Genomic DNA, 115,043 nt, shown 5'->3' with positions numbered 1-115,043 from the left:
AAACGCCGGGAACGGGGACGAGCCCCGTTCCCGGCGTGACCAGGTCGGTCAAGAGGACGTGACCTCGGCGGGCTCGGCCGGCACGGTGACGTCGCCCGCGGGGGCGGCGTCCTCGACGACCGGCAGCAGGCTGATCTTGCCGCGGTTGTCGATGTCGGAGACCTCGACGCGGATCTTGTCGCCGACGTTCACGACGTCCTCGACCTTGTTGATCCGCTTGCCGTTGCCCAGCTTCGAGATGTGGACGAGGCCGTCCTTGCCGGGCACCAGCGAGACGAACGCGCCGAAGGCGGCGGTCTTGACGACCGTGCCCAGGAAGCGCTCGCCGATCTTCGGCAGCTGCGGGTTGGCGATGGCGTTGACCATGCCGATCGCGGCGTCCGCCGACTCGCCGTCGGAGGCGCCGACGTAGACGGTGCCGTCGTCGTCGATCGAGATGTCGGCACCGGTCTGCTCGGTGATCGAGTTGATCATCTTGCCCTTCGGGCCGATCAGCTCGCCGATCTTGTCGACCGGGATCTTGATCGCGATGACGCGCGGCGCGAACCGGCTCATCTCGTCGGGGCGGTCGATCGCCTCGCCGATGACCTCGAGGATCGTCATGCGGGCGTCCTTGGCCTGGGACAGCGCCCCGGCCAGGACCGCCGACGGGATGCCGTCGAGCTTCGTGTCGAGCTGCAGCGCCGTGACGAACTCCGGCGTGCCCGCGACCTTGAAGTCCATGTCGCCGAACGCGTCCTCGGCACCGAGGATGTCGGTCAGGGCGACGTAGCGCGTCTCGCCGTCGACGGTGTCGGTGACCAGGCCCATCGCGATGCCCGCGACCGGCGCCTTGAGCGGCACGCCGGCGTTGTAGAGCGACATCGTGGAGGCGCAGACCGAGCCCATCGACGTGGAGCCGTTGGAGCCCAGCGCCTCGGAGACCTGGCGGATCGCGTACGGGAACTCCTCGCGCGTGGGCAGCACGGGCAGCAGCGCCCGCTCGGCCAGCGCGCCGTGGCCGATCTCGCGGCGCTTCGGCGACCCGACGCGACCGGTCTCACCGGTCGAGTACGGCGGGAAGTTGTAGTGGTGCAGGTAGCGCTTGTGCGTCTCCGGCCCCAGCGAGTCGATCTGCTGCTCCATGCGCAGCATGTTGAGCGTGGTGACGCCCATGATCTGGGTCTCGCCGCGCTCGAACAGCGCCGAGCCGTGGGCGCGCGGGATGACCTCGACCTCGGCCGAGAGCGGCCGGATGTCGGTGATGCCGCGGCCGTCGATGCGGACCTGGTCGCGCAGGATGCGCTGGCGCACGAGCTTCTTGTTCAGCGAGCGGAACGCCGCGCCGAGCTCCTTCTCGCGGCCCTCGAACTTGCCCTCGAGGGCGGAGAGCACGGAGAGCTTGACCTCGTCGAGCTTGGCCTCGCGCTCCTGCTTGCCGCCGATCGTCAGCGCGGCGGCGAGGTCGGACCCGCCCTGGGCCTCGACGGCGTCGAAGACGTCGGGCTGGTAGGCCGGGAACGTCGGGAACTCGCGCGTGGGCTTGGCGGCCACGTCGGCGAGCTGCTGCTGCGCCACGCACAGGCTGCGGATGAACGGCTTCGCCGCCTCCAGTCCGGCCGCGACGACCTCCTCGGTGGGCGCCTGGGCACCCTCGGCGACGAGGTTGTTGGTCTCGACGGTGGCCTCGGCCTCGACCATCATGATCGCGACGTCATCACCGACGATGCGGCCCGCGACGACCATGTCGAACACGGCACGCTTGAGGTCGTCGTGCTGCGGGAACGCGATCCACTGGCCGTCGATCAGGGCGATGCGCACGCCACCGATCGGGCCCGAGAACGGCAGGCCGGACAGCTGCGTGGACGCCGACGCGGCGTTGATCGCCAGGGCGTCGTAGGGGTCCTGCGGGTCCAGGCTCATCACCGTGACGACGATCTGGATCTCGTTGCGCAGGCCGTCGACGAACGACGGGCGCAGCGGCCGGTCGATCAGGCGGCAGGTCAGGATCGCGTCGGTGCTGGGGCGACCCTCGCGGCGGAAGAACGAGCCGGGGATCTTGCCGATCGCGTACATGCGCTCCTCGACGTCCACCGTGAGGGGGAAGAAGTCGAAGTGCTCCTTGGGGTGCTTCGACGCCGTGGTGGCCGACAGCAGCATGGTCTCGTCGTCGAGGTAGGCGACGACGGAGCCGGCGGCCTGGCGCGCGAGGCGCCCGGTCTCGAACCGGACGGTGCGGGAGCCGAAGCTCCCGTTGTCGATGACGGCGGTCGTCTCGTGGACAGCGTCGTCGATGGGGTCGGTCAAGGTGCATCTCCTCGTGAGATGTCAGCCCCTGCCCCGGTGATCCTCGTCGGGCCGGCCTTCGATCGAAGCCCTCGGGACGCCGTGTCGGTTCGTCTCGGCTCCCGGGGGCCACTACCGAGGACCGGCGGATCTGCTGCCGGGCGCGGGGGTGCGGTGGAGTTGTGGGGCGGGCCGGGCCGCGTCAGGCGGCCCGGCCCTGGCGGGTCAGCGGCGGATGCCGAGGCGCTCGATGAGCGACCGGTAGCGCGCGACGTCGACCTCGCGGAGGTACTTGATGAGCCGGCGACGGCGACCGACGAGCAGCAGCAGTCCGCGGCGGGAGTGGTGGTCGTGCTTGTGCATCTTCAGGTGCTCGGTGAGGTCGACGATCCGCTTGGTCAGCAGGGCGATCTGGGCCTCGGGGGAACCGGTGTCACCCTCGTGGGTGGCGTACTGGTCGAGCACGGTCTTCTTCTGTGCGGCGTCGAGAGCCACGGTCTGTCCTCTTCCGTTGCTGTGCCGTGAGGCCGGCGCCGGACGGTTCGCGGCGACGGGAGACGGTCACGGCCGCCACGGACTGCAGCCGGACCCGTCAGCGAGTTTACCAGGGGCGATCCGTCCGCCCCGGTCAGCCCGGTCGGCCCGCGGCCTGGCGCAGCACCTCGGCCAGCTCGGGGAAGCCCGGCCCCAGCGCGGCCGCCGCGGCCGCGAGCCGCGCCGGTGCGGCGACCCGGCGCAGCGCGTCGGCGGCCGACCCGCGCGACGCCCCCGGGCCCGGGGCGGGCGGGCGCGGACGGGGCGCGGGGGCGCCCGCCGCGGCCGGCGACCAGCGCAGCTGCGCCCGCGCGACCTCCGCCAGCAGCGCCTCGACCGCGGCCGGCGGGAGCGGCCGGGCGACCGCCGCGCACCGGTGGTCGAGCATCTGCAGCCGGGCCAGCACCGCCGGGCTCCCGATCTTGACGCGGCGCCCGCTGGCGAGCTGGCTCAGCATCGCCGGGCTCATGCCCAGGGTGCGCGCCAGCCGCGCCTGCGAGATGCCGAGCACCGTGACGAGGGTGCGGACCCGGTCGCCCAGCGGGGCGCCGTAGAGCGCGGCCTGGCGGGCGCGGTTCGCGGCGAAGTCGTCGGCACCGGTCATGGGCCGATGCTGGCACCCGGACCCCGCTCCCCGTGGGCGAACGGGAGAACTCGTCGCGCCTATCCGACGAGCTCGCGCGTGCGGGCCACGTCGCGGTGCATCTGCTCGACGAGCGCGTCGACGTCGGCGTAGTGCTCCTGGCCGCGCAGGCGGTGGGTGATGTCGACGGCGACCTCGTGGCCGTAGAAGTCCTCGTCGACGTCGAGCACGTAGGCCTCGAGCGTCCGCTCCCGGCCGGAGAACGTGGGGTTGGTGCCGACCGAGATGGCCGTGGGCAGCAGGCGGTCGCCGATCGCGAACCGGCCCGCGTAGACGCCGTCGGCGGGCAGGGCGCTGTAGGGCGGTGAGGCGATGTTGGCGGTCGGGAAGCCGAGGTCGCGGCCGCGGCGGGCGCCGTGCACGACCACGCCCTCGACGCGGTGCGGGCGGCCCAGCGCGGCCGCGGCCGCCTCGACGTCGCCCGCGTCGATGCAGGCGCGGATGTAGGTGGAGGAGAAGGTGACGCCGTCGTCGCCGGTGAGGTCGAGGCCCTCCACCGCGAACCCGAAGCGCTGGCCCAGCTCCCCGAGCAGCGCGACGTCGCCCGCCGCCCGGTGCCCGAACCGGAAGTTCCGCCCGACCACCACGGTGGCCGTGTGCAGCCGCTCCACCAGCACGTGGTGGGCGAACGCGGCCGGCTCGGTGCGGGCGAGCTCGGGGGTGAACGGGAGGACGCAGAACGCGTCGATGCCCAGCTCGGCGGCCAGGTCGGCCCGGCGGCGCAGGGTGGTGAGCATCGCCGGGTGGCTGCCGGGGCGCACCAGCTCGGCGGGGTGCGGGTCGAACGTCACGAGCACCGCGGGCAGGCCCCGCTCGCTCCCCCGCGCCACCGCGCGGGCCACGAGCTGCTGGTGGCCGCGGTGCATGCCGTCGAAGACGCCGACGGTCACGACGCTGCGTCCCCACCCCGTCGGCACGCCCTCCAGCCCCCGCCAGCGCTCCACGCCCCGGAGCCTACGGTCCGCCTCCCGGCCCCGCCTCCCACCCCCCGCCCGCCCCGCGCCGGCGGGGGGCCTGTGCGGCGCACCCGGCGCGATGTCGGGTGGTCGTGATCGCGGGGAGTGGTGTGGGGCTGTCACGGGTGGGCCCTGCGACCACTCCTGGCGATCCCCACCGGCCCGCACCCACGGGCCCGCCGACACACCGCTCCGCCGCGCCCCTGCCTTCGCGCGCCTCTGCTCCGGCGCGCCCCTGCTCCGCCCTGGGCGGTGCGGTGATCGTCTGAACTGTGACACCACGGTCCCCCGGGCGACCGTGAGGGCGCACTCCTGCCGTGAGCCAGCCGGTGATCACCGGGAGTGCGACGCCACGGTCGTCGGCGGGGCCGTGGCGGTGCGGTCCCGACGATCACGGTTACGACGCCATCTGGCCTTGATCGCGGAGAGTGGTGCGAGGCGGTGATCGTCGGAACTGTGACCTCACGGTCTCCCGGGCGACCGTGAGGGCGCACTCCTGGCGTGAGCCAGCCGGTGATCACCGGGAGTGCGACGCCACGGTCGTCGGCGGGGCCGTGGCGGTGCGGTCCCGACGATCATGGTCACGACGCCGTGTGGCCTTGATCGCGGAGAGTGGTGCGAGGCGGTCACCGGTGGCCTGATCCGACCACTCCTGGCGATCACCCACCCGGCCGGGGGCGGCGGATCCGTGTCCGTGGCCGTGTCCCGCGGCGGGGGCGGCACCTACGTGGCCCCGCCACCGGTCGACGGCCCGCCGCCCGGCCGCGCCCCTGCCCAGCCACGCCCCCGCCCCCGCCCGTGCCCGTGCCCACCCGCGCCCCTGCCCCGATGCCCCGCCCCGGCGCAATGATCATCGGGACTGTGACACCACGGTCTCCCGGGCGACCGTGAGGGCGCACTCCTGGCGAATTCGACCCGGTGATCGCCACGAGTGCGACACCACGGTCCTTGGAGGGGCCGTGGTGGTGCGGTTCCGGCGATCATGGTCACGACGCCATCTGGCCTTGCGGTCACCGGTGGCCTGATCCGACCACTCCTGGCGATCACCCACCGGCCGCACCACCGGCCGACCGGCCCGCCGCGCCCACGCCCTGGCGGCCGGCCGGCGCGGTGATCGTCGGGACTGTGACCACACGGTCCCGCGGGAGACCGCGAGGACGCACTCCTGCCGCGAGCCAGCCGGTGATCGCGGTGAGTGGTGCCAGGCGGTCACCCGTGGCCGGATCCGACCACTCCCGACGATCACCCACCGGCCCCGCCACCAACCTGCCGGCCGATCGGTCCGCCGCCCCGCCCCTGCCCCTGCGGCCCCGGCCGCGCGGTGATCGTCGGAACCGTGACACCACGGCCCCCCAGGCGACCGTGAGGACGCACTCCTGCCGAGATCGAGCCGGTGATCGTCGGAAGTGTGACGCCAGGGTCGAAAGAGGGGCCGTGGCGGCGGGAGGGAGGGCAGTCCCTCAGTCCCCCGCCGGCGCCAGCACCACGAGGGGGCGGGCGGGGCCGCCGTCGGCCTCCCGCACCAGGGCCAGGGCGCGGCCCTCGGGGCTGAACACCCCGTACGTGCCGGCGCGGCCGTCGGCGGGGAGGGGGCGGCCGTGGCGGATGTCGGTGGTGGCGTCCTCGTCGAGGTCGCGGCGCGGGAAGGCGACGGAGACGGCGTCGTCGAGCGGCAGGGACAGGGTCGGGTCGGCCTCGAGCTGCTCGAGGGTCCGGGCGTGCCCGAGGTCGAACGGGCCGACGCGGGTGCGCCGCAGCGCGGTGAGGTGCCCGCCCACGCCGCGGCCGTCGACGAGCAGGCCGGCGCCGAGGTCGCGGGCCAGCGCCCGGACGTAGGTGCCCGAGGTGCACTCGACGAGGACGTCGAGGTCGTCGCCGCGCCGGGCGAGCAGCGTGAACGCCGAGACCGTGACCGGCCGGGCCGCCAGCACGACCTCCTCCCCCGCCCGCACCCTCTTGTACGCCCGCTGCCCGTCGACCTTGATCGCGCTGACCGAGCTCGGGACCTGCGCGATGTCGCCGGTGAGCGCGGCGATCCCCGCCGCGACCGCCTCGTCCGTGACCGTCGACGCGTCGGCCGTCGAGACGACCTCCCCCTCGGCGTCGTCGGTGGTCGTGGCGGCGCCGAGCCGGATCGTCGCGGTGTAGGCCTTCGTGTCGAGCGCGAGGTGGCCGAGCAGCTTGGTGCCGCGCCCGATCCCGCAGACCAGGACACCGGTGGCCATCGGGTCGAGCGTGCCCGCGTGCCCGACCTTGCGCGTGCGCAGGATGCGGCGCAGGCGGCCGACGACGTCGTGCGAGGTCAGGCCGCCGGGCTTGTCGACGACGACGAGCCCGGAGGGCGGTGCGGGGGTCACGCGCGCCGATTCTGCCCCGGTCCCGGCGGGACACCGGCGCCCGGGTGCGGAAGGGTCTGCGGTCATGCAGCTGCGCACCGACGGTCCGACCACCTGGCCCGACCAGCTGACGGGGCGACTGGTCCTCGTCCTGTCCGACGACCTCCACGCCGACCCCGACGCCGCCCGCACCGCGCTCGCCGAGGTGACCGGGGCAGCCGAGGAGGGGACCGCGGACGGGTCGCTGCTGTTCCCGCGCCTCGGGATCGCCGTCCTGCCGGTCGAGGCCACCGACACCGACGCCGTCACGGCGATGATCGCCGACCGGCGGATCGTCGCGGCCGAGCCGGAGCGCGTGCACCACGTGCGCGGCGCGCTGTCGGAGGAGTACCTGCGCGGGTTCGCCGACGCGGCGGCGTTCCTGCACGGCCAGGCCGTGGACCCGCCCGTCGAGGAGGCCGCCGGGCCCGTCGCCGAGGACACCGACGAGCTGACGTGGGGCCTGCAGGTCACCAACGCGGCCACGGTCGCGGAGAGCGGCGCGGGCATCACCGTCGCGATCCTCGACACCGGCCTCGACCTCGAGCACCCCGACTTCGCCGGCCGCGACGTCCTCGCCGAGTCCTTCGTCGAGGGCGAGACCGCGCAGGACGGCAACGGCCACGGCACGCACTGCGCCGGCACCTCGTGCGGCGCGCTGCTGCCCGGCACCGGGCGCCGCTACGGCGTGGCGCACGAGGCCCGGATCCTCGCGGGCAAGGTGCTGAGCGACGCGGGCTCGGGCACCGACGCCGAGATCCTGGCCGGCATGGCGTGGGCGATCGAGAACGGCGCGCACGTCATCTCGATGTCGCTGGGCGCCGACGTCGACGAGGTCTCGACGGTGTACGAGACGGTCGGGCGGCGCGCCCTGGCCGCGGGCGTGCTCGTCATCGCCGCGGCGGGCAACAACGCGGACCGCGCGTCGGGCGACCCGGGCTTCGTCGGCATCCCGGCCAACAGCCCGTCGATCATGGCGGTGGCCGCGGTCGACAACGCGCTGGACATCGCGCCGTTCTCGGCGCGCAGCTCGGGCGTGGAGGGCGGGCAGGTCGACGTCGCCGGGCCCGGCGTCGACGTCTACTCGTCCTGGCCGATGCCCGAGCGCTACACCACCATCTCCGGCACCAGCATGGCGACGCCGCACGTCGCCGGCATCGCGGCGCTCTGGGCGCAGCGCAGCGGGGCCCGCGGTGAGGCACTCTGGGGGGCGCTGGTGCGCGGTGCGAGCCGTCTGCCGCTCCCGTCCGACGACGTGGGCGCCGGGCTCGTGCAGGCACCGCCGGTGGTCTGAGGAGCAGCCATGACCGAGCACGTGACGATCTCCGTCGACGACGCCCACGTGGCGCGGATCCAGGAGGTGGCCGAGCGCCTGCGGGCCGCCGGGATGGACGTGCAGCAGGTGCTCGCCCCGCTCGGGGTGATCACCGGCTCCATCGGCACGGGCGAGCTGCGGGCCGCGCTCGGCGCGCTGGACGGCGTGGCGGCCGTCGAGCCGCGGCGGACCTTCCGGCCGCGGACGGCCGGACCCGATATCGGCTAGATCGTTCGGGAGGAACGGTTAGCCTCCCCTGCGTGCCCCCACCCAGCGCCGGTCCGGTCCTCCGCTCGGCCGCCGGGGGTCAGCGGCGCCACCTGGCCGTGTCGTCGCTGCTCGTCGCCGGGCACCAGCTGTCCGAGGCGGCCGTGCCGGTGGTGGTCGGCGCGGTCATCGACCTGGCCGTGTCGACGGGCGACGCGGGCGCGCTGCTGCTCTGGTCGGCCGTGGTCGCGGGCGTGTTCGTCGTGCTCGCCACCAGCGCCTACTACGGCTACTGGCTGGAGGTGCTCGCCGGCAAGCGCGCCGCGCACGCCGTCCGGATGGACGTGACCGCCCGCGTGCTGCACCCCGGTGGCGGGGCCCCGGGACGCCCGGGCGAGCTGGTCAGCCTGGCCGGCTCCGACGCCGACCGCACCGGTGAGGTCGCCTACGCCCTGGTCACCGCGGTGGCGGCGCTCGCCGCGCTGGCCGGCGGCGCGGTCGTGCTGCTGAGCAGCTCGGTGCTGCTCGGGCTCGTCGTCCTGGGCGGGGTGCCCGTGGTGCTGGTGGCGTCGCGACTGCTGGCCCGCCCGCTCGTCGGGCGCGCGGAGGCCGAGCAGGAGACGCTGGCCGCGGCCACCGGCGTCGCCACCGACCTGGTCACCGGCCTGCGGGTCGTCAAGGGCATCGGGGCCGAGGACGCCGCCGCGCAGACCTACCGCCGCGCCAGCCGCTCGGCGCTGACCGCCCGGCTCGCCGCCGCCCGCGCCGAGGGCGTCTACACGGGCGCGACCGGCGTCCTGACCGGCGTCTTCCTGGTGCTCGTGGCCTGGGTCGGCGGGCGGCTCGCGCTCGCCGGGACGATCAGCGTCGGCGAGCTCGTGGCCGGCGTCGGGCTCGCGCAGTTCCTCATCGGCCCGCTGGAGCGGCTCACGGCCGTCGGACCCCAGCTGGCCGGGGCGCGCGGCGCGGCCCGGCGGGTCGCGGCGCTGCTCGCCGCCCCGCCCGCCGTCACCGCGGGCCACGCCCTGCTGCCCGCCGACCCGCCCGGCGCCGTCGACGTCCGCGACGTCGCGGTGGCCGCGGGCGAGCACCTCGGGGTGGTCACGCTCGCCGCCGCCGACGCCGCGGCGCTGCTCGACGTGCTCGCCCGCGACGTCGACGGGCCGGTGGCGCTCGACGGCACCGACCTGCGCGGCGTCGACCTCGACGACGCCCGCCGCGTGCTGCTCGTGGCCCGCCACGACGCCGTGCTGTTCGAGGGCACCGTCCGCGCCACGATCGGCACCGACCCCGCCGCGCTGGCCGCCGCCGGCGCCGACGAGGTGCTCGACGCCCTGCCCGGCGGCCTCGACGCCGAGCTCGGCGAGCGCGGCCGCACCCTCTCGGGCGGGCAGCGCCAGCGCCTGGCCCTGGCCCGCGCGCTCACCGCGGACCCGCCGGTGCTGGTGCTGCACGACCCGACCACCGCCGTCGACGCCGCCACCGAGGACCGCATCGCCGACGGCCTCGCCCGCCTCCGCGCCGGGCGCACGACCGTGGTGCTCACCTCCAGCCCCGCGCTGCTGGCCCGCTGCCACCGGGTGCTGCTCGTCGCGGACGGGGCGGTGGTCGCGTCGGGCACGCACGCCGACCTGGTCGACGACGAGCGCTACCGGACGGCGGTGCTGTCATGACGGGTCCGGCTGTGAACCTCCTCCCCATCGCGACGGGCGCCCGCACCCGCGGCGCCGTCGCCGGGCTCGTCCGCCCGCACCGGCTGCTGTCGGCCGGGACCGTGCTCACCCTCGTCGCCGCGGCCGTGGCCCTGCTGGCGGTGCCGCCGCTGCTGGGCCGGATCGTCGACATCGCGATCGCCGGCACCGGCTCCGTCGACGGCCCGGCGCTGGGCATCCTCGTCGCGCTCGTCCTGCGGGCGCTGCTCGCCGCCGTCGCCGGGGTGCTGGTGGCGCGCCTGGGCGAGCAGGTGCTGGCCGGGCTGCGCGAGCGCGTGGTGGAGCGCGCGCTGCAGGTCCGCCTCGCCGACGTCGAGCGGGCCGGGTCGGGCGACCTCCTCCAGCGCGTCGGCGGCGACATCTCGGTGATCTCCGAAGCCGTCCGCCAGGCCGTCCCGATGCTGGTCATCGCCGGTCTCGACGTCGTGCTCACCCTCGTCGGCCTGGCCCTGCTCGACTGGCGCCTCGCGCTGGCCGGGCTCGTCCCGCTGCCGATCTGGATCCTCGCGACCCGCTGGTACGCGCGCGTCTCCGGCCCCCTCTACGCCGCCGAGCGGGTGGCCGAGGGCGACCGCACGCAGTCGCTGCTCGCGGGCGTCGGCGGCGCGGCCACCGTGCGCGCCCACCGGCTGCGCGCCCCGGTCACGGCGCGGATCGACGGGCACTCGGCGCAGGCGGTGGCCGCGTCGATGCGGGCGATGACCGCGCAGTCCCGGTTCGGCGCGGTCCTCAACGGCGCCGAGATGACGGGCGTGCTCGCGATCCTCGTCGTCGGGTTCTGGCTGGTCCGGGCGGACGCGGTGACGGTCGGCGCGGCCACCGCGGCCGCGCTGTACTTCCTGCGGCTGTTCGACCCCATCGGTGCCGTGCTGTTCCTGCTCGACGAGGCGCAGTCGGCGGGCGCGGCGCTGGCCCGGCTCGTCGGCGTCACCGACATGCCGGTGCCGCCCGCCCCGCAGGCCCCCCGCGAGCCGCGCGACGGCGGCGTGCGCCTGACCGGCGTCCGGCACTCCTACGACGGCGGGCCGGAGGTGCTGCACGGCGTCGACCTGGAGATCGCGCCGGGCGAGCGCGTCGCGGTGGTCGGGCCCAGCGGCGCGGGCAAGACGACGCTCGGGGCCGTGCTGGCCGGCGTGCACGCGCCCACCGCGGGGTCGGTGGAGATCGGCGGGGTGCCCCTGGCCGAGCTGGACCGGCCGCGGCGGCACGTCGCCGTCGTGACGCAGGAGGTGCACGTGTTCGCCGGGACCGTCGCCGACAACCTGCGCCTGGCCCGCCCGGACGCCACCGACGGCGAGCTCGTCGACGCGCTGGCCCGCGTCGGCGCCCCGCTCGCGCCCGGCGACGTGGTCGGCGACGGCGGCGGCGAGATCGGCGCCACCCAGGCCCAGCTGCTCGCGCTGGCCCGGCTGCTGCTGGCCGACCCGGCCGTCGCCGTGCTCGACGAGGCCACCGCGGAGGCGGGCAGCGCGGGCGCGCGCGTGCTGGAGGTCGCCGCCGACGCCGTGCTGGCCGGGCGCACGTCCGTCGTCGTCGCGCACCGGCTCACCCAGGCGCGGGCGGCCGACCGGGTCGTCATGCTCGACAAGGGCCGGGTCGTCGAGAGCGGCCCGCACGACGAGCTCGTGGAGCGGGGCGGGCCGTACGCGGAGCTGTGGAAGGCGTGGTCGAGCCCGCGCGGGTGATCAGCGCGATGGACGATCAGCCCGGCCGCACCGCACCCGTCACGACCCAGCGCCCCGACCGCGTCCGCAGCCCCACGGCGACCAGCCGCAGCAGCATGAACACCGTGAGCCCCGTCCAGATCCCGGCCAGGCCCCAGCCGAACACCAGCGACGCCCAGATCAGCGGCAGGAAGCCGAGGACGGCCGCGCCGAGGGTCGTGGTGCGCAGGAACGCGGCGTCACCGGCGCCGAGCAGCACGCCGTCGAGGGCGAACACCACCCCCGCCACCGGCTGCATCGCCACGAAGAACCACCAGGCCACGGGCACGAGCGCGAGCACCGCGGCGTCGCCGGTGAACACCGGGGGCAGGACGCCGACGAGCGCGGCGAACAGCACCCCGAACCCGACGCCGAGCACCAGGCCGTACCGCGTGACCTGCCCGGCCAGCGCCCGCGCCCGCCCCGCCCCGGCCGCGCCCGCACCCAGCGCCGCCCCGACCAGCGACTGGGCCGCGATCGCGACGGCGTCGAGGACGAGCGCCATGAAGAACCACAGCTGCAGCACGATCTGGTGCGCCGCGACGGCCGCCGCCCCGAACCGCGCGGCCACCGCGGCCGCCGAGAGGAAGCAGGCCTGGAAGGCGAGGCTGCGGGCGATGAGGTCGCGGCCGAGGACGAGCTGCGCGCGCATCGTCGCGACGTCGGGTCGCCCGAAGCCGCGCTCGCGGCGCAGCGCGAGCAGGAACAGCCCCGCGCCCAGCGCCTGGCCGGTGACGTTGGCCGCGGCCGATCCGGGCAGGCCCCACCCGGCGCCGTGCACCAGCACCGGGCACAGGACGGCGGACAGGCCGTTGCCCGCGAGGACGTAGCGCAGCGGGCGCACGGTGTCCTGCACGCCGCGCATCCAGCCGTTGCCGGCGAGGGTGACGAGGATCAGCGGGGCGCCGAACAGCGCGATCCGCAGCCACGAGACGGCGGCGTCGGCGATCTCGCCGCCACCCGTCCCCGGGCTGCCCGCGAACGCCTCGGCCACCGGCCGGGCGACCACCTGCCCGACGACGAGCAGCGCCAGCCCGACGGCGAGCGCGAGCCACGTCGCCTGCCCGCCCTCCGCCACGGCGTCGGCCCGGCGACCCGCTCCGTGCAGGCGGGCGGCGCGGGCGGTGGTGCCGTAGGACAGGAAGTTCAGCTGGCTCGTGACCTGCGCGAACAGCACCCCCGCGATCGCCAGCCCGGCCAGCGGGACGACGCCCAGGCGCCCGACCACGGCGGTGTCGACGAGCAGGTAGAGCGGCTCGGCGGCCAGCACGGGCAGGGCCGGGGCCGCTAGGCGCAGGACCTCGCGGAGCGGGACGCGGTCGGCGCTCACCCGAGGGGGCGGCGGCACACGTAGACGAAGGCGGGCGGCACGTTGCGCCACACCGTGGAGCTGACGAGCACCTCCTCGAACGCGCCGCGCAGCTTGGCCCGGAAGCGGTGCGCGGCGGGCAGCGCCATGCCCTGGACGTAGGCGAACCTCGTGAACGCGCCGGTGTCGCCGATCGCGCGGCCGATCTCGGCCAGCACCTCGCTCTGCACGGTGTCGTCGAACAGCGCCCACGGCAGGCCGCAGATGATCGCGTCGACCCGGTCGACGCCGTGCTCGGCCAGCAGCTTTCCGAGCTCGCGGGCGTCGCCGGGCACGACCTCCAGGCCCGGGCGCGTGCGGCGCAGGTAGGCGACCATGTCGGGGTCGAGCTCGACGGCGAGGTGGCGCCCGCCCGCGGGCAGCCGCTGCGCGATCACCGCGCTCACCGCGCCGGTGCCGGGGCCGAGCTCGACGACGACCGGGGCGCCCGCGCGGGGCACCACCGACGACAGCACCGACGCCAGCCGCGCCGAGCTGGGGGCGACGGCCCCCATCGTCCCGGGGCGGCGCAGGAACGCGGAGAAGAAGGCCCCCAGGGCCTCGGACCGGGAGGGTGCTGCGGACCGGGAGGGTGCGTCGGAGCTCACCGGTGCACCGTAACCGTCAGCCGGCGCGGGCCGCCGTCGCCGGGGCGAGGGCGGCGCGCAGGGCGTCGAGGACCTCGTCGGCCGTGCCGTCGAGGGTGGCCCCCGCGGCCGCGCTGTGGCCGCCGCCGCCGACCAGCCCCGCCGCCGCGGCGACGTCGACGGCGCCCTTGGAGCGCAGCGACACCGACCAGCGCCGGTCGCCGACCTGCTTGAGCGCCACGGCGACCTCGGCCTCCGCGGTGGTCCGGATGACGTCGACGATCCGGTCGACCTCCTCCGTGCGGAAGCGTGCGACGTCGCGGGCCTCCACCCGCGTGTGCACCAGCCCGAGCCCCCCGGCCTCCGCGGGCTCCAGGACGCTGCGGGCGAGCACCGACCCGAGCGCTGCGAGCCAGTCGAACGGGTGGGTGTCCATGATCGGGCGGATGAGGCCCTCGGGATCGACGCCCGCCTCGATCAGCTCGGCCGCCATGCGGTGCGCGTCGGCGCCCGCGGTGCGGAACCCGCGGGTGTCGGTGACCAGACCCGCGTAGAGGCAGCGGGCGACGTCGGGGTCGAGCGGCACGCTCATCGCCCGCAGCACGCGGTGGGCCAGCACGACCGTGGCCTCGGCGTGCGGGTCGAGCACGCGGACGTCGCCGAAGCCGGGGTTGGAGCGGTGGTGGTCGATCATCACGGTGGTGCCGGCGGCGTCGAGCAGGTGGCGCAGGCTCCCCAGCCGCGACGGCTCGGCGGCGTCGCAGGCGACCAGCAGCTCGGGCCGCGCGGGGACCTCCGACGGCGGCACGACCAGGCCGAGGACGTCGAGCGGGCGCAGCGTCTCGGGCACGGAGTCGGGCGTCGCGAAGGAGACGCGGACGACCGCGCCGCGGCGGCGCAGCGCGATGCCGAGGGCGAGCGCGCTGCCCAGCGAGTCGGCGTCGGGCTGGACGTGCGCCAGCAGGGTCACGTCACGAGCATCGGTGAGCAACGCGGCGGCCGAGCGGACGGGATCGGCGACCACGTGCGGGTCCTTCCTGGTCCGGACAGATGTACAGCAACGGAGGGTAGCCGCGTTCACCCGATCTGACTGCATCCCACCACCCTTCCGGGTGGGTGATACCACTCTCCGTTGACCTCTGTCACTCCTCGTCGTCGCGCTCCCGCGGCACCCGGTACGGGTCGGCCTCGCCCGCCGGGCTGGCCGTGGCGGCGAGGCGCGCCACCTCGGCGTCGGACTCGCGGGTGCGCGCGAGGAGCTCCTCCATGCGGCGGGACTCGGTGGGCACCACGTCGGCCACGAACGTCAGCGACGGCGTGCGCCGGACGCCGGTGCCCGCGCCCACGAGGGTGCGCAGCACCCCGGTGGCGCTGGTCAGCGCGGCGGCCACCCCCGCGGTGTCCGGGTCCTCGTCGACGGTGTCGCCGATGACCGTGTAGAAGACCGTGGCCTCCTGCAGGTCGCCCGTGACGCGGGTGTCGGTGATCGTCACCATCTTGAGCCGCGGGTCCTTGATCTCGCTCTCCAGCGCGGCGGCCACGATCTGCGAGATGCGCTTCGCGAGCCGCCGGGAGCGCGCCTGGTCCACCATCTGGGTACTCCTCGTAGGGGATGGAAGGGCCGAGGAAGGAGGCCCGGGGGCAGGTAGGGCTAGTCGTCGGGGCCCAGCATCCGGTGCCGGGCCGAGAGCAGTTCGATCTCGGGGCGGGCGGCGACGAGCCGCTCGCACCGGTCCAGGACCTCGGTCGCGTGGGCGTGGTCGGGCGCCACGACGGACACCCCGACCAGTGCGCGCCGGTGCAGGTCCAGGTGGCCCGCCTCGGCGGCGGCCACCTCGAAGCGCCGCCGCAGCTCGGCCACCAGGGGCCGCACCAGCGAACGCTTCTCCTTGAGGGAGTGGACGTCCCCGAGGAGGACGTCCAGCTCCAGCACTCCCACGTACATGCCGCTCCGCGGCCCGTGAGCGGATACCGGTGCCGGAGCACCGGTATCCGCTCACGAGGGGTCAGGCGCGGGGCTTCTCGCGCAGCTCGTAGGTCTCGATCATGTCGCCGTCCTTGACGTCGTTGAAGCTGCCGAGCGTCAGACCGCACTCGAAGCCCTCGCGGACCTCGACCACGTCGTCCTTGACCCGCCGGAGCGAGTTGATCGACAGGTTCTCGGCCACCACGACGCTGTCGCGCAGCAGGCGGGCCTTGGCGTTGCGACGGATGATCCCGTCCATGACCAGGCAGCCGGCGATCGAGCCGAAGCGCGAGGAGCGGAAGACCTGGCGGACCTCCGCGTGGCCGAGGACGACCTCCTCGAACTCGGGCTTGAGCAGGCCCTTGAGCGCCTGCTCGATCTCGTCGATCGCCTGGTAGATCACCGAGTAGTACCGGATCTCCACGCCCTCGCGGTTGGCCAGCTCCGTCGCCTTGCCCTCGGCCCGGACGTTGAAGCCCAGGACGATGACGTTGTCGGCGATGGCGAGGTTGACGTCGCCCTCGGTGATGCCACCGACACCGCGGTGGATCACGCGCAGCTCGACGTCGTCGCCGACCTCGATCTTCATGAGCGCGTCCTCGAGAGCCTCGACGGTTCCCGAGTTGTCACCCTTGATGATCAGGTTGAGCTGGTTGGTCTCCTTCAGCGCGGCGTCGAGGTCCTCGAGCGACACGCGCTTGCGACGGCTCGCCAGCTCGGCGTTGCGCTCGCGGGCGCGGCGCCGGTCGGCGATCTGCCGGGCCACGCGGTCCTCGTCGACGACGAGGAACGTGTCGCCCGCGCCGGGCACCGACGTGAAGCCGACGACCGCCACGGGACGCGACGGGTAGGCCTCGACGATGTCCTCGCCGTGCTCGTCGAACATCCGCCGGACGCGCCCGGAGGCGTCGCCCGCGACGATCGAGTCGCCGACGCGCAGCGTGCCGCGCTGCACCAGCACCGTGGCCACCGGACCGCGGCCGCGGTCGAGGTGGGCCTCGATCGCGACGCCCTGGGCCTCCATGTCCGGGTTGGCCCGGAGGTCCAGCGAGGCGTCCGCCGTGAGGAGGATGGCCTCGAGCAGCTGGTCGATGTTGGTGCCCTGCTTGGCGGAGATGTCGACGAACATCGTGTCGCCGCCGTACTCCTCGGCCACGAGGTTGTACTCGGTGAGCTGCTGCCGGATCTTGTCCGGGTTCGCGCCCTCCTTGTCGATCTTGTTGACCGCCACGACCACCGGCACGTCGGCCGCCTGGGCGTGGTTGATCGCCTCCACCGTCTGCGGCATGACGCCGTCGTCGGCGGCGACCACGATCACCGCGATGTCCGTGGACTTCGCGCCACGGGCACGCATGGCGGTGAACGCCTCGTGACCCGGGGTGTCGATGAAGGTGATCGGGCGCTCGTAGCCCTCCAGCTCGGTGACGACCTGGTAGGCGCCGATGTGCTGGGTGATGCCACCGGCCTCCCCGCCCATCACGTTCGCCTTGCGGATCGTGTCGAGCAGGCGCGTCTTTCCGTGGTCGACGTGACCCATGACCGTGACGACCGGGGGCCGCACGACCAGGTCCTCCTCGCCGCCGGCGTCCTCGCCGTAGGAGATGGAGAAGCTGTCGAGCAGCTCGCGGTCCTCCTCCTCGGGGCTGACGACCTGCACGACGTAGTTCATCTCGCTGCCGAGCAGCTCGAGGATCTCGTCGGACACCGACTGCGTGTTGGTGACCATCTCACCGAGGTGGAACAGCACCTGCACGAGCGACGCCGGGTTGGCGCCGATCTTGTCGGCGAAGTCGGTCAGCGACGCGCCGCGGGCGAGCTTGATCGTCTCGCCGTTACCCCGGGGCAGGCGGACGCCGCCGGCCGAAGGGGCCTGCATCGACTCGAACTCCTGGCGCTTCGCGCGCTTCGACTTGCGGCCCTTGCGCACCGGCCCACCGGGACGGCCGAACGCACCCGCGGCACCGCCGCGACCGCGCGGGCCACCGGGGCGACCGCCGCCGCCGCCACCGGGACGGAAACCGCCACCGGCGGGGGCACCGCCACCACCGGGACCGCCGCCACCGGGACGGAAGCCTCCGCCGCCGCCGCCACCGGGACGACCACCGGGACCGCCCGGGCGTCCACCCGGACCACCGGGACGTCCACCGGGTCCACCGGGGCCGCCGCGGCCGCCGGGCGCGGGACGCCCACCGGCCGGACGCGCCGGCATCATGCCGGGGTTCGGGCGCGGGGGCATGTTGCCCGGGTTGGGCGGACGCGGGCCACCGGGACGGGGGCCGGCCGGACGGGGACCGCCCTGACCGGGACCGCCGGGGCGGGGACCGCCCTGGCCGGGGGCCGGCCGGTCACCCTGTGCGGGCGGGCCGGACGGGGCGCCACCGGGCTGGGCCGGCGGGCCGGGGCGCGGCGCGGCCGGACGGGGCGGTGCCCCGGAGCCGACGCCGAACGGGTTGTTGCCGACGCGCGGCGTGCGCGGACCCGGGCGCGGGCCCGAGGTCCGCGGCGGGACGACGGCGGAACCGGCGTCGGCCGCGGCGGGCTGCACCGGCTCGGGACGGCCCTGGTCGGGGCGCGCCTGCGGGCCGGGACGGCCGGCCTGCGGCGCCGGGGCGCGCTCGGCCACGGGAGCCTCGGCGCGGATCGGCTCCGGCTTGGCGGCCGGGCCCGGACGCGGGCCGGGACGCGGGCCGCTCGGACGAGCGGACTCGTCGGTGCGCTGCTGGGCCGCCGGGCGCTCGGGCTGGGCCGGAGCGGCCGGACGGGACGGGGCCGCGGGGGCCGCCGCCTCGGCGGGGGCCGCCGGCGCGGGCGCGGGCGGACGCGGGCCGGGACGGGGTCCCGGGACGCCACCGGACCGCGGGGGGCCGGGAACGGCGGAGGGGGACGACGCGCCGCCACGGGGGCGACCGCCGCCGTTGCCACCACCGGACACGGACTCCCGCAGCTTGCGGGCGACCGGGGCCTCGACGGTGGAGGACGGCGACTTCACGTACTCGCCGAGGTCCTGCAACTTGCTCAGGACCTGCTTGCTGGAGATGCCGAGCTCTTTCGCGAGCTCGTGCACACGGGCCTTGCCTGCCACTGCACTCCCTGTTACTCGGAGGCCGGCGGCTGGTCCCGCTCGACCTCGAACCTAGTGTCGAAGCACGTTCATGGTGCGATCTTCACGACTGGCTCATGACGGGTCGACCTTGCTCTCCTCGATGACGGACCCGGGTGTGTCCCGGGCCCCGGTGACTGCTCCGGCGCCGGCTAGATGCGCCCGGACCGCGGTGGTGTCCAGCGGTCCCGGGACGCGGAGCGCCCGCGGGAACGCCGAGCGCCGCTCGGCACGGTGGAGGCACTCCGGATCGGGGTGCAGCCAGGCACCTCGGCCGGGGAACCGTCGTCGCGGGTCCGGGACCAGGGCCCCGTGCTCCGCGACGACCCGCAGCAGATCGTCGGCCTGCGACCGCGTCCGGCACCCGACGCAGGTGCGGACCGGAGAGTTCTCCGGGGCGCGCCGTGCGGCGACCGGGCCCGGGTCGTGGGCCGTTGCTGAGTGTAGCCCACCACCCGGCGGGTGGTCGCCACGGCGGGAGCCGCTCAGCCGACCGACTCCGACTCCGAGCCCGCCGGGCGGGCCGGCGCGTCGCCCGCGCCGCGGGGGTCGGCGTCGCTGCGGATGTCGATCCGCCAGCCGGTGAGACGGGCCGCGAGCCGCGCGTTCTGCCCCTCCTTGCCGATGGCGAGGGAGAGCTGGAAGTCCGGCACGACCACGCGCGCCGAGCGCGTGGCGGCGTCGATCACCGTGACCGACACCACCTTCGACGGGGACAGCGCGTTGCCGACGAACGTGGCGGGGTCCGGGTCCCAGTCGATGATGTCGATCTTCTCGCCGGCCAGCTCGCTCATCACGCCGCGGACGCGCTGCCCCATCGGGCCGATGCAGCTGCCCTTGGGGTTGACGCCGGGCACGGTCGAGCGGACCGCGATCTTGGAGCGGTGCCCGGCCTCGCGGGCCACGGCGACGATCTCCACCGTGCCGTCGACGAGCTCGGGCACCTCGAACGCGAACAGCTTGCGCACGAGGTTGGGGTGCGTGCGGCTCAGGGTGATCTGCGTGCCGCGCATCCCGCGCGTCACGCCGACGACGTAGCAGCGGATGCGCTCGCCGTGCTGGTAGGTCTCCCCCGGCACCTGCTCGGCCGCGGGCAGCACGCCCTCGGTCTGCCCGCCCAGGGAGACGATGACGACGCCGCGGGCGTTGGCGCGGGCGTCGCGCGAGACGATGCCCGAGACGATCTCGCCCTCCTTGGTGGCGAACTCGCCGTAGGTGCGCTCGTGCTCGGCGTCGCGCAGGCGCTGCAGGATGACCTGCCGCGCGGTGGTGGCCGCGATCCGGCCGAAGCCCTCGGGGGTGTCGTCCCACTCGCGGTCGACGGCGCCGCCCTCGCCCAGCTCCTGCGCCATCACGCGGACCAGGCCGGACTTGCGGTCGATGTCGATGCGGGCGTGCGGCTCGTGGCCGTCGGTGTGCTTGTACGCGGTGAGCAGTGCGGTCTCGATGGCCTCGATCACCGTCTCGAACGGGATGTCCTTGTCGCGCTCGATGGCGCGCAGGGCGGCGATGTCGACGTTCATGCCAGGTCCTCTTCGTCGTCTTCAGTTGTTTCTGTGTCGTGGTCCGCGTCGTGGTCCGCTCCGGGGGCGGGTCCGCCGAGCTTCGTGATCTCCGCGGCGGGCGGCTTGCGGAACTCGACCTGCACGGCCGCGTGCGCCACGTCGGCGTAGCGCAGCTCGCGCAGCGCGCCGTCGACGAGCACGGTGACCGACTCGTCGCCGGCGTCCCCGACGCGCACCGTCAGGGTGCGGCCGTCGGTGGTGCGGACGAGCGCCTGCCGCAGGTGGGCGCGGCGCCAGTGCCGGGGCAGGGTGAGCGGCCGGTCGACGCCGGGCGAGGTGACCTCGAGGGTGTAGGACCCGGCGATCAGGTCCTCGTGCTCCTCGAGCTCGGCCGACGCCGCCCGGGAGACCCGCGCGATGTCGTCCAGGCCCACCCCGGAGTCGGCGTCCACCACGAGGCGCACGGTGTGCCGCCTGCCCACGGTGTGCACGTCGAGCTCGTCGAGCTCGAACCCCGCGGCGCGCACGACGGGCTCCAGCACGCCGTGCAGCGGGCTGCCCTCCTGCGCGGGGCGGTGGGTGGACATGCGCTCTCCTGATCGTCGAGTGTCCCGCCCGGGGCGGGGTCCGTCGGCACGGCCGGACGGGCCCGCAAGGGTAGCGCGCCGCCCGCAACCCCACGGCCGCCAGCGCTCCGGCGGCGGGACGCCCCGGGCGGCCTGGCAGGATGGGCGCCCGCCCGGCCGAGGACCGGTGGCGGGCGTCGAGGAGGGGTCGTGCCAGGAGGGCTCGTGCGGGTCGACGCCGTCCCGCGCCGCCGGGTGCTCGCCGCGCTCGCGCTGGCTCCGGTCGCCCTGTCCCCCGGCCTGCTCTCCGGGTGCGCCGCGGTCCGCGACGACGGCCCCGACCCGCTGATCGGGCTCGCCGGCGCCGCCCGCTCCGACGCCGCACTGGCCGCCGCCCTGGTCGCCGCCGACCCCGACCTGGCCGAGCGCGTGAACCCCCTGGTCGACGCCCGCACCGCGCACGCGGCCCGCCTCGACGCCGAGATCGCCCGCCTGGCAGGCGACACCGCGCCCGCCGCCCCCGCCGCTCCCCCGCCCGCTGCCCCCGCCGTCGCCGACCTGCCCGCCCTGCGCGCCGCCGTCACGGCGTCGGCGCGGGCGGCCGCGGAGGCCGTGCTCTCGCTGCCGGCCGAGCGCGTCGGGCTCGTGGCCTCGATCTCTGCCTGCTGCGGGACCTACGCGGCGGTGCTGGGCTGATGGAGCCGCGACGGTCGAGCGTGCTCGACGAGGAGTCCACCGACGCCCTGCAGGGGGCGCTGGCCGCCGAGCACGCGGCGCTGTGGTGCTACGGCCTGGCGGTCGCGTTCCTCGGGCCGCAGAACCGGGCGCAGGCCCGCGAGGACGCCGAGGCCCACCGCACGCTGCGGGCGGCGGTCGAGACGACGCTGTCGCAGATCGGGGCGCGGGCGGTGTCGGCGCAGCCGGCGTACGCCGTGCCGCAGCCGGTCGTCGACGCCGCGTCGGCCGCGGCGCTGGCGGTCGTCGCGGAGACCGACGCGCTCGCCGCATGGCGGTCGGTGATCGAGCGCACCACGGACCGCCCGCTGCGCCAGGCGGCCCTCGACGCGATGACCCAGGGCACCCTGCGGTGCGCCCGGTGGCGGGTGGTGGTCGGCAGCCCGCCCGCCATCCCCCTCTTCCCCGGTCTCTGACGCCCCTTCCCCGCGCGAGTCGGGGTGTGAGGGCGCGCGAGTCGGGGTGTGGCTGCGCGCGAGTCGGGGTGTGGCTGCGCGCGAGTCGGGGTGTGGCTGCGCGCGAGTCGGGGCGGGGGCCGACGAGGGCCCGGTCAGGTGAGGGCCTCCAGCGCGCGGTCGACGTCGGCCCGGGTGTTGTAGAGGTGGAAGGACAGGCGGGCGGCGCCGGCCCGGGCGGCGCCGACGACCCCGGCCGCGTCGAGCTTCTCCTGGGCGCCCGGGGCGCGGACCGCCACGATCGCCGACCCGGCGGGCTCCAGGCCGAGGCCGGTGCGCAGGGCGTCGGCGAGGCCGGTGCAGTGGGCCCGGACGGCGGCGCGGTCGAGATCCGCGAGCAGGGGCAGCGCGACGGCGGCGCCGACGTGGCAGAGCCAGGCCGGGGAGGTGTCGAGCGCCCGGGCGTCGGCGGCCAGGCGCAGCGGCAGGCCGTAGACGCTGTCCCAGACCCGGGCGCCCGCGAACCAGCCGGCCTGCTCGGCCGGCACCTCCCAGTCCGGGTGCACCGCGAGCCAGGCCGCCCCGCGCGGGCTGAGCAGCCACTTGTAGGCGCCGCCGGTGACGGCGTCGGCCCAGCCGAGGTCGGCGTCGAACCAGCCGGTGGCCTGCGTGGCGTCCAGGACGACCCGGGTGCCGGAGGCGCGGGCGGCGCGCAGGGCGTCGAGGTCGACGATCGCGCCGTCGGCGGACTGCACCACGGAAACGGCGACGGCGTCGAACTCCGCGGCCCGCGCGCCGACCTCGTCGAGCGGCACCTCGGTGAGCTCGTGCCCGCGCGCCGCGAACGGCCACGTCACGCTCGTGAACTCCCCCTCCGCGACGAGCACCCGCGAGCGGGGCGGCAGCGCGGCGGCGAGCAGCGACACGAGCCCGGACACCGTCGCCCCGACCGCGACCCGCTCGACCGGCACCCCCACCAGCCGCGCCCAGGCGGCGCGGGCGGTGGCGACGGGGGCGTCGAAGTCGGTGGGCCGGCCCGTGCCGGAGCGCCACCCCTGCACCGCGTCGGCGACGGCGTCGGCCGCCTGCGCGGGCGGGACGCCGATGCTGGCGGTGTTGAGGTAGCCGTCGGGGACGTCGAACCGGAGTCCGAAGGCGTCGCGCGGGGATGCGGGGTTCACAACTGAGAACCTAGTGAGGCCGTGAACCTGACGATGCTGGGAACCTGGCGAGGCTGGGAACCTGGTGGCATGCGCAGCGAGCTGATCGAGGTCCGTACCGGCACCCGCGAGACCGTCGTCGACCTGACCGCGGAGATCGACGCCTTCCTGTCCGCGGGCGACGGCGGCGACGGACTGCTGCACGTCTGGGTGCCGCACGCGACGGCGGGCCTCGCGGTGATCGAGACGGGCGCGGGCAGCGACACCGACCTGCTCGCCGCCCTGCGCGACCTGCTCCCCGCCGACGACCGGTGGCGCCACCGGCACGGCAGCGCCGGGCACGGGCGCGACCACGTGCTGCCCGGGATCGTCGCCCCGTCGATGACGGTGCCGGTGCTCGGCGGGCGTCCGGCGCTGGGCACGTGGCAGTCGGTCTGCCTCGTGGACACCAACGGCGACAACCCCGTCCGCTCGGTGCGGCTGTCGTTCCTGGCCGGGTGACCGGCCCGGTCGGGGCGGCCGCGGTGTCCTAGAGTCGCGCCCGTGGGGACGCCGCAGGGGGGCTCGCCGGACGACGGTCCGGACGCGGCGCGCGAGCGCCCGGAACCGGACCCGAGCGTCACGTCGTTCGCCGCGCCGCCGCAGGACCCGCCGTGGCCCGCGCCCGGGCAGGCGGCCGCCGCGCAGCCACCCGCCGACGCGGCGCCCGCCGACCCGCCGCCCGCAGACCTGCCGCCCGCAGACCCGCCGCCCGCCGAACCCCCGCCGCCCGCCGCGAGCTGGCCGCCCCCCGCCGGGCCCACCGACGCGACGAAGGTCGGCGGCTGGGGACGTCCCCCGGCGGACCCGTGGGCGAAGCCCGTTCCCGAGGCGCCCGAGACGCGCATGGGGTGGACGCACCCGGCCGCGCCGCCGTCCTGGCCCCCGCCCGACCCCGCCGCACAGCCGTGGAGCGGGCAGGCGGGGAGCGGGCAGCCGGGGAGCGGGCAGGCGCCGTGGGGCGCGCCCGGACCCACCGGCCCGCTGACGGCCGCGCAGCCGGCGTGGACGCCGGGCCCGGACCCGTCGCAGCAGGCCTGGGCGCCGGGCCAGCAGGGCACGGCCGGACCCCCCACGCAGGTCGGCGGGCCGTGGACCGGCCCGCAGCCCGGTTGGCCGCCCCCGACCGGCACTCAGCCGGAAGTGGCCCAGCAGGGATGGCCGCAGCAGGGGTGGCCCCAGCAGGGCGCGCCCCACCCCGGCGCCCCGTACCCCGGCTCCCCCTACCCCGGCTCGCCGTACCCCGCGAGCCAGTACCAGGGCGCCCAGTACCCGGGCACCCAGTACGCGGCCGCCCCGTACCCGGGGACCCAGTACTCGGCCGCCCAGTACGCGGGAGGCCCGTACACGGGTGGCCAGTACGCGGCAGGCCGGTACCCGGGAGCCCCGTACCCCGGCGCACCCCACCCCGGCCCCCGGCGCCGCCGCGGACGCCTGGTCGCGCTGGTCGTCGTCGGCGTCCTGCTGCTCGCCGCGCTCGGCGTCGGCGGCTACCTGCTGCTCACCCGCACCACCGGCACCGTCGTCCCCGCCGACTTCCGCCCGATCACGACCGCGACCCTGTCCTACAGCGTGCCCCCGGACTGGCTCGACTCGGCCGACGCCGGCTCCGTGCTCGGCGCCCCGCTGGAGGGCCGCGCCGACGCTCCCGGCTACGAGTGCGACGGCAACCAGTACTACCGCGGGGTCGTCGCGAGCGCCTTCGTGCCCGGCGAGCGCCCCGCGGCCGCCGTGGCCTCGGCGTTCGCGCGGGAGACCGGCTCGTCGTTCTACGTCTCGGCCGCGGGGGCGTCACCGGACGTGCAGGTCTCCGACGCGCGGCCGTTCGAGGTCGACGGCGTGCCGGGCCAGCTCGTCGAGGCGACCTCCCGCACCCCCACCGACGACGGCTGCCTGGCCACCGAGGGCACCGTGCTGATCCTCGCGGTGCCCACGACCGGACCCGACGGCGCACCCGGCACGGCCGTGCTCGTCGTCAACGGCGACACCACCGGCGGACCCTCGACGGCGCCGCCGGTGCCCGACCGGTCGACGCTGGAGGCGGTGCTGGCGAGCGCGCGCCTGCCGTCGGTCTGACCCGCCCGGCATACTCGGCGCGGGCGAGGGGAGCGGGAGGGTCGTGGCGGAGGTGTTCGGGCCGTACCGGCTCGAGGGGCTGCTCGGCAGCGGCGGCATGGGCGAGGTCCACCGCGCCTACCACGTCGCCCAGGACCGCACCGTCGCGCTCAAGCTCCTGCACGCCGACATCGGCGAGGACGAGGAGTACCGGCGCCGGTTCCTGCGGGAGTCGCGGGTGACGGCCCGGCTCACCGACCCGCACGTCATCCCGATCCACAACTGGGGCGAGATCGACGGCCGGCTCTACCTCGACATGCGCCTGGTCGAGGGCGAGGACCTCTCCGAGGTGCTCGGGCGCACCGGGCGCCTGTCCCCCGCCCGCACCGTGGCGCTGGTGTCGCAGGTGGCGCGGGCGCTCGACAGCGCGCACCGGTCGGGGCTGGTGCACCGGGACGTGAAGCCGTCGAACGTCCTGCTCGCCGCCAACGACGACGGCCACGACTTCGCCTACCTCGTCGACTTCGGCATCGCCCGCTCCCTGACCGGCGACACCACCGGCGCCGGGATCACGCGCGCGGGCACCGCCGTCGGCACGCTCGACTACATGGCCCCGGAGCGGTTCCTGGAGCAGCCCGTCGACGGCCGCGCCGACGTCTACGCCCTGGCCTGCGTCCTGTACGAGTGCCTGACCGGGGAGAAGCCGTTCCCGGTGCAGGGCCTGCCCGCGCTCATGCGGGGGCACCTGCGGACGCCGCCGCCGAAGCCGTCGCAGCACCGGATCGCGGCGCCGGCGACGATCGACGACGTCGTCGCGCGCGGCATGGCCAAGGACCCCGCGCAGCGCTTCCCCACCGCGGGCGCGCTGGCCGCGGCGGCGCGCAAGGCGCTCGACGGGTCGGTGACGCTGCCGGCCGGGGTCCTGCGCCCCGACCCGCCCCGGGCCGCGCCGCCCCGCCGGGAGCCCGCCGAGCCGGCGCCCGCCGACCGCGGCGTCGCCCCGGGCGACGACACGGTCGTCCCCGAGGTCCCCGCCGCTCCCGAGGTCCCCGCCTCTCCCGAGGTCCCCGCCCCCGGGCCGCTGGTCTCCGACCACGCCATGCTGCTGGACCGCGCGGCCCTGCTGGAGCAGGCCCGCCGCCGCGGCCCCCGGCCGGCGCCGCCCCCGCCGCCCCGCCCGGCCACGCCCCGCCCGCTCACCGGGCCGGGTCGCCCCGCGCCCGCCTGGAACCCGCCCGAGGGCCGCACCGTCCCCGCGGGCATCGGCCCTCCGCGCGGCGCCACGGCGCGCCTGCACCACGACCCGCCGGCCGCGCGCCGGGGCCCCGCGCTCGTCGTCGCCGGGGCGGTGCTCGCGGCGGTGGCCGTCGTGGTCGCGGTGCTCCTGCTGCGCCCGACCCGGACCGCGCCCCCGGCCGTCGAGCTGACCGCGCCGCAGCAGTCGCTGCTCGCCGTGCTGCCGATCGGGTTCTCCGCGGCGAACTGCGCGCCCGCGCCGGAGCGCGAGGACGCCGTCGTCGACGCGGCGCTGACCTGCACCGGCGGGCCGGCCAACGGCCCGGACACGGCGACGTTCCTGCGCTACCGCGACGCCGGCGCGCTGACCTCCACCCACTCCGCCGACGCCACCGCCCGCGGCCTCACCAGCGGCGACATCACCGGCTGCCGCACCGGCACCGCCGCCACCGGCGGTTGGACCCGCAACGCCGAGAACGGTGCGCTGACCTGCTGGTCCGAGCCGTCGGTCGGCGCCACGATCGACTGGACCGACCCCCGCAACCGGGCCCGCGCGATCGTCGTCCGCGCCGACGGCGACACCGCCGTGCTCTACGACTGGTGGTCGCTGGGCGGGTTCCTCTAGGACGCGAGCGCGGCGAGGCGGTCGGCGACCTGCTCGGCCGTGGCCGGGCGGCCGGTGCCCGGCGTCAGGCAGGCGCGGACCAGCGCCGCGTCCTCCGGGTCGAGCCCCGGGTCGATCTCCGGGCGGGCGGTCAGCACGATCCGGATCGAGGAGATCGGCCGCGAGGCGGGCAGCTCGCCGTACAGGCCGGTGCCGGCCAGCGCGCGGTGGATCGTGGCGCCCAGCGCCCACACCTCGGTGCGCCGCGACGGCCGCGCCCCGGCGAGCAGGGCGGGGTCGGTGAACTCGACGGACCCCGCCCGGCCCATGCCGGTGAGCGTGGTGCCCGGGGTGAGGTGGCGGGCCAGGTTCGGCTCGGCGAGCCGTCCGCCGCGCGGCGGCCCGTCGGGGTCGGGATCGGGGCCGCCGTCGAGCAGCACGTTGGCCGGCGTGATGGCCCCGTGCGCGATCCCGGCCTGGTGCAGGGCGTGCGCGGCGCGGGCCGCGTGCTCCAGGGCGAGCAGCGTCGCGACCCGGTCCGGGGTGCGGACGGGCGCGGCGAGCGAGCCGAGCGGCAGGTGCTCGCTCACGTGGACGAATCCGTGGCCCAGCACCGCCTCGTGCACCCGCACCAGGTGCGGCGACCCGACGGCGGCGTAGGCCCGCAGCTCCTGCACGCCCCGCTCGTAGGCCTGCTCCCCCACCGCGTCGGCGAACACCTTGAGCACGACCGGCCGGTCCACCCCGAGCCGCGCGGGCGGGTGGGCGAGGTAGCAGCGGCCGTGGTCGCCCTCGCCGAGCAGGCGCACGATCTCGTAGTCGGCCACCGCGGAGGCGGCCGTCAGCACAGCGTCCACGTCGTCTCAGCTCGCCCCGGACGTCGACTCGAACGTGAAGGTGCGCCCGCCCAGGCGCACGCGCGTGCCCGGCAGCAGCCGCCGCGCCTGCCCGGGCGGGAGCTGCGACCAGGACGGGTCCCCGGGAGCGGCGAGGAACGTGCCGTTGCGGGACCCGGCGTCGAGCAGCACGACGTCCCAGTCCTCGACGCGCACCTCGGCGTGCACGCGCGACACCGCCCCCGACCGGTCCTCGACGACGATCGAGCGCAGCTCCCCGGACCGGACCCGCTCGTCGGACTCGGGCATGCGGCCGGCGAGGTACCCGCCGTCGACGGTGTACGCGGCGCCGTCGTCGAACACCAGCAGGCCCAGCGGCGGGCGCGTGCCGATGACGAGGACGCCGGTGCGCTCGTTCATCCGGACCCCGCACAGGACGCACGCCCGCGAGCGGGGGTCGTTGAGGTGGCCGTTGGAGCACAGGTGACCGCGGGCCTCGCCCGGGCCCGGACCGGTCGGGGTGGCCGCCGACGGCCCGCCCGACGCCGAGCGGGTGCCGGTGCCTCCGGGGTCGCCGGCCTCCAGCGGCGGGCGCGGCGGACCGTCGGGCGGCACGCCGTGGATGGCGTCGGAGCGACGGGGCGGGGTCCGCGGGCCGGGGGCGGGGGGCTGCCCTGCACCGGGGCGCTCCCCGACGGCGGGCAGCTGCCCGGTGCCGGGGACGACCGGGGGCGGGGCCGGGGCCGGCCCGGGCTTCCCGAGCGCCACCGCCGCCGCGGGCGCGGCCTCCGGCGGGGCGGGTGCGGTGCCGGCGGCGCGCCCGGTCTCCATCCCGACCAGCGTCGGCTGGGCGTTGATGCTGCCCGGCGGGGCGGTGGCGGCCGCCGCCGGAGCGGACACGGGCGGCGCGACGGTCGGCGCCCCGACGAGCTCGATCCCCCCACCCCCGACGACCCCCTCACGCAGGTCGTGCAGGCCGGCCAGCGGCGCGGGCGGCGCCGCCGGGCCGTCGAGGGCGAGCCGGACGGGGCCGGGGGCGACGAGCCGGTCGGTCCAGGCGGCCGCGTCGGCGCCGGACAGCACCGCCCCGCCCACCCGCGCGCCGACCGGCCCGGTCAGGAACACCGCGGTGGCCTCCCCGGCGGCGCAGACGGTGCCGAAGACCAGGGCGTCGGGCGGGGCGTCGGGGCCGCCGAGCCACGAGGCGAGCCGGCGGGCCAGCGGGCGCCCGGGCTCGGCCCCCGCGACCTCCCGGCACAGGTCCAGCAGCCGCGCGAGCGGGGCCGGGTCGGGGCAGCGGGCGACGCAGAGGATCCCGGGGAAGCGCGCGACCACCCCGTCACCGGGGAGCACCACCGCGCGCGGCGCACCGCCGTCCACGTCCCGACCACCCCGCATCGTCTGTCCCTGCCGGCTCCCGCCGGGGGATCACATCCTGCCGTTCCCGGGACCGGTCCCGGCATCGGGTGTTACCCATTCGGTGCACCGGAGTGGTAGCACCCGTGCCGTCGGCGACGACAAGATCCACGATGGGTCGGGTCTAAGGTCGCGGAGACGGACCGGCAGAGGTGGGGAGATCGGCGTGCTGGATTCGACGTTCGGGCCGTACCGGATCGAGGAGCTCCTCGGTCGCGGCGGCATGGGTGAGGTCTACCGCGCCCACGACTCCGACACCGACCGCACGGTCGCCCTCAAGGTCCTCCCGCCGCACCTGGCCGAGGACCAGGAGTACCAGGAGCGGTTCCGCCGCGAGTGCCGCTCGGCGGCGCGCCTGCGCGAGCCGCACATCGTCCCGATCCACCGCTTCGGCGAGATCGACGGCCGGCTGTACCTGGACATGCGCCTGGTCGAGGGCATGGACCTGGCGACGTGGCTCAAGAGCTACGGCCCGATGCCGCCGGTCGCGGCCGTGTCGGTGATCTCGCAGGTCGCCGCCGCGCTGGACGCCGCGCACGCCGAGGGGCTGGTGCACCGCGACGTCAAGCCGTCCAACGTGCTGCTCGCGGGCGTGCACGGGCCCACCGTCGACCGCGAGGTCTTCGCCTACCTGTTCGACTTCGGCATCGCGCGCGCCCAGGAGGGCGTCGGCGAGGACCCGGCGCTCACCCGCGCGGGCACGATGCCCGGCTCGCTCGCCTACATCGCGCCGGAGCGGTTCGCGGGCGTCGAGGGCGACCCCCGGGCCGACGTCTACGCCCTGGCGTGCGTGCTGCACCAGGCGCTCACCGGCCGCCCGCCGTTCGAGGGCGACATGGCGACGCTGATGAACGCCCACCTCAACGCCCCTCCGCCGCGGCCGAGCACCTCGCGCCCGGACCTGCCGACGGGGCTGGACCAGGTCGTCGCCCAGGGCATGGCCAAGGACCCGGCGCAGCGCCCGTCGAGCGCGGGCGCGCTGGCCGCGGCGGCCCGCGCCGAGATCGGGGGCTGGGCCACCGACCCGAGCACCTCGGGCGCCACCGTCGCGTTCGGCGGCTCGTCGACGCCCGACCTGCGCAAGCCGGCCACGGCCGTCATGCCGCCGGCCTACCCGTCGAACCCGTCCAACCCGCAGAACCCCTCGGACCCCTGGGGCGCGGCGCAGCCCGCCTACGGCGCGGAGCAGGCGTGGGGCCAGCAGCCGGGCTACGGCCAGCAGCCGGCGTACGGGCAGCAGACCGCCTACGGCCAGCAGACCGCGTACGGCCAGCAGCCGGGCTACGGGCAGGGCGGCCAGCAGGGCGCCTACGGGCCGGGCTACGGCCAGCAGCCGCCCGGCTGGGGCGGCGGCGGCTCCTACGCCGGGCAGCAGCCGCCGAAGAAGGACCGCACCGCGCTCATCGCGATCGCCGTGGTCACGGTGCTGGCGCTGATCGGCGGAGGGATCGTCTGGTTCGTGACGTCGGGCAGCGGCGGCGGCGGGTCCACCCCGCCCACGACGGTCGCGGCGCCGACCACCACCACGGTGCCCCCGACCACCACCGTCACCCCGACGACCGCCCCGTCGACGCCCGAGACCGACCTGCTGCTCGCCGAGCTGCCCGCCGGCTACGGGGTGTCGACCTGCAACCCCGACACCCTCGACGGCGCCACGGCGTTCGTCGTCTGCCCGGGCCCGCCCTCGACCGGCACCGGGCCCACGAGCGCCACGTTCGCCCGCTACGCCTCGATCGACGACATGAACACGACGTTCACCAGCCTCGCCGACGTCGAGGAGATCCCGGGCACGACGGGCTCGATCGAGGAGTGCGCCGAGCCGGCGTCGGTCCGGGCCGTCTACTCGCGGCAGAACGGCGGCCTCGGCGGGCAGGTCGCCTGCTTCACCGAGACCGACACCGGCACGTCCTACCTGTTCTGGACCGACGAGGCCGCCCTGGCGATCGGGTACGTCGCCGAGTCGTCCGGCAACGCCGGCGCCCTCTACACCTGGTGGAACTCGGTCGACTTCGTCGCCGACCGGTGAACGGCACCGGCCGCCGGGCCTCAGCCGGTCGCCCGCCCCGTCAGGTGGGCGACCGCGTCGGCCAGGGCGACCTCGACCCGCTCGCCGCTGCGCCGGTCCTTGACCTCGATCACGCCGGTGGCCAGCCCGCGGCCCGCCACGACGATCGTCGGCACGCCGATGAGCTCCGCGTCGGCGAACTTGACGCCGGGCGAGGCCTTGCGGTCGTCGAGCAGGACGCGCAGGCCCGCGGCCTCGAGCTCGGCGGCCAGGGCGGCACCGCCCGTCGTGATCTCCTCGTTCTTGCCGGCGACCACGACGTGCACGTCGTAGGGCGTCACGGCGGCCGGCCAGAGCAGGCCCGAGTCGTCGTGGTTCTGCTCCGCGATCACCGCGACGAGCCGCGAGACGCCGATGCCGTAGGAGCCCATCGTGATCCGGACGGGCCTCGAGTCCGGACCCAGCGCGTCGAGCGCGAAGGCGTCGGCGTACTTGCGGCCGAGTTGGAACACGTGGCCGATCTCGATGCCGCGGGCCGTGGAGAGGGGGCCGGAGCCGTCGGGGGCCGGGTCGCCCTCGCGGACGTCGGCGGCCTCGATCGTGCCGTCGGGGGTGAAGTCGCGGCCGGCCACGAGGTCGACGACGTGGTGGTCGGGCTTGTCGGCGCCGGTCACCCAGGCCGAGCCGGTGACCACGCGGGGGTCGACGAGGTAGCGCACGCCGTTGGCGGCCAGCGACACCGGGCCGATGTAGCCCTTGACGAGGAACGCGTTCTTCGCGAAGTCGGCCTCGTCGAGCAGCGCCACCTCGGCGGGCTCGAGCGCGGCCTCCAGGCGCTTCATGTCGACCTCGCGGTCGCCGGGGACGCCGACGCCGAGCAGCGTCCACTCCGTCGCACCCGGGGCGCGCGTCTTGAGCAGCACGTTCTTCAGGGTGTCGGCCGCGGTGAAGGTGCGCCCCAGGCCGGCGCCGTTGAGGAACGCCACCAGCGTCTCGATGGTCGGGGTGTTCGGCGTGTGGTGCGCCTGCGCCTCGGGCAGCCCGTCGAGCGGGATCGCCGGGGGTGCCGTCGTCGTGACGGCCTCGACGTTGGCCGCGTAGCCGCCGGGGCTCTGGACGAAGGTGTCCTCGCCGGTCGGCGCGACGGCCAGGAACTCCTCCGAGGCGGAGCCGCCCATCGCGCCCGATGTGGCCGCGACGACGACGTACTCGAGGCCGAGCCGCTCGAAGATCTTCACGTAGGCGGCGCGGTGCGCGGCGTAGGACTCCGAGAGCCCCTCGTCGGTGAGGTCGAAGGAGTAGGAGTCCTTCATGAGGAACTCGCGGCCGCGCAGGATGCCCGCGCGGGGGCGCGCCTCGTCGCGGTACTTGTTCTGGATCTGGTAGAGCACGACCGGGTAGTCCTTGTAGGACGCGTACTCGCCCTTGACGACCTGGGTGAACAGCTCCTCGTGCGTGGGGCCGAGCAGGTAGTCGCCGCCCTTGCGATCCTTGAGCCGGAACAGGTTCGGGCCGTACTCGGTCCACCGGCCGGTGGCCTCGTAGGGCTCGCGGGGCAGCAGCGCGGGCAGCTGGATCTCCTGGGCGCCGATGGCGTCCATCTCCTCGCGGACGATCTGCTCGACCGCGCGCAGCACCTTCAGGCCCAGCGGCAGCCAGGTGTAGATCCCCGGGGCGACGCGGCGGACGTAGCCGGCGCGGACGAGCAGCTTGTGGCTCGGCACCTCCGCGTCGGCCGGGTCGTCCCGCAGGGTCCGGAGGAACAACGACGACATCCTGGTCAGCACCCGGAGAAGACTAGCGACGCCCCCGGGGCCCGGTCGCGGCGGTTCTCCCGCGCGGACCCTCGACGGTCGGGGCGCCGGGTCGTAACGTGTGGCACCGGCCGCGCGACGAGCACAGCAGGCACAGGGACGGCCTCGAAGGTGGCGACGTGATGATCCCGCGGCAGTTCGGCCCCTACGAGCTCCAGGACCTGCTCGGCACGGGCGGCATGGGCGAGGTCTTCCGCGCGCACGACACCCGCCGCGACCGGCAGGTCGCGCTCAAGCTGCTGCCCGAGGTCTTCACCGGCGACGGCGAGTACACCCGCCGCTTCGAGCGCGAGTCCTACGTCGCCGCCCGGCTGCGCGAGCCGCACGTCATCCCCATCCACGACTTCGGCGAGATCGACGGCCGCCTCTACATCGACATGCGCCTGGTCGACGGCCGCGACATCGGCGTCATGCTGTCCCAGGACGGCGCGCTGGCCCCGCAGCGCGCGGTGCACCTGATCGGGCAGATCGCCGAGGCGCTCGACGCCGCGCACGCCGACGGGCTGGTGCACCGCGACGTGAAGCCGTCGAACGTGCTGGTCACCGCGAGCGACTTCGTCTACGTCGTCGACTTCGGGATCGCCCGCTCCATCGGCACCGCCCGGACCTCGCTGACGATGACCGGCGCCACCGTCGGCACGCTCGACTACATGGCGCCCGAGCGGTTCACCAACCAGCCGGTCGACTCCCGCGCCGACGTCTACTCGCTGGCCTGCCTGCTCTACGAGTGCCTCACGGCGCGGCGCCCGTTCGCCGGCGAGGACCTGCCCGCGCTGATGTACGCGCACCTGTTCACCGACGCGCCCGTGCCGAGCGCGGTCAGCACGGCGGTGCCGCCCGGGCTCGACGCCGTCGTCGCGAAGGGGATGGCCAAGGACCCCGCCGACCGCTACGACTCCGCGGGCGCCTTCGCCGCGGCGGCCCGCGCGGCCGTCTCCGGCCTGACGGCCACCCACGACCTCGGCGACGCCCGCCCCACCGTCCGCGTCCCGACCGCCCCGCCGCCGCGCCCGGTGGAGCCGGTGCGGATGCTGCCGGTCGCCTCGCTGGGGCTCGCCTCCGCCGACGGCCGGCACCGCTCGTCGGAGCAGCTCCCCGCTCCCGCGCCCGCCGCCCCCGCGTCGCGGCGCAGCCCGCTGCTCATCGCGATGAGCGTGCTCGTGGTGCTCTCGCTCGCCGCGCTGGTGCTCACCGTCGTCCGCACGTTCGGGACGGGGCAGACGGCAGCCGCCGCACCGACGACGACCACGGGCGGGCCGGTCGTCGAGACCGCGCCGCTGGAGATCCTGCCCGCCGTCGCGATCCCCACGGTGGCGGGCACGTTCCCGGCCGGCGACACCCCCGGCTACGCCCACGTCACCCCGAACGGCCGCACGCTCTACATCTGCAACCGCAACGCCGGCGTCGTCACGGTGTTCGACACGACGATCAACGGCATCGTCGCCTCCATCCCGGTGCCGGCGGGGCCGCCGCGGTTCGTGTCGTTCTCCCCGGACGGCTCCGAGGCCTACATCAGCGTCTACAACGACGAGTTCACCGAGAACTTCGTGTCGGTGCTCGACACCGCCACCAACGAGATCACCGCGACGGTGCCGGTCGGGAAGCGGCCGTTCGCGTCGTCGACGAACCCCGACGGGTCGCTGCTGTTCGTGCCCAGCCACGACGACGGCCGCGTCGACGTCATCGACCTCGCCACCGACACCGTCGCCCGCGAGATCCCGGTCGCGCGCAACCCCCACTGGGTGGCGTTCGGCCGCGACGGCACGACGTTCTACACCGCCAACCACGAGTCCAACGTCGTGTCCGTGATCGAGCCCGACACGGGGCGGATCATCACCGAGATCCCGGTCGGGACCTCGCCGCACAGCACCACGGTCTCGCCGGACGGCTCGCGCGTCGTGGTCGTCAATTACGACAGCGACGAGGTCTCGGTGATCGACACGGCGTCGAACACCGTCGTCGGGACCGTGCCGGTCGGGCAGTCGCCGCAGGACATCGCCTACTCCCCCGACGGGCGGTTCTTCTACACGACCGACATCGAGAGCGACGTCGTCACGGTGGTCAACGCCGCTACGCTCGCGGTCACCGCCCAGATCCCCGCCGTGGACGGCCCGTCGAGCGTCACCGTGCTGCCCGACGGCAGTCGCGCCTACGTCTCGCTGCTGAACACGGGGCAGATCATGGTGCTGGACACCGCCGCCACGTAGGAGCCGCCCGCAGATGCCAGGCACCGATCCGACGCAGATCGCCGGGTACCGGATCGTCCGCACCATCGGGCGCGGCGGCATGAGCACCGTCTACCTCGCCCAGCACCTGCACCTCAACCGGCAGGTCGCGCTCAAGGTTCTCGACCCCGAGCTGGCCGACGCCGGGACGTTCCGGGCCCGGTTCGCGCGCGAGGCGCAGATCGTCGCCGAGCTGGACCACCCGCACATCGTCCCCGTCTACGACGCCGGGGAGGCCGACGGGCTGCTCTACCTGGTGATGCGCTACGTCGAGAACCGCGACCTGCGCAGCCTCCTCCCGCCCGGCGCGACCCTGCCGCACGAACGCGTCCGGACGCTGGTGGCGCAGGTGGCGGGCGCGCTGGAGGTCGCTCACGACGCCGGGCTGGTGCACCGCGACATCAAGCCCGCCAACGTCCTCGCCAGCACCGACCGCCGCGGCCGCGACCACTTCTACCTCAGCGACTTCGGCATCACCAAGCGCACCGACGGCCCCCCGCTCACCGCCACCGGCCAGGTCCTGGGCTCCGCCGACTTCATCGCCCCCGAGCAGATCAGCGGCCGTCCCCTCGACCGCCGCACCGACGTCTACGCACTCGGGGTGCTCGTCTACCGCTGCCTCACCGGGCACCTGCCGTTCGAGCGCGACCACGAAGTGGCGGTGCTGCTCGCGCACGCCCGCGAGGTCCCGCAGCCGGCGTCGTCGGTGCGGCCGGAGCTGACGCCCGCGATCGACGCCGTGCTGGCCCGGGTGCTGTCCAAGGACCCGGGCGACCGGCCCGCCACCGCCCAGCAGTTCAGCGACGAGCTCGGGGCGGCGCTGGACGCCCCTCCCCCGCCCGTCGTCGTCCCTCCTGTCGATGCTTCGCTCGACGGCGGCACCCTCGTCGACGCCCCGACGCTGGCGACGGCCGCCGTCCCTCCTCCGGTCGTCGCGCCGTCGGACGCCACCACGGTCTCGCCGCCCCCCACCGGTGCACCGGATCCGGCGACGTCCCGGTCCGGGTCGACGGCGGCCGCGTCCCCACCCGCCCCGGTGGCCGGATCCCCGTCGCGCGAGGCCCCCACCTCCGTCGCGCCGGCGCCCGCCGATCCCTCTGCCGCCTCAGCCTCCTCCTCCTCTGCCTCCTCCTCTGCCTCCTCCTCTGCCTCCTCGGCCGCCGAGCCCTCCGCCGCCGATTCCGCGCCCGCCGCCGCGGCGTCCGCCGGGCCCACTGCGGCCGACCACACCCTCGCCGAGCCGACATCCGACGCCCTCCCCTCCGGCGGCACCTCCCCCACCGGCACCTCCCCCACCGGCACCTCCTCCGCCGGCACCTCGTCCGCCGGCACCTCGTCCGCCGGCACCTCGTCCGCCGGCACCTCGGACGGGAGTGCCCGCCCCGAGGAGACCCGCGCGACGTCGGGCTCCGGCGGGTCGGGCCCCGCTGACGTGATCGCCGCCGAACCGACGCGCACCGGCGCCTCTGCCACGGATCCGACCCCGGTCGAACCCACCTCGGCCACATCGGCCGCGACCGACCGCGCGGCCACCGACTCCGCCCCCGACTCCGCCACCGAGGCGACGCCCGCCGATCCGGCGCCGGCCGATCCGTCACCCGCCGGAGCCTCGTCCACTGACTCCAGCCTGGCCGGGCCGACGGTGGACGGAACGCCGGTCCTCACGAAGGCCGCTCCCGCCTCCACCGACGGACAGCCACCGACCGCCCGGACCCCTGGCCCTGCCGCGGCCACCGGTCATACGGACAGCGCGAGCACGGCGTCCGCCGAACCGGACGACGACGCCCCGGCCCGACCGTCCCCGCGCGCCCGGGGCGCGTCGGCCCCGACGCCGGCCGCAGCCCCGAAGCCGCCCGGACCAGGTGCGGAGGCCGCGACCACCCGACACGACACGGGCACCGAGCCCCCGACCACTCCCACCGGCCAACCGGGGCAGACCGGCCGGCCCCGCACGCTCGTCATCGGTTCCTCGGGACTGCCGGTCCCGGTCCCCGTCCCGGTCCCGGTCCCCGTCCCGACCCCCGAGGCCTCCCCCGACGCCCCGACCACCCGGACCCCGGTCACCGAACCACCGACCCGCCCCGTCGCCCGGGACCGCCGGGCCGAGCGGCGCTGGGCGATCCTGCTCGGCCTGCTGTCCCTGCTGCTGATCCTGGCCACGGTCGCCGTGGCCCTGCTCGGAGCCCGCTGACCCGCACCCGCGTTCCGCGGAACACCCCGCACCCACCGCCTTTCGCGGAACACCCCGCACCCACCGCGTTCCGCGGAACACCCCGCACCCACCGCGTTCCGCGGAACACCGCGCACCCACCGCGTTCCGCGGAACACCGCATCCCCGCGTTCCGCGGAACACCGACCGGGAGTGTGACGGGGCGGCCGCCTGGACGACCGTGACGGTGCGGTCCTGGCGATCACCGCGCCGGTGATCGCTCCCGACCGCACCTCACGGTTCCCGGCACGACCGTGCTGTGCGACGCGCGGCGATCACGTCGCGAGTGCGAGCAACCGGCGGCGATCCCGCGTCCCGCAGACACCACCCGACCGGCGTTCCGAGGAACAGCCGAACCCGCGGAACACCCGACCCCGCGTTCCGCGGAACGCGAACGAGGAACGCCGAACGTCCCGCGGAGCCACCGACCGGAGCGTGACGTGGCGGCCGGCCGGCCGGCCGGAGGACCCTGTCGGCACGGTTGCGATGATCACAGCTCCAGTGACCGCACCTCCCCGGCTCCGAACACAACCTGACGTGGCGTGCGCGCCGCTCACGCCGTGTTCAGCGGCAACCGACGCGCTCCGCGGAACCCGACACAGCCGCATTCCGCGGAACACCACGAACGCCCCCGGCCCGGCTCCCGAGACCAGCGCCCCCTCGTGAGTGCAAACCAGGGCTATAGCACTCGTTCCCACTCACGGGCGGCGCCAGCCGCTACTCCCCCGCCTCCAGCAGCTCCCCCACCAGCGCCCCCACCGCATCGGCCTCGATCAGGAAGCCGTCGTGCCCGTAGGGCGACTCGATGATCCGGGCCGGGCCCGAGCCGGGGATGCCCTCGGCCAGCTCCTCCTGCTGCGCGGGCGGGTAGAGCCGGTCGGAGCTGATGCCCCCGACGATCGTCCGGGCCGTCACCCGGGCCAGACCGGCCGCGACCCCGCCCCGGTCGCGCCCCACGTCGTGCGCGTTCATCATCTCGGTCAGCCGCACGTAGGAGCCGGCGTCGAAGCGGCGGACCAGCTTGGCCGCGTGGTGGTCGAGGTAGCTCTCCACCGCGTAGCGCCCGCCGTGCCACGGGTCCTCGTCGGCCTGGGCGTCGCGCCCGAACCGCTCGGCCAGCTCGAAGCCGCTGCGGTAGCTCAGGTGCGCGATCCGCCGGGCGACCCCGAGGCCCAGGTGCGGGCCCTGGCCGGGCGCCGCGTGGTGGTAGTCGCCGCCGTGCCAGCCCGGGTCGGCGCGGATCGCCGCGATCTGGGGCGAGGCCCAGCCGATCTGGTCGGCGGAGGTGGCCGCGGGGCCGGCGAGCAGGCACAGCCGGGCGACGCGGTCGGGCTCGGTGGCGGCCCACTCGAGCGCCCGCATCGCGCCCATCGACCCGCCGACGACGCACGCCCACCGCGCCACGCCGAGCTCGTCGGCCAGCACCGTCTCCGCCGCGACCGCGTCGCGCGGGGTGACGACCGGGAACCGGCTCCCCCACGGCTTCCCGTCCGGCGCCGTCGACGACGGGCCGGTGCTGCCCTGGCAGCCGCCGATCACGTTGGGGGCCACCACGAACCAGCGCTGCGGGTCGAGCGCGCGGCCGGGGCCGACGAGGGTGTCCCACCAGCCCGCCGTCGGGTGCCCGGGCCCGGCGGGGCCGGTGACGTGGCTGTCGCCGGTGAGGGCGTGCAGCACCAGCACCGCGTTCGACGCGTCGGCGTTCAGCTCCCCCCACGTCTCGTACGCCAGGCGCACTCCGGGGAGCTCCGCGCCGGACTCGACGCGGAGCGGGGCGGGCGGGGTCCAGAGCCGCCCGCCGGGGTCGTCCCCCTCCCGCCACGCACCCGTGGCGGGAGGGGAGTCGAGTGTGGTCGTCACCCGTCGATCATGCGCCCTTGGACGCCCGGAAGCCCGCGTCGAGGTCGGCCTTCAGGTCCTCGATGCCCTCGAGGCCGACGGACAGCCGCACCAGGCCCGGCGTGACGCCGGTGCTCGCCTGCTCGTCGCCCGACAGCTGCGAGTGCGTGGTGCTCGCCGGGTGGATGACGAGGCTGCGCACGTCGCCGATGTTGGCGAGGTGGCTGAACAGCTCGAGGGCGTCGACGAACTTCTTGCCCGCCTCGACGCCGCCGCGCAGCTCGAACGCGACGATCGCGCCGCCGCCCTTGGGCAGGTACTTCTGCTGCAGCGCGTGCCACGGGCTGCTCGGGAGGCCCGCGTAGTGGACGGTCTCCACCTCGTCGCGCCCCTCCAGCCACTCCGCGAGCGCCTGCGCGTTCTGCACGTGGCGCTCCATGCGCAGCGACAGCGTCTCGATGCCCTGGATGAGCAGGAAGCTGTTCTGCGGCGCGATGGCCGGGCCGAGGTCGCGCAGCAGCTGCACGCGCAGCTTGATCAGGTACGACACCGGGCCGAGCGCGTCCCAGTAGTTCAGGCCGTGGTAGCTCGGGTCCGGGGTGGTGAGCCCGGGGAAGCGGTCGGCGTGGTCGCCCCAGGAGAAGTTCCCGGAGTCGACGACGACGCCGCCGATCGACGTGCCGTGGCCGCCGAGGAACTTGGTGGCCGAGTGGATGACGATGTCGGCGCCGTGCTCGAGCGGGCGGAGCAGGTAGGGCGTCGGCACGGTGTTGTCGACGAGCAGCGGCACCCCGACCTCGTGCGCGATGTCGGCGACGAGCCGCACGTCGAGCACGTTGCCGCGCGGGTTGCCCAGCGTCTCGGCGTAGAACAGCTTGGTGTTCGGGCGGACGGCGGCCTTCCACGCCTCGGCGTCGTCGGGGTCGTCGACGAACGAGACCTCGATGCCGAGCTTGGGCAGCGTGTAGTGGAACAGGTTGTACGTGCCGCCGTAGAGCGAGGCGCTGGAGACGAAGTGGTCGCCCGCCTCGGCGATGTTGAGGATCGCGAGGGTCTGCGCGGCCTGGCCGGACGCGAACGCCACCGCGCCGATGCCGCCCTCGAGCGCGGCGACGCGCTGCTCCAGCACGTCCTGCGTCGGGTTCATGATCCGCGTGTAGATGTTGCCCATCTCGGCGAGGCCGAACAGCGCGGCGGCGTGCTCGGTGTCGCGGAACGTGTACGACGTCGTCTGGTAGATCGGGGTGGCGCGGGCGCCGGTGGCCGGGTCGGAGGTGGCGCCGGCGTGGACCTGCTTGGTCTCGAACGACCAGTTGGCCGTCGGATCGGGCGTGTCGGACACAGAGTTCTCCCTGGAGTGGACGTGCGAGGTGAGCGGCGGGGACGCGTCAGGCGCGGCGACAGGCGGCACTCGTGACGCGCATGTAGTCCACATGCCGGCGGGTCACGAGGCGGATCACGCCGCGACCGTAACCGCCCCGTCATCGGGCCACAACAGCGCCCGTCGTTACCGTTCGGGTGTGCTCGTGCTGCTCCCGCCCTCGGAGACCAAGATCGACGGCGGTGACGGCCCGCCCCTGCGGCTCGACGCGCTGCGCCACCCCGAGCTCGGCCCGCTGCGGTCGGCGCTCGTCGACGAGGTCGTGGCCCTGTCCGCCGACGTCCCGGCGGCGCGCGCCGCGCTGGGCCTGTCACCGAAGCAGGACGCCGAGATCGCCCGCAACGCGGCGCTGCGCGCCTCCCCCACGACCCCCGCGCTGCTGCGCTACACCGGCGTCCTCTACGACGCGCTCGACGTCCGCAGCCTGCGCGGCACCGCGGCGGCCCGGGCGCGCGAGCGGCTCGCCGTCGGGTCCGCGCTGTTCGGCCTGGTCCGCGCCGACGACCCAATCCCGGCCTACCGCCTCTCCGCGGGCTCCGCCCTGCCCGGGCGCGGCACGCTGGCCGCGGCGTGGCGGCCGCTGCTCGAACCGGTGCTGCGCGCGATCGCCGACGGCGAGCTCGTCGTCGACCTCCGCTCGGGCTCCTACGCCGCATTGGCCCGCGTGCCCGGCGCGGTGGACGTCGACGTCCTCGCCGAGCGCCCCGACGGCACCCGCACGGTCATCAGCCACTTCAACAAGGCTCACAAGGGCCGCCTCGCCCGCCTGCTCGCCGGCACCCGGGCCGAGCCGTCCGACGCCGGCGCGGTGGCCGCGCTCGCCCGGCGCGCCGGGATGCGGGTGGAGCGCCCGGGACCGGCCGTGCTGCACGTGGTCGTCCCGGCCTGACGACCCCGCTCCCGGCGGCTTGACCGGCCCGATCCGGGGCCGGACGATCACGCGATGAGCGGACGCCGGATCCACGTCATCGGGAGCTACCCGGCGCCGACCGCCGAGGAGGCGATGCGCGAGCTGCTCGAGCGGGCCGGGCCGCACCTCGCGTACCTGCCCGACGGCGAGACCGGCGAGCGCCGCGACTGGATCGTCCACATCATCGAGGGCCTGCGCGACCACCCCGACCTCGCCGTGCGCCGCGAGGGCGGCTGGACGGCCTACGACGACCAGCTCAACTACAAGGTCCGCCGTGGGCACCGGCTCTCCGGCGACGACCTCGACTTCGGCCACACCGCCGCGTACGCCGCCGCGCGCCCGGTGTTCGAGGCGCTGCGCGCGGAGCACGGGCGTCCGGGGCTCACCTTCCAGGTCGGCATCCCCGGCGACCTCGACATGGCGATGTTCACCCTGGGCCCTACCGGCCCGTTCACGCACCGGCACCCGTTCACCGAGGCGGCCGTGCAGGAGATCGGCCGGATCCACGAGCAGGCGGGCCCGGAGGTGGTGTTCCAGCTGGAGGTGCCCGCGGAGCAGGTGTTCGTCGCGATGGCCCCGGGGCCGCTGCGCCGGGCCGTGGCCCGGTGGGCGGGCGGCGGGGTGGCCGCGCTGGCCCGCCGCGCCCCCGAGGGTGCGCGGTTCGGCGTCCACCTGTGCCTGGGCGACCTCGCGCACAAGGCGCTCGCCCGTACCCGCGACGCCTCGCCGCTCGTCGTGCTGGCGAACGCGGTGGCGCGGGCCTGGCCCGCGGGGCGGCCGCTGGAGTACGTGCACGCCCCGCTGGCCGCGGGCGACGAACCGCCTTCGCTCGACCCTTCCTTCTACGCCCCGCTGTCCGGCCTGCGCCTGCCCGTGGGCACCCGGTTCGTCGCCGGGCTGCTCCACGAGGGCCGCACCACCGACGAGCTGCGCGGCGTGCTCGCCGCCGTCGAGCGCGCCGTGGGCCACCCGGTCGACGTCGCCGCCGCCTGCGGGTACGGCCGGCGCAGCCGCGAGGACGCCCTGCGGACCCTCGAGCAGGGCGTCGCGCTCTGCGCCGGCTGACCGTCCTCGGGCGACCTCGACCACGGCCTTGCCGCGCGAGTGCCCCGCCTCCACGCCAGTCCCCGGCCGACCACCGCGGGAAAACCGGTTGTGGCCGGCAGACCGGCTGCGGGAGGGTCTGCGTCGACCGGCCGGGTGGCCGGGTGGTGGCCGAGGAGAGGGAGGTGCGTCGTGTCCATCGCTGTCACGGACGTGCCGCGAGCCCGTCCCCCCTCCGCCCCCGGTCCGCGCTGACCTGCTGACCCCGGGGCGCCCTCACCAGGAGAACCCCCGTTGTCCCAGCACTACGAGCCCACCCGCAAGCGCCGTCGCTTCGACGACGACGAACCCCGCCCGCGCGGCCGCGCGCGGATCGACCTGTCCGCGCTCGACGAGCGCGGCGGCGCCGATCCCGACGGCCCGCCCGAGGGCGACCGCTGGTCCACCTGGGACGGGGCCGACCACGGCCCCGAGCCCCGCCCGGACTGGGTCGTCACCGACCACGCCGCCGTCGACACCGAGCTCGGCGCGCTGAAGTCGGGCAAGGAGGCCGACGTCGGCCTGCTCGAGCGCGCGGTGCCCGGCACCGACCGCCGCGCGCTCATGGCCGTCAAGCGCTACCGCACGGCCGAGCACCGCATGTTCCACCGCGACGCGGGCTACCTGGAGGGCCGCCGCGTGCGGCGCTCCCGGGAGATGCGCGCCATGTCCCACCGCACCGCGTTCGGCCGCGACCTGCTCGCCGGGCAGTGGGCGGGCGCGGAGTTCGCGGCGCTGTCGCGGCTGTGGTCCGACGGCGTGCCCGTGCCCTACCCGGTGCAGTGCACCGGGACCGAGCTCCTCATGGAGTTCGTGGGCGACGCCGACGGCACCGCCGCGCCGCGGCTCGCGCAGTGCCGTCCCGACCGCGACGAGCTGTGTGATCTCTGGCACCAGCTCGTCGACGCCCTGCTCGGGCTGGCCCGCCGCGGGCTGACCCACGGCGACCTGTCCGCCTACAACGTCCTCGTCCACCGCGGGCCCGACCGCTCGCCGCGGCTGGTGCTCATCGACCTCCCGCAGGTCGTGGACGTGGTCGCCAACCCGCAGGGGCCGCAGTTCCTGGCGCGGGACGTGGAGCGGATCGGCGAGTGGTTCACCGCGCGGGGCCTCCCGCCGGAGGTCGGGCAGCCCGGAACGCTGCTGCCGGAGCTGCTGGTGGCGGCGGGTGCGGCAACGTCACAGCCGGAGTGGTGAGACGTGGTCGGGCCGGCCCGCTAGACTCGATCACGAGCGCCCGGCCCGACCACGGTCCTTCCCCTTCGCCGGGCGCACCCGCACCACCCCATTCAGGGCGCAACGTCTGCGCCCGGGCTCGTCCCTCGAGATCTCAGCCGCCGCCATCTCGGCGCTGCCTCTCCGTGCTGACGTGCCACGTCCCGGAGGTTTCCTTTCTTGTCTTCCCCCAGCTCTTCTCGCCGTGCGGACTTCTCGTCGGCGAGCTCGCGTCCCCGCCGCTCCGGCGGCGGCGGGCGCCCCGCGTCGAGCCGCTCCCGCGGCCCGGCGCGCCCCTCGGCGCCGAGCACCCCCGCCCCGCCCGAGGTCCTGTGGAGCGTGCCGGAGTCCGGCATGCCGTCCTTCGCCCAGCTCGGCCTGCCCGAGCCGGTCGTCAAGGCCCTGGCCGCGGAGGGCTTCACCGAGCCCTTCCCGATCCAGGCCGCCACGCTGCCCGACACGATCGCCGGGCGCGACCTGCTCGGCCGGGGCCAGACCGGCTCGGGCAAGACCCTGGCGTTCGGGCTCGCGCTGCTGTCCCGCCTCGCCGGCGGCCGCTCGCAGGCCCGCCGCCCGCGCGGGCTGGTGCTCGTGCCCACCCGTGAGCTCGCGACGCAGGTCGTCGACGCGCTCACCCCGTTCGCCCGGGCGCTCGGTCTCACCACCACCTCGGTCGTCGGGGGCATGTCGTTCAACCGGCAGGTCGCCGAGCTCAACCGGGGCGTCGACCTGTTGGTCGCCACGCCGGGCCGGCTCACCGACCACACCACGCAGCGCACCTGCGACCTGTCGGGCGTCGAGATCACCGCGATCGACGAGGCCGACCGCATGGCCGACATGGGCTTCCTGCCCCAGGTCCGCCGGATCCTCGACCTGACCCCGGCCGACGGCCAGCGGCTGCTGTTCTCGGCCACGCTCGACGGCGAGGTCGGCACCCTGGTGCGCCAGTACCTGACCGACCCGGTCACGCGGTCGATCGCGTCCTCCACCGCGCAGGTCGAGACGATGGACCACCACGTGCTGCACGTGGACCTCGCGGCCAAGCCGCGCGTCGTCACCGAGATCGCGGCCCGCGACGGGCGCACGATCCTGTTCGTGCGCACCAAGCACGGCGTCGACCGGCTGGTCAAGACGCTGCGCCGCGACGGCATCAACGCCGGCGCGCTGCACGGCGGCAAGGCCCAGAACGCCCGCAACCGGGCGATCGCGGAGTTCAAGGACGGGCGCACGCCGGTCCTGGTCGCCACGGACGTCGCCGCGCGCGGCATCCACGTCGACGACGTGTCGCTCGTCGTGCACGTCGACCCGCCGGCCGACCCCAAGGACTACCTGCACCGCGCGGGCCGCACCGCGCGCGCGGGCGACTCGGGCGTCGTCGTCACCATGGTGACGCCGCAGGAGCGCCGCGACGTCGACCGGCTCACCCGCCTGGCCGGCGTCCGCGCCACCAACACCGACGTCGCCCCCGGCGACGCGGCGCTGGAGCGCATCACCGGTGCCCGCACCCCGTCGGGCGTGCCGATCATCGAGCCCCCCAAGCCGGCCCAGCAGCCGCGCGGCTCCGGCCGTCGCTCCCGCAGCGGCGGCGGCGCCCCCCGCGGGGCCGGCGCACCCGGCGTCGGTCGCAGCGGCGGCGGTCGTCCGCGCTCCGGCGGACGCCGCTCCGCGGCCTGATCCACCGACGCACCCACGAGGCGCGGCTCCCCACCGGGGGGCCGCGCCTCGCGTCGTCGGGCGGTCGGCGCGCCGCCGGGACCCGGGGCTCCCCGGGCGGCATCCTGGGACCGGTGCGCCGGCCCCTGATCCCGATCCTGCTCGCCGTCCTGCTGCTCTCCGGCTGTGCCGGACTGGAGTTCCCGGACCTCTACGACCTTCCCGACCTGACCGTCCCCGCGGCCCCCTCGGCGCCCGTCGGCGACGCCGCCACCGCGCTGGCCGCCCTGCCCGTCAAGGGCCGCGCCCCCAAGACCGGCTACGACCGCGACCAGTTCGGCCGCCGCTGGGCCGACGTCGACCGCGACGGCTGCGACCAGCGCAACCAGGTGCTCGCCCGCGACCTCACCTCCGTCGAGTTCAAGCCCGGCACGCACGACTGCGTGGTCCTGAGCGGCGCGCTGCTCGACCCCTACACCGGCGACGGCGTCCCGTTCCTGCGCGGCGAGGCCACCAGCGCCGACGTGCAGATCGACCACGTCGTGGCTCTGTCGAACGCCTGGCAGACCGGTGCGCAGCAGCTCGACCCGGTCACCCGCGAGCTGTTCGCCAACGACCCGCTCAACCTGCTCGCCGTCGACGGCCCCACCAACGGCTCCAAGGGCGACGGCGACGCCGCCACCTGGCTGCCGCCGGCGCGCGGCTACCGCTGCGCGTACGTGGCGCGGCAGGTGGCGGTGAAGGCGACGTACGGTCTGTGGGTGACCGCCGCCGAGGCCGACGCCATCGCCCGGATCCTGGAGGGCTGCCCCGGCGAGCCCCTGCCGGTGTCGGCGCTGCCCGCGTCGCGGGCGGCGGGCTGACCGTGGGCCCGGCCGATCCGGCGGCGTTCGAGGTCGAGCGCGCCCACCTGCTGCGGGTGGGCTACCGGATCACCGGGCGCCTCGCCGACGCCGAGGACGCGGTGCAGGAGGCGTGGCTGCGCTACGCGGCGCAGGACACCGCGCCCGACGACCTGCGCGCCTGGCTCACGACCGTCGTCGCCCGCCTGTGTCTGGACCGGCTCCGGTCGAGCGCGGCCCGCCGCGAGCGCTACGTCGGCCCGTGGCTGCCCGAGCCGCTGCTCACCGGCGACGACCCGGACGACCCGCTGCACGCCGTGGTGCTCCACGAGGACGTGCGGATGGCCGCGATGGTCGTGCTGGAGCGGCTCAGCGCGCCCCAGCGGGTCGCGTTCGTGCTGCACGAGGCGCTCGCGCTCCCCTACGCCGAGATCGCCGCCGTGCTCGACTGCCCGGAGCCGACGGCCCGCCAGCACGCGGCGCGGGCGCGCCGGATCGTCGCCGCCGCGCCGGTCCCGCCCCGGCCGCGCACCGAGGAGCAGCAGGCGGCGCTGGCCGCGTTCGCCGACGCGATGGCCCACGCCGACGTGCGGGCGCTGCTCGCCGTCCTGCACCCCGACGTCGTGCTCGTCAACGACGGCGGCGGCGAGGTGGCCGCGGCGCGGCGGCCCGTCGTCGGGGCCGAGAAGGTCGCGCGGCTGCTGCTGGGCCTGCTGGTCCGCTACGGGCCGGGGATGCTGCAGGGCGAGGTGGCGCTGGTCAACGGCGACCTGGGCCTCGTCACGCACGACCCGGCCGCCGTCACCGTGCTCACGGTGGACGACGGCCGGATCGTCGGCCTGCACAGCGTGCTCAACCCCGCGAAGATCGCACCGCGCACGCCGCGTCGAAGCCCTGGTCGGTGATCCCCAGCGCGTGGTTCATCCGGGCGCGCATGTTCTCCAGCGCGATCGCGTGCGTGAGCTCCAGCAGCCCGGCGGGCCCCAGCGCCGCCTCCAGCTCCGCGACCTGCGCGTCGGTGACGGTCGGCGGCTGCGCCGTCACGGCGTCGGCGTAGGCGATCGCGAGGCGCTCGTCGTCGGTGAACAGCGGGCTCGTCGCGTGGTCGTCGACGTGGCGCAGGCGCTCCACGTCCAGGCCCTCCAGGCGCTGCAGCATCGTGCCGAAGTCGACGCACCACGCGCACCCGACGACCGTCGCGACCCGGTAGACCGCGAGGTCGCGCAGCCGCGCGGGCAGCACCCGCGACGCGCGCTCGTAGGACAGCTCCGACACCAGCCCCGCCCAGAACAGGCCGCGGTGGTGCCGCGCGACCGCGATCGGCTCCGGCACCGCCCCGAACCGCTTCTCCAGCACCCGGTACACCAGTCGCCCGAGCACCCCGGCCCGCTGCGCGGGCACCGCCTCGATCCGTGCCATGCCGTCCTCCACCGCTCGTCGTGCGTCCTGCCCGTGGGACGGGGAGCCGGAGGCCGGCGTGACGGGACATGACGGGCGTCACACCTGCGGGTCCTACGCCTGCGCCGCACCGACCCCCTCGGTCAGCGCGCGGTGGCGGGCGACGGCCTGCTGGTCGGTGAGCAGCGCGACCTGGTCGACGACCACGCGCCGCCGGGCCGCGTCGTCGGCGGCGGCGAGCCAGTCCTCGGCGAGCACCGGGTCCAGCGCGGCGGGCGCCCCGGCGAGCAGGGCGTCGGCGAGCTCGGCGAGCAGCTCGCGCTGGCGCCGCTGCATGGCCAGGCGCTGTGGGTCGCTCATGACGTAGCGCAGGGCGACGGCCTTGAGCAGCGCCACCTCGGCGGCCGCGCGGGGCGGGACGACGAGGTCGGCGGCGTAGCGGACGAGCGGGCGGTCGCCGTGCGTCGCACGCGTGGCGTCGACGGCGGCGAGCACGAACCGGCCGACGAGCTCGCTGGTCAGCCGCTTGAGCGCGACGTGCGCGGACGTCGTGGCCGTGGACGGGCGGAACCCCCGCACCGCGGCGACGACGGGCAGCGCGAGCAGCACGGAACCGGCCTCGTCGAGCGCGCCGGGGTCGGCGCCGAAGTGCGACACCGCGGCGGCGGCGAGCGCGGCGCGCTCGGTGGGCGAGCCCAGCGCGGCGAGGTCGATCCGGCCGGACAGGATGCCGTCCTCGACGTCGTGCACCGAGTACGCGACGTCGTCGGACCAGTCCATGACCTGCGACTCCAGGCACCGCCGGCCCGCGGGCGCGCCGTCGCGGACCCAGGCCAGCACGGCCGCGTCGTCGGCGTACGCGCCGTACTTCGTCGTGTCGGGCCGGCGCTCCCACGGGTACTTGGCCGACGCGTCGAGGGTGGCGCGGGTGAGGTTCAGCCCGGCCGCGACGTCGCCGTGGCCGATCTTGGGCTCGAGCCGGGTGAGGATCCGCAGCGTCTGCGCGTTGCCCTCGAACCCGCCGCACGCGGCACCCCACGCGTCGAGCGCGACCTCGCCGTTGTGCCCGAACGGCGGGTGCCCGATGTCGTGCGCGAGCCCCGCGGTGTCGACGACGTCGGGGTCGCAGCCCAGCTCCTCGGCGATCCCGCGCCCGATCTGCGCGACCTCCAGGGAGTGCGTGAGCCGGGTCCGCGGCACGCCGCTGATTTCCGCGCCCTCCCCCGGCCCGACGACCTGCGTCTTGCCCGCGAGCCGCCGCAGCGCCGCGGAGTGCAGGACGCGCGCGCGGTCGCGGGAGAACGGCGTGCGCCGCTCGCTGCCGGTCTTGGGCGGCTCGGGCAGCAGGCGCTCCCGGTCGTGCGCGGAGTAGGCAGGCACGGAGTAGGCGGGCACGGGGTACGTGTCGGGCACGCTCAGCCGAGGCCCGAGTCGTCGCCGCCGGTGTCGACCGAGGCGTGCGTCAGCCGGTAGAACAGCAGCGCCGCGGTCTCGCGCAGGATGTAGCGGAACTGCGTCTCGCGCGTCTGCACCGCGGGCCCGCTGCGGGTGGGCGAGCTCCACGCCTCGAGCCCGGCGTCGCGGGCCATCGTGCGGGCGCGCAGCGAGTGCCACGGGTCGCTGACGACGAGCGCGGTGCTCCAGCCGTCGGCCTCGGCGCGCGCGGCGACGGCCTCCAGGCTGCGCAGGGTGTCGGAGCCCTCCCCCACCGCGACGATCGCGTCGGCGGGCACGCCACGCTCGATCAGGTAGTCACGCCCGGCCTGCGCCTCGGTGAAGGCGTCGCCGACGGCCGAGCCCCCGGTGGTGACGATCAGCGGCGCGACGCCCTCCTCGTAGAGCACCTGCGCGTGCCGCAGCCGCCACGCGAAGATCGAGCTGGGCTCCCCGTCGTACTGGGCGGCGCCGAGCACCACGACGGCGTCGACGGGGCGGCGGTCGTCGACGCGCGCCACCTGCCACACCCGGAAGGCGGTGCCGCCGACGATGAGCGCGGCCAGCAGCAGCGCACCGGCGACGAGCCGGGTGAACCACGCGGCCCGGCGGCGGGCGGGCGGGCGCAGGCGGACGGTCGGCGCCTCGTCGCGGTGGTACGGCGACGCCGGGACGCTCATGCGCCGATCCGCCCCGGTGCCGCGGCCAGCGCGGCGCCCGCGCGGCCGGCCCGCTCGGCCACGACCTGCGCGACGATCGACACCGCGGTCTCGGCCGGTGTGCGCGCGCCGATGTCGAGCCCGACCGGGCCGTGCACGCGGGCCAGCCCGTCCTCGGTGACGCCCGCGGCCAGCAACCGCTCGCGCCGCGCGGCCTGGGTGCGGCGGGAGCCGAGCGCGCCGAGGAAGCCCCGGCCGTGGCGCAGACCGGCGAGCAGGGCGGCGTCGAAGGCGGGGTCGTGGTCGAGCAGCACCAGGACGTCGGCGTCGGTGAACGCCTCGACGGCGGCGACGGTGGCGTCGAGGTCGGACTCGGAGCGCGCCGCCCAGCCGAGCAGGTCGGCCTGGCGCGCCAGGGCGTCGCCGATCGCCCCCGCGCCCACGACCAGCACCGACGGCACCGGCACCCACAGGTCGAGCAGCAGGTCGCCGGCCTCGGTGGGCACGACCTCGGTGACGGTCGCGCCGCGCCGCAGCAGGGCGCGGGCGGCGGTGACGGCCGCTTCGTCGAGGGCCGCGGAACCCAGCGCACCGGTGACGGTCTCCAGGCCCGGCCCGGTGAGGACCAGCACCGTGGCGCCGTCGGCGGTGGACACCAGCGCGGCGGGCGTGCCGTTCTCCAGCGCCGCGCCGAGCACCTCGGCGTGGCCGGCGGGCAGCGGGTGCCCGAGCAGCGTGGCGCCGCCCGCGCAGGCGAGCCCGGCGTCGATCGCCGCGGACTCGGCGACGTGCGCGTCGCGCGTGCCGGGGCCGGCGACGGACTCGGCGACCAGCGGCAGGGCGGAGTCGTCGAGCGCGCCGCGGTAGAGCTCGCCCGCGCGCTCCCCGCCCGCCGTGCCGACGACGATCTGCCCGCTCTCGACGGTGCCGAAGCCGTGGCGCGACAGCACCCGCACGACGCCCACGCCCGAACCGGACAGGCGGCGCAGGGACGAACCGAGATCACGGAGGGAGGCACTCACAGTCGCCAGGGTAGCGGTGCCCCGGAGGGTGAAGCCGGTGACAGCGGCCCGTCCGGACGCGACGACCGGGGACCGGGGCCCGTATCCTGGCGAAGATCGCCGGGCGCCCCGGGAACCATCGGCAGGCGCCCCGCGTCGAACCGGGCGGAACGCCCGAGTTCGGGCCCTCACGAGACAGGAACCATGGACCCGTCCGACAGTACGTGCACCGCCCTCGCAGGGCGGTGCACGTGATCAGCACGATCCTCTCCCTCCTCCTCGGCATCGCCGTCGTCCTCGCCATCACCGCGCTGACCGGCTACTTCGTCGCCCAGGAGTTCGGCTACATGGCCGTCGACCGCTCCCGGCTCAAGGCCCGCGCAGGCGCGGGCGACGCCGGTGCGCAGCGGGCGCTCGGCATCACCGACCGCACCTCGTTCATGCTCTCGGGCGCCCAGCTCGGCATCACCGTCACCGGCCTGCTGGTCGGGTACGTGGCCGAGCCGCTGATCGGCGAGAGCGTCGGCACGCTGCTCGGCGGCGTCGGCGTGCCGCAGGGCGTCGGCATCGCGATCGGCACGGGCCTGGCCCTGCTGTTCGCGACCGTCGTCCAGATGGTCTTCGGCGAGCTGTTCCCGAAGAACCTCGCCATCGCCCGTCCCGAGCCGGTGGCCCGCGCGCTCGCGCTGTCCACCGCCGTCTACCTGCGCGTGTTCGGCTGGCTCATCCGGATCTTCGACGCGGCCTCGAACCTGCTGCTCAGGGCCCTGCGGATCGAGCCCGTGCACGACGTCGAGCACTCGGCCACGCCGCGCGACCTGGAGGCCATCGTCGACGAGTCCCGCGACAGCGGCGACATCGACGAGGAGCTCTCGGTCCTGCTCGACCGCGTCCTCGACTTCACCGACCGCACGGCCCGCGCCGCGATGATCCCCCGCCCGCGGGTGGCGTCGGTGCAGGCCGACCAGACGGTGGCCGAGCTCGTCGCGATCATGGCGTCGGGGCACTCCCGGCTGCCGGTGCTCGGTGACGGCGCCGACGACGTCGTGGGCGTCATCTGCCTGCGCGACGTGCTGTCGCTGGAGGGCCCCGACGGTTATGGGCAGAGCCTCAGCGCAGTCCGGGTGGCCGACATAGCCCGCACGCCCGTCCTCGTGCCCGCGTCCCTGCCGCTGCCCGCGGTGCTGGAGCGGCTGCGCGAGGCCGACGACGAGTTCGCCTGCGTCGTCGACGAGTACGGCGGCCTGGCCGGCGTCGTCACGATGGAGGACATCGCCGAGGAGCTGATCGGCGAGATCACCGACGAGCACGACCCCGCCGGGCGCGACGCCATCCGCGTCGGCGACGGCGACTGGACCGTGCCCGGCACGCTCAACATCGACGAGGTCGAGCGCCTCGTCGACGCCGACCTGCCCGACGGCGACTTCCACACCATCGGCGGTCTGGTCATCGACCGGCTGCAGCAGCTGCCCGAGGTCGGCGACACCGTCGTCCTGGAGGCCGACGAGGGGCGGCGGCTGTCCGTCGAGGTCGTCACGGTGGAGCGGCGCGTGCCGGCCACCGTCCGCCTGGCCTTCGTCCCGGCCCCGGTCGCCGCGGAGGTGCCGGCATGAGCACCGCCGTCTCCCTCTGGATCACCGTCGCGCTCGTCGCGCTGAGCGCGTTCTTCGTCGCCATCGAGTTCGCGCTCGTGGCGGCCCGCCGCTACCGGCTCGAGGAGGCCGCCGAGACCAGCGCGGCCGCCCGGGCCGCGCTGAGGAGCGCGAAGGACCTCTCGCTGCTGCTCGCCGGCTCGCAGCTGGGCATCACGCTGTGCGTGCTCGGCCTCGGCGCGGTGAGCAAGCCCGCCGTGGAGTCGCTGCTGGCCCCGCTGTTCGGGGGCCTCAACGAGTCGCTGGCCGGGGTGCTGTCGTTCGTGCTGTCGCTCGTCGTCGTCACGTTCCTGCACCTCGTGGTGGGTGAGATGGCCCCGAAGTCGTGGGCCATCGCGCACCCCGAGCGCTCGGCGACGCTGCTCGCGCTGCCCATGCGCGGGTTCATGGTCCTCACCCGGCCGCTGCTGCTCGCGCTCAACGGCATGGCGAACTGGTGCCTGCGCCGCGTCGGCGTGGAGCCGGTCGACGAGCTCGGCGAGGGCCGCAACCCCGACGACCTGCGCGAGCTGGTCGACCACTCGGCCAGCACCGGCGACCTGGACTCCGACCAGCGCGACCAGATCCTCTCCGCGCTCGACCTCGACCGCGCCCCGCTGCGCGACATCGTGCGCCCGCGCGCGGAGGTGGCCGGCGTGCCGGCGACCGCCACCGTCGAGCAGATCCGGGAGGCCTCGCGCACCAGCGGGCACCTGCGGCTCGTCGTCGGTGACGCGCAGGAGCGCCCGGTCGGCGTCGTGCACGTCCGCGACGCGCTGGCCGGCCCGGCCACCACCACGGCGGCCGACCTGATGCGGCCGGTGGCCACGCTGTCCGCCGACACCGCCATCCACGACGCGCTGCGGGCGATGCGCGAGGAGCGCAACCACCTGGCGCTCGTGGAGTCCGACGGCGAGCTGCTCGGCCTGGTCACGCTGCAGGACCTGCTCGACCGGCTGATGCCCGCTCCGGCCTGAGCCCACCCGGCTTGAGCCACCCGGCCTGAGCCACCCGGTCGGGGTGCCGCGGACTCGCGGCACCCCCGCCGGCGGTCCTACGATGCCGCGATGAGCGCCCCGACCCTGCGACCGGCCGATCTCGACGACACCGCGCTGGCGAAGGTCCGCGCGCTGGAGTCGCAGCTCGGCGTGCCCCTCGTCGCGTACGCCCCGCAGACCCCCTACGCCCCGCTCACCGACGCGCAGGTCGCGGAGCTGCAGCGGGCGGAGGCGGAGCTGGGCGTCCAGCTCCTGGCCTACCGCCCCTGACGCCGCTTCCCGGGGCGCGTCCGCTCAGCAGCCGAGCAGGCGCGTCGCGAGGTAGCCCTCCACCTGGTCCAGGGCCACGCGCTCCTGGGCCATGGAGTCGCGCTCGCGGATGGTCACGGCCTCGTCGTTGAGGGTGTCGAAGTCGACCGTGATGCAGAACGGCGTGCCGATCTCGTCCTGGCGGCGGTAGCGGCGGCCGATGGCGCCGGCGTCGTCGAACTCGATGTTCCAGTTCTTGCGCAGCTGTGCGGCGAGGTCGCGGGCCTTGGGCGAGAGGTCGGCGTTGCGGCTCAGCGGCAGCACCGCGGCCTTGACCGGCGCGAGGCGGCGGTCCAGGCGCAGCACGACGCGCTTGTCGACCCCGCCCTTCGCGTTGGGCGCCTCGTCCTCGGAGTAGGCCTCGATGAGGAACGCCATCATCGAGCGGCCGACGCCCGCCGCGGGCTCGATCACGTACGGCTTGTAGCGGGTGCCCGAGGCCTGGTCGTAGAACGACAGGTCGACGCCCGAGTGGTTGCTGTGCGTCGTGAGGTCGAAGTCGGTGCGGTTGGCGATGCCCTCGAGCTCACCCCACTCCTGCCCCTGGAAGTGGAACTTGTACTCGATGTCGACGGTGCGCTTCGAGTAGTGGCTCAACTTCTCCTTGGGGTGCTCGTAGTGGCGCAGGTTCTCGCGGGCGATGCCGAGGTCGACGTACCAGTCGGTGCGCTGGTCGATCCAGTACTGGTGGATCTCCTCGTCGGTGCCGGGCTCGACGAAGTACTCCATCTCCATCTGCTCGAACTCGCGCGTGCGGAAGATGAAGTTGCCGGGCGTGATCTCGTTGCGGAAGCTCTTGCCCATCTGGCCGATGCCGAACGGCGGCTTCTTGCGCGAGGTCGTCTGCACGTTGAGGAAGTTGACGAAGATGCCCTGCGCGGTCTCGGGCCGCAGGTAGTGCAGGCCCTCCTCGGTCTCGATCGGGCCGAGGTGCGTCTTGAGCATCATGTTGAAGTCGCGCGGCTCGGTGTACTGACCGCGCGTGCCGCAGTTGGGGCACGGGACGTCGGAGAGGTCCTCCTCGGTCGCCGCCTTGCCGGTGCGCTCCACGTACTCCTCGGCCAGCTGGTCGGCCCGGAACCGCTTGTGGCAGCTCTGGCACTCCACCAGCGGGTCGGTGAACACGCCGACGTGCCCGGACGCGATCCACACCTGGCGGGGCAGGATGACCGAGGAGTCGAGGCCCACGACGTCGTCGCGGCCGGTGACGACGGTCCGCCACCACTGCTTCTTGATGTTCTCCTTGAGCTCCACACCCAGGGGCCCGTAGTCCCACGCCGACCGCGTACCGCCGTAGATCTCGCCGGAGGCGAAGACGAATCCGCGGCGCTTAGCGAGCGCGACGATGGTCTCGATCTTGGCGGAACTGGGCGAGCTGGCCACGGGGTTGTACTCCTGGACTGCGGGGACGAACGGAAGAGTCCAGCGTAGCGACCTCCCCCCACCGGCCTTCCCGCGCGTTGTCCGCCTTCCCGCGGGGCCGTGGTGGTCCCGCGGCGTCCGGGCTCCCGCGCGCTGTCCGTGCTCCCGCGAGGCCTCCGTGCCCCCGCGCGGCTGACCCGCGTTCCCGCGCAGCCTCCGTGCTCCCGCGCGCCGTTCGTGTTCCCGCGCGCCGTCCGTGCTCCCGCGCGCCGTTCGCGTTCCCGCGCGGCCTCCCTGCTCCCGCGAGGCCTCCGTGCCCCCGCGCGGGCTCCCTGCTCCCGCGCGGCCTCCGTGCTCCCGCGCGCCTTTCGTGTTCCTGCGCGGTCCCGGGGGCGCGCGGGAGCCGGGAACGTGCGCGTGACGGGATCCGACCTACTCCAGCGCACGGCGGAGCCTGCGGTCGACGGCGTCGAAGGGCCGGATCTCGGACCAGGTCCAGCGGACGACGCTCCGGGCGACCTCGCGCAGCGCGTCCTCCCGCACCTTCTCGGCAAACACGACGTCGCCGGCGGTCTGCCCCGGCCGCAGCAGGCGGCCGTACTTCACGAGCCCGTCGAACTCCCCGACGACACCGCGATCCGGCCACCAGAAGTCGACCCGGCCCAGCGCGGCACCGTCGGCCGAGAGCAGCGGAACCTGCAGCACCGGCGCCGGCAGCCCGGCCAGCATGATCGCCACCCGGCTCCGCGACTCCCCCGGGCTCTCCGCGCGCCCGTCGGCGAAGGCCAGGACCCGCAGGGCCGCCGCGGTGCCGCAGCGGCGGCCGGGACGCCCGACGGCGGCGGCGAGCGAGGCCGGCGTCACCAGCCCGCGGTGCAGGGCGTCGTCCGCGACGACCACGGCCTGCTCGAACGGCAGCGTCCGCGCCAGCGCGGCGACCGTCGCGGCCGCCGAGGTCACGGCGATCCCGTCGACCGTCACGACATCGTCGGCCTCCAGCGGCGCCACGTGCAGGTGCAGCTGCGCGCTGCGCCGCCCGCCGGAGCGGCCGTCGCGGCTGACGTGCACCCGCGACAGCGGCACGTCCCACAGCGCGATCCCGTGCAGGACCGCGGCGGAGGCGTGGCTGACGACGACGCCCTCCCCCAGCTGCGCCACCGCCGCCCGCACCGCGAGGGCGTGCCGGTCCTCGGGCCGCCGCAGCCGCTCGTCGCCGGGCTCGACGTAGGCTCCGCGCCGCACCGACACCACGCCCCGGCCGCCGCACAGCCGCCGGACCTCGTCGTCGCTGTAGCCGCGGGCGGTCAGCTGCGACCGCAGCACCGGTGGGCGTCCCATGAGGACAGCGTCCCGGCGCGCGAGCCTCCGCGACACCCCCACCGCCCGGCCTGTGGACAACTCCCCCGCACTCCCGCCGCGCTCCCACCCCACTCCCCCCGCACTCCCGCGCGCGTTCCGGGTTCCCGCGCACCGACCACGCTCCCGCGCGCCCCCGGGACCGCGCGGGAGCAGGAAACGCGCGCGGCAGCCGGGAACGCGCGCGGGAGCGGGGTCAGCGCAGCGCCCCGACCCGCTGCCGGCATGTGCACAACTCGGCCGAGGTGGCGCACTACACGTTGCCGCCCGCCCCCGCGCGTCTCGATTCCCACGCCGTCGACGTTCCCCCGCTCCGCTCCCGCGCGCGTTCCGGGCTCCCGCGCACCGACCACGCTCCCGCGCGCCCCCGGGACCGCGCGGGAGCAGGAAACGCGCGCGGCAACCGAGAACGCGCGTGTGAACGGGGTCAGGCCGCGCCACGAGCCCGCCGCCCAGCCTGTGCAACTCCGGGCAACTCCCGCACCGTCCACGTCCACGTCCGCTCCCGGCGCCTTCCGTACTCCCGCGCACCGTTCACGCTCCCGCGCGCCCCCGGGACGCGCGGGAGCACGAAACGTGCGCAGCAACCAGGAACGCGTGCGGCAGCGGGAGACACGCGCGGCAGCAACCGCGCGACAGCGGAAACGCGTGCGGCAGCCGGAAACGCACGCCGCAGCCGGGAACGCGGGCGGGAACGAGGATCCAGAGGGAGCGAGGATCAAGCGGCCCGCGTCAGGCCAGCAGGCTCGGGTGCTCCGTCACCACCCCACCCACCCCGTCCACCAGGGTCTCGTAGGTGGCCGGCTCGTCGGCCAGCGCCTCCGACAGCAGCGGCACCACGTGCTCCCGCACCGGGAACGGGGAGAGGGCGCGGCGGTAGGCGTCGACCCCGGTGAACCGGACCGACAGCACCCACCGCCGCGGGTCGTCGACGGCACGGCCGAGCTGCCCGCCCAGCGCGCCCTCGGCGGCGGTCAGCAGCTCCAGGGCGCGGGTGCCGCGGGCGAGGAAGGCGGGGGCGTCGGCGGGGTCGACGGCGAAGCGGCACAGGAGCAGCACGACCGCGAACGTACTGCGGGCCTACCATGGGGGCGCGGCCGACATCGATACTCGATACCGACTGGCGGGCCGCAGGATGGGGAACACCGATGTCGATCGTGGCCGAGGACTCCGCGCACGAGGCCGGACGGGCCGCGCCCGCCCCGGTGCGCACGCCGCGCACGCTGGAGGCCGCGGGCGACCTGCTGCGCGCGCTCGCCGCGCCGGTGCGGATCGCGATCGTGCTGCAGCTGCACGAGTCGCCGCGCTGCGTGCACGACCTCGTCGACGCGCTCGGCGTCACCCAACCGCTGATCAGCCAGCACCTGCGCGTCCTCAAGTCCGCCGGGGTCGTGCACGGCGAGCGGCACGGCCGCGAGGTCCTGTACTCGCTGGTCGACGACCACCTCGCCCACATCGTCGTCGACGCCGTGGCGCACGCGGAGGAGGGCCGGTGACCCAGCCGACCGCCCAGCACGGCCCCGCGACGCGCGTCCTGCGGGCCACCCGCCAGCGGGCCGCCGTGTCGGCCCTGCTCGACCGGCTCGACGACTTCCGCTCCGCTCAGGAGATCCACGAGGAGCTGCGCCGCGCGGGCGACGGCATCGGCCTGACGACGGTCTACCGGACGCTGCAGAACCTGGCCGACGCCGGCGAGGTCGACGTCCTGCGCACGGGGTCGGGCGAGGCGGTGTACCGGCGCTGCGAGTCCGCGCACCACCACCACCACCTCGTCTGCCGGCGCTGCGGGGCGACCGTCGAGATCGAGGGACCCGACGTCGAGAGCTGGGCCCAGCGCGTCGCCGAGCAGCACGGGTTCTCCGAGCTCAGCCACACCGCGGAGATCTTCGGGCTGTGCCGCGACTGCTCCGCGGCGGTGTGAGACCTGCGTCTCAGACTGAGTCATCCGGATATCGGGTGCGGCGTTAACGTCCGGCTCCTGCACGGTCGATGTCGCAGGTGGAAGCAAGGAGACGTCCCCCATGAGTGAGCCCGGAACCAACGGCGACGAGGCCGCTGCGGACGAGACGAACGGGGCCTCCCCGAACGCGGTCCGCAAGCTCGACGCCCCCGAGTCCGAGGAGCTCGCGCAGCTGGCGGCGGTCTTCGAGGACCTCCAGTACGTGCTGCGCTGCTGCGAGCACCTCGTCACCGCGCTCGCCGCGCCCGACGCCGGTCCCGTCCAGGTCGCCACCGACGACGCGCTGGTCGAGGCGCTGTGGACGGGCGCGCTGATCGGCTACGTCCGCTGCTTCTCAGCCCGCATCGGCATCCTCTCCGACGACGACGTCAAGGAGCTGGAGCTGCCGGGCACCGAGATCACCGCGGCCGACTTCCACTCCATGCTCAAGAAGCTGCGCGACCACTACGCCTCGCGGCACGTCAACCCGCGCGAGGCGTTCACCATCGGCGCGGCGCAGGCCAACGACGGCTCGCTGATGGGGGTCGCGGTCGTCTCGGCGCCGCGCCCGATCGTCGACGACACCACCGTGCGCCTGCTGGGCCGCATCGCCTACTCGCTCTCGGGCTACATCGACGGCCGCATGCAGGAGGCGCAGAACAAGGTGCTGGGCGTCGCGCGCGACATGAGCACGCTGCAGCTCAGCTCGCTGCCGCTCGTGCACCTCGCCGAGGTCTAGTCCCCGTCAGGAGGAGCCGACCAGCTCCGCCCGCAGGCCGGACGCGCTGCTCACGACGAGCATGAGCAGCGTGCCCATCGCCTTCTCGTCCAGTCCGTTGGCCGGGAACGCGTAGCGCAGGGTGACGTCCCAGCCGTGCTCGCCGCGGATGACCTTCGGCGTGCCGAACAGCCCCTCCCCCGCCCCGAGCGCGATGCGGGTGGGCACGTCCTGCTCGACCGGCAGGTCCCAGGCCACGACGCACATGAGGTTGAGGACGGGCAGGCCCTCCTCCAGGTCCATGCCCTGCACCACGCACAGCACGCCGCCGTGGGCGAAGGTGAGCGAGCCGTCGTCGTCGACGGTGACGTCGTGGTAGTTCTCCAGCGCCTTGCGCGCGACGTCCAGGCTCACGAGTCCTCCTCGCTGTCGCTCGTCGGCCGCGTTCGCGGCTGCTGCGTCGATGACGAGCTCGCACGCTCGCTCATGAAGCACTCTCCGGGGTGTCGAGCGCGCCGCCGAAGCGGCGGTCGCGCCGGGCGTAGATCTCGACGGCCTGCCAGAGGTGGCGGCGGTCGAAGTCGGGGAACAGGGTGTCGAGGAAGACCATCTCGGCGTAGGCCGACTGCCACAGCAGGAAGTTCGACGTCCGCTGCTCCCCCGAGCTGCGCACGAACAGGTCGACGTCGGGCATGTCGGGCTCGTCGAGGTACCGCGCGATCGTCCGCTCGTCGATCTTGCCGGGCTTGATGCGGCCGTCGGCCACCTGCTGCGCGATCTGGCGCACCGCGTCGGCGATCTCCGCGCGGCCGCCGTAGTTGACGCACATCGTCAGCGTGAGGACATCGTTGTCGCGCGTCTTCTCCTCCGCGACCTCGAGCTCCCGGATCACGCTGCGCCACAGCCGCGGGCGCCGCCCGGCCCAGCGGACGCGCACGCCGTGCTCGTGCATCTCGTCGACGCGGCGGCGGATGACGTCGCGGTTGAAGCCCATGAGGAAGCGCACCTCGTCGGGGCTGCGCTTCCAGTTCTCCGTGGAGAAGGCGTAGGCCGACAGCCAGCGGACGCCGACGTCGATGCAGCCCCACGCGACGTCCATCAGTGACGCCTCGCCGCGCCGGTGCCCCTCGATCCGCGGCAGCCCGCGCGCGTTGGCCCACCGGCCGTTGCCGTCCATCACGAGGGCGACGTGGTTCGGCACGAGCTCGCGCGGGATCGCCGGGGGGCGCGCGCCCGTCGGGTGCTGCGGCGGGGGTGAGACCACGACCCGCACCCTACGGAGGGGATACTCCTGGGCGTGCAGGAGCACTACTTCACGTCGAGCCCTTCGACACCGAGCCGTCCGGACTCCGTCCGCGTCGTGCTGCCCGACGTCGACCTGACGCTGGCCACCGACAGCGGCGTCTTCTCCGGCTCCCGGCTCGACCGCGGCACCCGCATCCTGCTCGAGCACGCCCCGATGCCGCCCCGGCGCGGCCCGCTGCTCGACCTGGGGTGCGGCTACGGCCCCATCGCGATCACCCTGGCCACGCGGCGCCGCCGGCTGCCGGTGTGGGCCGTCGACGTCAACGACCGCGCGCTCGACCTCACCCGCGCCAACGCCGCCGCCCTGGGCAACGTCACCGTCGCCCGCCCGGACGAGGTGCCCGACGACGTCGCGTTCGCCGGCATCTACTCCAACCCCCCGATCCGCTCGGGCAAGGGCGTGCTGCACGGGATGATGGAGCGCTGGCTGCCCCGCCTGGCGCCCGAGGGCCGCGCGTTCCTCGTCGTGCACAAGCACCTGGGGTCCGACTCGTTCGCCGACTGGCTCACCGGCCGCGGCTGGCCCACCACCCGCCTGACGTCCGTGCAGGGCTACCGCATCCTGGAGGTGTCGTGCAGCAGCTCGGAGGCACCGCGCTCAAGCGCCTGAACCGCACGTGGCGGCGGCGGGCGACCATGCAGGTCGGGCTGATGCTGCAGGACGTGGAGTCGCCGTTCAACGTCGGCGCGATCGTGCGCTCGGCCGCCGTGCTGGGCGTCGACCACCTCTACCTGATCGGCCGCTCCGCCGACCCGACCACGCCCAAGGCGCAGAAGCTCGCCATGGGCACCGACCGGTACCTGCAGGTCCGGGGGTGCGCGACGGTGCGCGAGGCCGTCGACGCCGCCCACGCCGACGGCTACCACGTCGTCGGGCTGGAGCTCACCGACACCGCGAAGCCGCTGCACGAGCTCGACCTGCGCCGCGACGTGTGCGTGGCGGTGGGCAACGAGGCGCGGGGCATGTCGACGGAGATGCTGAACGCCTGCGACGGCGTCGGCTACATCCCGCAGCTGGGCAAGGTCGGCTCGTTCAACGTGGCCTCGGCGGTGAGCATCGCGACCTACGAGGTGCGGCGCCAGGAGTGGGCGGACGCGACGGACGAGCCGGACGACTAGCTCAGTCCTGCGCCACCGGCAGCGGCCCGTCGGGCGTGGGCGCCGTGGCCGCCCGCCGCTCCACGAACGGCAGCGAGCGGAGCTGGCGCTCCAGGTGCCACTGCAGGTGCGCCGCGACCAGGCCGCTGGTGTCGCGGCGCGTGGCGGGGCCGGTGGCGTCGGCGGTGGCCCAGTCGCCGTGCAGCAGGGCGTCGAGCAGGCGGTAGGTCTCGGGCGTCGGCAGGACCGAGCCGGGCGGGCGGCAGCGGGGGCAGACGGCCCCGCCGGCGGCGATGTTGAACGCGGCGTGCGGCCCGGGCTCGGCGCACCGGGCGCACTCGGTGATCGCGGGGGCCCAGCCGGCGTGGGTCATGGCCCGCAGGAAGAACGCGTCGAGCACCAGGGACGCGTCGCGCTCGCGCGCCGACAGCGCCCGGATCGCGCCCACCACCAGCAGGTACACCCGGACGGCCGGCTCCCCCTCCTCGGCGACGAGCCGGTCGGCGGTCTCCAGGACCGCGCAGCCCGCCGTGTACCGGGAGTAGTCGGCGATGATGCCGGCGCCGAACGCGTCGACGGTCTGGGCCTGCGTGACGATGTCGAGCGAGCGCCCGGTGTAGCACTGCACATCGACGTGGTTGAACGGCTCGAGCCGCGCCCCCCAGCGCGACTTCGTGCGCCGCACCCCCTTCGCGACGGCGCGGACCTTGCCGTGGCGGCTCGTGAGGATCGTGACGATGCGGTCGGCCTCGCCGAGCTTCTGCACGCGCAGCACCACGCCGGTGTCGCGGTACAGGGTCACGCTCCGAGCCTACGGATGTCCGGCCGCGCACGCACTTGACGCAGGGCACCCTTACCGGGTGGAGTGCCCGCATGGGCACCCCGCAGAGCGCGACCGAGGCCACCGACGCCGAGCGGGCGCGCACGCTGGCCGCGACCGTCCACACGGGGGCGCTGTCCACCGTCGGGCGCGGCGGGTTCCCCTTCGGGTCGGTCGTCACGCACGCCGTCGACGGGCTCGGCCGGCCGTTGCTGCTGCTCAGCGACCTGGCCGAGCACACCGGCAACCTCACCTCCGACCCCCGCGCGTCGCTGCTCGTCGCGCAGCAGGACGTCGGCGACCCCCTGTCGCTGGCTCGCGTCACGCTCGTCGGCAACGTCAGCCAGCCGCCCCCCGACGAGCGCGACGCCGCGCTGGAGGCCTACCGCGCCGTCCACGACGCCTTCATCGGCACCGACCACGGCTTCCGCATCTACCGCATGGAGATCGGCTCGGTGCGCTACGTCGGCGGGTTCGCGCGGATGAGCTGGGTGCGCGCGGAGGACTACGCGGCCGCCGAGCCCGACCCGCTGGTGCCGCACGTCGCCCGGATCGTCGAGCACATGAACGACGACCACGCCGACGCCCTCGTGACGTTCTGCCGCACCTACGGCGAGCGGCCCGACACCGCCACCGCGGAGATGACGGGCTGCGACCGCTACGGCTTCACGGTCCTCGCCGACGGCGCCCCGCTGCGCCTGGCGTTCCCGCGGCGCGTCGACACCCCCGACGAGGTGCGCGCGGCGATGGTCGAGATGGTGCGGGCGGCGCGGGCGCTGTCGACCTGACCCCTCAGGCCACGTCCCGCGAGAACGACGTCAGCGCGTGCGGCTCGACGTCGGGCTCGCTGATGCCGAAGCTGATGATCCGCGCCGGGTGCAGGCGGATGAGGTCGCCCACCACCTCCGCCCGGCCCCGGACCTCCAGGCACCGCACGCGCCACGGGTCGCGCGACGCCAGGTCGTCGACGACGAACGCCGCCCGCCCGTTGTCGGCGACGTTGCGGTACTTGCGGCTCGCGGTGTTGTGGAAGCCGCCGATGTCGATCGTGCCGAGCTCGGCGTTGTAGGTGAACCCGACGGGGCTGTTCTGCAGCGTCCCGTCGGGCCGCTGCGTGGCGAGGCGCCCCAGGTCCTGGCTGCGGAGGTAGGCGATCTCGAAGTCGTGGAAGGTCACGCGGCCCAGTGTCGGACCTGCACCCGACTCGAGGTCAAGGCCCTAGAAGCCCAGCTTGCGGAGCTGCCGGGGGTCGCGCTGCCAGTCCTTGGCGATCTTCACGTGCAGGTCGAGGAACACCTTCGTGCCCAGCAGCGCCTCGATCTGGCGGCGCGAGTCGGTGCCGACCTGCCGCAGCCGCTCCCCGCCCTTGCCGATCACGATCCCCTTCTGGCTGGACCGCTCGACGTAGATGTTGGCCGTGATGTTGAGCATCGGCTCGGCCTTGGGGTGCCGCTCGCGCGGCGCCATCTCCTCGATGACGACGGCGATGGAGTGCGGCAGCTCGTCGCGCACGCCCTCCAGCGACGCCTCGCGGATCAGCTCCGCGACGAGGATCTCCTCGGGCTCGTCGGTGAGGTCGCCGTCGGGGTAGAGCGGCATGCCCTCGGGCAGCCGCTTGACGAGCAGGTCGGCCACCAGCTGCGTCTGGTACCCGTCCTTCGCCGAGCACGGCACGATCTCGGCGAACTCCATGAGCTGGGAGAGCTCGGTGAGCCGGGCCAGCACCTGCTCGGGCTCGGCGAGGTCGGTCTTGGTGACGACGCCGATCACCGGGGTACGGTGCGCGACCCCGCGCAGCTCGTTGACGATGAACTCGTCGCCGCGGCCCACCGGCACGTCGGCCGGCACGCAGAAGCCCACGACGTCGACCTCCGCCCACGTCTCGCGGACGACGTCGTTGAGCCGGCTCCCGAGCAGCGTGCGCGGCTTGTGCAGCCCCGGGGTGTCGATGACGATCAGCTGCGCGTCGGGGCGGTGCAGGATGCCCCGGATCGCGTGCCGGGTCGTCTGCGGCCGGCTCGACGTGATGGCAATCTTCTGCCCGATCAGGGCGTTCGTCAGCGTCGACTTGCCTGCGTTGGGGCGGCCGACGAAGCACGCGAAGCCCGAGCGGTAGCCGTCGGGGACGTCGGCGAACCTCACGACGCCCACCGGGGTCGTGAGTGAAAAGCAGTGCTCTGGCACTCTTTTCCACTCACGGGTGCCGCAGGCGCACTCACGCCGCCCCCAGCGGGGCGATGCGCTCGCCCGTCAGGCGCTCCAGGATCTCGCGGCCGATCGGCAGCGCCGCGGTGGCGGCCGGCGAGGGCGCGTTGAGCACGTGCAGCACCGAGCCGGCGCCGGAGCCCTGGTCGACGAACAGGAAGTCGTCGACGAGCGTGCCGTCGCGCTTCACGGCCTGCGCCCGCACCCCGGCGCCCGCGGGCGAGAGGTCGGAGGCCTGCACGTCGGGCAGCATCCGCTGGATCTGCTTGACCATCGCCTTCTTCGACAGCGACCGGTGCATCTCGCCGAAGCCGTACTTCCAGTGCGTCCGCGCGATCCGCAGCATGCCGGGGTAGGCGATCGTCGACAGGAACTCCTTGGGCTTGACCGTGCCCCAGGAGTAGCCCTCGCGCGCCAGCGCCAGCACGGCGTTGGGGCCGGCGTGGACGTGGCCGTCGATGCCGCGGGTGGCGTGCACGCCCAGGAACGGGAACGCGGGGTCGGGCACCGGGTAGATCAGGCCCTTCACCAGCGCCGCGGCCCGGTCGGAGAAGCCGGAGTACTCGCCGCGGAACGGGATGATCCGGATGCCGGGGTCGGCGCCCGAGGCCACCGCGAGCTCGTCGCAGCGCAGGCCGCCGCAGACGACGACCTGGGTGCCGAGCAGGTCGCCCCGCTCGGTGCGCACGACGACGTCGGCGCCGCGGCGCACGATCTGGGTGACCGCGCGGCCCGTGTGGACCTCCCCTCCCTCCTTGACGACGAGCTCGCCGAGCTTCTCCGCGATCAGCCGGTAGTCGGTGATCCCGGTGGACGGCACGTGCAGCGCGGCGATCCCGCGGACGTTGGGCTCGTACCGCCGCATCCCGGCCTGGTCGAGCTCGGTGACCTCGACGCCGTTGGCCGCGCCCCGGCGCACGAGCTCCGCCATGCGGGGCAGCTCCTCGGGCTCGGTGGCCACGACGAGCTTGCCGCACACCTGGTGGGGCAGGTCGTGCTCGCGGCAGAACGCCACGGTCTCCGCGCACCCGGCCACGGCCAGGCGGGCCTTGAGACCGCCCGGGGCGTAGTAGAGGCCGGAGTGGATGACGTTGGAGTTGTGGCCGGTCTGGTGGTTCGCCAGGCGGGGCTCGCGCTCCACGACCGCGACGGAGCGGCCGGTGCGGGCGACGGCGTGCGCGGTGGCGAGGCCGACGATCCCGCCGCCGACCACGACGACGTCGAAGGTGGGGGTGGTCATCCTGTGGACTCCAAGCTGGTGGGGGTGGCGGTCGTGTCGTCGTCGGGCCGGTCGAGCTGCTCGACCAGCACCGTGGTGATGCGGATGCGTCCGCGGGCGTCCTTGCCGCCCTCGGCCCGCAGCCGCAGGCCGGCGACCTCCGCCACCGCGCCGGGGAGCGGGACGCGCCCCAGCCGCTGGGCGAGCAGGCCGCCGACGGTCTCGACGTCGGCGGCCTCGACCGCCTCGGTCAGGTCGTTGTCGTCGGCGTCGATGCCGGGGAACAGGTCGGCGAGGTCGTCGACGGGCAGCCGCGCCGCCAGCCGCAGGCGCCCGTTCTCCAGCGGCTGGACGTCGGGCACCTCCTCGGCGTCGTACTCGTCGGCGATCTCCCCGACGATCTCCTCGAGGATGTCCTCGATCGTGACGACGCCCGCGGTGCCGCCGTACTCGTCGACGACGATCGCCATGTGCTTGCGCTGCGCCTGCATCTCCTTGAGGAGCTCGTCGACGCGCTTGCTGTCGGGCACGAACGCGGGCGGGCGCATGACGGACGACAGCGTCGTCTCCCCCGTGTGCGACGCCGCCACCAGGTCCTTGAGGTAGGCGACGCCGACGATGTCGTCGATGTTCTCCCCGAGCACCGGGATGCGCGAGTAGCCGCTCTTGAGCGCCAGCCGCAGGACCTTCTCGACGGGGGTGTCGTACTCGGTCCACACGACGTCGGGCCGGGGCACCATGACCTCGCGGACCAGGGTGTCGCCCAGCTCGAACACCGAGTGGATCATCTGGCGCTCGTCCTCGTCGACGACGCCGGTGGTGCTGGCCATGTCGACCAGCTCCCGCAGCTCGACCTCCGAGGAGAACGGCCCCTGCCGGAAGCCCTGCCCCGGGGTGATCGCGTTGCCGACCAGGATCAGCAGCGACGTGAGCGGCCCCAGCAGCCGGGCCAGCGCGCGGACCGGCGCGGCCACCAGCATCGCGAGGCGGTAGGGGTGCTGGCGGCCCAGGGTGCGCGGCCCGACGCCGATGAGCACGTAGGACACGACCAGCATGATCCCGCCGGCGAGCAGCGCGGCCGGCCACACCGGTGCCGTGTCCTCGAACAGCGAGGACTCGACCAGCGCGACGGTGAGCAGCACCGTGGCCGCCGTCTCCGCGGCCAGGCGCAGGAGCAGCAGCAGGTTGACGTGGCGGGGGCGGTCGTCGACGACGGCCGCGAGCGCCCGCGCACCGGGCCGGCCCATCCGCACCAGCGAGTCGACGCGGGCGCGCGACACCGACAGCAGCGCCGCGTCGGCGGCGGCGAACAGCCCGGCCAGCGGCACCAGGACGACGGCCGCGACGATCAGGCTCCAGTTCACGCCCGACTCCGGTCCATGCTCAGCCGTCCTCGAGGCCGGCGGCACCGAGCACGGCCGAGTCGGTGCGGCGCTGGGCCGCGCGGGCCGCGGCCTCCTCGCGCGAGCTGCGCCAGGTGGCGAGCAGCCGGGCCTGGAGCGAGAACATCTCGCGCTCCTCCTCGGGTTCGCCGTGGTCGTAGCCGAGCAGGTGCAGGACGCCGTGCACGGTGAGCAGGTGCAGCTCGTCGGCGAGCGGGTGCCCGGCCTTGCGCGCGTTGCCCTTCGCGAACTCCGGGCACAGCACGATGTCGCCGAGCAGGGCGGGGCCGATGTCGGGGGCGTCGGGGCGGCGGGACTCGTCGAGCAGCTCGTCCATCGGGAACGACATGACGTCGGTCGGGCCGGGCTCCTCCATCCACCGCTCGTGCAGCTCGCTCATCGCGTCCTCCGTGACCGCGGTGATCGCCAGCTCGACGGCGGGGCTCACCCGCATGGCGTCGAGGGCGAACCGCGCCACCGACACGATGAGCGACTCGTCCATCGCGACGCCGGACTCGTTGCTGACCTCGATGGACACGAGACCCAGGGTAGTCGGTGGGTCCGGGTAGGTTCCCCGCGGTGACTCGCGCGCGGAACTGGGCCGGCAACGTCGTCTTCTCCGCCCGTGAGGTGCACCACCCGCGGTCGGTGCCGGAGCTGCAGGAGCTGGTCGCGGGGTCCGACCGCGTGCGCGCCCTGGGCACCGGCCACTCGTTCTCCCCGATCGCCGACACCCCCGGTGACCTGGTCGTCCTCGACAGCCTGCCGGCGGAGACCGACCTCGACGGCGACCTCGTCACCGTGCCGGGCGGGATGCCCTACGCCGAGCTGGCGCGCCGGCTGCACGCCGCCGGGCGCGCGCTGCCCAACCTCGGTTCCCTGCCCCACATCTCCGTCGCGGGCGCCTGCGCCACCGGCACCCACGGTTCCGGCGACGGCAACGGCGTGCTCGCCACGGCCGTCGTCTCGGCCGACGTGGTGCGCGCCGACGGGTCCCTCGACACGGTGTCCGGCCCGTCGTCGGTGGTGGCGCTGGGCGCGCTCGGGATCGTCACGTCGCTGACGCTGCGGACGGTGCCGGCCTTCGACGTCGCGCAGTGGGTGGTGCTCGACGTCCCCTTCCACGGCTTCGACCACCTCGGCGAGCTGCTGGCCGACGCCTACAGCGTCAGCGCCTTCACCTACTGGGAGCGCCCGGTGTTCGACCAGGTCTGGCTCAAGCGGCGCGTCGGCCAGGGGCCGCCGGAGGACCACTGGATGGGCGGGCGGCCCGCCGACGGCGCCCGGCACATGACCCGCGGCGAGCCCACCGGCAACTGCACCGACCAGGGCGGGCGCCCCGGCCCGTGGCACGAGCGGCTGCCCCACTTCCGCGCCGGGTTCCGCCCGAGCAGTGGCGAGGAGCTGCAGTCGGAGTACCTGCTGCCGCGCGCGGCGGCCCCGGCGGCGCTGCGGGCGCTGGAGGCGGTGGCGGGCGTGATCGCGCCGGTGCTGCTGGTCTCGGAGGTCCGCAGCGTCGCCGCCGACGACCTGTGGCTGTCGGCCGCGCAGGGCCGCGACTCCGTCGCCGTGCACTTCACCTGGGTCCCCGACGCCGCGGCCGTCGCCCCGGCCGTCGCCGCCGTGGAGGCCGCGCTCGACCCGTTCGACGCCCGCCCGCACTGGGGCAAGGTCTTCACGACCCCGCCGCAGCGGGTGCGCGAGCTGTGGAAGCACCTGCCGGAGTTCGCCGACCTGGCCCGGGGCACCGACCCGACGGGCAAGCTGCGCAACGCGATGCTCGACCGGTACCTGCCGGCCTGAGCGCCCCGGTGCCGGGTCGGGCGCCGGGTCAGGAGGCGGGGGCGGGCGGCCGCGCGCAGGTCATGTCGGCGGGCGGCAGGACGAGATCGACGAGGTAGCGGGTGGTCACCTCGTCGGCGCAGGCGTTGACCCCCTGCAGCACGACGGTGTGGCCGTCGTTGTCGACCGAGAGCAGCCGGGCCGAGAGCTGGCGCGCCAGCGACACGCCGTCCTCGTAGGGCGTGGCGGGGTCCCCGGTGGACGAGGCCACCAGCACCGGCGGCAGGCCGGGCGCGTCGACGGGGCCAGGGTCGCTCGTCGGCGGCACCGGCCAGAACGAGCACAGCTCCAGCACGTCCGACGCGCCGTACCCGGCGTCGAGGAACGGCGCGAGCGCCAGGTTCGCCTCGTTGACCTCGCGGGCGACCGCGCGGTCGGTGAGCCGGTCCCCGTCCATGCAGCTGATCACCGGGAACGCCTCCAGCAGGTTGCCGTAGGAGCCGTCCGGGGCCCGGTCGTAGTAGATGTCGGAGAGGATCAGCAGGTTCGTGCCGTCGCCGCGGGCGACCTGGCGCAGGCCGTCGAGCAGCGGCGGCCACAGCGAGTCGGCGTAGAGCGCCTGGACCATCCCCGTGACGGCGTCGGCGTAGCCCAGCTCGCGCCCGGCGTCCGACGTCGGGACGGGCGCGTCGACCAGCGGCGTGAGCAGCTCCTGCACCCGCGCCGACGCCCCGGCCGCGTCGGTGCCCAGCGGGCACTCCGGCTGCGCGGCGCAGTACGCGGCGAAGCCGTCGAACGCGCGCTGGAAGCCGCGGGCCTGGGTGGTGCGCGACGCGACCGGGTCGAGCGAGGGGTCGACCGCGCCGTCGAGGACGAGCGCGCGCACCTCCGTCGGGAACTGCTCGGCGAACTCGGTCCCGATCGACGTGCCGTAGGAGTAGCCGAGGTAGGTCAGCTGCGGGTCGCCGACGACCTCGTGCGCGATCTGCAGGTCGCGGGCCACGTCACGGGTGCCGACGTTCTCCAGGACGTCGAGCCCGACGCGCTCGGCGCAGCGGTCCGCGAACTCCCGGAACTCGGCCTCGGTCTGCGCGACGCCCTCGGGCGAGGTGTCGAGGTCGAGGTCGGCGCGCTCGGCGTCGACCTCCTCGGTCGTGGAGCAGTCGATCGACGGCTCGCTGACGCCGACGCCGCGCGGGTCGAAGCCGATGAGGTCGAACCGGCGCGCGACCTCCCCGTCGCCGAGCAGCCCGGCCAGTGCGGGCAGGAAGCTCACGCCGGAGCCACCGGGGCCCCCGGGGTCGACGAACAGCGATCCGATCCGCGCGGCCGGGTCGAGGGCCCTCTGCCGCAGCATCGCGATGCGGGCGGTGGACGCCGCCGGGTCGCCGTAGTCGAGCGGCACCTCGAGGAACGCGCAGTCGTACTGCGGGTTCGCGTAGGCCTCGCGGTCGGCGGCGGTGCGCGCGAGGTCCGTGCACGCGCCCCAGGTGAGCTCCTGCGCGAAGTAGGGGTTCAGCGCGGGCGCCAGCGGCGAGACGACGGGGTCGGCCGCGGCCGGACCGGCCACCGGGAGCAGCAGCGCCGCCGCCAGGACGACGGCGGACGCGACGCGGCGGGAGGACCTCACCGCGCCATCCTCACCCCGGACGGACGCGCCGCCGCGGCCACACGCCGACCCCGATCGGCTTGATGAGCCGATCGGGGTGCGGGGTCAGCGCCGGCGGGCCCGGCGGTCCTGCGGCGGGCCGTTGCGCGGCGCCGCCGAGCGCAGGTCGGGGCGGGCGGTCTCGGCGTCCCAGCGGGAGTACGCGTCGACGATGTCGGCCACCAGCCGGTGACGCACGACGTCCTGGCTCGACAGCGCGGAGAAGTGCACGTCGTCGACGCCGTCGAGGATGTCGCGCACCACGTGCAGGCCCGAACGGGTGCCGCCACCGGGCAGGTCGACCTGCGTGACGTCGCCGGTGACGACGATCTTCGAGCCGAAGCCCAGCCGCGTCAGGAACATCTTCATCTGCTCGGGCGTGGTGTTCTGGGCCTCGTCGAGGATGATGAAGGCGTCGTTGAGCGTGCGGCCGCGCATGTAGGCCAGCGGCGCCACCTCGATCGTGCCGGCGGCCATCAGCTTCGGGATGGACTCCGGGTCGATCATGTCGTGCAGCGCGTCGTAGAGCGGGCGCAGGTACGGGTCGATCTTCTCGAACAGCGTGCCGGGCAGGTACCCCAGCCGCTCCCCCGCCTCGACGGCCGGGCGCGTGAGGATGATGCGGTTGACCATCTTGGCCTGCAGCGCCTGCACGGCCTTGGCCATGGCGAGGTAGGTCTTGCCCGTGCCCGCGGGGCCGATGCCGAAGACGATCGTGTGCGCGTCGATGGCGTCGACGTAGCGCTTCTGGTTGAGCGTCTTCGGGCGGATCGTCTTGCCGCGGCGGGACAGGATGTCGAGCGAGAGCACCTCGGCGGGCGACTCCCCCAGCGTCTCCTCGCCGGCACCGAGCATCTCGACGGTGCGGCGCACGGCGTCGGGGGCGACCTGCTGGCCGCGCTCGGCCAGCGTGATCAGCTCGGTGAAGACGCGCTCGGCGAACGCGACGTCGGCCGGGGCGCCGGAGAGGGTGAGCTCGTTGCCGCGGACGTGCACGTCGGCGTCGAGCATCTCCTCGGCCATGCGCAGCGTCTCGTCGCGGCGCCCCAGGAGGGCGAGCAGTGCGGCGTCCGGAACGGCCATGCGGGACTGGACGGACTGGACCGGCTGGACCGAATCCGGGTCGGGATGGGTCAAGGGCTGCGCCGCCTGCTCTCTGCGTCCGGGCCGTCTGGCACGAGTCGGTGTGACGGCGTCGATGCTACCGCCATCCCCCCTCCCACCGCCCGGTGTTTGCCCGGCGTGAACTCCCGCACGTCCCCGCCCGCGCGGCGTCATCTCCCGTTAACGTGTCCGCCGACCGCTGCGCCCCGCGTGCCCCCGCCGCCTGCTCCGCAGCCCCCCGCCCCGGAAGGCACCGTGACCCTCGCGCTCGCGCCCGCACTCGTCCCTGCCCGCTTCACGGCGGGTCCGACGCCCCCCGGGCGCACCCTCCTCGACGTCCTCGCGGCCACGGCCGAACTCGTCCCGCACGAGCCCGCCGTCGACGCCGCCGGGACGCTGCTGACCTACCGCGGCCTGGCCCAGGAGGTCGACGCGCTGCGCGCGGAGCTGGTCGCGGCCGGGATCGGCGTGGGCGACCGCGTCGGCGTCCGCCGCTCGTCGGGCACCGCCGGGCTCTACGTCGCCGTCCTCGGCGTGCTCGCGGCGGGCGCCGCGTACGTGCCGGTCGACGCCGACGACCCCGAGGAGCGCGCCGCGCTCGTGTTCGGCGAGGCCGCGGTCTGCGCGGTGCTGACCGACGCGGGCCTCGACGTCGTCGGCGCGCCCAACGGCCGTCCCGGACGCCCGGGGCCCGACGACGACGCCTGGATCATCTTCACCTCCGGCTCCACCGGCACGCCGAAGGGCGTCGCGGTCACCCACCGGTCCGCGGCCGCCTTCGTCGACGCCGAGGCGCGGCTGTTCCTGGGCGGCGAGGAGCACGGCGACGAGCCGATCGGCCCCGGGGACCGCGTCCTGGCCGGGCTCTCGGTCGCCTTCGACGCCTCCTGCGAGGAGATGTGGCTGGCCTGGCGCCACGGCGCCTGCCTGGTGCCGGCGCCGCGCGCGCTGGTGCGCACCGGCGTCGACCTCGGGCCGTGGCTGCGCGCCCAGCGCATCACCGTCGTCTCCACCGTGCCGACGCTCGCCGCGCTGTGGCCCGCCGACGCGCTGGAGGAGGTCCGGCTGCTGATCTTCGGCGGCGAGGCCTGCCCGCCGGAGCTGGCCGCGCGCGTCGCCGTCGAGGGGCGCGAGGTCTGGAACACCTACGGCCCCACCGAGGCCACCGTCGTCGCCTGCGCGGCGCCGCTGCACGCCGACGCCCCCGTGCGGATCGGGCTGCCCCTGGACGGCTGGGAGCTCGCCGTCGTCGACGCGGCGGGCGAGCCGGTCGCGATGGGCGGCACCGGCGAGCTCGTGATCGGCGGCGTCGGGCTGGCCCGCTACCTCGACGCGGCCAAGGACGCCGAGAAGTTCGCGCCCGCCCCCGCGTTGGGCTGGGACCGCGCCTACCGCAGCGGCGACGTCGTGCGCGCCGAGCCCGAGGGCCTGGTGTTCCTGGGCCGCGCCGACGAGCAGGTCAAGCTGGGCGGGCGGCGCATCGAGCTCGGCGAGGTCGACGCCGCGCTGGCCGCGCTGCCCGGCGTCCGCGGGGCCGCGGCGGCGGTCCGGCGCACGACGGCGGGCAACCAGGTCCTCGTCGGGTACGTGGCGGCGGCCGACCTCGACCACGACGCCGCGGCGGCCGCCCTGCGCGAGCGCCTACCGGCCGCGCTGGTGCCGCTGCTCGCCGTCGTCGACGAGCTGCCGACCCGCACCTCGGGCAAGGTCGACCGCGATGCGCTGCCCTGGCCGCTGGCCACCGCCTCCGCCGCCGGGCTGACGCCGACCGAGGCCTGGCTCGCGGAGGGCTTCGCGGAGATCCTCGGCGCGGGCGTGTCCGGGCCGTCGGCCGACTTCTTCTCCCTGGGCGGGGGCAGCCTCACCGCGGCCCAGCTCGTCGCGCGGATCCGGACGCGGCACCCGCAGGTGGCCGTCGACGACCTCTACCGCCACCCGCGCCTGGGCGCGCTCGCCGCCCACGTCGACGCGCTGCGCGGCGGGGAGGCCACGGTCCGCGAGGTCGCCCCGGTGCCCGCGCGCACCGGGTTCCTGCAGGCGCTGCTGTCGCTGCCGGTGCTGCTGCTGGTCGGGCTGCGCTGGACGGCCGTCGCGGGCGCGGTGTCGACCGTCGCCGCGCTCGTCGGCACCGGGCCCGGCATCGTTGTGCCGTGGTGGGCGCTCGCCCTGGCCTGGGTCGCGCTGTTCAGCCCGGCCGGGCGCGTCGCGGTGGCGGCGGGCGGCGCCCGGCTGCTGCTGCGCGGGGTCGGGCCGGGCACCTACCCGCGCGCCGGGTCGGTGCACCTGCGGATCTGGGCGGCGGAGCGGCTCGCCGAGCGCTCCGGCGTCACCGGTGTGGCCGGGGCGTCCTGGACGCTGCGCTACGCCCGGCTGCTGGGCGCGCGGGTCGGCGCCGACGTCCACCTGCACGCCCCGCCGCCCGTCACCGGCCTGCTCAAGGTGGGCCGCGGCGCGTCGGTGGAGCCCGAGGTGGACCTGTCCGGGCACTGGGTCGACGGCGACCTCGTGCACGTCGGGCGCATCCGGATCGGCGCCGGCGCCCGCGTCGGCGCGCGCAGCACGCTGCTGCCGGGCACCCGGATCGGGAAGGGCGCCGAGTTCGTCGCCGGGTCGACGGTGGAGGGCGCGGTGCCCGCCGGGCAGCGCGTCGCCGGCTCCCCCGCCGCCCGCACCGGCCGCTCGCGGCTGGAGTGGCCCGCCGACCCGGCCCCGCGGTCGCGCGCCTGGGTCGCGGTCTACGCCCTGACCTCGGCCGCGCTCGGGCTGCTGCCCGCCGTGGCCGCGCTGCCCGGGCTCGCGCTCGTCGTCGGCACCGGGTCGCTGCTGGCCGTCCCCGTCGCCACGCTGGCCCACCTCGTCACGTACGCCCTGCTCGTGCTGGTGGCCGTGCGGCTGCTCGGCGTCGGCATGGCGGCGGGCTACCACCCCGTCCACGGGCGCACCGGCTGGCAGGTCTGGACCACCGAGCGGCTGATGGGCATGGCCCGCACCGGCCTGTTCCCCCTCTACGCGAGCTCGCTGACGCCGCACTGGCTGCGCGCGCTCGGCGCGACGGTCGGGCGCGACGTCGAGATCTCGACGGTCGTCGCGCTGCCCCGCATGACGACCGTCGCGGACGGCGCGTTCCTCGCCGACGACACCCTCGTCGGCACCTACGAGCTGCGCGGCGGGTGGCTGCACGTGGCGCCGAGCCGGATCGGCAAGCAGGCGTTCCTGGGCAACTCCGGGATGACGGCGCCGGGGCGCTCGGTGCCCAACCGCGGGCTGGTCGGCGTGCTGTCGGCGACGCCGCGCAAGGCCAAGAAGGGCTCGTCCTACCTGGGCCTGCCGCCGATGCCGCTGCAGCGCTCCGCGGGCGACGCCGACACCGCCCGCACGTTCCACCCGCCGCGGCGGCTGCGGCTGGCCCGGGCGCTCGTCGAGTTGTGCCGGGTGGTGCCGGTCGTGCTGTCCGCGACGCTCGCCGTCCTCGTCCTGACCGCCGTGCTGGCCGTCTGGCAGGCCGCGGGCGTCCTCGTGGCGGCGGCGCTGGCCGGGCCGTTCGTGCTGGTCGCGGGCGTGCTGGCCGCGTCGACCGCCGTGCTGGCGAAGTGGGTGCTGGTCGGCCGGTTCCGCGCCGTCGAGCACCCGCTGTGGAGCGCGTTCGTGTGGCGCGACGAGCTCGCCGACACGTTCGTCGAGGTCCTGGCCGTGCCGTGGCTGGTCGGCCCGGCCACCGGGACGCCGGTGCTGTCGGCGTGGCTGCGCGCGATGGGGGCGTCGATCGGGCGCGGGGCGTGGGTCGAGACGTACTGGCTGCCGGAGTCCGACCTCGTCGCGATCGGGGACGGCGCCACCGTCAACCGCGGGTGCGTCGTGCAGACCCACCTGTTCCATGATCGGATCATGAGCATGTCCCCGGTCCGGCTCGCGGACGGCGCCACCCTCGGCCCGCACGGCATCGTGCTGCCCGGCGCGGGCATCGGCGCCGGCACGACGGTCGGCCCCGGCTCGCTCGTCACCCGCGGCGACGAGGTGCCCGCGGGCACGCGGTGGCGGGGCAACCCGATCACGTCGTGGTCCTGAGGTGACGGGTCCTGAGGTGGGCGCCGATCCCTACCTCCCCGGGCACGGCACCACCGACCTGCGCGTGCGGCACTACGACCTGGAGCTCGACTACCGCGTCGGCGCCAACCGGCTCGCCGCCCGCGCCGTCCTCACCGCGGAGTGCGACGCGCCGCTGCCCCGCTTCGCCCTGGACCTCGCCGGGCTGACGGTCCGCCGGGTCGCCGTCGACGGCCGGGTCGCCCGGTTCACCCACCGCGGCGGGAAGCTCCGCGTCACCCCGGCGCGTCCGGTGAGCGGGCAGTTCGTCGTGGAGGTCCGCTACGGCGGCAACCCGCGGCCGGTGCGCGGGCGCTGGGGCGACATCGGCTGGGACGAGCTGACCGACGGCGCGCTGGTCGCGAGCCAGCCCGTCGGGGCGCCGTCGTGGTTCCCGTGCAACGACCACGTCGGCGACAAGGCCGCGTACCGGATGACGGTCACCGCCGAGGCGCCCTACACGGTGCGCGCCACGGGCGTGCTGACCGGGCGGCGGCGCTCCGCGGGCACCCGGACCTGGGTGTTCGAGCGGCCCGAGCCGACCGCGACCTACCTCGCCGGCGTCCAGATCGGGCGCTACGAGGAGCTGCCGCTCGGGCCGGGGCAGACGGCGTTCGTGCCGCCCCGGCTGCGCCGCGCCGCCGCCCGCGACCTGGGCCGCCACGCCGCGATGATGCGGACGCTCACCGGCTGGTTCGGCCCGTACCCCTTCGCCGAGCACCAGGTCGTCGTCGCCGACGACGACCTCGACGTGCCGATCGAGGCGCAGGGCATGTCGGTGTTCGGCGCCAACCACGTCGACGGCCGCCGCACCCACGAGCGGCTGGTGCTCCACGAGCTCGCGCACCAGTGGTTCGGCAACAGCCTCACGATCGCGGGCTGGCGCCACATCTGGCTCAACGAGGGCTTCGCGACGTACGCGGAGTGGCTGTGGTCGGAGGCGTCGGGCGGGCGGTCCGCGGCCGCGCACGCCGCCGAGTGGCACGCCGCGATCGCGCCCCGGCGCCCGGACCTGGTGCTGGCCGATCCCGGCGTCGGCGGCCTGTTCGACGAGCGCGTCTACAAGCGCGGCGCGCTCACCCTGCACGCCCTGCGCGGGCGCGTCGGCGACCCGGTGTTCTTCGCGCTGCTGCGCGACTGGGCCGTGCGGCACCGGCACGGCTCGGTGACCACGGAGCAGTTCGTCGCGCTGGCCGGGGAGCACGCGGGCACGGACCCGTCCGGCCTGTTCGACGCCTGGCTGCACCGGAAGCCGCTGCCGCCCCTCACCTGATCAGCTTGTGCACCTCCCGGAACCGCGGGTGGTGCGAGTCGCGCAGCCACTCGAACAGCACCATCTCGGTGCTGACCACCTCGGCGCCGTGGCGCTGCATGCGGTCGATCGCGAGGTCGCGGTTGCGGGGGTCGCGCGACCCCACCGCGTCGGCCACCAGCAGCACCCGGTGCCGCTTCGCGAGCAGGCCCAGCACGGTCTGCAGCACGCAGACGTGCGCCTCGCACCCGGCCACGACGACCTCCTCGGTGCCCGGCGGCAGGAGCGTCGCGAACCCGGCCTCGGCGACCGCCCCGAACGACGTCTTGGCCATCACCAGCTGGGGGAACGCCGCGACCTCGGGCACCGTGGGGCCGAGCCCCGCCGGGTTCTGCTCGGTGGCGCAGACCGGAACGTCGAGCAGGCCCGCCCCCTCGGCGAGGCGCCGGGCGTTGGCCACGACGGACGGCCCGTCGTGGATGACGGGCATGAGGCGCTCCTGCAGGTCCACCAGCAGCAGCGTCGACGACTCGGCGGTGAGCAGCATCGGGCCACCGTAGAGCGCCCACGAGCACCCGTGAGTGGCAACCACGGCCAGAGCCACGATCGCCGCTCACGAGCACCCGTGAGTGGATACGAGTGCCCCAGCACTCGTATCCACTCACGGGGGCGTCAGCCCAGCAGGCGCACCGCCGCGTCCCGGCAGGCCCGCCACGCGTCGGTCGAGGGGTCGATCACCGCGAAGTGGTCGACGCCGGGCAGCGTCACGAGCTCGTCGCCCGAGGCCGCCGTGAACCGCTCGCTCTGGCGGATCGGCACGTTCGCGTCGGCCGTGCCGTGCACGCACACGACCGGCACCCCGATCGGCACGCGCGCCACCGGCGACCCGACGGCGTAGCGGTCGGGGAGCTCCGCGGGCGACCCGCCCATCAGGTCCGGCACCGCCGACGCCCCGACGGCCCGCTCGGCGGCGTCGACGAGGTCGAGCACCCCGGCCTGGCTGACGGCCCCGCGCAGGCGCACCCGCGGGCCCGCACCGGGCGCGCCCGCGGGGAGGCCGGGGCGGGCGGCGAGCCAGGCCACGAGGTGCCCGCCCGCGGAGTGCCCGACGGCGACGACGCGGTCGAGGTCGAGCCGGGCGCCCATCTCGGACGCGGCGGCGTCGGCCAGCCGGTCGACCGCGGCGGCGACGTCGTCGAAGGTGGCCGTCCAGCCGCCCCCGTTTCCGACCCGCCGGTACTCGACGTTCCACGCCGCCACCCCGCTGTTCGCGAGGTCGACGGCCAGCGGGCGGCCCAGCTCCAGGCCGTAGGAGCTCCGCCAGAACCCGCCGTGCACGACCACCACGACGGGCACAGGCCCGTCGCCGGCGGGCAGCGTCAGCTCGCCGAACTGGCTCGCGTCCGGCCCGTAGTCCAGGCGCACGGGCTCGGCGGTGCCCTCGGCCGGGCGGGGCCCGGTGGAGCACGCGGCGAGCAGGCCGGCGGGCAGGGCGAGCGCGAGGCGGGAGAGCACGCTGCGGCGGGACACGCGTCCGATCATGGCAGGCGTTCGCGGGCCGGGAGCGGCGAGTTCACGCGCCCTGGTCGCCGCGCCGCGGTGGACGTGGGGGGACGCCCACCGCGGCGCGGCTCCGCCGGACGAGGGGGGACTCCCCGGCGGCCCACGGGTGCGAGCACCCGCGTCTGCGGTCCGGCCTCGCGCTGCGGCCGGGACGCGCGAACGATAGACCCACGGACCCCGCCACACCCAGCCCCACCACCGGGAACACCGCGTGGCGCCGGTGCGTCCACCATCCGGGTCAGCCCGTGTGGAGAGGGTTCCACCGCCCGGTCAGCACACCGAGCGCCCCGAGTGCGACGGCGGCCGCGGTGGAGGCCCGCAGGACCTCCGCGCCGAGCCGCACCGGCTGCGCGCCGGCGGCCACGAGCACGTCCAGCTCCTCGTCGGTGACGCCCCCCTCGGGACCGACGACGAGGAGCAGGTCGCCGTCGGCCGGGAGCGCGACCGACGCCAGCGGCGCGGTGGCCGACTCGTGCAGCACGAGCGCCCCGGCGACCGACCCGACCCGGCGGGCGAGCGCGGCCGTCGTCACCGGTTCCTCGACGACGGGCAGCCACGGCCGCCGCGCCTGCTTCCCCGCCTCCCGCGCGGTGCTGCGCCATCGCGCCAGCGCCTTGTCCCCGCGCGGGCCGTCCTCCCACCGCGCGACGCAGCGGGCCGCGCGCCAGGGCAGCACCCCGTCGACGCCCGCCTCGGTGGCGAGCTCGACGGCCAGCTCGCCGCGGTCGCCCTTGACCAGGGCCTGCGCGAGCAGCACCCGCGGGGCGGGCGGCGCGACGGCGGCGCGGTCGGTGATGCGCAGGTCGACGCGGTCGCGCCCGACCGACCCGACGACGGCGAGCGCCGTGCCGCCGACCCCGTCGCCCAGCTGCACGACCTCGCCCGCCCGGATCCGGCGGACGGTCGCGGCGTGCCGGCCCTCGGCGCCGTCGAGCACGGCGTCCGGGCCGGCGGGCAGGGCGTCGACGAGGAACAGCGGGGCGGTGCCCACGCCCGTCAGCGGCCGAACGAGTCGCGCAGCCGCCCGAACAGGCCGTGGCCGTTGCGCCCCGACCCGACCCCGGGCTGCTCCTCCTCGCGCAGCGCGGCGAGGCGGCGCAGCAGCTCGGTCTGCTCGCGGTCGAGCTTGGTGGGCGTGACGACCTCGACGTGCACCATCAGGTCGCCGTGGCCGTCGACGCGGCCGGTGGAGCGCAGCCGCGGCATGCCCTGGCCGCGCAGCGTGCGCACGGCGCCGGTCTGCGTGCCGGGCTCGATGGTGATCTCGTGCGTGCCGTCGAGGGTGGGCAGCGGCAGGTTCGTGCCCAGCGCGGCCGCGGTCATCGGCAGCTTGACGGTGCAGTGCAGGTCGGCGCCGTCGCGGGTGAAGAGCTCGTGCGGCTCCTCCTCGACCTCGACGTACAGGTCGCCCGCCGGGCCGCCGCCCGAGCCGACCTCGCCCTGCCCGGCCAGCCGCACGCGCATGCCGTCGGCCACGCCCGCGGGGATGCGGACGCCGACGGTGCGCCGCGAGCGCACCCGCCCGTCGCCCCCGCACTGGTGGCAGGGGTCGGGGATGACCTCGCCGAAGCCGCGGCAGTTGGGGCACACCCGCGAGGTGACGACCTGGCCGAGGAAGGAGCGCTGCACGCTCTGGACCTCGCCGCGGCCGGCGCAGATGTCGCACATCGTGGGCGCGCTGCCGGGCGCGCAGCCCGAGCCGGTGCACTCGGTGCACAGCACCGCGGTGTCCACGGCCAGGTCGCGCGTGACGCCGACGGCGCACTCCTCGAGCGTCAGCTGCATCCGGATCAGCGCGTCGGCACCGGGCTGCACGCGGCTGCGCGGGCCGCGCCCGCGGCCGCCGCCCTGGCCGCCGAAGAACGCGTCCATGATGTCGCCGAAGCCGAAGGCACCGAAGTCGCCGGCGCCCCCTCCCCCGCCGCCGCCGTTGCCCAGCGGGTCGCCACCGAGGTCGACGATGCGCCGCTTCTCGGGGTCGGACAGCACCTCGTACGCCGCACCGACCTCCGCGAAGCGCTCCTGCGCCCCCGGGTCGGGGTTGACGTCGGGGTGCAGCTCGCGGGCTAGCTTGCGGTAGGCGCGCTTGATCTCGTCTGCTCCGGCGTCGCTCGAGACACCCAGAATCCCGTAGTAGTCCCGTGCCACGTGCGTGTTCCCCATGGTCCTTCTCGATAGTCGTGCGTGTGGAAAGCGGTACTAGCGTCCCGCCAGGATCTCACCCACGTACCGGGCGACGGCATGCACCGCCGCGATGCTGCCCGGGTAGTCCATCCGCGTGGGGCCGACGACGCCCATCCCACCCAGCACCGTGCCCGTGCCGTAGCCGATCGACAGCACGGACGTGTCGCGCATCTCCTCGGCCTCGTTCTCCTCGCCGATCCGGACGGTGACGGTGCCCGGGTCCTGCGCCGCGGCCAGCAGCTTGAGCACGACGACCTGCTCCTCCAGCGCCTCCAGCACGGTGCGCAGGGAGCCGGGGAAGTCGGCGACGTTGCGGGTGAGGTTGCCGGTGCCGCCCAGCACCAGCCGCTCCTCGGGGTGCTCGACGAGCGTCTCGATCAGCACGGTGGCGACCGTGGTGACGACGTCGCGGAGCTCCGCGGGCGCGGTGCCGGGGAGGTCGGCGACGGCGACGGACGCCGCGGCCAGCGGGCGCCCGGTCAGCGACGCTCCGAGCAGCGTGCGGATCTGCGCCACGTCGTCGTCGGTGAGGACCTGGCCCAGGTCGACGACCCGCTGGTCGACGCGGCCGGAGTCGGTGATCAGCACCAGCATCAGCCGGGCCGGGGTGAGGGCGACGACCTCGCAGTGGCGCACCGTCGAGCGCGTCAGCGTCGGGTACTGCACGACGGCCACCTGACGGGTGAGCTGCGCGAGCAGCCGGACGCTGCGGCGCATGACGTCGTCGAGGTCGACGGCGCCGTCGAGGAACGCGGTGACGGCCCGGCGCTCGGCCGCGCTCAGCGGCTTGACCTGCGTCAACCGGTCGACGAACATCCGGTAGCCCTTGTCGGTGGGCACCCGGCCCGCGCTGGTGTGGGGCTGGGCGATGAGCCCGTCCTCCTCCAGCACGGCCATGTCGTTGCGCACCGTGGCACTGGAGACACCCAGGTTGTGGCGCTCCACGATCATCTTCGAACCGACCGGCTCCTGCGTGGAGACGTAGTCGGCGACGATGGCGCGGAGCACGGCGAACCGCCGCTCGTCGGCGTTCATGCGGCACCTCCCCGGGGTACTGGCGTCGCCACCAGTCTAGATGTGGGATGGACCCCGTGCTCATCCGTCGACCGGTGCTCGACGCCATCGCGGCGGGCAGCGTCGACATGGCCTTCCGCCGCTGGTCACACGCCCGCGTCCGCGCCGGGACGCGCCTGCGCACGGCCGTCGGGCTGCTGGAGGTCGTCGCCGTGGACGTGGTGGAGGAGTCCGATCTCACGGCCGAGGACGCCCGCCGCTCCGGCCACGACTCCCTCGACGCCCTGCGCGCCGCGAACGCCCGCCGCGACGGCGCGCTGTTCCGCGTCACGCTGCGCCCGGCGGGGCCCGACCCGCGCATCGCGCTGCGCGAGTCCGCCGTCCTCTCCGACGACGACCGCACCGCCCTCGACGCCCGACTGGCCCGGATGGACCGCACCGCGCCCTGGACCGGCGCCGTCCTGCGCCTGATCGCCGACCACCCGGGCGTGCGCGCGCCCGACCTCGCCGCGCGGCTCGGCCGCGAGACCGCGCCGTTCAAGCGCGACGTCCGCAAGCTCAAGGAGCTGGGCCTCACCGAGAGCCTGGAGGTCGGCTACCGCCTCTCACCCCGCGGCACCGCCTACCTGCACATGCTAATGTAGGTGCATGTTGGACCACCGTCTGCAGATCCTCCTCGACGAGGAGCGCTACCAGCGCATCTCCTCGCTCGCGAAGGCGCGCGGGGTGTCCGTCGCCGCCGTCGTGCGCGATGCCATCGACCGTGGACTGCCGTCGGTGCCGGCGCGGCGCACCGCGGCGATGCGCCGGGTCCGGGAGGCCGTACCGATGGACGTCGGGCCGCCCGAGGACCTCCGCGCCGAGCTCGACGAGCTCCGGGGCCGGCACGCGTGATCGTGCTCGACACCACCGTGCTCGTGTACTCCGTCGGCACCGAGCACCGCTTCCGCGAGCCGTGCGCCCGGCTGCTCGACGCGGTCGCGAGCGGGATGGTCGTCGCGACGACCACTCCCGAGGTCCTCCAGGAGTTCGCGCACGTCCGCGCCCGGCGCCGCGACCGGGACGACGCCGCCGACCTGGCCGAGGCGTTCTCCGATCTCCTCGCACCGCTGATCACCGTCGACGAGGACGCGTTCCGAGCCGGACTGCGCCTCTTCCGCCGGCATCCCCGTCTCGGGTCCTTCGACGCGGCACTCGCCGCCTCGGCCGTCGCGGCGGGTGCCACGACGGTGGTGTCCGCCGACGCCGCGTTCGCCGGTCTCGCCGACGTCCGGCACGTCGTCCCGGACGAGGCGGGCGTCTCGGGGCTCGTCCCGACCGGCGCGACCTGACCCGGAGGCCACGCGGTCCTCACGCCCGCGGTGGCATCGTGGGACCACGTGGCCGCCCCCCGCTTCTCCCGGCGCTGGCTGCTGGTCGGCGCCGGGGCGCTCGCCCTGGTGGGCGTCGACGCGCTGCCGCGCCCGGCCGGCCCCGTCTCCGACCTGCCCGCCGACGCCCTGCGCGAGCGCGTGCTCGCCGCGACCGGGCCCTACGTCGGCGTCGCGGAGAGCACCGCGCGGCTCGGGCTGCCGCCGCTGCCCCAGCTGGAGTCGGCCGTCGCCCTGCTCACCGGCACGACCCGGATCCGGGCGTTCGTGGCGTCGCCGGAGCGGTTCCGCGTCGACGAGCTGACGCCGGTGGGCGAGCGCGGCACCTACCGCCTCGACGGCCGCGAGTACGGCTGGGACTCCGACGCCGACCAGCTCACCGTGATCACCGGCGCCGCACCGCTGCGCCTGCCCCGCGCCGCCGACCTGCTGCCGCCGGAGCTGGCCCGGCGCCTGCTGCGCCTCGCGCCCGGCGACCCGGTGCAGCCGATCGCCGCGCGTCGCGTCGCCGGGCGCACCGCCGCCGGGCTGCGGCTCGTGCCGACCGACCCGGCCACGACGATCGGGCGGATCGACGTCTGGGCCGACGACGCGACGGGCCTGCCGCTGCGGGTCGAGGTCGCGCCGCGCTCGGCGCCCGACGAGCCGCTGCTGGCCACCGCGTTCACCGAGGTGGACGACCGCACGCCCGACGACGCCGACCTGCTCCCCGAGGTGCCGCCCGGCGCCGGGTTCGTGCGCGCCGACGCCGGGCAGATCGCGGGCGCGCTGCGCCAGCTCGACGCCCCGGACCCGCCGGCGGCCCTCGCCGGGCGCGCCCTCGTGCCGCTCACCGCCACGCCGGGCTCCGAGCTGCCCGGCGTCGGCCTCTACGGCACCGGGCCCGCCGGGTTCGCGCTGTTCCCGGTCAGCCGCGAGATCGCCGACCGCGCCGTCGACGGGGCGGCGCTGGCCGGTGGCGCGGGCGTCGCCGCCGGACGCGGGCGGGCGGTCGTCCTCGCCACCCCGCTGCTCACGCTCGCCGTGCTGGCCCGCGGCCGGCGCGGGACACTGCTCGTCGGCACCGTCGCCGCCGACCAGCTCGAGCAGGCCCTGCTCGAGCTCCCCGACCGGAGGCGGACCTGACCGTGCACCAGCCGTGACCCTCACCGACTCCTCGCCCCGCACCACCGGGCGGCGCGAGGGCGACCTCGCGATCCGCACCACCGGCCTGACCAAGCGCTACGGCCGCGTCACCGCCGTCGACGGGGTGGACCTGCACGTCCCGACCGGCGTCCGGTTCGGCCTGCTCGGCCCCAACGGCTCCGGCAAGACGACGCTCGTGCGGATGCTGCTCGGGCTCGTGCACCCCACCGCGGGGTCGGTCGAGCTGCTCGGCTCCGCGATGCCGCGGCACGCCGCCACGGTCCTGCCGCGCGTCGGCGCCCTGGTGGAGAACCCGGCGTCCTGGGCGCACCTGTCGGGCCGGGCCAACCTCCGCCTGCTCGACGCCGCCGGTCCCGGGGGGCGGCGCCGCGACCGCCGGGCCCGCGTCGACGACGCCCTGGAGCGCGTCGGCCTGGGCGGCGTCGACCGCCGCCCCGTCCGCGCCTACTCCCTGGGCATGCGCCAGCGGCTCGGCATCGCCGCCGCCCTGCTGCGCGCGCCCGCGCTCCTGCTGCTCGACGAGCCCACCAACGGCCTCGACCCCCGCGGCATCGGCGAGATGCGCACCCTGCTCACGGCGCTGAACGAGGGCGGGACGACGGTGGTGCTGTCGAGCCACCTGCTCAGCGAGGTCGAGGCGCTGTGCACGCGGGTCGGGGTGATGGACGCCGGGCGGCTGGTGCTCGCCGAGGACCTCGACGCGCTGCGGACGCCCACCGGGCTGGTCACGGTGCGCACGCCCGACCCGGCCCGCGCGGCCGGCGTGCTCGGTGACGCGGTCACCGCGCGCAGCGGCGACGTGCTCACCGTCCGCGACGCCGACCCGGCCGCGGTCAACGCCCGGCTCGTCGCGGCCGGGGTGGCCGTGGCCGGGCTGTCGGAGCAGCGGCGCAGCCTGGAGCAGGTGGTGCTGGAGCTGACCGGCTCCGGGTCCGACCGGATCGGGAGTCACCGGTGATCGGCGTCGAGCTGCGGCTGATGCTGCGCCGCAGGCGGGTGTGGCTGTGCTGGGGGCTGCTCTGCGCGCTGCCCGCCCTGATCGCGGCGCTGCTCGCAGGCACCGGCATCGCGCCCGCGCCGGGTCAGGGCGGGGCGTTCCTGTCGGCCGTCGTGAGCAACGGGCAGCTGTTCCCCGCGGCCGCGCTCGCGATCGTGCTGCCGGTGTTCCTGCCGATCACGGTCGCGGTGGTCTCCGGCGACGCGGTGGCGGGCGAGGCGGGTGCCGGCATGCTGCGCTACCTGCTGGTCCGCCCCGTCGGGAGGCTGCGGCTGCTGCTCGCGAAGCTCGTGTCGACGGCGGCGTTCGTGCTGCTCGCGGTGCTGTTCGTGACGGTCACGGCGTACGTCGTCGGGGTGGCGGCGTTCGGGTTCGGCCCCGACGCGGCGGCGGGCGGCGGCGGTGCGGTGACGTCGCTGTCGGGCACGGTCCTGACCCCCGCGCAGCTCGCCGAGCGCACGCTGTTCACCGTCGGGTACCTCGCGCTGTGCATGCTCGCGATCGGCGCGATCGGGCTGTTCTTCTCGACGCTCACCGACTCCCCGCTGGCCGCCGCGCTCGGCGTCCTCGCCGTCGTGGTGACGAGCGCGGCGCTGCTCCCGCTGGAGGCCGCCGACGCGATCGAGCGCTACCTGCCCACCACCCACTGGCTGGCCTGGATCGACCTCTACCGCGACCCGATCGCCTGGTCCGCCGTCCGCGAGGGGGCAGGCGTGCAGCTCGCCTACGTCGCCGTCGCGTTCGGGGCGGCCTGGGCGAACTTCGCGACGAAGGACATCACGAGCTGACGCACGCTCCGACGGCCACCGGACCCGGACCGAGTGCGCCGAGCACCAGGTCGGCGACCGCCGGGGCCGACGGGAGCTGCCCGTGCGCCACGACCGCGCCCGGGCACACGTCCTGGACCAGCACGTTCGTCGCGCCGTCGAGGACCGCCGTGTCGACCGGGGTGACCACCTCGTCGTCGGCGGTGCGCACCGACAGCCACGGCACGAGCGTCCCGACCCGCGCCGCGTCGAGCTCGGCGATCTCCGCGCTGCCCGGGGCGACCTGGCGGCAGGCGGGCGGGCAGGCGTCGGGGAGCGCGGCGGCGCCCGCCCCGGCCAGCGAGGTGCCGTGCAGCGGGGAGCCGAGCGTGACCACCCGCCGGGCCTTCGCCGGGCCGTCGTCGCGGGCCAGCCACAGGCCGGTGACGACCCCGCCCGCCGAGTAGCCGACGACGTCGACCGACGGCGCCCCCGCCGCCAGCTCGGCGTCGGCGGCGTCGTCGAGGACGCGGACCTGGGCGGAGAGGTCGCCGGTGCCGTCGCCCGGCAGCGCGAGCACCCGCACCTCCCGCCCGCTCGCGGTGAGCCGGGCGGCCAGCGCGCCGAGGGCGGCGGAGTCGCCGCCGTACCCGGGCACGAGCAGCACCGGCCCCGGCACGTCCTGGGCCGGCCGGGAGGCCGGGTCGACCGACGCGCCGGGCCACACCCGCACCCCCACCAGCACGAGCCCCACCAGCAGCGCCGCGAGGACGACCAGCACCAGCACCCGCCGCCGCGGACTCACCCCGACACGCCCGCAACGAGACCCCGACTCGCGGGGGTTGCGCCGGAAAAGCCCGCGAGTCGGGGTGTCGTGGCGACCGTGTCGGGCTCTGCGTGCGACCCGCTCACACCGGGGCCGCGGCGAGCAGGGCGTGCACGACCCCGTCGGCCAGCAGGCGGCCGCGGCGGGTCAGCACGGCGACCCCGCCCTCGACCTCCAGCAGGCCGTCGGCCACGGCCTGCGCGGCGGCGGCGCGGCCGGGGTCGTCGAGCAGGTCCAGGGGCAGGCCCGAGCGCAGCCGCAGCCGCAGCATCACGCGCTCGGTGTGCCGCTCGGACTCCGTCAGCTCCTCGCGCCCGGCCTCCGCCGACCCGGCCGCCACCGCCGCGGCGTAGCGCGCCGGGTGCTTCACGTTCCACCAGCGCGCCCCGGCGAGGTGCGAGTGCGCGCCGGGGCCCAGGCCCCACCAGTCGCCGTCGAGCCAGTAGCCGAGGTTGTGCCGGCACTCGGCGTCGGGCGACGACGCCCAGTTCGACACCTCGTACCAGCCCAGGCCGGCCGCGGAGAGCCGGTCGTCGATCAGCTCGTAGCGGGCGGCCGCGACGTCGTCGTCGGGCGCGGGCAGCTCGCCGCGGGCCACGCGCCGGGCCAGCGCCGTGCCGTCCTCGACGATCAGCGCGTACGCCGAGACGTGGTCCACCCCCGCATCGAGGACGGCGTCGAGCGAGGCGCGCAGGTCGTCGTCGGTCTCGCCGGGCGTGGCGTAGATGAGATCGAGGTTGACGTGCCCGAGCCCCGCCGCCCGGGCCTCCCGCGCCGCGGCGACGGCCCGGCCCGGCGTGTGGCGGCGGTCGAGCACCCGCAGCACGTGCGGCGCGGCCGACTGCATGCCCAGCGACACCCGCGTGAACCCCGCGTCGACGAGACCGGCGAAGAACTCCGGCGACGTCGACTCGGGGTTGGACTCGGTGGTGACCTCCGCACCCGGCGCGAGCCCGAACGTCGACCGCACGGCGTCGAGGACGGCGCCCAGGCGCTCCGCCCCGATCAGCGACGGCGTGCCGCCCCCGACGAAGACGGTGTCGACGGCCCGCTCCCCCACGGTCGCGGCGGCGAGGTCGAGCTCGCGGCGCACGGCGTCGAGCCACCCGCCGACCGACGCGCCGGAGCCGTCGAGCTCGGAGGCGGTGTAGGTGTTGAAGTCGCAGTAGCCGCAGCGGGCCGCGCAGAACGGCACGTGGACGTAGATCCCGAACGGAGGCGGCACGCTTCCCGAGTGTGCCACCGGTGTGAATCCCCTCCCAGCATGCGGGCGCCGATGGATCGCTGCCCGGACAAGTGGCACTCTGGGCGGGTGACCGCGCCCATGCCCGCCCCGTTCGCCGGGGCCGCGGCATTGGTCCTGCGCCTCGTCGCCCGGCGCCACGTGGACCTGAGCCGCGTGAGCAGCGCGATCTGTCGCTGACGCGTTCTCCTCGCGTCCCCTCGAACACCTCGGCGCACCACCGCCATCGGAGGCACTGCTTTGCCGCCCACCACACCTGCCCGCGTCCCCGCCAAGCGCAAGCGCGGCGAGGGCCAGTGGAAGCTCGGCCACCGCGAGCCGCTCAACCCGAACGAGCGCACCAAGAAGGACGACGACGGGCTCAACGTCCGCGCGCGGATCGAGAACGTCTACGCCAAGCGCGGCTTCGACTCGATCGACCCGGCCGACCTGCGCGGCCGGATGCGCTGGTGGGGGCTCTACACGCAGCGCAAGCCCGGGATCGACGGCGGCCGCACGGCGGCGCTGGAGCCCGAGGAGCTCGACGACTCCTACTTCATGCTCCGCGTCCGGCTCGACGGCGGCGCGCTGACCACCGAGCAGCTGCGCGCCCTCGGCGAGATCAGCCAGACCTACGCCCGCGACACCGCCGACGTCACCGACCGGCAGAACATCCAGTACCACTGGATCGACGTCGTCGACATGCCCGCGATCTGGAAGAAGCTCGAGGGCCTGGGCATGGTCACCACCGAGGCCTGCGGCGACACCCCGCGCGTCGTGCTGGGCTCCCCGGTCGCGAGCGTCAGCGCCGACGAGGTGCTCGACCCGCAGCCTGCCATCGACGAGATCGTCGAGCGCTACGTCGGCAACCCGGAGTTCTCGAACCTCCCCCGCAAGTTCAAGACGGCGATCTCGTGGCAGCAGGACGTCGCCCACGAGATCAACGACGTGTCGTTCATCGGCTCGGTGCACCCCGAGCACGGCCCCGGCTTCGACGTGTGGGTCGGCGGCGGCCTGTCGACGAACCCGAAGATCGCGCAGCGCCTGGGCGCGTGGGTGCCGCTCGACGAGGTCCCCGACGTGTGGGCCGGGATCATCGGCGTCTTCCGCGACTACGGCTACCGCCGCCTGCGCCACCGCGCGCGCATCAAGTTCCTCGTGGCCGACTGGGGCGTCGAGGAGTTCCGCCGCGTGCTGGAGGACGAGTACCTGGGCCGGAAGATGGTCGACGGCCCGGCGCCCGCCACGCCCGAGCACCCGATCGACCACGTCGGCGTCCACAAGCAGGTCGACGGCCGCAACTACGTCGGCGTCGCCCCGGCCTCCGGACGCGTCTCGGGCACCACGCTCGTCGCGCTCGCCGACGCCGTCGAGAAGGCGGGCTCGCGCCGCGTGCGGCTCACCGCGCAGCAGAAGATCGTCGTGCTCGACGTCGCCGACGGCAAGGTCGACGCCCTGGTCGCCCGGCTCAACACGCTGGGCCTGCAGGCCGACCCGTCGCCGTGGCGCCGCGCCACGATGGCGTGCACGGGCATCGAGTTCTGCAAGCTCGCGATCGTCGAGACCAAGGAGCGGGCGATCCGGCTGGTCGAGGAGCTGGAGAAGCGCCTGGCCGACGTCGTGCCGGAGCACCCGATCTCCATCCACCTCAACGGCTGCCCCAACTCCTGCGCCCGCACGCAGGTCGCCGACATCGGGCTCAAGGGCCAGATCGTCACCGACGCCGCGGGCAACCAGGTCGAGGGCTTCCAGGTGCACCTGGGCGGCGGGCTCGGGCTGGACTCGGGCTTCGGGCGCAAGCTGCGCGGCCTGAAGGTCACCAGCGCGGAGCTCGGCGACTACGTCGACCGGGTGGTCCGCAAGTTCGCGGAACAACGCACCGACGGCGAGCGCTTCGCCCAGTGGGTGCTGCGGGCCGACGAGGACGACCTGAAGTGAGTGAGCGGGCCGTCCCGTTCTACTGCCCGTACTGCGGCGACGAGGACCTGCGGCCCGCGGAGGCCGCGCACGGGGCCTGGTACTGCGGCTCGTGCCTGCGCACGTTCACGCTGAAGATGATCGGGATCGGAGTTCCCTCATGAGTGTCGCCACCGAGCTGGACCTGCGCGCCACCGCCGAGCGCGGTGCCGCCGAGCTGGGCCCGGACGCCACCGCGCAGCAGCTGCTCGACTGGGCCGCGCGGACGTTCGGCGGCCGGCTGATCGTCGCGTCGAACATGCAGGACGCCGTGCTCGTCGACCTCGCCGCGAAGGCCGCCCCCGGCGTCGAGGTCCTGTTCCTCGAGACCGGCTACCACTTCGCCGAGACCATCGGCACGCGCGACGCGGTCGAGCACGTCTACGACGTCCGGATCGTCAACGCGCAGGCGCGGCGGTCGGTGGCCCAGCAGGACCTCGAGTTCGGCAAGGACCTGTTCGCGCGCGACCCGGGGGCCTGCTGCGCGATGCGCAAGGTCGAGCCCCTGCAGGACACGCTCGCCGGCTACGACGCCTGGGTCACCGGCGTCCGCCGCGTCGAGGCGCCGACCCGCGCGGGCACGCCGCTGATCCAGTTCGACGAGAAGTTCGGGCTGGTGAAGATCAACCCGATCGCGGCCTGGAGCGACGAGGATATGGACGCCTACATCGCGGCGAACGGGATCCTGGTCAACCCGCTCGTCAGCGAGGGCTACCCGAGCATCGGCTGCGCCCCCTGCACCGCGAAGCCGGCGCCCGGCGCCGACCCCCGATCCGGCCGGTGGGCCGGTACCGCCAAGATCGAATGTGGGTTGCACCCGGCATGACGGTTCCCGTGATGGACGCCCTCGACGCGCTGGAGTCGGAGGCCATCCACATCTTCCGCGAGGTCGCGGGCGAGTTCGACCGCCCCGTGATCCTGTTCTCCGGCGGCAAGGACTCCACGCTGCTGGTGCACCTGGCCGTCAAGGCCTTTGCGCCCGCGCCCGTGCCGTTCCCGCTGCTGCACGTCGACACCGGGCACAACTACGCCGAGGTCATCGCGTTCCGCGACGCGATCGTCGAGCGGCTGGGCCTGCGGCTGGAGGTGGCGCACGTCCAGGACTGGATCGACGACGGGCGCCTCACCGAGCGCCCCGACGGCACCCGCAACCCGCTCCAGACCGTGCCGCTGCTCGACTCCATCGTCGAGAAGAAGTACGACGCGGTGTTCGGCGGCGGGCGCCGCGACGAGGAGCGCGCCCGCGCCAAGGAGCGGATCATGTCCCTGCGCGACGGCTTCGGCCGCTGGGACCCCCGCAGCCAGCGCCCCGAGCTGTGGAACCTCTACAACGGCCGGCACGCCCCCGGCGAGCACGTCCGCGTGTTCCCGATCAGCAACTGGACCGAGCTCGACGTCTGGCGCTACATCCAGCGCGAGCGCATCGAGCTCCCGTCGATCTACTACTCCCACCGGCGCGAGGTGTTCCGCCGCGACGGGATGTGGCTGGCCGAGGGCCCGTGGGGCGGCCCGCGCGGCGGCGAGGCGCTCGAGGAGCGCACCGTCCGCTACCGGACGGTGGGCGACGGCTCGTGCACCGGCGCCGTCGAGTCCACCGCCACCACGCTGGACGAGATCATCGCCGAGGTCACGGCCTCGCGGCTCACCGAGCGCGGGGCCACCCGCGCCGACGACCGGCTCTCCGAGGCCGCCATGGAAGACCGGAAGCGCGAGGGCTACTTCTGATGAAGGATCTGCTTCGATTCGCCACGGCGGGCTCCGTCGACGACGGGAAGTCCACGCTGGTCGGCCGGCTGCTCTACGACACCAAGTCGGTGCTGGCCGACCAGATCGAGGCCGTGCAGCGGGCGTCGGTCGACAAGGGCCTCTCCACGCCCGACCTGTCGCTGCTCGTCGACGGCCTGCGCGCCGAGCGCGAGCAGGGCATCACCATCGACGTCGCGTACCGCTACTTCTCCACGCCGACGCGCGAGTTCGTCCTCGCCGACACCCCCGGCCACGTGCAGTACACCCGCAACACCGTCACCGGCGCCTCCACCGCGGAGCTCGCGGTCCTGCTGGTCGACGCCCGGTACGGCGTGGTGGAGCAGACCCGCCGGCACGCGGCCGTGCTCGCGCTGCTGCAGGTCCCGCGGCTGGTGCTGGCCATCAACAAGATCGACCTGATCGGCTACGACCAGGCCGCGCTGGAGGCGATCGGCAAGGACTTCGCCGGGCTCGCCCGCTCCCTGGGCTTCGCCGACGACGCCGTCGTCACGATCCCGGTGTCGGCGCTCGTCGGCGACAACGTCGTCGACCGCTCCGGGCACACCCCCTGGTACACCGGCCCGACGCTGCTCGGGCACCTGGAGTCCGTGCCGGTCACCCCGCCCGAGGCGGACTCGCCGTTCCGGATGCCGGTGCAGTACGTGATCCGCGAGCACGCGAGCGACTACCGCGGCTACGCGGGCCAGGTCGCGTCCGGCACCGTCCGCCCCGGCGACGCGGTGGTCGTGCTGCCCGGCGGCGCCACCACGACGGTCGCGGGCGTCGACACCGCCGACGGCCCGCTCGACGCCGCCGGCGCGGGCCGCAGCGTCACCGTCCGGCTGGCCGACGACATCGACCTCTCCCGGGGCGACGTCCTGGCCGCCGCCGGCGCCGCCCCGCGCGTCACCAACGAGCTGGACGCCACGCTCTGCTGGCTCTCGGACAAGCCCCTGCGACCGGGCGCGCGGCTGCTGCTCAAGCACGGCACCCGCACCACGCAGGTGATCGTCGGCGCGCTGGGCCAGCGGCTCGACACCGACACCGTGTCCTACGTCGACGCGCCGGAGCAGCTGGCGATCAACGACATCGCGCGGGTCTCCCTGCGCACCGCCGACGCCCTGCCCGTCGACGACTACGCCGACATCCGCGCCACCGGCGGCTTCCTGCTCATCGACCCGCCCACCGGCAACACCCTCGCCGCGGGCCTCGTGGGCGACCCGCTGCGCCTGCAGGCCTGACGGCACCCCCGACACCGCCGGCTCGCACACACCTCGCGGGGCTCGCACACAGGTCCGGACCTGTGTGCGGGCCCCGCGGCCTGTGTGCGAGCCGTCCCCCGACCGTGTCTCCTGTCACGTCCGGACACGTCGGCGGGCGGAACCGGCCCGTCCGGGCCCGCCGTGGGTGCGGCACGGGCGACCAGATCGGCGTCGTCGCAGGTCAGCGGGCCGGCGCCCCGTCACACGGCCTTTGACCGGACATTCGCGCCGCCGTCCTGCATGCCGGATGGCTCCTTGAACCCCGGCGCCGCGCGGCTCACGATGGAGCGGTGACGCCGACGGAGACCAGCGCGACGCCTTCCGGCGTGCCCGCGGCCCCGGCGCACCGCCTCGCCACGGACCTCGAGCGCTTCTGGCCGTCCCGCCGCGGCCACGCGTTCGACGAGTTCTGTCGCTGATCCTTCCGTTCCACCCCTGCGCGGCCCCCTCGTGCCCGCACCCGCCCGCTCCGGCGCGCGCCGACGAGATCGGCCTGCCGCGCCCCCCGAACCGAAGGACCACCACCCCCGATGTCCCGCCTCCGGACCACCCTGGTCGTCGCCGTCACCGCGGCGCTGGCCCTCGCCGGCTGCTCCCGCGCCGAACGCACCCCCGACGCCGCCGCCCCCGCGGCCGGCGGCACCGCCGCCGAGCTGCGGCTGGGCTACTTCCCCAACGTCACCCACGCCGCCGCCATCATCGGCGACCAGGAGGGCCTGTTCACCGCCGAGCTCGGTGACACCACGCTCACCACCCAGAACTTCAACGCGGGCGGCGACGCCGTCAACGCGCTGTTCGGCGGCTCGATCGACGCCACCTACATCGGCTCCGGCCCGGCGATCAACGCGTTCGCGCAGTCCGACGGCGAGGCCGTGCGGCTCGTCGCGGGCGCCACGGACGGCGGCGCGCAGCTCGTCGTCCGCCCCGACATCACCTCGCCCGAGCAGCTGCGCGGCACCACCATCGCCACCCCGCAGCTGGGCAACACGCAGGACATCGCGCTCAAGGTCTGGCTGAAGGACCAGGGCCTGACCGTGGGCGAGGCGCCCGACCAGGTGCAGATCGCCAACCTGGAGAACCCCCGCACGCTCGACGCCTTCCGCCAGGGCAGCGTGCAGGCCGCGTGGCTGCCGGAGCCGTGGAGCTCCCGCCTGGTCCTCGACGCCGGCGCCAGCGTGCTGCTCGACGAGCGCGAGCTGTGGGACGGCGGGCACTTCCCGACCACGGTGCTGCTCGTGTCGACCGACTTCGTCACGCAGTACCCGGACACCGTGCGCGCGCTGCTGCGCGGGCACATCGCCGCCACCGAGCTCGCGAACGCCGACCCGGCGCGCGCCGCCACGATCGTCAACGACGGCATCGAGGAGCTGACCGGCAACCGGCTCGCCGACCCCGTCATCGCCCGCGCCTTCACCGAGCTGACCCTCTCCACCGACCCGCTGGCCTCCACCTTCCCGCAGCTCGCCCAGGACAGCGTCGACGCCGGCATCGCCGACGAGCTCGTCGACCTGGCCGGGTTCGTCGACGTGGGCCCGCTCAACGCCGAACTCGAGGCGACCGGGCAGCCGGCCGTCGACGCCGCCGGACTCGACACTCCCTGAGGACTGATCTGATGACCGCCACGCTCGATCGCACCGTGCAGGCCCCGACCCGGCCCGCGGCCCAGCTCACCGGGGTCTCCAAGGTCTTCGGCGCCGGCGCGGGCGCCGTCACCGCGCTCACCGGCGTCGACCTGCGGGTCGAGCCGGGCGAGTTCGTGTGCCTGCTCGGCGCGTCGGGCTGCGGCAAGACCACCCTGCTCAACATGCTGGCCGGGCTCGACGAGCCCACGGTCGGCACGGTGGACGTCGCCACCGACCGCCCGGCGGTCATGTTCCAGGAGCCCGCGCTGCTGCCGTGGCTGACCGCCACCCGCAACGTCGAGCTGCCGCTGCGCCTCGCCGGGGTCGGCCGGTCGGCGCGGCGGAACACCGCGGGCGAGCTGCTGGAGCTGGTGCGGCTCGACGGCCAGGCCGCGAAGCGCCCGCACGAGCTGTCCGGCGGCATGCGCCAGCGCGTGGCCCTGGCCCGCGCGCTGGCGGCCACCACGGTCGGCTCCGAGCGCGGCAGCCGCCTGATGCTGATGGACGAGCCGTTCGCCGCGCTCGACGCCATCACCCGCGACGTGCTCCAGGGCGAGCTCGCGCGCGTGTGGCGGGCCACCGGCACCGCGGTCGTCTTCGTCACCCACGACGTCCGCGAGGCCGTCCGGCTGGGGCAGCGCGTCGTGCTGCTGTCCTCGCGCCCGGGCACCGTCGTCGGCGAGTGGGACCTCACCTCCGGCGACCGCGAGGTCCTGACCGAGGAGATCACCGACCGCCTGCGGGAGGTGATCTCGACGCATGGCCGCGCCGCCTGACGCCCTCACCCGCGACGACGCCGCCGCCGTCGCCGGGCTCGACGCGCTCGACACCCCGACCGCGCAGCGGGTCCCGCTCTGGCGGCGCCTGCTGTCGTCGTCGGTGCCGCCGCTGCTCACGCTCGTCGTCGTCATCGTGGCGTGGCAGGTGCTGTGGGCGTCGGCGATCTGGCCGGAGTTCAAGCTGCCCGCGCCGATCGCGGTGGCCGAGCAGTTCACCGAGATCGTCGTCGACGGCTCGATCTGGTCGATCACCTGGACCTCGGTCGGCCGCGCGATCGTCGGCTTCCTCGTGTCGGTCGCGATCGCCACCCCGCTGGGCCTGCTCGTCGCCAAGGTGTCGTTCGTGCGCCGCGCGATCGGGCCGCTGCTCTCGGGGATGCAGAGCCTGCCGTCGGTGGCCTGGGTGCCCGCGGCGGTGCTGTGGTTCGGGCTCACCGACGCCACGATCTACTTCGTCGTCCTGCTGGGCTCGGTGCCCTCGATCGCCAACGGGCTGGTCTCGGGCATCGACCAGGTGCCGCCGATCCTGGGCCGCGTCGGCGACGTCATGGGTGCGGGGCGCCTCGCCTCGGCCCGCCTGATCCTGCTGCCCGCCGCGCTGCCCGGCTACATCGCGGGCTGCAAGCAGGGCTGGGCGTTCGCCTGGCGCTCGCTGATGGCCGCGGAGATCATCGCGACCTCGCCGCAGCTGGGGGTGGGCCTGGGCGCCTACCTCAAGGAGGGCAGCGACGTGAACAACATCGCCGGGGTGATCTCGGCGATCGTGCTCATCCTGCTGGTCGGCGTCGGCATCGAGCTGCTGGTGTTCAAGCCGCTGGAGCGGCGCGTGCTGCAGGCGCGGGGGCTGGCGCTGTGAGCCCCGCTCCGCACCGGGACCTGGAACCGTTCTGGCCCTCGCGGCGGTTCCACGCGTTCGACGAGCGCTGTCGCTGACCCCGGTCAGCGCACCCCTCGTCCCCCCTCCCGGTTCGGAGCACACCCATGTCCACGTCCACTCGTGACGAGTCCCGACGCCACATCGCCGACCGCCTGCTGAGCTCGCTCGACGACCTCGTGCGGCGGCACCGGGCCCTCGCCCTGCACACCGAGCACGTCGACCTGCACGCCGAGCTGATCAGCGCCGAGGTGGCCCACCACCTCGCGATGACGCGCACCGCCCTGCACCGGCACCCGCAGCTGGGCTGAGCGCCCAGCCCGACTCACACGCAACGAGACCCCGACTCGCGAACGAGCCCGCGAGTCGCGGTCTCGTTGCGGCCGTGTCGGGGTCTCGTCGCGCGGCGCTCAGGCCGCCCGGTCCGCCGTCCGCGCCGCCGGGAGGCTGCGCAGCACGGCCCGGGCGACGGCGTCGTTGTAGCGCAGGCTCTGGGCGTTCATCCCGGGCCGGGTGAACGCGCCGGCCACCTTGACCGTCGTGTGCGGCCCCACCGCGAACCGCCGCGGGTGCACGTTGCCGTCGGCGTCGACCAGTGCGCCGTCCTCGGGCCGCACGCGGACCAGCCCGGTGTTGCGCAGGACGGTGCCGTCGGCGTCGACGAGGACGTCCTCGATGACGGCCCCTCGCCGCACCAGGTCGGCGAGCAGGGGGTCGGACGTGCGCGCGGCGCTCGGGTCGGGCAGCCGCGCGTCGACCAGCGCGGTGGCGCGCACCGGCTCCGCGCCGGCCAGGGTGGCGCTGCCCGCGGCGAACTCCCCGTCGACGACGTCGACCCACATCCCCGAACCCAGGAACCGGACGAACCCGGCCTCGGACAGCGCCAGCAGCTGCCGCACGCGGAACCCGGGCGGGCCGCTGGCCACGGAGTTGAAGAAGCCCTGCCACCAGGCCATGTCCGACGCCCGCGAGCGCGCGGTGAGCGAGCCCGACAGCCGCGTGGTCTCGCCGTAGACCGACAGCATCGCGACGAACGCGCCGAGGTGCGGGGTGTTGGCGTCGTCGACGTGCTGGCGCAGGTCCTCGGCGATCCGGGCGCGCACGAGCGGCTGCAGGGCGTCGAGGTCGGGGGCGCTGAGGCCGTCGAGGGGGCGGTCGAGCGCGGCGAAGTCGATGCGGTCGACCGGGTCCGGCACGGTCGACGCCAGCAGCGCGGCCATCTCCGGCGTGCCCCAGCGCAGCGCCGCGTAGGCGTCGGCGAACTCCTCCCACGGCACCGTGACGCGGTCGGGGTGGCCCACGAACAGCTCGTGGTACCAGCCCCAGGCGATCTCCTGGGCCATCAGCGGCCACGCCTGCTCACGCAGGTCGACGTCGCCGGCGGCGATCAGCGGGTCGACGGCGTCGGGCCCGAAGAACCGCGGCAGCGGCGGGCGCCCGGCCTTGAGCCCGTAGTGGGTCTTCGAGTGGTAGGGCGCCCCGCGCGGGGACCCGACGACCAGCCGCGGCTCGCGGCCCGAGGGCACGTAGCCGGCGTCGGTGTAGCGGCCGCCGCGGCCCTCGAACAGCAGGACCACGAGGTCGATGAACGCGAGCCCCATCCCGCGCACGATCACCGTCTCCCCCGGTTCCAGCACCGACAGGTCGGAGTCGGTCGTCTGCTCCGGCGCGAGGTAGCGCAGGCCGGGCACGGCGGCGAGGTCGAGCTCGTCGGGCGTGGGGCGGGCGTCGAGGTGGCCCGAGGCGAGCACGACGGAGTCGACGCGCAGCGGCGCCCCGTCCTCCAGGTGCACGACCTGCGCGCCACCCTCCTCGGTGAGCGCGGTGGCGCGGGTGCGGTGCACGTGCGCGCGCATCCCGGCAGGCAGCCCGGCGATGACCCGGTCGAGCACCCACGTCAGGTAGGCGCTCTGCAGGCGCCGGCTCGGGAACGTCGACGCCGTGACGGCGGCCAGCTCGTCGGCGAGGTCCGGGCCGACGTCGGGCCGGCTCTGCACCCAGTCCCACATCGACGGCCCGGGCCGGATCGGGCCTTCGCAGACGACGGTGTCGTCGGTGAACATCGTGACGTCGGCCGACATCGAGTTCATGGCCAGCAGCGGCGACTGCTCGTGGCGCCAGATCCGGCCCGCCCCGGCCGGGAACGGGTCGATCAGGTGCACGTCCAGGCCCCCGGGGTGCAGCTCGGGGGCGCTGGCGGCGAGGCGCTCCAGGATGCCGGCGCCACGCGGCCCTGCGCCGACGATCGCGATGGAGGAGGTCATGGGGTCCTCGGGGAGGGGGCGGACGGTGGACGGCCGCCGGCCTACAGCGCCGCGCTGGTGCGGCAGAGGTCGACGTGCCTCCGGCGCTTCAGCGGGATCCCCATGCCCTCGACGGTACGGGCGGATCACGGCCACGGCCAGCGCACCGGGCCCGCGTCACGCCTGGTGCGCCGGATCTGTTCCCGGTGCTCGACCACGTCACCCGTCCTTGCGCGGGCCCCGGCGCCGGTGTGGAGTGGAGCCATGCCCGTCCCGCTGGTGAGCCGCCGGCACGTCGACCTCGGTCGCGTGTGGTCGGCGGTGTGTCCGGGGTCCTGAGCCCCGCACACCCACCCACCGGAAGGACGCACCATGCCCGTCGAGTTCCTCGGGATCGGCGCCACGAACGACGGCTCCGAGACCCACGCCCGCTCCGGCCCCGCCTTCGACAAGGCCTTCACGCTCGCGCTGGCCCGCGCGCACGAGGAGAACGGCTGGGACCGCGTGCTCACCGCGTACGGCTCCGGCAGCCCCGACCCGGCCCAGGCCGCCGCGCTGATCGCCACCCACACCGACCGGCTGCAGCTGCTGCTCGCGCACCGCCCCAACGTCTCCTACCCGACGTTCGCCGCGAAGACGGTCGCCACGCTCGACCAGATCTCCGACGGCCGCCTCACCCTGCACGTGATCACCGGCGGAAACGACCACGAGCAGCAGCGCGAGGGCGACACGCTGCCCAAGGACCAGCGCTACGCCCGCACGCGCGAGGCGATCCAGATCTACAAGAAGGCGTGGACGTCGCGGGAGCCCTTCGACTTCCACGGCGAGCACTACTCCTTCGAGGACTTCGTGCTCGACGTCGAGCCCGCGCAGCGGCCGCGTCCGCTCATCTCCTTCGGCGGCTCGTCGCCCGCGGCCTACCGCGTGGGCGCCGAGGAGGCCGACATCTACGCGCTGTGGGGCGAGCCGCTGGCCGGCACCGCCGAGCAGATCGCCACGATCACCGACCTCGCCGTCGCGGCCGGGCGCCCGGCGCCGCGGTTCCAGGTGGCGTTCCGCCCCATCCTCGGCCGCACCGAGGAGGAGGCTTGGGAGAAGGCGTACGCCACCGTCGCCCGCATCCAGGACCGCACGCAGGGCGGGCAGCAGCTCACCCGCCGCCACAAGCTGACCGACCCGGAGAACGCGGGCTCGCAGCGGCTGCTGGCCGTGGCCGCGCAGGGCGAGCGGCACGACCGGGCGCTCTGGACGGTCACCGCGCAGGCCACCGGCGGCGCCGGCAACTCGACGGCGCTGGTCGGCACGCCGGAGACGGTGGCCGCCGCGCTGATGGACTACTACGACCTCGGCGTCCGCATCCTGTCCGCCCGCGGCTACGACATGATCGCCGACGCCCGCGAGTTCGGCCGCGAGGTGATCCCGCTGGTGCGCCAGGAGGTGGCGCGCCGGGACGCGGCCGCCGCCGCCGTCCCCGCCTGACGGCCGGCCTCCCGAGCCGCGCCCCGGGCATGACCTCCGAGGGCATCGAACCGCGTCGACGGGGCCGCTAGCGTCGACGCCGTGACCACCGCCACGCGAGCGACCACCGGCACCACGGCGTCGGCCTTCGGGTCCCTGCTCCGCGACTGGCGGCAGCGCCGCCGGCTCACCCAGCTCGACCTCGGGCTGGCCGCCGACGTCTCCGCCCGGCACCTGAGCTTCCTGGAGACCGGGCGCTCGCGGCCGAGCCGGGAGATGGTGCTGCACCTGTCGGAGGAGCTGGACGTGCCGCTGCGGGCGCGCAACGAGATGATGACCGCCGCCGGCTTCGCCCCGGCCTACAGCCACCACGACCTGGGCGACGCCGAGATGGACGAGGTCCGCGCCTCGCTGCAGCGGATCCTCGACGGGCACTCGCCCTACCCCGCGGTCCTCGTCGACGGCATGTGGAACCTGCTCGCCTCCAACACGGCGGTCGGCGTGCTCACCGAGCTCGTCGACCGCTCGCTGCTGACGGGACCGACCAACATCGTGCGGCTGGCGCTGCACCCGCGCGGGCTCGCGCGCCACGTCGTCGACCTGCCGGAGTACGCGGCGCACCTGGTGTCCCGGCTGCGGCGGCAGGCCGAGCGCTCGGCCACGACGGGGCTGCGGGCGCTGCTCGCCGAGGCGGTCGAGCACTGCCACGCCCAGGGCCTGGACGCCTCGGCCCAGCCGCGCGACCGGATCGTGCTGCCGCTGCGCCTGCGCCACCCCGACGCCGAGCTGACGTTCTTCTCGACCGTCGCCGTGCTCGGCGCCCCGCTCGACGTCACCCTCGACGAGGTCTGCATCGAGTCGTTCTTCCCCGGCGACGCGGCCACCGCCGACTACCTGCGGCGACGGGTCGGCTAGCGATCCCCCTGCCGATTTCCCCCCGCTCGGGGAGGATGGTGGGAGTGACCACTCCGCTGATCGGTGTCGAGGACGTGAAGACACCGGCCTGGGCGGTGGGCTACGAGAACGCGGCGGCGGCCGGGCTGCGCACGGTGGCCCGCACGACGCTGCGCACGTCCGGGCTGCTCGTCGGCTGGGCGTGGCGGGCGTCGCCGCGGCTGACGCTGCTCACCGGCGTCGTGCAGCTCGTCGCCGGGGCCGTCACCGCGTTCGGGCTCCTGGCCACCGCGAACGTGTTCACCTCGCTGCTGGAGCAGGGCCCGACGCCCGAGCGCCTGCTGGGCGCGCTGCCCGGGCTGGCGCTCGTCGTCGCGGCGTACGCGCTGCGCGGGCTGCTCGACTCGGCGGTGGCGACGGTGCAGGCCGCGCTCGTGCCGCTGGTGGAGCGCCGCGCGCAGGACGACCTGCACGCCGCCGTGCTCGGGCTCGACCTCGTCGCCTTCGACGACGCCGACTTCACCGAGCTCGTCGACCGCGTCGCCGAGCAGAGCATCACCCGCATCCGGATGGGCACGAACGTCACCGGCGACCTGCTGGCGTCGCTGGTGTCGATGCTGGCCGCGGTCGTCACCGCCGGGCTGCTGCACCCGCTGCTGCCGCTCGCGGTGCTCGCCGCCGCGGCGCCGCAGGGCTGGGCGACGCTCACCTCGGCCCGCGCGGGCTACCAGACCTTCGTCCGCACGCTCTCGCGCGTGCGGCGGATGGGCGTCACCGGGCACCTCATCACCCACCGCGACAACGCCGCCGAGCTGCGGGCGTTCACCGCCGAGCCGGTGCTGCTCGCCGAGCACCGGCGGATCAGCGGCGAGCTCGCGGAGGAGGCGGTGCGGCTCGGGCACCGCCGCACGCGCATCCAGCTGGCCGGCCGCACGCTGTCGGGCGTCGGCACCGCGGCGGGCTACGCGCTGCTGGGCGCGCTCGTCTACGTCGCCGCGATCCCGCTGGCGCTGGCCGGGGCGGCGGCGCTGGCCATGCGGATCGCGGGGCAGGCCGTGTCGTCGACGGTCTACGAGAGCAACCAGCTCGTCGACGCCGGCTACTACATCGAGCTCTACCGCACCTGCCTCGCCGGCGCCGCGGGCCGCCGCCGGCCCCCGCCCACCGCGGTGCTGCGCGGCGACCCCGAGGTCGTCACGCTCACCGACGTGGCGTTCCGGTACCCCGGCGCCGAGGAGCCGGCCGTCGACGGGGTGAGCGTGACGATGCGCCGCGGCGAGGTCATCGCGCTGGTCGGGGAGAACGGGTCGGGCAAGTCGACGCTGGCCAAGCTCATGGTCGGGCTCTACGTCGCCGAGCGCGGGCGCGTCGACTGGGACGGGGTGGACCTCGCGCACGCCGATCCGGCCGACGTGCTGTCGCGGGTGGCGGTCGTCCTGCAGGAACCGGTGCACTGGCCGACGTCGGCGGAGAACAACGTCCGGATCGGGCGGCTCGACCGCGCCGACGACGGCGACGCCGCCCGGGACGCCGCGGCGCGCGACTCCGGCGCCGACGCCGTGGTCGCCGAGCTGCCCGACGGCTGGCCGACCGTCCTGAGCCGGGAGTTCCAGGCCGGGCGCGACCTGTCGGGCGGGCAGTGGCAGCGGATGTCGGTGGCGCGCGGGCTCTACCGCGACGCCCCGTTCGTCGTCGCCGACGAGCCGACGGCGGCGCTGGACGCCCGCGCCGAGCACGCCGTCTTCGCCACCCTGCACGGGCGCACCGGGGCCGGCGCCGACCGCATCACGGTGCTGGTGACGCACCGGCTCGCCAACGTCCGCTACGCCGACCGGATCCTCGTGCTCGACCGCGGGCGGCTCGTGGAGTCGGGCCGCCACGACGAGCTGATCGCGCTGGGCGGGGTGTACCAGGAGCTGTTCGCGCTGCAGGCGAGCGCCTATACGGTCGACGCATGACCGAGCTGGTGCACCTCGACGTCGAGTCCGGGATCGCGACGATCACGCTGGACTCCCCCGACAACCGCAACGCCCTGTCCGCCCAGCTGCGCCGCGAGCTGATCGCGCACCTCGAGACCGCGCTGGCCGACGACTCCGCGCGCGTGATCGTGCTGAGCCACACCGGGCGCGTGTTCTGCTCGGGCATGGACCTCAAGGAGACGCGCGGCGCGGGCGTGTCCGAGCAGGGCGTCAACGAGGTGCCGGCGATCCTGACGACGATCTGGACCTCGCCCAAGCCGGTCGTCGCGCGCGTCGCGGGGCCGGCCCGGGCGGGCGGGGTCGGCCTGGTGTCGGCGTGCGACATCGCCGTGGCCGCCACCGACGCCACGTTCGCCTTCAGCGAGGTGCGGATCGGCGTGGTGCCGGCCGTCATCTCGGTGACGGTGCTGCCGCGGCTGCTCCCCCGCGCGGCGCACGAGCTGTTCCTCACCGGCGAGACGTTCGACGCCGCGCGCGCCGTGACCGTCGGCCTCGTCAACTCCGCGGTGCCCGCCGACGGGCTCGACGCCGAGGTCGCCCGCTACGCGGAGATGCTCCGCCTCGGGGCCCCCGGCGCCCTGGCCGCGACGAAGCGGATGCTGCGCGCGGAGCGCCCGGCGTCGATGGCGGGGCAGTTCGCGGAGATGCAGGAGCTCTCGGCCGGGTTCTTCGCGGGCGAGGAGGGGCAGGAGGGCATGCGCGCGTTCGCCGAGAAGCGCAAGCCCGCCTGGGTCGTCGAGGGCTGAGCTCAGGTCCGTCGCGGGTCGCGCCCGGACGCCGACAGCGCCCGCTCCCACGCGCTCGCGCCCTCGTCCAGCGGGACCTCCGGGCCGTACCAGCCGCCGTCGCGCCCCATCTGGGCCACCGGGCCGACGCCGTCGAGCACGACCTGCCCGAGGTCGTCCGGGACGTCGAGGCGCTGCCCGGTGGCGACGGCGAGGTCCCAGGCGTGCAGCGCGAACTCCGCGGTCATCAGCGAGCCGATCATCGCGGCCGGCATCGGCGTCTCGGCCATGTGCGCCTCGCCCTCCCAGGCGCCCGGGTCGTCCCAGGCGGCGGCGGTGGCGGCGGCCTGGGCCGCGCAGGCCTTCGCCCACTCCTCGTGGGCGACGCCGCCGAGCACCGGTGAGCTGCCGGGGTCCCACGGGCGGACCACGCGCCGGGCCGAGTTCTCGGCGAGCAGCATCCCCGACGCCATGTGGTCGATCAGGGCGGCGACGGTGAAGTCGGGGCACGGGGTGGGGTCGGTGAAGCGGGCGGGGTCGGCGCCGCGGATCGCGGTCACGGCCAGGTCGATCGTGCGGGACATGTCGTTCATGACGACGAGCCTGCCGCGCCGGCTCGGTCCGGTCTTGGAGGAACGCGACACGGTTACGCTGGATCCGTGCAGATGCTCGACGTCCTGGCCGGGCGGCCGCTGGTGGCGCTGACCGGTGCCGGCCTGTCCACCGACTCCGGCATCCCCGACTACCGCGGGCCCGGCTCGCCGCGCCGCACCCCGATGACCTACCAGGAGTTCGTGTCCGGGCCCGACGCGCAGCGCCGGTACTGGGCGCGCAGCCACGTCGGCTGGGCCCGGATGGCGCACGCCGCCCCCAACGCCGGGCACCACGCGCTCGCCGCACTGGAGGCGTGCGGGGTGCTGCGCGGGCTGATCACGCAGAACGTCGACGGCCTGCACTCCGAGGCCGGGCACCGCGACCTCATCGACCTGCACGGCCGCATCGACACCGTCGTCTGCCTCGGCTGCCGCGAGCGCACCGCCCGCGCCGCCCTGCAGGAGCGCTTCGCCGCCCTCAACCCCGGCTTCCTCGAGGTGGCGGCCGTCGAGATCCGCCCCGACGGCGACGCCGACCTCGACGACGTCGAGGGCTTCGAGCTGGCCTGGTGCACCTCCTGCGGCGGCGTCCTCAAGCCCGACGTCGTGTTCTTCGGGGAGAACGTGCCGCGCGAGCGCGTCGCCCGCGCCTACGCCCTCGTCGACGACCTGGTGCCCGTCGGCGGGGCGCTGCTCGTCGCGGGGTCGTCGTTGACGGTGATGTCCGGGCTGCGGTTCGTCCGGCACGCCCACAAGCACGGCGTGCCCGTCGTCATCGTCAACCGGGGCACCACCCGCGGCGACGACCTGGCCACCCTCCTCGTCGACGCCGGCTGCTCCGACGTCCTCCCGGCCCTGGTGGCCGCGGCGGCGTGAGGGCCGGGTTCCGCCGAGATGTGCGCCCGGCCGCGAGGACCAGGCGGGTGATCACCGAAAGCGCACCACCACGGTCCTCGGCGCGACGCTGAGGGCGCGCTCCCGACGATCACCGCTCCGTGATCACCGGGACCGCACCGCCAGGGTCGTCCGCACGACCCCCACGTCACACTCCCGACGATCACCGGTCCCACCGGCCGCAGCTGGGCGCTGCTGGGCGCTGCCGGCGGCACGACCCGAGCCGCGAGCGCCCCGATCGCCACCCGCCGCGGAGGCTGCCCCGCGACCGAGATGAGCGGCCGGAAGCGATGACCGGTCGGGTGATCGCCAAACCGCACCACTACGGCCCTCGGCCCGACCCTGACGGCGCACTCCCGACGATCACCGCCCGGTGATCACTGAAAGCGCACCACCACGGCCCTCGGCGCGACGCTGAGGGCGCACTCCCGACGATCACAGGCCGGTGATCACCGGAACCGCAGCACCACGGTCCTCCGCACGGCCCCCACGTCACACTCCCGACGATCACGGCCGCGGCCGGACACGGCCGGCCGCACCACCGGGCGCGAGCGCCCTGATCGCCACCCGCCGTGCGGAGGCCGCCCGCCGATCGGGATGTGGGCCCTGCCGCGACGACTGGCCAGTGATCACCGAGACCGCACCACCACAGCCCTCGGCGCGACGATGAGGTCACATTCCCGACGATCACCGAGACCGCGCCAGCCCGATCCCCCGGACACGTGAGACCACCCCCGAAAGCGGGGGCGGGCTACAGCCGCGTCACCAGCTCCGACACCCGGTCCAGGGCCAGTGCCACCAGGAAGCACAGGGGCAGCACCACCACCACGGCCAGCAGGACCTGCAGGGGGAAGGCCAGCTGCGTGACCCACAGCTCGACCGCGTCGTACCAGTCGGCGAGCGCACGTGTCACGGTCCACACGGTACCGACGGCCGCCGCCGACTAGGTTCCCACCCATGTTCGCCGTATACGCCGCAGAGCCCAACGCCGACGCTCCGCTCTCCTCCCTCACGGTCGGGGACCGGCCCGAGCCCGAGGCCCCCGAGGGGTGGGTCACGGTCGACGTCAAGGCCGCCAGCCTCAACATGCACGACATCTGGACGCTGCGGGGCGTCGGGATCAAGCCCGAGCAGTTCCCGATGATCCTGGGCTGCGACGGCGCCGGGACGCTGGAGGACGGCACCGAGGTCGTCCTGCACTCGGTGATCGGCGACCCCACGTGGGGCGGCGACGAGACGCTCGACCCCAAGCGCACGCTGCTGACCGAGAAGCACCAGGGCAGCTTCGCCGAGCGCGTGGTCGTGCCGGCCCGCAACGCGATCCCCAAGCCCGAGGGCCTGACGCTCGTGCAGGGCGCGTGCATGGGCACCGCGTGGCTCACGGCGTACCGCATGCTGTTCACCAAGTCCGGCCTGCGCCCCGGGCAGACGATGCTCGTGCAGGGTGCGTCGGGCGGGGTGTCGACCGCGCTGGTCCAGCTCGGCCGCGCGGCCGGGATGCAGGTGTGGGTGACCGGACGCACGGAGGAGAAGCGCGCGGTCGCCGAGCGGCTCGGCGCGCACGCCGTGTTCCCGTCCGGCGAGCGCCTGCCCGGCAAGGTCGACGCCGTGTTCGAGACCGTCGGCGAGGCCACCTGGTCGCACTCCATGCGCGCGCTGCGCCCCGGCGGCACCATCGTCATCTCCGGCACCACCAGCGGACCGAACCCGCCCGCCGACCTGCAGCGCCTGTTCTTCCTGCAGCTCCGCGTCGTGGGCTCGACGATGGGCACGCGCGACGAGCTGGCCGACATGCTGGCGTTCATCGCGACCGCCGGGATCACCCCGGAGGTCGGCCTGGAGCTGCCGCTCGAGCAGGCCGAGGAGGGCTTCCGGGCGATGCTGGACGGCACCGCGGCGGGCAAGATCGTGTTCACGCGCTGAGTAGTCGGACAGGACCGTCCGGGGCGAATCTGCACGGACAGACGCACGTGCAGCGAAACGCACGTACAGTGTGTCACCGTGTCCGAACCACGAAGTCGAACGGCGCCGGGGACCGTCTACGCCCCGGTGCCACCAGTGACAGGTCTGGTCGAGCTCCTGGACCGGTTGGACCGCGCGCTCGCCTCGGCGCTGTCCCCGGCCACCTCGGCGGAGGGCGTCAGCCGCGACGGCTGGCGCGTCCTCCTCATGCTCGCCCGCGGAGGCGGTCGGAGCATGGGGGAGATCGCCTCCCACACCGCGCTCCCGGCGCCCACCGCCACCCGGGTCGTCGACCGCCTGGTCGCCTCCCAGCTGGCCTTCCGGCGCACCGACCCGCTCGACCGGCGGCGCGTGCTGGTCCACCTGGCCGGTGACGGGAGAGCTGTCGTCGAGCGCGTCTGCGGACGCGTCGAGCGCGGCGCGGGCGAGGCGCTGGGTGCCTCGCACACCCCCGAGCGCGCCCAGCTCGCCGAACTCCTGGAGGCACTGGCGACCCAGCCGCTCGCCGTGCAGCGCCGCTAGCTCCCCGGAACCGACCGCCGCTCCCACCACCCCGGGCCCCCGCCGCCCTCCGACGGCACCGGCCCGTGGCGGCCGCGCACGACCCGCTCCCCCGCCTCCCCGTGCATGATCCGTCGCCCAGAGTGACGAACGCCACGGTCACCGTGCGTGATCGGAGATCAGGGGACGAGCGCCCCTGCCGTCGCCGCCCCCGCCGCCGCGTACGGGAACGCGGCCAGCAGCAGCACCCCCACGCCGACGACGAGCGCGCGGCGGAACCACGTGCCGCGCGTGGCCAGCCAGCCCGTGACGAACGCGATCGCCGGCGGCAGGACCGCCGCGTAGACGCCGGCGAGCCGGACGGCGAGGTCCTCGCGCGGCCCGGACAGGTCGACGCCCGAGACCCCCGCGACGACCAGCCCCAGCACGACGACGGCCAGCAGCCCGCCCAGCAGCAGCCCGGCCCGCTTCTTCGCGAGCCCGGCCAGCACGCCGAGGACGAACACCGCCACGAGGACGGCGGCGCCCACGGCGTTCGGGTCGGCGACGGTCACGGCGCTACTTCTTGGCCTTGTCCGCCGTCGAGTCGGTGGAGAGCGCGGCCACGAAGGCCTCCTGCGGCACCTCGACCCGACCGATGGTCTTCATGCGCTTCTTGCCCTCCTTCTGCTTCTCCAGGAGCTTGCGCTTGCGGGTGATGTCGCCGCCGTAGCACTTGGCGAGCACATCCTTGCGGATCGCGCGGATGTTCTCGCGCGCGATGATCCGCGACCCGATCGCCGCCTGGATCGGCACCTCGAACTGCTGGCGCGGGATCAGCTCGCGCAGCTTCGTGGTCATCGACGTGCCGTAGGAGTAGGCGTCGTCCTTGTGCCGGATCGCCGAGAAGGCGTCGACGGGCTCGCCCTGCAGCATGATGTCGACCTTCACCAGCTCCGACTCCTGCTCCCCCGCCTCCTCGTAGTCGAGCGAGGCGTAGCCGCGGGTGCGCGACTTGAGGGCGTCGAAGAAGTCGAAGATGATCTCGGCGAGCGGCATGGTGTAGCGCAGCTCGACACGGGTCTCGGACAGGTAGTCCATGCCGCCGAGCTGGCCGCGCCGGCTCTGGCACAGCTCCATGATCGCGCCGATGAACTCCGACGGCGCCAGGATCGTGGTCTTCACGATCGGCTCGTAGATCTGCGCGACCTTGCCGGTCGGCCAGTCGGACGGGTTGGTCACCGTCGTCTCCGAGCCGTCGTCCTTGACCACGCGGTAGACGACGTTGGGCGCGGTGGAGATGAGGTCCAGCCCGGCCTCGCGCTCGAGGCGGTCGCGGGTGATCTCCAGGTGCAGCAGGCCCAGGAAGCCGCAGCGGAACCCGAAGCCCAGCGCGGCGGACGTCTCGGGCTCGTAGGTGAGCGCGGCGTCGTTGAGCTGGAGCTTGTCGAGCGCCTCGCGCAGCTCGGGGTACTGCGAGCCGTCGACGGGGTAGAGCCCGGAGTAGACCATCGGGCGCGGCTCGCGGTAGCCCGTGAGCGGGGTCTCGGCGCCCTTGCGCTGGCTGGTGACGGTGTCGCCGACCTTGCTCTGGCGTACGTCCTTCACGCCGGTGATCAGGTAGCCCACCTCGCCGACGCCGAGCCCGACCGTGGCCTTGGGCTCCGGCGACACGATCCCGATCTCCAGGATCTCGTGCGTGGCGCCCGTCGACATCATCTTGATCCGCTCGCGCGGGGTGATCTTCCCGTCGACGACGCGGATGTAGGTGATGACGCCGCGGTAGGTGTCGTAGACCGAGTCGAAGATCATCGCGCGGGCCGGGGCGTCGGACTCGCCGACGGGGGCGGGCGTCACGCGGACGACCTCGTCGAGCACCTCCGCCACGCCGACGCCGGTCTTCGCGCTGACGCGCAGGACGTCGTCGGGCGCGCAGCCGATGATGTGCGCGATCTCCTTGGCGTAGCGGTCGGGGTCGGCCGCCGGGAGGTCGATCTTGTTGAGGACCGGGATGATCGTGAGGTCCTTCTCCATGGCCAGGTACAGGTTGGCCAGGGTCTGCGCCTCGATGCCCTGCGCGGCGTCGACGAGCAGGATCGCGCCCTCGCAGGCCTCGAGCGCGCGGCTCACCTCGTAGGTGAAGTCGACGTGGCCGGGAGTGTCGATCATGTGCAGGACGTGCTCGACGTCCCCGACCTTCCACGGCAGGCGCACGTTCTGCGCCTTGATCGTGATCCCGCGCTCCCGCTCGATGTCCATGCGGTCGAGGTACTGGGCGCGCATGGCGCGCTCCTCCACGACCCCGGTGATCTGCAGCATGCGGTCGGCCAGCGTCGACTTGCCGTGGTCGATGTGGGCGATGATGCAGAAGTTCCGGATCAGCTCCGGCGGGGTGAAGGTCTTGTCGGCGTACGAGGCCACTCACGGTTCCATTCAGCTGCGGGTTCCCCCCATGGTCCCACGGCGGCGGCGCGGCCCCGGCCACCCCGTCCGGGCACCGGTCGTAGCGCCCCGATCACGGAGTGCTCGACCATGTCGTACCCGACCGACCCGCGCTGTTGCATGTGCGCCTGCACGTGCGAACATGACCGCGTCGCTCAGGTCGCCGGGACCTTCGGGGATCTCGTCACCTGATCGCGCCGGGACCCCAGCCCCGGCGTGGACGAGCAGACCGACCGGCCCGAAGGGGGCGACCGGTGACCGTGCCCGCCGTCGACCGCATCGAGTACGACGGATGCAGTCTCATCGCCGGAGCCGCCGAGTGCGGCTGCCCGGCCGACGCACCGCGCCTGGGCGACGCCGGCGTCGAGGCCCGCGCGCGCGACATGTTCATCTGGCAGCAGAAGGCCCCGCCCGCCGGCCGCGCCGCCGCCCGCCGGGGCATCGACGGTCTGCTCGCGCACGCGCGCACGCGCGGGCCGTCCGACCTCGTCGCCGAGCTGCTGCGGATGTCCGCCCTGCTGCGGATCATGGAGGAGGACCCGGTCCACCTCGGCGAGATCGACACCCTGCTCGACGCCTACGCCGAGCTGGCCGAGCTCGACGACGACGCCTGCCGCCTGGCCGAGGTCGCCGTGCTGCGCGCGCACCGGTCGGCGATCTTCGACCACGGCGACGCGGCGCTGCCCGACACCGCGGCCGCGCTCGCGATCCTCGCCGACATCGGCGACCCGGAGCCAGGCCAGGGCGGCCTCGCGTGGACCCAGCGGATGTCGCGCACGCTCAACGGGCTGCTGCTGGTCCTGCTCAAGCTGGGCGCGCACGAGCTCGCCGACGAGGTCTCGCAGCGCGCGGTGGCCGTCGCCGAGTCCGGCAGCGGCCCGATCGACCGGCTCATCCACCAGCTCAACCGCGTGCGGCTGCAGCTGTCGTGGGCGCTGCGGCTCGAGCGCGGCGGGCGCGAGGCCGCGGCCGCCACGCGGTTCGTCGCCGCCGCCCAGATCGCGCACATCGCGGCGCGGCTGTGGACCAACGCCCGCGAGCGGCACTCCGGCATCGGCCTGCCGCCCGTCGAGGACTGCATCGTCGTCGGGGCCGCCTACGCGATGCAGCACCCCGGCCCGCAGCACCTGCAGCGGCTGGACCGGTTGGGCCGCATGGCCTTCCTGCTCGACGACCGCATCCTGCTGGCCATCGCCGCCGCCCGCTGCCACATGAAGGGCGGCAGCCCGTTCGACGCCGTGCGCGCCCTGGAGCCGCTGCGCGGCGAGCTGCTCGCGCGCGAGGGGCCCGAGCCGCTGCTCGCCCTCGCGCTGCACCGGGAGTTCGCGCGGGTCGAGGGCGCCGCTCGCGCCGACGTGCCGCGCCTGCCGGGGCTCGAGCACTACGCCGCCGCGCTCGAGGACGAGCTGTGGGCGCTGCGCGAGGCCCGGCTGCTCGCGCTGCGCAGCCACTCCGAGCACCACCGGCTCACCCGCGAGCACGGCGCCGTGGCCGCGCAGGCCCTGCAGGACCCGCTCACCGGCCTGCCCAACCGCCGTGCGCTCGACCTGCGCCTGGCCGAGGAGATGGGCGCGCCCACCAGCCAGCCGTGCGCGGTGGCGCTGGTCGACCTCGACCGCTTCAAGGACGTCAACGACGCCCGCTCGCACGCCGCGGGCGACCGCGTCCTGCGGGCCGTCGCCGCGTGCCTGCGCACCGCGCTCCGCGCCCCCGACATGGTCGCGCGCTACGGCGGCGACGAGTTCGTCGTCGTCATGCCGGCCACGCCGCTGCCGGTGGCGCGCGCGGCGCTGCTGCGGGCCGCGGAGGCGGTCGCGAGCCTGCCCGAGGACGTCGCGGCGGGCGTCACGATGTCGGTCGGGGTGGTCCGCGCCCCGCTCGACGCCGACCCGTCCGCCGCGCTGGCCGGCGCCGACGCCGCGATGTACCGGGCGAAGCGCCAGGGCGGCAACACGGTCGTCATCGGCGCGTCCGGCGACGTGCCGACCGGTCCCGTCGAGCGCACCGGGCGGCTGCGGCGGGTGATGTCGCAGGTCGGGTCCGGCCCGGGCAGGTCGGCCCGGGCCGGTGCGCCGCCCGGACCGCCGGAGACGGCCGGGCTGTAGGCGCCGGGCTCAGGCCAGGCGCGTCATGTCGACGGTGACGTCGAGCGCGGCCGCGGTGCCGCCGGAGTAGATGCCCTTGAGCGGCGGCACGTCGGAGTAGTCGCGGCCGACCGCGACCCAGACGTGGCGGTGCCCGATCTCGATGTCGTTGGTCGGGTCGTAGCCCCACCAGCCGCCGGTCCACGCCTCGATCCACGCGTGGCTCTCCCCCGTGACGGTCTGGCGGACCTCGGTCTCCGCGCGCGGCAGCAGGTACCCCGAGACGTAGCGCGCCGGGATCCCCATCTCGCGCAGCAGCAGCAGCGTGAGGTGTGCGAAGTCCTGGCAGACGCCCTTGCGCGTCTCCCACGCCTCCACCGCGTTGGTGTGCACGCCGGTGGTGCCGGCCTGGTAGGTCAGGTGCTCGCGGACCCAGCGGCACGCGGCGAGCACGGCGTCGGCCGGGTCCCGGCCCCGCTTGAGAGCCTCGGCCGCGCGGGAGAGGTCGCGGTTGCGCACGACGTAGTCGGTGAACTCCAGGGTCTCGGTGAACCGGTCGCGCGCCGGCTCCCCCGCGAGCTCCTCCCAGGTGGCCGACCGCGCGGGCGCCAGTGCGTCGGCCGTCTCCACGACCGAGGTGGCGGTGACGGCGAGCTCGGTGTGCGGGGCGTGCAGGTCGAACGCGGTGACCGTCGTGCCCCAGTAGTCGGAGTAGCGGTAGGACCGCGTCGGCGGCACCGTCTCCACGCGGCTGACGATGACGTTCTGCCGGCTGTCGCTGCGCGGGGTCAGCCGCACCTCGTTGTAGGACTCGTGGACGGGCGCGGCGTACCGGTAGCCCGTCTCGTGCACGACGCGGATCCGCCAGCCCATCAGGAGACCTCCGGTGCGGTCCAGGCGACCCAGGGGGCGGCGTGGAAGTACTGCAGCGACACGGCCTCGCCGACGTCGCGGATGGTCGCCTGCAGGCCCATGAGCTGGGTCGGCAGGTCGTCGAGAAGCTCCTCGGGACGCAGGAACTCCAGCTCGGAGCGGGCCCGGCCGAGCAGCCGCAGCGCCTCGGCCTTGGCCCCGATCCGGGCGGTGGGGCGGTTGTCCAGGTCGGCCAGGCAGGTCTCGGCCTGGCGCAGCGCGTGGAACACCGACCGCGGGAACAGCTTGTCCATCAGCAGGAACTGCACGACGCGGGTGGCGTCGAGCGCGCCGCGGTAGGTGCGCAGGTAGGTGTCGGCGGCACCGGCGCTGCGGAGCACGGTGAGCCAGCCGGGGCTCGACATGCGGTCCGAGACCCGCGAGAGCAGCAGCCGCACCACCATGTCGACGCGCTCGACGGAGCGGCCGAGCAGGTAGAACCGCCAGCTGTCGTCGCGGCTCATCGTCGACGCCGCGAGTCCGGAGAACATGGCCGCGCGGTCCTCGACGTAGGAGAAGAACGCGTGCGGGCCGACCCAGCGGGCGTAGCGCTGCCGCTCGGGCAGCGCGTTCCAGGTGGCGTTGAGGCACTCCCACATCTCCGACGACACGACCTCGCGCGCGCCGCGGGCGTTCTCCCGCGCGCTCGACACGGACGCGACGATCGACCCGGCCTGCTCCGCCGAGTAGCCGACGAGCTCGGTGAGCGACCAGGCGTCGAGCGGGTCGCCCTCCGGCGCCTCGACGCCGAGCACCGCGAGCAGCGTGCGCGCGGTGGTGTCGGGGTCGACGGTGGCGTCCTCCAGGAGCTGGTGGACCGAGACGTCGAGGATGCGGGCGGTGTCGTCGGCGCGCTCGACGTAGCGCCCGATCCAGTACAGGGACTCGGCGTTGCGGGCTAGCACGGTGCGACTCCGTCGCCCGTGAGCGGCAACCCTGGCTGGAGCAACGATTCCCACTCACGACCCTGTTGCTGCTGCTGTTGCTGTTGCTGCTGGCCGATCGTCAGCTCGGGGCCGTGCTCGGCGGCGGGCGACCCGGCGGGCGAGGCCATCGCGAGCCCGCGCTGGCCCAGCTCCCGCTCGGCCTCCGGCGAGCGCTGCGCGGCGAGCACCCAGGTGTCCTTGCTCCCGCCGCCCTGGCTGGAGTTGACGACCAGGCTCCCCTTCGGCAGCGCGACGCGCGTCAGGCCGCCGGGCAGCACGAACACGCTCTCCCCGTCGTTCACCGCGAACGGCCGGAGGTCGACGTGGCGCGGCACCAGCCGGTCGTCGACCTTCGTCGGCACGGTCGAGAGCTGCACGACCGGCTGCGCGATCCAGCCGCGCGGGTCGTCGCGGATGTCCTTGCGCGCGGCCGCGAGCTGGCTGCGGGAGGCGTTGGGGCCGAACAGGATCCCGTAGCCGCCGGAACCCTCGACGGGCTTGAGCACCAGCTCGTCGAGCCGGTCGAGCACGTGGCCGCACTCGTCGTCGAGCCAGCAGCGGAACGTGTCGACGTTGGGCAGCAGCGGCTTCTCCCCGAGGTAGTAGGAGATCATCTCCGGGACGTAGGTGTAGACGAGCTTGTCGTCGCCGACGCCGTTGCCCACCGCGTTGGCGATGACGACGTTGCCCGCGCGGGCCGCGTTCATCACCCCCGCGACGCCGAGCACCGAGCTGGGCTTGAACTGCAGCGGGTCGAGGAACTCGTCGTCGATGCGGCGGTAGATGACGTCGACCTGCTGCTCGCCCTGCGTCGTGCGCATGTAGACGACGTTGTCGCGGCAGAACAGGTCGCGCCCCTCGACGAGCTCCACGCCCATCTGGCGCGCGAGCAGCGAGTGCTCGAAGTAGGCGGAGTTGAACACGCCCGGGGTGAGCACGACGACCGTCGGGTCGGCCTCGTTGGCCGCCGCCGCCGAGCGCAGGGCCCGCAGCAGGTGCGTCGAGTA

Annotated in this window: 109 protein-coding genes (2 of these 109 only partly in view); 55 read left to right on the top strand and 54 right to left on the bottom strand. The window is 75.3% G+C overall.

The genetic code is table 11. The annotated features are described in order from the left end of the window. The 6 genes from HOP40_RS16985 to truB form a co-directional block, all read right to left on the bottom strand. Positions 1-52 carry the 5' end (the start) of a M16 family metallopeptidase gene (locus tag HOP40_RS16985; protein ID WP_172159737.1) on the bottom strand. 1,277 nt of this gene lie to the left of the window's left edge, so the window shows 52 of its 1,329 coding nt (coding positions 1-52); it begins with the start codon at positions 50-52; its stop codon lies beyond the left edge, outside the window. Beyond that, the gene (locus tag HOP40_RS16980) at positions 49-2,286 is read right to left on the bottom strand and encodes a polyribonucleotide nucleotidyltransferase (RefSeq protein WP_172159735.1); all 2,238 of its coding nucleotides are present in this window, start codon (positions 2,284-2,286) and stop codon (positions 49-51) included. Before HOP40_RS16980 ends, HOP40_RS16985 begins: the two co-directional genes overlap by 4 nt. Before the next feature lie 204 nt (positions 2,287-2,490). Next, positions 2,491-2,760, bottom strand: a complete 270-nt coding sequence (gene rpsO, locus HOP40_RS16975) for a 30S ribosomal protein S15 (protein WP_172159733.1) — start codon at positions 2,758-2,760, stop codon at positions 2,491-2,493. Positions 2,761-2,893: 133 nt separating this feature from the next. After that, positions 2,894-3,403 (bottom strand): helix-turn-helix domain-containing protein, encoded by a 510-nt coding sequence (locus HOP40_RS35490; RefSeq protein ID WP_205347215.1) that lies wholly within the window; start codon positions 3,401-3,403, stop codon positions 2,894-2,896. Positions 3,404-3,462: 59 nt separating this feature from the next. Further along, positions 3,463-4,386 carry a bifunctional riboflavin kinase/FAD synthetase gene (locus tag HOP40_RS16965; RefSeq protein WP_172159723.1) on the bottom strand — a complete coding sequence of 308 codons (924 nt, stop codon included), beginning with the start codon at positions 4,384-4,386 and terminating at the stop codon, positions 3,463-3,465. 1,472 nt (positions 4,387-5,858) lie between these two features. Continuing rightward, the gene (gene truB, locus HOP40_RS16960; RefSeq protein WP_172159721.1) at positions 5,859-6,821 is read right to left on the bottom strand and encodes a tRNA pseudouridine(55) synthase TruB; all 963 of its coding nucleotides are present in this window, start codon (positions 6,819-6,821) and stop codon (positions 5,859-5,861) included. Between truB and HOP40_RS16955 the strand changes: the two genes are divergently transcribed. Genes HOP40_RS16955 through HOP40_RS16940 form a run of 4 tightly spaced genes read left to right on the top strand, consistent with a single transcriptional unit; the run spans position 6,820 to position 11,692 of the window. Continuing rightward, positions 6,820-8,067 (top strand): S8 family serine peptidase, encoded by a 1,248-nt coding sequence (locus HOP40_RS16955; RefSeq protein ID WP_172159719.1) that lies wholly within the window; start codon positions 6,820-6,822, stop codon positions 8,065-8,067. The two genes, truB and HOP40_RS16955, sit on opposite strands and share 2 nt — an antisense overlap. Positions 8,068-8,076: 9 nt before the next feature. Next, on the top strand, positions 8,077-8,316 hold the full coding sequence (locus HOP40_RS16950; protein WP_172159717.1) for a ketohydroxyglutarate aldolase: 240 nt from the start codon (positions 8,077-8,079) through the stop codon (positions 8,314-8,316). Between the two features lie 32 nt (positions 8,317-8,348). Beyond that, positions 8,349-9,968 carry an ABC transporter transmembrane domain-containing protein gene (locus HOP40_RS16945; RefSeq protein ID WP_172159715.1) on the top strand — a complete coding sequence of 540 codons (1,620 nt, stop codon included), beginning with the start codon at positions 8,349-8,351 and terminating at the stop codon, positions 9,966-9,968. Next, positions 9,965-11,692, top strand: coding sequence for an ABC transporter ATP-binding protein (locus HOP40_RS16940; RefSeq protein ID WP_172159713.1), 1,728 nt, complete (start codon positions 9,965-9,967; stop codon positions 11,690-11,692). The genes HOP40_RS16945 and HOP40_RS16940 overlap by 4 nt, the downstream gene beginning before the upstream one ends. A gap of 16 nt (positions 11,693-11,708) precedes the next feature. Here the strand turns inward: HOP40_RS16940 and HOP40_RS16935 are convergent, their stop codons facing one another. The 9 genes from HOP40_RS16935 to rimP all read right to left on the bottom strand — a co-directional run bounded on the left by HOP40_RS16935 (position 11,709) and on the right by rimP (position 20,803). After that, positions 11,709-13,040: an MATE family efflux transporter gene (locus HOP40_RS16935; RefSeq protein WP_240157722.1), complete on the bottom strand. Its 1,332-nt coding sequence runs from the start codon at positions 13,038-13,040 to the stop codon at positions 11,709-11,711. Then, entirely contained in the window at positions 13,037-13,666 is a 630-nt protein-coding gene (locus HOP40_RS16930; RefSeq protein WP_338053068.1) for a class I SAM-dependent methyltransferase, read from the bottom strand. Before HOP40_RS16930 ends, HOP40_RS16935 begins: the two co-directional genes overlap by 4 nt. Positions 13,667-13,682: 16 nt before the next feature. After that, positions 13,683-14,669 (bottom strand): DHH family phosphoesterase, encoded by a 987-nt coding sequence (locus HOP40_RS16925; protein ID WP_240157721.1) that lies wholly within the window; start codon positions 14,667-14,669, stop codon positions 13,683-13,685. Between the two features lie 118 nt (positions 14,670-14,787). Then, positions 14,788-15,237: a 30S ribosome-binding factor RbfA gene (gene rbfA, locus HOP40_RS16920; protein WP_172159707.1), complete on the bottom strand. Its 450-nt coding sequence runs from the start codon at positions 15,235-15,237 to the stop codon at positions 14,788-14,790. 59 nt (positions 15,238-15,296) lie between these two features. Next, positions 15,297-15,590 (bottom strand): DUF503 domain-containing protein, encoded by a 294-nt coding sequence (locus HOP40_RS16915; protein ID WP_172159705.1) that lies wholly within the window; start codon positions 15,588-15,590, stop codon positions 15,297-15,299. A 61-nt stretch (positions 15,591-15,651) separates the two neighbouring features. Next, the gene (infB, locus tag HOP40_RS16910; RefSeq protein ID WP_172159703.1) at positions 15,652-18,693 is read right to left on the bottom strand and encodes a translation initiation factor IF-2; all 3,042 of its coding nucleotides are present in this window, start codon (positions 18,691-18,693) and stop codon (positions 15,652-15,654) included. Between the two features lie 93 nt (positions 18,694-18,786). Further along, entirely contained in the window at positions 18,787-19,200 is a 414-nt protein-coding gene (locus HOP40_RS36450; RefSeq protein ID WP_172168490.1) for a YlxR family protein, read from the bottom strand. Beyond that, positions 19,197-20,234, bottom strand: a complete 1,038-nt coding sequence (gene nusA / locus HOP40_RS16900; RefSeq protein ID WP_172159701.1) for a transcription termination factor NusA — start codon at positions 20,232-20,234, stop codon at positions 19,197-19,199. Before nusA ends, HOP40_RS36450 begins: the two co-directional genes overlap by 4 nt. After that, positions 20,231-20,803: a ribosome maturation factor RimP gene (gene rimP, locus HOP40_RS16895; RefSeq protein WP_172159698.1), complete on the bottom strand. Its 573-nt coding sequence runs from the start codon at positions 20,801-20,803 to the stop codon at positions 20,231-20,233. The genes nusA and rimP overlap by 4 nt, the downstream gene beginning before the upstream one ends. A gap of 189 nt (positions 20,804-20,992) precedes the next feature. Between rimP and HOP40_RS36445 the strand changes: the two genes are divergently transcribed. Beyond that, entirely contained in the window at positions 20,993-21,478 is a 486-nt protein-coding gene (locus HOP40_RS36445) for a hypothetical protein (RefSeq protein ID WP_205347213.1), read from the top strand. Next, positions 21,478-21,933 carry a ferritin-like domain-containing protein gene (locus HOP40_RS16885; protein ID WP_172159696.1) on the top strand — a complete coding sequence of 152 codons (456 nt, stop codon included), beginning with the start codon at positions 21,478-21,480 and terminating at the stop codon, positions 21,931-21,933. The genes HOP40_RS36445 and HOP40_RS16885 overlap by 1 nt, the downstream gene beginning before the upstream one ends. 134 nt (positions 21,934-22,067) lie before the next feature. Here the strand turns inward: HOP40_RS16885 and HOP40_RS16880 are convergent, their stop codons facing one another. Then, entirely contained in the window at positions 22,068-23,093 is a 1,026-nt protein-coding gene (locus tag HOP40_RS16880; protein WP_172159694.1) for an aminotransferase class V-fold PLP-dependent enzyme, read from the bottom strand. Positions 23,094-23,162: 69 nt separating this feature from the next. On the opposite strand from HOP40_RS16880, the gene HOP40_RS16875 reads away from it, so the two are divergent. From HOP40_RS16875 to HOP40_RS35485, 3 genes are read left to right on the top strand one after another with little or no spacing between them, the layout of a single operon-like run. Beyond that, on the top strand, positions 23,163-23,573 hold the full coding sequence (locus HOP40_RS16875; RefSeq protein ID WP_172159692.1) for a secondary thiamine-phosphate synthase enzyme YjbQ: 411 nt from the start codon (positions 23,163-23,165) through the stop codon (positions 23,571-23,573). A gap of 42 nt (positions 23,574-23,615) precedes the next feature. Then, positions 23,616-25,187, top strand: a complete 1,572-nt coding sequence (locus HOP40_RS16870) for a hypothetical protein (RefSeq protein ID WP_172159690.1) — start codon at positions 23,616-23,618, stop codon at positions 25,185-25,187. A 43-nt stretch (positions 25,188-25,230) separates the two neighbouring features. After that, positions 25,231-27,027, top strand: coding sequence for a serine/threonine-protein kinase (locus HOP40_RS35485; RefSeq protein ID WP_205347212.1), 1,797 nt, complete (start codon positions 25,231-25,233; stop codon positions 27,025-27,027). Here HOP40_RS35485 and HOP40_RS16860 read toward each other — a convergent pair. Both HOP40_RS16860 and HOP40_RS16855 read right to left on the bottom strand, forming a co-directional pair. Continuing rightward, positions 27,024-27,863, bottom strand: coding sequence for a protein kinase domain-containing protein (locus HOP40_RS16860; RefSeq protein ID WP_172159688.1), 840 nt, complete (start codon positions 27,861-27,863; stop codon positions 27,024-27,026). The two genes, HOP40_RS35485 and HOP40_RS16860, sit on opposite strands and share 4 nt — an antisense overlap. Positions 27,864-27,869: 6 nt before the next feature. Further along, positions 27,870-29,222, bottom strand: coding sequence for an FHA domain-containing protein (locus HOP40_RS16855; protein ID WP_172159686.1), 1,353 nt, complete (start codon positions 29,220-29,222; stop codon positions 27,870-27,872). Positions 29,223-29,424: 202 nt separating this feature from the next. On the opposite strand from HOP40_RS16855, the gene HOP40_RS16850 reads away from it, so the two are divergent. Then, positions 29,425-31,284 carry a serine/threonine-protein kinase gene (locus HOP40_RS16850; RefSeq protein ID WP_172159684.1) on the top strand — a complete coding sequence of 620 codons (1,860 nt, stop codon included), beginning with the start codon at positions 29,425-29,427 and terminating at the stop codon, positions 31,282-31,284. A gap of 20 nt (positions 31,285-31,304) precedes the next feature. On the opposite strand, the gene HOP40_RS16845 is transcribed toward HOP40_RS16850, so the two are convergent. After that, positions 31,305-33,050 carry a proline--tRNA ligase gene (locus HOP40_RS16845; RefSeq protein ID WP_172159682.1) on the bottom strand — a complete coding sequence of 582 codons (1,746 nt, stop codon included), beginning with the start codon at positions 33,048-33,050 and terminating at the stop codon, positions 31,305-31,307. Between the two features lie 149 nt (positions 33,051-33,199). Between HOP40_RS16845 and HOP40_RS16840 the strand changes: the two genes are divergently transcribed. Both HOP40_RS16840 and HOP40_RS36440 read left to right on the top strand, forming a co-directional pair. Next, positions 33,200-35,284, top strand: a complete 2,085-nt coding sequence (locus HOP40_RS16840) for a serine/threonine-protein kinase (protein WP_240157797.1) — start codon at positions 33,200-33,202, stop codon at positions 35,282-35,284. Positions 35,285-35,297: 13 nt separating this feature from the next. Then, on the top strand, positions 35,298-37,493 hold the full coding sequence (locus HOP40_RS36440; RefSeq protein ID WP_172159678.1) for a serine/threonine-protein kinase: 2,196 nt from the start codon (positions 35,298-35,300) through the stop codon (positions 37,491-37,493). A gap of 735 nt (positions 37,494-38,228) precedes the next feature. Here HOP40_RS36440 and metX read toward each other — a convergent pair. Next, positions 38,229-39,371: a homoserine O-acetyltransferase MetX gene (gene metX / locus HOP40_RS16830; RefSeq protein WP_172159676.1), complete on the bottom strand. Its 1,143-nt coding sequence runs from the start codon at positions 39,369-39,371 to the stop codon at positions 38,229-38,231. Positions 39,372-39,378: 7 nt separating this feature from the next. Continuing rightward, positions 39,379-40,692: a bifunctional o-acetylhomoserine/o-acetylserine sulfhydrylase gene (locus tag HOP40_RS16825; protein ID WP_240157720.1), complete on the bottom strand. Its 1,314-nt coding sequence runs from the start codon at positions 40,690-40,692 to the stop codon at positions 39,379-39,381. Positions 40,693-40,870: 178 nt separating this feature from the next. Between HOP40_RS16825 and yaaA the strand changes: the two genes are divergently transcribed. The 6 genes from yaaA to sigJ all read left to right on the top strand — a co-directional run bounded on the left by yaaA (position 40,871) and on the right by sigJ (position 47,339). Then, positions 40,871-41,620: a peroxide stress protein YaaA gene (gene yaaA, locus HOP40_RS16820; protein ID WP_172159672.1), complete on the top strand. Its 750-nt coding sequence runs from the start codon at positions 40,871-40,873 to the stop codon at positions 41,618-41,620. Positions 41,621-41,674: 54 nt separating this feature from the next. Next, positions 41,675-42,706 (top strand): hypothetical protein, encoded by a 1,032-nt coding sequence (locus HOP40_RS16815; RefSeq protein ID WP_172159670.1) that lies wholly within the window; start codon positions 41,675-41,677, stop codon positions 42,704-42,706. A gap of 273 nt (positions 42,707-42,979) precedes the next feature. After that, on the top strand, positions 42,980-43,921 hold the full coding sequence (locus tag HOP40_RS16810) for a serine protein kinase RIO (RefSeq protein ID WP_172159668.1): 942 nt from the start codon (positions 42,980-42,982) through the stop codon (positions 43,919-43,921). Positions 43,922-44,293: 372 nt separating this feature from the next. Continuing rightward, on the top strand, positions 44,294-45,613 hold the full coding sequence (locus HOP40_RS16805; RefSeq protein WP_172159666.1) for a DEAD/DEAH box helicase: 1,320 nt from the start codon (positions 44,294-44,296) through the stop codon (positions 45,611-45,613). Between the two features lie 113 nt (positions 45,614-45,726). Continuing rightward, entirely contained in the window at positions 45,727-46,455 is a 729-nt protein-coding gene (locus HOP40_RS16800) for an HNH endonuclease family protein (protein ID WP_240157719.1), read from the top strand. A 2-nt stretch (positions 46,456-46,457) separates the two neighbouring features. Further along, a complete protein-coding gene (sigJ, locus tag HOP40_RS16795; RefSeq protein ID WP_240157718.1) occupies positions 46,458-47,339 on the top strand; it encodes an RNA polymerase sigma factor SigJ in 882 nt (293 codons plus the stop codon). Here sigJ and HOP40_RS16790 read toward each other — a convergent pair. From HOP40_RS16790 to HOP40_RS16775, 4 genes are all read right to left on the bottom strand, one after another. After that, positions 47,287-47,853: a carboxymuconolactone decarboxylase family protein gene (locus HOP40_RS16790; RefSeq protein WP_172159664.1), complete on the bottom strand. Its 567-nt coding sequence runs from the start codon at positions 47,851-47,853 to the stop codon at positions 47,287-47,289. The genes sigJ and HOP40_RS16790 overlap by 53 nt on opposite strands. 93 nt (positions 47,854-47,946) lie before the next feature. Further along, positions 47,947-49,245: a deoxyguanosinetriphosphate triphosphohydrolase gene (locus HOP40_RS16785; RefSeq protein ID WP_275691360.1), complete on the bottom strand. Its 1,299-nt coding sequence runs from the start codon at positions 49,243-49,245 to the stop codon at positions 47,947-47,949. A 2-nt stretch (positions 49,246-49,247) separates the two neighbouring features. Further along, positions 49,248-49,946, bottom strand: coding sequence for a YdcF family protein (locus HOP40_RS16780; RefSeq protein ID WP_172159662.1), 699 nt, complete (start codon positions 49,944-49,946; stop codon positions 49,248-49,250). Next, positions 49,943-50,947 (bottom strand): XdhC family protein, encoded by a 1,005-nt coding sequence (locus HOP40_RS16775; protein ID WP_240157717.1) that lies wholly within the window; start codon positions 50,945-50,947, stop codon positions 49,943-49,945. Before HOP40_RS16775 ends, HOP40_RS16780 begins: the two co-directional genes overlap by 4 nt. A gap of 230 nt (positions 50,948-51,177) precedes the next feature. Here HOP40_RS16775 and HOP40_RS16770 point away from each other — a divergent pair, with 230 nt between their 5' ends. From HOP40_RS16770 to HOP40_RS16760, 3 genes are all read left to right on the top strand, one after another. Beyond that, positions 51,178-52,539: a hemolysin family protein gene (locus tag HOP40_RS16770; RefSeq protein WP_172159660.1), complete on the top strand. Its 1,362-nt coding sequence runs from the start codon at positions 51,178-51,180 to the stop codon at positions 52,537-52,539. Further along, complete coding sequence (locus tag HOP40_RS16765; RefSeq protein ID WP_172159658.1) at positions 52,536-53,534, top strand: hemolysin family protein; 999 nt, start codon at positions 52,536-52,538, stop codon at positions 53,532-53,534. Before HOP40_RS16770 ends, HOP40_RS16765 begins: the two co-directional genes overlap by 4 nt. Before the next feature lie 90 nt (positions 53,535-53,624). Then, positions 53,625-53,825, top strand: coding sequence for a hypothetical protein (locus HOP40_RS16760; protein ID WP_172159656.1), 201 nt, complete (start codon positions 53,625-53,627; stop codon positions 53,823-53,825). A gap of 24 nt (positions 53,826-53,849) precedes the next feature. Here HOP40_RS16760 and HOP40_RS16755 read toward each other — a convergent pair whose 3' ends face one another. The 3 genes from HOP40_RS16755 to HOP40_RS16745 form a co-directional block, all read right to left on the bottom strand. After that, the gene (locus tag HOP40_RS16755; RefSeq protein ID WP_172159654.1) at positions 53,850-55,247 is read right to left on the bottom strand and encodes a glycine--tRNA ligase; all 1,398 of its coding nucleotides are present in this window, start codon (positions 55,245-55,247) and stop codon (positions 53,850-53,852) included. Positions 55,248-55,658: 411 nt separating this feature from the next. Next, a complete protein-coding gene (locus HOP40_RS16750; protein WP_172159652.1) occupies positions 55,659-56,564 on the bottom strand; it encodes a hypothetical protein in 906 nt (301 codons plus the stop codon). Positions 56,565-57,314: 750 nt separating this feature from the next. Beyond that, complete coding sequence (locus HOP40_RS16745; RefSeq protein ID WP_172159650.1) at positions 57,315-57,641, bottom strand: antibiotic biosynthesis monooxygenase family protein; 327 nt, start codon at positions 57,639-57,641, stop codon at positions 57,315-57,317. Between the two features lie 89 nt (positions 57,642-57,730). On the opposite strand from HOP40_RS16745, the gene HOP40_RS16740 reads away from it, so the two are divergent. From HOP40_RS16740 to HOP40_RS16730, 3 genes are all read left to right on the top strand, one after another. Continuing rightward, entirely contained in the window at positions 57,731-58,078 is a 348-nt protein-coding gene (locus HOP40_RS16740; RefSeq protein WP_172159648.1) for an ArsR/SmtB family transcription factor, read from the top strand. Next, positions 58,075-58,503 (top strand): Fur family transcriptional regulator, encoded by a 429-nt coding sequence (locus HOP40_RS16735; RefSeq protein ID WP_240157716.1) that lies wholly within the window; start codon positions 58,075-58,077, stop codon positions 58,501-58,503. The genes HOP40_RS16740 and HOP40_RS16735 overlap by 4 nt, the downstream gene beginning before the upstream one ends. A gap of 100 nt (positions 58,504-58,603) precedes the next feature. Further along, on the top strand, positions 58,604-59,260 hold the full coding sequence (locus HOP40_RS16730) for a hypothetical protein (protein WP_172159646.1): 657 nt from the start codon (positions 58,604-58,606) through the stop codon (positions 59,258-59,260). A 6-nt stretch (positions 59,261-59,266) separates the two neighbouring features. Here HOP40_RS16730 and HOP40_RS16725 read toward each other — a convergent pair whose 3' ends face one another. Continuing rightward, entirely contained in the window at positions 59,267-59,653 is a 387-nt protein-coding gene (locus HOP40_RS16725; protein WP_172159644.1) for a hypothetical protein, read from the bottom strand. A 70-nt stretch (positions 59,654-59,723) separates the two neighbouring features. After that, positions 59,724-60,512, bottom strand: coding sequence for an isoprenyl transferase (locus HOP40_RS16720; protein WP_420821809.1), 789 nt, complete (start codon positions 60,510-60,512; stop codon positions 59,724-59,726). Between the two features lie 24 nt (positions 60,513-60,536). Between HOP40_RS16720 and HOP40_RS16715 the strand changes: the two genes are divergently transcribed. Next, on the top strand, positions 60,537-61,154 hold the full coding sequence (locus HOP40_RS16715) for a class I SAM-dependent methyltransferase (RefSeq protein WP_172159641.1): 618 nt from the start codon (positions 60,537-60,539) through the stop codon (positions 61,152-61,154). Then, on the top strand, positions 61,118-61,663 hold the full coding sequence (locus tag HOP40_RS16710; RefSeq protein WP_205347211.1) for a TrmH family RNA methyltransferase: 546 nt from the start codon (positions 61,118-61,120) through the stop codon (positions 61,661-61,663). The genes HOP40_RS16715 and HOP40_RS16710 overlap by 37 nt, the downstream gene beginning before the upstream one ends. A gap of 1 nt (position 61,664) precedes the next feature. Here the strand turns inward: HOP40_RS16710 and recO are convergent, their stop codons facing one another. Beyond that, complete coding sequence (recO, locus tag HOP40_RS16705; protein ID WP_172159639.1) at positions 61,665-62,444, bottom strand: DNA repair protein RecO; 780 nt, start codon at positions 62,442-62,444, stop codon at positions 61,665-61,667. Positions 62,445-62,515: 71 nt separating this feature from the next. Between recO and HOP40_RS16700 the strand changes: the two genes are divergently transcribed. Further along, positions 62,516-63,250: a HugZ family pyridoxamine 5'-phosphate oxidase gene (locus HOP40_RS16700; RefSeq protein WP_172159637.1), complete on the top strand. Its 735-nt coding sequence runs from the start codon at positions 62,516-62,518 to the stop codon at positions 63,248-63,250. Between the two features lie 4 nt (positions 63,251-63,254). Here the strand turns inward: HOP40_RS16700 and HOP40_RS16695 are convergent, their stop codons facing one another. From HOP40_RS16695 to ybeY, 5 genes are all read right to left on the bottom strand, one after another. Beyond that, a complete protein-coding gene (locus tag HOP40_RS16695; RefSeq protein WP_172159635.1) occupies positions 63,255-63,638 on the bottom strand; it encodes a PPOX class F420-dependent oxidoreductase in 384 nt (127 codons plus the stop codon). 42 nt (positions 63,639-63,680) lie between these two features. Then, positions 63,681-64,604, bottom strand: a complete 924-nt coding sequence (gene era, locus HOP40_RS16690) for a GTPase Era (RefSeq protein ID WP_172159633.1) — start codon at positions 64,602-64,604, stop codon at positions 63,681-63,683. A gap of 73 nt (positions 64,605-64,677) precedes the next feature. Next, complete coding sequence (gene lhgO, locus HOP40_RS16685; protein WP_172159631.1) at positions 64,678-65,907, bottom strand: L-2-hydroxyglutarate oxidase; 1,230 nt, start codon at positions 65,905-65,907, stop codon at positions 64,678-64,680. Continuing rightward, complete coding sequence (locus HOP40_RS16680; RefSeq protein ID WP_172159629.1) at positions 65,904-67,250, bottom strand: hemolysin family protein; 1,347 nt, start codon at positions 67,248-67,250, stop codon at positions 65,904-65,906. The genes lhgO and HOP40_RS16680 overlap by 4 nt, the downstream gene beginning before the upstream one ends. 19 nt (positions 67,251-67,269) lie before the next feature. After that, positions 67,270-67,806, bottom strand: a complete 537-nt coding sequence (gene ybeY, locus HOP40_RS16675) for an rRNA maturation RNase YbeY (RefSeq protein WP_172159627.1) — start codon at positions 67,804-67,806, stop codon at positions 67,270-67,272. 41 nt (positions 67,807-67,847) lie between these two features. Here ybeY and HOP40_RS16670 point away from each other — a divergent pair, with 41 nt between their 5' ends. Further along, entirely contained in the window at positions 67,848-69,071 is a 1,224-nt protein-coding gene (locus tag HOP40_RS16670; protein ID WP_172159625.1) for a D-arabinono-1,4-lactone oxidase, read from the top strand. 28 nt (positions 69,072-69,099) lie between these two features. On the opposite strand, the gene HOP40_RS16665 is transcribed toward HOP40_RS16670, so the two are convergent. Both HOP40_RS16665 and HOP40_RS16660 read right to left on the bottom strand, forming a co-directional pair. Then, positions 69,100-70,680, bottom strand: a complete 1,581-nt coding sequence (locus HOP40_RS16665; protein ID WP_172159623.1) for an alpha/beta hydrolase — start codon at positions 70,678-70,680, stop codon at positions 69,100-69,102. Between the two features lie 84 nt (positions 70,681-70,764). Further along, positions 70,765-71,781: a PhoH family protein gene (locus tag HOP40_RS16660; protein WP_172159621.1), complete on the bottom strand. Its 1,017-nt coding sequence runs from the start codon at positions 71,779-71,781 to the stop codon at positions 70,765-70,767. Between the two features lie 276 nt (positions 71,782-72,057). Between HOP40_RS16660 and HOP40_RS16655 the strand changes: the two genes are divergently transcribed. Together HOP40_RS16655 and HOP40_RS16650 are read left to right on the top strand one after the other, a co-directional pair. Then, positions 72,058-75,867, top strand: a complete 3,810-nt coding sequence (locus tag HOP40_RS16655) for a Pls/PosA family non-ribosomal peptide synthetase (protein ID WP_240157715.1) — start codon at positions 72,058-72,060, stop codon at positions 75,865-75,867. A 16-nt stretch (positions 75,868-75,883) separates the two neighbouring features. Then, positions 75,884-77,158: a M1 family metallopeptidase gene (locus HOP40_RS16650; RefSeq protein ID WP_240157714.1), complete on the top strand. Its 1,275-nt coding sequence runs from the start codon at positions 75,884-75,886 to the stop codon at positions 77,156-77,158. Here HOP40_RS16650 and HOP40_RS16645 read toward each other — a convergent pair. The 5 genes from HOP40_RS16645 to hrcA form a co-directional block, all read right to left on the bottom strand. Then, a complete protein-coding gene (locus HOP40_RS16645; RefSeq protein WP_172159616.1) occupies positions 77,151-77,684 on the bottom strand; it encodes an isochorismatase family protein in 534 nt (177 codons plus the stop codon). The two genes, HOP40_RS16650 and HOP40_RS16645, sit on opposite strands and share 8 nt — an antisense overlap. Before the next feature lie 125 nt (positions 77,685-77,809). Then, positions 77,810-78,667, bottom strand: coding sequence for an alpha/beta hydrolase family protein (locus HOP40_RS16640; RefSeq protein ID WP_240157713.1), 858 nt, complete (start codon positions 78,665-78,667; stop codon positions 77,810-77,812). 271 nt (positions 78,668-78,938) lie between these two features. Further along, the gene (locus HOP40_RS16635) at positions 78,939-79,691 is read right to left on the bottom strand and encodes a 16S rRNA (uracil(1498)-N(3))-methyltransferase (protein ID WP_172159612.1); all 753 of its coding nucleotides are present in this window, start codon (positions 79,689-79,691) and stop codon (positions 78,939-78,941) included. A gap of 5 nt (positions 79,692-79,696) precedes the next feature. Beyond that, positions 79,697-80,848, bottom strand: a complete 1,152-nt coding sequence (gene dnaJ / locus HOP40_RS16630) for a molecular chaperone DnaJ (RefSeq protein WP_172168476.1) — start codon at positions 80,846-80,848, stop codon at positions 79,697-79,699. A 51-nt stretch (positions 80,849-80,899) separates the two neighbouring features. Continuing rightward, positions 80,900-81,919, bottom strand: coding sequence for a heat-inducible transcriptional repressor HrcA (hrcA, locus tag HOP40_RS16625; protein WP_172159610.1), 1,020 nt, complete (start codon positions 81,917-81,919; stop codon positions 80,900-80,902). Between the two features lie 47 nt (positions 81,920-81,966). Between hrcA and HOP40_RS16620 the strand changes: the two genes are divergently transcribed. Genes HOP40_RS16620 through HOP40_RS16595 form a run of 6 tightly spaced genes read left to right on the top strand, consistent with a single transcriptional unit; the run spans position 81,967 to position 86,199 of the window. Continuing rightward, on the top strand, positions 81,967-82,542 hold the full coding sequence (locus HOP40_RS16620) for a hypothetical protein (RefSeq protein WP_205347210.1): 576 nt from the start codon (positions 81,967-81,969) through the stop codon (positions 82,540-82,542). Positions 82,543-82,546: 4 nt separating this feature from the next. Continuing rightward, a complete protein-coding gene (locus tag HOP40_RS16615) occupies positions 82,547-82,792 on the top strand; it encodes a ribbon-helix-helix protein, CopG family (protein WP_172159608.1) in 246 nt (81 codons plus the stop codon). Next, positions 82,789-83,229 carry a type II toxin-antitoxin system VapC family toxin gene (locus tag HOP40_RS16610; protein WP_172159606.1) on the top strand — a complete coding sequence of 147 codons (441 nt, stop codon included), beginning with the start codon at positions 82,789-82,791 and terminating at the stop codon, positions 83,227-83,229. Before HOP40_RS16615 ends, HOP40_RS16610 begins: the two co-directional genes overlap by 4 nt. Before the next feature lie 48 nt (positions 83,230-83,277). Next, positions 83,278-84,393, top strand: coding sequence for a sigma-E factor regulatory protein RseB domain-containing protein (locus tag HOP40_RS16605; RefSeq protein ID WP_172159604.1), 1,116 nt, complete (start codon positions 83,278-83,280; stop codon positions 84,391-84,393). Positions 84,394-84,406: 13 nt separating this feature from the next. Further along, on the top strand, positions 84,407-85,372 hold the full coding sequence (locus HOP40_RS16600; RefSeq protein WP_240157712.1) for an ABC transporter ATP-binding protein: 966 nt from the start codon (positions 84,407-84,409) through the stop codon (positions 85,370-85,372). Next, positions 85,369-86,199 carry an ABC transporter permease gene (locus tag HOP40_RS16595; protein WP_172159602.1) on the top strand — a complete coding sequence of 277 codons (831 nt, stop codon included), beginning with the start codon at positions 85,369-85,371 and terminating at the stop codon, positions 86,197-86,199. Before HOP40_RS16600 ends, HOP40_RS16595 begins: the two co-directional genes overlap by 4 nt. Here HOP40_RS16595 and HOP40_RS16590 read toward each other — a convergent pair. Continuing rightward, positions 86,189-86,962 carry an esterase/lipase family protein gene (locus HOP40_RS16590; protein ID WP_172159600.1) on the bottom strand — a complete coding sequence of 258 codons (774 nt, stop codon included), beginning with the start codon at positions 86,960-86,962 and terminating at the stop codon, positions 86,189-86,191. The genes HOP40_RS16595 and HOP40_RS16590 overlap by 11 nt on opposite strands. 103 nt (positions 86,963-87,065) lie before the next feature. Continuing rightward, on the bottom strand, positions 87,066-88,208 hold the full coding sequence (gene hemW / locus HOP40_RS16585; RefSeq protein ID WP_240157711.1) for a radical SAM family heme chaperone HemW: 1,143 nt from the start codon (positions 88,206-88,208) through the stop codon (positions 87,066-87,068). An 87-nt stretch (positions 88,209-88,295) separates the two neighbouring features. Here hemW and HOP40_RS36605 point away from each other — a divergent pair, with 87 nt between their 5' ends. From HOP40_RS36605 to HOP40_RS16540, 11 genes are all read left to right on the top strand, one after another. Then, a complete protein-coding gene (locus HOP40_RS36605) occupies positions 88,296-88,406 on the top strand; it encodes a putative leader peptide (protein ID WP_338053067.1) in 111 nt (36 codons plus the stop codon). A 60-nt stretch (positions 88,407-88,466) separates the two neighbouring features. Continuing rightward, entirely contained in the window at positions 88,467-90,143 is a 1,677-nt protein-coding gene (locus HOP40_RS16580; RefSeq protein ID WP_172159596.1) for a nitrite/sulfite reductase, read from the top strand. Continuing rightward, entirely contained in the window at positions 90,140-90,286 is a 147-nt protein-coding gene (locus tag HOP40_RS16575; protein WP_170183721.1) for a PDDEXK family nuclease, read from the top strand. Before HOP40_RS16580 ends, HOP40_RS16575 begins: the two co-directional genes overlap by 4 nt. Beyond that, positions 90,283-90,987, top strand: a complete 705-nt coding sequence (locus HOP40_RS16570; RefSeq protein ID WP_172159594.1) for a phosphoadenylyl-sulfate reductase — start codon at positions 90,283-90,285, stop codon at positions 90,985-90,987. Before HOP40_RS16575 ends, HOP40_RS16570 begins: the two co-directional genes overlap by 4 nt. Continuing rightward, positions 90,984-91,886, top strand: a complete 903-nt coding sequence (cysD, locus tag HOP40_RS16565; protein ID WP_172159592.1) for a sulfate adenylyltransferase subunit CysD — start codon at positions 90,984-90,986, stop codon at positions 91,884-91,886. Before HOP40_RS16570 ends, cysD begins: the two co-directional genes overlap by 4 nt. Next, entirely contained in the window at positions 91,886-93,148 is a 1,263-nt protein-coding gene (locus tag HOP40_RS16560; RefSeq protein ID WP_172159590.1) for a sulfate adenylyltransferase subunit 1, read from the top strand. Before cysD ends, HOP40_RS16560 begins: the two co-directional genes overlap by 1 nt. Positions 93,149-93,459: 311 nt before the next feature. After that, positions 93,460-93,588 carry a hypothetical protein gene (locus HOP40_RS36435; protein WP_275691359.1) on the top strand — a complete coding sequence of 43 codons (129 nt, stop codon included), beginning with the start codon at positions 93,460-93,462 and terminating at the stop codon, positions 93,586-93,588. A gap of 111 nt (positions 93,589-93,699) precedes the next feature. Continuing rightward, complete coding sequence (locus HOP40_RS16555; RefSeq protein WP_172159580.1) at positions 93,700-94,770, top strand: ABC transporter substrate-binding protein; 1,071 nt, start codon at positions 93,700-93,702, stop codon at positions 94,768-94,770. A gap of 11 nt (positions 94,771-94,781) precedes the next feature. Further along, complete coding sequence (locus tag HOP40_RS16550; protein WP_172159578.1) at positions 94,782-95,567, top strand: ABC transporter ATP-binding protein; 786 nt, start codon at positions 94,782-94,784, stop codon at positions 95,565-95,567. After that, complete coding sequence (locus HOP40_RS16545) at positions 95,551-96,426, top strand: ABC transporter permease (RefSeq protein WP_172159576.1); 876 nt, start codon at positions 95,551-95,553, stop codon at positions 96,424-96,426. Before HOP40_RS16550 ends, HOP40_RS16545 begins: the two co-directional genes overlap by 17 nt. 125 nt (positions 96,427-96,551) lie before the next feature. Continuing rightward, the gene (locus HOP40_RS16540) at positions 96,552-96,755 is read left to right on the top strand and encodes a hypothetical protein (protein WP_172159574.1); all 204 of its coding nucleotides are present in this window, start codon (positions 96,552-96,554) and stop codon (positions 96,753-96,755) included. Between the two features lie 99 nt (positions 96,756-96,854). Here the strand turns inward: HOP40_RS16540 and HOP40_RS16535 are convergent, their stop codons facing one another. Next, on the bottom strand, positions 96,855-98,708 hold the full coding sequence (locus HOP40_RS16535) for an FAD/NAD(P)-binding protein (RefSeq protein ID WP_172159572.1): 1,854 nt from the start codon (positions 98,706-98,708) through the stop codon (positions 96,855-96,857). A gap of 41 nt (positions 98,709-98,749) precedes the next feature. Continuing rightward, positions 98,750-98,812 carry a putative leader peptide gene (locus HOP40_RS36800; RefSeq protein WP_420821821.1) on the bottom strand — a complete coding sequence of 21 codons (63 nt, stop codon included), beginning with the start codon at positions 98,810-98,812 and terminating at the stop codon, positions 98,750-98,752. Positions 98,813-99,059: 247 nt separating this feature from the next. On the opposite strand from HOP40_RS36800, the gene HOP40_RS16530 reads away from it, so the two are divergent. The 4 genes from HOP40_RS16530 to HOP40_RS16515 all read left to right on the top strand — a co-directional run bounded on the left by HOP40_RS16530 (position 99,060) and on the right by HOP40_RS16515 (position 103,764). Beyond that, a complete protein-coding gene (locus HOP40_RS16530; protein ID WP_172159570.1) occupies positions 99,060-100,166 on the top strand; it encodes an LLM class flavin-dependent oxidoreductase in 1,107 nt (368 codons plus the stop codon). Between the two features lie 81 nt (positions 100,167-100,247). Continuing rightward, complete coding sequence (locus tag HOP40_RS16525) at positions 100,248-101,060, top strand: helix-turn-helix domain-containing protein (protein ID WP_172159568.1); 813 nt, start codon at positions 100,248-100,250, stop codon at positions 101,058-101,060. A gap of 35 nt (positions 101,061-101,095) precedes the next feature. Next, positions 101,096-102,997, top strand: coding sequence for an ATP-binding cassette domain-containing protein (locus HOP40_RS16520; protein WP_172159566.1), 1,902 nt, complete (start codon positions 101,096-101,098; stop codon positions 102,995-102,997). Beyond that, positions 102,994-103,764: an enoyl-CoA hydratase-related protein gene (locus HOP40_RS16515; protein WP_172159564.1), complete on the top strand. Its 771-nt coding sequence runs from the start codon at positions 102,994-102,996 to the stop codon at positions 103,762-103,764. Before HOP40_RS16520 ends, HOP40_RS16515 begins: the two co-directional genes overlap by 4 nt. Before the next feature lie 2 nt (positions 103,765-103,766). On the opposite strand, the gene HOP40_RS16510 is transcribed toward HOP40_RS16515, so the two are convergent. Beyond that, the gene (locus tag HOP40_RS16510; protein WP_172159562.1) at positions 103,767-104,336 is read right to left on the bottom strand and encodes a TIGR03086 family metal-binding protein; all 570 of its coding nucleotides are present in this window, start codon (positions 104,334-104,336) and stop codon (positions 103,767-103,769) included. A 72-nt stretch (positions 104,337-104,408) separates the two neighbouring features. Here HOP40_RS16510 and HOP40_RS16505 point away from each other — a divergent pair, with 72 nt between their 5' ends. Next, positions 104,409-105,212 (top strand): NAD-dependent protein deacetylase, encoded by an 804-nt coding sequence (locus tag HOP40_RS16505; RefSeq protein ID WP_172168470.1) that lies wholly within the window; start codon positions 104,409-104,411, stop codon positions 105,210-105,212. Between the two features lie 769 nt (positions 105,213-105,981). Here the strand turns inward: HOP40_RS16505 and HOP40_RS16500 are convergent. After that, entirely contained in the window at positions 105,982-106,143 is a 162-nt protein-coding gene (locus HOP40_RS16500; RefSeq protein WP_172159560.1) for a hypothetical protein, read from the bottom strand. A gap of 44 nt (positions 106,144-106,187) precedes the next feature. Between HOP40_RS16500 and HOP40_RS16495 the strand changes: the two genes are divergently transcribed. Together HOP40_RS16495 and HOP40_RS16490 are read left to right on the top strand one after the other, a co-directional pair. Further along, positions 106,188-107,153: a zinc-binding dehydrogenase gene (locus HOP40_RS16495; protein ID WP_172159558.1), complete on the top strand. Its 966-nt coding sequence runs from the start codon at positions 106,188-106,190 to the stop codon at positions 107,151-107,153. Positions 107,154-107,288: 135 nt separating this feature from the next. Beyond that, complete coding sequence (locus tag HOP40_RS16490; RefSeq protein ID WP_172159556.1) at positions 107,289-107,714, top strand: MarR family winged helix-turn-helix transcriptional regulator; 426 nt, start codon at positions 107,289-107,291, stop codon at positions 107,712-107,714. A 158-nt stretch (positions 107,715-107,872) separates the two neighbouring features. Here the strand turns inward: HOP40_RS16490 and HOP40_RS16485 are convergent, their stop codons facing one another. Next, positions 107,873-108,247 (bottom strand): hypothetical protein, encoded by a 375-nt coding sequence (locus tag HOP40_RS16485; RefSeq protein ID WP_172159554.1) that lies wholly within the window; start codon positions 108,245-108,247, stop codon positions 107,873-107,875. A 4-nt stretch (positions 108,248-108,251) separates the two neighbouring features. Continuing rightward, entirely contained in the window at positions 108,252-110,093 is a 1,842-nt protein-coding gene (gene lepA, locus HOP40_RS16480; RefSeq protein ID WP_172159552.1) for a translation elongation factor 4, read from the bottom strand. A gap of 275 nt (positions 110,094-110,368) precedes the next feature. On the opposite strand from lepA, the gene HOP40_RS35480 reads away from it, so the two are divergent. Beyond that, positions 110,369-112,219 carry a GGDEF domain-containing protein gene (locus tag HOP40_RS35480; protein ID WP_205347209.1) on the top strand — a complete coding sequence of 617 codons (1,851 nt, stop codon included), beginning with the start codon at positions 110,369-110,371 and terminating at the stop codon, positions 112,217-112,219. A gap of 9 nt (positions 112,220-112,228) precedes the next feature. Here the strand turns inward: HOP40_RS35480 and HOP40_RS16470 are convergent, their stop codons facing one another. The 3 genes in view from HOP40_RS16470 to HOP40_RS16460 are tightly spaced (each overlapping or abutting the next) and all read right to left on the bottom strand, a layout consistent with a single transcriptional unit that may run on beyond the window. Beyond that, a complete protein-coding gene (locus HOP40_RS16470; protein ID WP_172159550.1) occupies positions 112,229-113,071 on the bottom strand; it encodes a transglutaminase family protein in 843 nt (280 codons plus the stop codon). Next, a complete protein-coding gene (locus tag HOP40_RS16465) occupies positions 113,071-114,015 on the bottom strand; it encodes an alpha-E domain-containing protein (protein ID WP_172159548.1) in 945 nt (314 codons plus the stop codon). Before HOP40_RS16465 ends, HOP40_RS16470 begins: the two co-directional genes overlap by 1 nt. Then, a protein-coding gene (locus HOP40_RS16460; protein ID WP_240157795.1) for a circularly permuted type 2 ATP-grasp protein crosses the window boundary here: on the bottom strand, positions 114,009-115,043 show its 3' portion. It continues 603 nt past the right edge of the window; the window shows 1,035 of its 1,638 coding nt (coding positions 604-1,638); its start codon lies off the right edge, out of view — the gene reads right to left on this strand; it ends in the stop codon at positions 114,009-114,011. Before HOP40_RS16460 ends, HOP40_RS16465 begins: the two co-directional genes overlap by 7 nt.

Origin of the sequence: Pseudonocardia broussonetiae, assembly GCF_013155125.1 — a bacterium.
GTDB classification, from domain to species: domain Bacteria; phylum Actinomycetota; class Actinomycetes; order Mycobacteriales; family Pseudonocardiaceae; genus Pseudonocardia; species Pseudonocardia broussonetiae.
The sequence above is the reverse complement of the archived record's forward strand: the minus strand, read 5'-3'. Positions and strand labels throughout refer to the sequence as shown.

Coding starts and splice junctions, on each gene's coding strand:
- HOP40_RS35490 (WP_205347215.1), bottom strand. CDS start 3,403: ATGACCGGTGCCGACGACTTCGCCGCGAACCGCGCCCGCCAGGCCGCG.
- HOP40_RS16955 (WP_172159719.1), top strand. CDS start 6,820: ATGCAGCTGCGCACCGACGGTCCGACCACCTGGCCCGACCAGCTGACG.
- truB (WP_172159721.1), bottom strand. CDS start 6,821: ATGACCGCAGACCCTTCCGCACCCGGGCGCCGGTGTCCCGCCGGGACC.
- HOP40_RS16950 (WP_172159717.1), top strand. CDS start 8,077: ATGACCGAGCACGTGACGATCTCCGTCGACGACGCCCACGTGGCGCGG.
- HOP40_RS16940 (WP_172159713.1), top strand. CDS start 9,965: ATGACGGGTCCGGCTGTGAACCTCCTCCCCATCGCGACGGGCGCCCGC.
- rbfA (WP_172159707.1), bottom strand. CDS start 15,237: ATGGTGGACCAGGCGCGCTCCCGGCGGCTCGCGAAGCGCATCTCGCAG.
- HOP40_RS16915 (WP_172159705.1), bottom strand. CDS start 15,590: ATGTACGTGGGAGTGCTGGAGCTGGACGTCCTCCTCGGGGACGTCCAC.
- nusA (WP_172159701.1), bottom strand. CDS start 20,234: ATGAACGTCGACATCGCCGCCCTGCGCGCCATCGAGCGCGACAAGGAC.
- rimP (WP_172159698.1), bottom strand. CDS start 20,803: ATGTCCACCCACCGCCCCGCGCAGGAGGGCAGCCCGCTGCACGGCGTG.
- HOP40_RS16885 (WP_172159696.1), top strand. CDS start 21,478: ATGGAGCCGCGACGGTCGAGCGTGCTCGACGAGGAGTCCACCGACGCC.
- HOP40_RS16875 (WP_172159692.1), top strand. CDS start 23,163: ATGCGCAGCGAGCTGATCGAGGTCCGTACCGGCACCCGCGAGACCGTC.
- HOP40_RS16840 (WP_240157797.1), top strand. CDS start 33,200: ATGATCCCGCGGCAGTTCGGCCCCTACGAGCTCCAGGACCTGCTCGGC.
- HOP40_RS36440 (WP_172159678.1), top strand. CDS start 35,298: ATGCCAGGCACCGATCCGACGCAGATCGCCGGGTACCGGATCGTCCGC.
- HOP40_RS16815 (WP_172159670.1), top strand. CDS start 41,675: ATGAGCGGACGCCGGATCCACGTCATCGGGAGCTACCCGGCGCCGACC.
- HOP40_RS16805 (WP_172159666.1), top strand. CDS start 44,294: ATGCCGTCCTTCGCCCAGCTCGGCCTGCCCGAGCCGGTCGTCAAGGCC.
- HOP40_RS16790 (WP_172159664.1), bottom strand. CDS start 47,853: ATGGCACGGATCGAGGCGGTGCCCGCGCAGCGGGCCGGGGTGCTCGGG.
- HOP40_RS16780 (WP_172159662.1), bottom strand. CDS start 49,946: ATGAGCGTCCCGGCGTCGCCGTACCACCGCGACGAGGCGCCGACCGTC.
- HOP40_RS16765 (WP_172159658.1), top strand. CDS start 52,536: ATGAGCACCGCCGTCTCCCTCTGGATCACCGTCGCGCTCGTCGCGCTG.
- HOP40_RS16760 (WP_172159656.1), top strand. CDS start 53,625: ATGAGCGCCCCGACCCTGCGACCGGCCGATCTCGACGACACCGCGCTG.
- HOP40_RS16750 (WP_172159652.1), bottom strand. CDS start 56,564: ATGGGACGCCCACCGGTGCTGCGGTCGCAGCTGACCGCCCGCGGCTAC.
- HOP40_RS16740 (WP_172159648.1), top strand. CDS start 57,731: ATGTCGATCGTGGCCGAGGACTCCGCGCACGAGGCCGGACGGGCCGCG.
- HOP40_RS16730 (WP_172159646.1), top strand. CDS start 58,604: ATGAGTGAGCCCGGAACCAACGGCGACGAGGCCGCTGCGGACGAGACG.
- HOP40_RS16700 (WP_172159637.1), top strand. CDS start 62,516: ATGGGCACCCCGCAGAGCGCGACCGAGGCCACCGACGCCGAGCGGGCG.
- lhgO (WP_172159631.1), bottom strand. CDS start 65,907: ATGACCACCCCCACCTTCGACGTCGTCGTGGTCGGCGGCGGGATCGTC.
- HOP40_RS16660 (WP_172159621.1), bottom strand. CDS start 71,781: ATGGCCGTTCCGGACGCCGCACTGCTCGCCCTCCTGGGGCGCCGCGAC.
- HOP40_RS16645 (WP_172159616.1), bottom strand. CDS start 77,684: ATGCTGCTCACCGCCGAGTCGTCGACGCTGCTGCTGGTGGACCTGCAG.
- hrcA (WP_172159610.1), bottom strand. CDS start 81,919: ATGAACGCCGACGAGCGGCGGTTCGCCGTGCTCCGCGCCATCGTCGCC.
- HOP40_RS16620 (WP_205347210.1), top strand. CDS start 81,967: ATGGACCCCGTGCTCATCCGTCGACCGGTGCTCGACGCCATCGCGGCG.
- HOP40_RS16615 (WP_172159608.1), top strand. CDS start 82,547: ATGTTGGACCACCGTCTGCAGATCCTCCTCGACGAGGAGCGCTACCAG.
- HOP40_RS16570 (WP_172159594.1), top strand. CDS start 90,283: ATGAGTGTCGCCACCGAGCTGGACCTGCGCGCCACCGCCGAGCGCGGT.
- cysD (WP_172159592.1), top strand. CDS start 90,984: ATGACGGTTCCCGTGATGGACGCCCTCGACGCGCTGGAGTCGGAGGCC.
- HOP40_RS16560 (WP_172159590.1), top strand. CDS start 91,886: ATGAAGGATCTGCTTCGATTCGCCACGGCGGGCTCCGTCGACGACGGG.
- HOP40_RS16555 (WP_172159580.1), top strand. CDS start 93,700: ATGTCCCGCCTCCGGACCACCCTGGTCGTCGCCGTCACCGCGGCGCTG.
- HOP40_RS16550 (WP_172159578.1), top strand. CDS start 94,782: ATGACCGCCACGCTCGATCGCACCGTGCAGGCCCCGACCCGGCCCGCG.
- HOP40_RS16545 (WP_172159576.1), top strand. CDS start 95,551: ATGGCCGCGCCGCCTGACGCCCTCACCCGCGACGACGCCGCCGCCGTC.
- HOP40_RS16540 (WP_172159574.1), top strand. CDS start 96,552: ATGTCCACGTCCACTCGTGACGAGTCCCGACGCCACATCGCCGACCGC.
- HOP40_RS16535 (WP_172159572.1), bottom strand. CDS start 98,708: ATGACCTCCTCCATCGCGATCGTCGGCGCAGGGCCGCGTGGCGCCGGC.
- HOP40_RS16530 (WP_172159570.1), top strand. CDS start 99,060: ATGCCCGTCGAGTTCCTCGGGATCGGCGCCACGAACGACGGCTCCGAG.
- HOP40_RS16520 (WP_172159566.1), top strand. CDS start 101,096: ATGGTGGGAGTGACCACTCCGCTGATCGGTGTCGAGGACGTGAAGACA.
- HOP40_RS16515 (WP_172159564.1), top strand. CDS start 102,994: ATGACCGAGCTGGTGCACCTCGACGTCGAGTCCGGGATCGCGACGATC.
- HOP40_RS16510 (WP_172159562.1), bottom strand. CDS start 104,336: ATGAACGACATGTCCCGCACGATCGACCTGGCCGTGACCGCGATCCGC.
- HOP40_RS16505 (WP_172168470.1), top strand. CDS start 104,409: ATGCTCGACGTCCTGGCCGGGCGGCCGCTGGTGGCGCTGACCGGTGCC.
- HOP40_RS16495 (WP_172159558.1), top strand. CDS start 106,188: ATGTTCGCCGTATACGCCGCAGAGCCCAACGCCGACGCTCCGCTCTCC.
- HOP40_RS16470 (WP_172159550.1), bottom strand. CDS start 113,071: ATGGGCTGGCGGATCCGCGTCGTGCACGAGACGGGCTACCGGTACGCC.